This is a genomic window from Sphingobacterium sp. UBA5639 (assembly GCF_002421245.1).
GTDB lineage: Bacteria > Bacteroidota > Bacteroidia > Sphingobacteriales > Sphingobacteriaceae > Sphingobacterium > Sphingobacterium multivorum.
This window is the reverse complement of sequence record NZ_DIJR01000031.1, coordinates 173,015-275,105: the sequence shown is the minus strand read 5'-3', so window position 1 is coordinate 275,105 and position 102,091 is coordinate 173,015. Positions and strand designations below refer to the sequence as shown.

Here is a 102,091-nt window from a genome sequence, read left to right as displayed (position 1 = left end):
TGCTCCATCGGAAGCTGTTCCGCAAACGGTAGCAGTCCTGCAGCCTGCACTGACCGTGTCAAATCCTATTACTTTTACCTGTATACTATAGCTGCATATCAATTGGCCTTGCAGTAGTTACTTGTTATAACTAGTTTTATATGTTATCTGACTGTTAGGAAGTATATTGGTAGTGGTCGCAGATATAGCTATCAGAATTACATGCTATACAGCTATTTTCCACTATTATTAAGTTTTATGAGCAGATATCCCTGTCCCAGCTGCTGTCTCGATAACTTACAGATGGGAGAAAATCTCCCTTTCTAGGTATATCATTCGTATTTCTACGAGATATTATCTAATTTAGTTGTTATTGCATTATATGATGATAAAAGTAAAACAGGTATTGGTTTTTGGTTTTTTAATCGTATTCTTTTTGAGGAATAATCGATTAAATGCGCAAAATAAATCTTTGGATGATGGTGTGCTACGAATATTGGCCATCGGTAATAGTTTCTCGGAAGATGCTATTGAACAGAATTTATATGAATTGGCGAAAGCCGGCAAGAAAAAGATAGTGATCGGCAATCTCTATATTGGGGGAGCTCCTCTAAATTTACATGTAAGTAACGCAAAAGATGATAAGCCAGCTTATCGCTACCGGAAAATAAATCTTGACGGGCAAATGTCCGAGAAAGCAAATGAGCGCTTATCTGAAGCGCTTATCGATGAGGCTTGGGATTATATTAGCTTTCAGCAAGCAAGTCCGCTATCAGGAGATTATGATTCGTATGCGAAGGATCTGCCACCTTTATATGATTATGTAACAAAACATATTCTATTTCCTGAAACTAAGTATATATTGCATCAAACTTGGGCATATCAGAACGGTTCATCGCATGAAGGTTTTGTTCGTTATAACCGTAGCCAAGATAGTATGTATAGGGCTATTGCCAATACTTCGCAAGAGGTGTTTAACTGGGGTAATTTCGATCTGTTGATTCCTTCGGGTACAGCTGTTCAAAATGCACGTTCGAGTTTTGTGGGGGATAATTTTACGCGTGATGGTTATCACCTAAATCTGAACTATGGACGTTTCGTTGCTGCCTGTACCTGGTATGAGGCGTTATTCCATGAAAATATACTGAACAATACATTTTTACCGCTTAAAGTAACCTATGTAGAGGGAGAAATTGCGCGAGCAGCAGCACATAAGGCAGTGGAATTCCCCTATGCTGTTACCGTATTAAAAGATTTTCAATTAATGAACTAGTATTTATATGAGTATCAAAAAGAGCTATTTGATCGAATTGGATCACGAAACAAAAAATACCAAACGTATTCTAGATCGGATACCGGACGATAAATTGGATTGGCGCCCGCACGAAAAATCGATGAGTTTGGGCGAATTGGCTGCTCATGTTGTCGAGTTACATAACTGGGTACACAAGGCAATACCAAAGGACGTATTTGATTTTAAAGTAGATTATAAGCCTCTCAAAGTATCCTCTGTCGAAGAGTTGAAAACAATCCTCACTCTTGGACTGGAAGAGAACAAGGCAACACTAGCGGATATCGCCGAATCGGATTGGTTTAATGAATGGGTGCTTAAAGCTGGGGACCATGAGATTGCCCGTTTGCCACGAGCTGGAGCGATACGTTTTATTGTCAATAATCATATCGTTCATCATCGTGGTCAGTTGACTGTTTATTTGCGATTATTGGATATTGCCGTACCGGGCTTATATGGACCATCGGCAGACGAAGCAATGTCTAGTTAATGTTGTCATCTAATTATTAGGTATAAAAAAAAGGGAATCAAATTTGATTCCCTTTTTTTTATATGCTCGATGGTCTAATTATTTAGCCAATTCTTCTGCGATTGCTTTTCCAATTTCAGCTGGAGATTCAACAACACGAATACCACACTCACGCATGATTTTCATTTTTGCAGCAGCAGTGTCATCTGCACCACCTACAATTGCACCAGCGTGTCCCATACGACGTCCTGGAGGCGCTGTTTGACCTGCGATAAATCCAACAACAGGTTTAGTACCGTGTTCTTTGATCCAACGAGCAGCTTCAGCTTCCATTCCACCACCAATTTCACCGATCATGATGATCGCTTCAGTTTCAGGGTCATTCATTAATAATTCAACAGCTTCTTTCGTTGTTGTACCAATGATAGGGTCACCACCAATTCCGATTGCTGTTGTGATACCTAATCCTGCTTTTACAGTTTGATCTACGGCTTCGTAAGTTAAAGTTCCTGATTTAGAAACAACACCTACATTACCTTTTTTGAAGATAAATCCTGGCATGATACCGATTTTAGCTTCGCCTGCAGTGATGATACCTGGGCAGTTAGGACCGATCAAACGAGAGTTTTTGTCGCTCAAGTAAGATTTTACTTGGATCATATCTTTTGTTGGGATACCTTCTGTAATACAAACAATCACTTCGATACCAGCAGCGGCAGCTTCCATGATCGCATCTGCAGCAAATGCTGGAGGTACAAAAATAATAGAAACATTAGCTCCTGTAGTGTCAACTGCATCTTGCACAGTATTGAATACAGGACGGTCTAAGTGTTGTTGACCACCTTTACCAGGAGTAACACCACCAACTACATTTGTTCCGTACTCAATCATTTGAGTAGCATGGTAAGTACCTTCGTTTCCAGTGAAACCTTGAACGATTACTTTTGAATCTTTATTAACTAATACACTCATTTCTTCTTTAAATTTTGCACACAAATCTACTATTTTGCTTTCTAAAATGGAAGCAATGTGAATAGGAATGTGACCTTTATTGATAAATTTTTAATTGAAATTGCGTTTTTGGATAAAATCCCAAAGAATAATGCCAATTGCGACAGATACATTTAAGGAATGTTTGGTTCCGTATTGGGGGATTTCGATGCAGGTATCAATTTTTTCCATGACATCTTCATCTACTCCATTGACCTCATTTCCAAAAATCAATGCATACTTTTTATCATTTTCTGGTTCAAACTGATGTAACATAACACTATCATCTGCTTGCTCGATGGCAATAATGACATACCCTTCTGACCGAAGCTGATCAACAACAGCTGTGGTATCTTTGTGGTATTCCCAAGCAACTGATTGAGTAGCCCCGAGGGCGGTCTTTTCGATTTCGCGATGGGGAGGTGTGCCCGTAATGCCACACAAGTATATTTTTTCAATAGCAAATCCGTCTGCAGTACGGAAGGCCGAGCCCACATTATGCATGCTCCGTACATTGTCCATAACGATTGTGATAGGAGTTTTTTCTTGTTTTTTAAACGATTCAACATCTGTACGTTGAAGTTCATCCATCGATAATTTTTGCATGTCGCAAATATACTAAACCTAAAAAATAAAATAGATTTTGAATATTGAAAATAAGGTGTTATTTTTGCAGTCCGAATTACAAGAAAAAATTGAATAAAAATTAGCTAAAAAAAATGGCAAATCATAAATCAGCGATCAAAAGAATTAGAGCAAACGCTACTAAACGTTTAAGAAACCGTTACCAAGCAAAAACTACACGTAACGCAATCAAAAAATTACGTCACACTACTTCTGCAGAAGAAGCAAAAACATTGTTACCACGCGTAATTTCTATGCTTGATCGTTTGGCAAAGAAAAATGTGATCCACAAGAAAAAAGCTTCTAACAACAAATCTAAGTTAACAAAATTTGTTAACGGTTTAGCGTAAGCTTTTCGTATAGATATAGAGGGGTACAGCTCGCTGTATCCCTTTTCTTTATGTTATATACTTTGGATTTCTCTTTCCAAGCGAATGGTAAATAAAAAAGCATCGATATTCGATGCTTTTTTATTTTAAAACTGACTTGGAGTGTTTTTTATTGTTGCAAATTTGGAAGTAGCTCCGCGATGACCTTTTTCAATTTGTTGGGATCTTTCATGTAAGGTTCCAAATCGTAAAGTTCCACTTTTTTAAAGTCAATGGGATGACTCTCACTCTGCAGTGAAATAGTCCCCTTACTTAAAAGCTGACCATCCTTTTTCACTTTAGGATCGAAACCACTTACATTGCCGCCACCAATTTGGGGTTTATTATACTGTAATACGACCTTGTTTTCAAGGATATGCTGCACAAGTGAGTCTCCCAATACTAAGAAATCAGCAGTTACCCATTGATCTCCAGCATAGGTTTTTGATGTTGAGCTGCTGCAATGTGGTGTAAATAGCTTATTGTCGATCACAACGTTTGTGCCTGGTGTACAAAGGTTACTTGTGGTCCGTTCGTCCTTGCCATTTCCACCCAGCAGTTGCCCCTCGATCGATATTGGAAAGTCTTGATCCACCCCCATGGTATTAGGATCCTGTCCATGTAGCATGGCTCCGCTATTACGCCAGGCCCAACCTTCTCCACCATTTACCTGTTCACCAACAAATCTGTAAGTGACGCGCAATAAATAAGCTGAGAATTCTTTATTGTAGAATAGATGACCATACTGAAAATTAAAATTATCATAACCATCATATCTTACTTTGAGTAAACCGTCTTCTACACGAAATGTATTTTTATAATTATCCCCAACTTTGTGGTTTCTGATTTTTGGGGTCCAGTTCTTCAAATCTTTCCCATTAAATAACTGAATGGGTTTGGGTTTCTTATCTTGAGATTTGGCAAATAAAGAAGTGCTGAGCAATAAAATTCCAGCACTGTAAATGATATGTTTGAATTTCATCCTGAATTAGGTTTATTGACCTAAATTAGGTAAACATTTTTAAATAAGCAATTCTTTTTGTTTGACATATTCGCTTGGACGGATACCGACGACCTTATTGAATGTGTTACTAAAGGTGGGGAGACTATTGTATCCAACTTTGAGTGCAACTTCATTTACACTTAGTTTTTCGTCTAAAAGGAGCTTAAGAGCAGTCAGCATTCTGAGAATAGTGTAGTACTGGATAAAAGACATATTTAATTCTTTTTGAAATAGTCTGGCTAATGTACGTTCACTAATGTTAAATAATCCGGCAAGTTTTTTAAAGCTGACATTTTCCTCTATATTCTCTTCGAGGTAAGTGACGATATCCTTTAATTTCTGATGATTAGGATAGGGCAAGGCCAATGGAAGCTCATGCAGCGATAATTCCGGCAAGATAAGTTTAAATGCTGTAGCGATACTATATTTAGGTTCTTCGATCGGAAAGATATTGCCATTCCAGCGGTTGGTAAACATAATCAGCTCTATCAAAAGATCATTTACTGGATAGATTCCCATTTTGCTATAGAAGGGTGCGTCATTATTGGTTTTGGGAAAGTACAAATTACGCATAACGACCTCCGGTGTACTTGGATGAATACTATGTTTTATTCCAGCGGGAATCCACAAATAATGTCGGGCAGGTAGAAAATATGATTTTTCCTCTGTCTTAACAAATACGACACCGCCTTCTGTATATAAAAATTGGTCCTTATCGTGGCAATGTTCGGAAATATGATTCTCTGCAATAATAGCGTGGTGACAGTAAATGCTATCTTCAAATGAGTCTACTTCCGTCATATAATAACGGTTGACATATTTAGCATCTGTCGTTATATCTTGTGTATTCATTTTAACCTATAATACTATGTCACAAAGGTAAGACTTTTTTACTAGACCCCACCTTTACTTCTTGAAAGTGAGTGTATGCTTACGTTAAAATGGCAATTAATCGACAAGAGAGTTAGTCTTTACTTACTTTGGTTTTACCTTTGTTGTTGTAAGTTGTTTGTTATCAGTGTGATATATATTATCAATCAGTGTGATATAAAATATTTTTTTATTATGATTTGTTGTATATTTTTGATTTGTAGCGAGTTGTGGCTTTTTAGTCTCGTTTGGATAATTTTGTGTCGAATGGTAATAAATATGCAGTTGAAAAAAATGCTAAAATTGTTTGGTTAAGCGGTTGGAAAATATAACAAAGAACTTTACAAATAAGGGAAATATATAGGTTTCAATTTCTTAAGTTTACAATAATGGAATAAAATCAAACTATAACAATATGGCTTACGAAAGAATAAAAGTTCAAAGCTTACATGATAAAGTGATTACAGCGGAAGAAGCTGCTAAGCTATTTCAAAATGGAATGGTCGTTGGATCGAGTGGTTTTACTAAGGCTGGAGATAGTAAGGTTGTGTTACCAGCCTTGGCTGAACGTGCAAAAGTGGATCCATTGAAAATAACCTTGATTACTGGGGCTTCGTTGGGACATGGAACAGACGGTAAATTGGCGGAAGCGGGGGCACTATCCAAGCGGATGCCTTTTCAGGTAGATCGTATTTTACGTCATAAAATTAATGCCGGGGATGTGCTGTTTATTGATCAGCATCTAAGCGAAACAGCCGAATTGCTGCACAATAAGAATTTGCCTCAGGTGGATATTGCTGTTTTGGAAGTAGCAGCAATAGAATCAGACGGAAGTATTGTTCCAACGACTTCTGTGGGAAATTCGGCTACTTTTGCTGCATTGGCTAAGCAGGTTATTTTGGAGGTCAATACTGCGATACCGATGACGATTAAAGGGATACATGATATTTACCAAGCAGAAGATTACCCTCGCCGTAATGTTATTCCGATTGTAGCACCTGAAAATAAAATTGGGCGTAAAACTATTCCTTTGGACGCAAGCAAGGTGGTGGGAATTGTGTTTACGAATGAGCTTGATAGCCCAGCCGATATTGCTGAACCGGATACCAAAACTACAGCGATAGCGAAGCATATTTTACAGTTTTTCGAAAATGAAGTAGCGCTAGGCCATTTGTCAGAAAGCTTGATGCCACTTCAAGCGGGTATTGGAAAAGTAGCTAACGCTGTTCTGACGGGATTTATACATAGTAAGTTCCGTAATCTAACGATGTTTTCTGAAGTGTTGCAAGATAGCACCTTTGACCTTATCGATGCCGGAAAACTGGATTTTGCTTCTGCTTCTTCAATTACTGTTTCCGAAGAGTGTTATTCAAGAGTGTTCGATCATTTGGATCGATACCGTGATAAAATTGTATTGCGCCCACAGAATATTTCCAATACACCTGGACTGATCAAACGTTTGGGGATTATAGCAATTAATACAGCCATAGAGTTTGATATTTATGGAAACGTAAATTCTACCCATACTTCAGGAACAAATATCATGAACGGTATCGGCGGGTCGGGTGACTTTGCACGCAATGCTTATTTGAGCATCTTTGTCACACAGGCGGCCTCTAAAGGAGATGCAATTTCTCATATTGTTCCTATGGTTTCCCATGTGGATCATACCGAACATGATGTCGATATTTTGGTAACAGATTATGGCTTGGCAGATTTACGTGGTTTAGCGCCTCGCGAGCGAGCGAAAGTAATTATAGCGAACTGTGTACATCCCGATTACAAAGAGCAGCTATTAGATTATTATAACCGCGCTTGTGAGAGAGGGGGGCATACACCACATTTGTTAGAAGAGGCTTTTAGCTGGCATATCAACCTTCGTGAAAAAGGAACAATGAAAAAAGACCAATAACCGAGGGCGTGGTTACATATGGACTAAAGGTTTATAGAAAGGCGAGGTTTAATTGTAGACTTCGCCTTTCCTGCTGTATAGTTCTTTCTTGATGTATAATTATCGCAAAGAAAATCACGCATTCATTTCATTGATTAAGATGAATCGTCGTATCCTCCTGCCGATTCTGTTTAGTCCTCAAGTTGTGGCGATTGAGACCAATCGTAATTTTTGTCCGAAACCATTGTTTGGTTTCTGGCGATTCAATTGCTTTACTGTAGCAAGCAACAAGATCGGGATGGAATTTTGCTATTGTTTTGGCTCCCCAGCCAATTCCCTTTTTTACATGAAAATCTGTTGTGTTTGACAATGAAATCAGTAGCTTCAATAAAATGTTTACGTATGTGGCTGATAGGCCTTTTTTTACGGCATAATGTGTAGCTACACCAATTGTTCGGACAATCCATTTGTCAGAATGATGAGCTAATTCTTCTAATAGAGGTATTGCTTTTTTAGGCAAAGTCAACAGCGCATGACCAAGTACGCGTTCGCCGATGATATCACAGACGTACCATTGATTACCTATGGTTATATAGGTACAGGCTTTATGGATGGATTGTTCGAAGTGTTCGGGGAGACGTTGCTGGAGAATTATTCCCGTTAAAACATAACTTCCCATTTCTGTTGTGGCAATGAGACGATCTGTCAAGTGTAACTGCTCGGTTTCAGGTACGAATAGCATAATTTCCCTGGCCGCAAACTCCAGAAGGGGAAAACGAACTTTCTTTTTCAGTAAACACGCTTGTAAGCTTAACATAAAAGATTCTATACCGGATTGCTGTCCTTGCTGTTTCGCCGCTGCGACAATTTCTCGGATCTGTACTTTACTGGTAATTTTGTCCATGGCAGTGCTCAAATCCCTATTGTTGATCTTTATAAATATTCCAATAATTAAAGTCTGTCATTGGAGCATCCGTTATTCCAATAGCTCGGCCCATTGTAACGATCTGTCCCCTGTGATATGTTCCGTGGAGGATAAGCTGTTGTATGTATTCATACTTCGTGAAGTCGCATTGAAACCATGGTGATTCCACTTTGATATTTTTTTCAAGATCCAACTCGGTTAGCCTGTGTATGTAATCCACGAGTTGAGCTGAACTTCTTTGTAGTGCTTCAAATATTTCTTCTTTTGTGGCTCGCTTTTTCTCAAAATCAAAATCATTGCTTTCCGCAATGTGGCTCCACCAATATTCCTGTGTCTGCAAGATGTGATTTAAGGTCTTCAAAATGGTCGGGAAACTTGAAGGTACCTCTTGGTTAAGTTGGTCATCTGATTTATCAGCCAACCAATTGATGTATTTATTGACGACCCAGTTGTTATATTCAGCACTTTTTGTGATTAAGGTTTTTAAACTCATAATTTTAATCTATAGTATGGTGTTAAATGAAATATTTACTAAATATAAATCCTTTTTGGAATGAATTTACATTAAATTTTATAGTAGATAGCTTGTTTGATAAGCCGCTTTGAAAGTATTTATTTCTTATAAAATTGTGACTGTACAGGCCGTCCATTAAGCGTAACTTATTTGAAATAAATAAAAAGTATTCTTCATATTTTTTATATTTATTTTGCAATAGCAGAATGGTTTAGCATTTTGCAGAATGTGTGTGTGGCACCAACAGAAGATTTGACAGCTGCTTGAGCTTGTTGGATTAACCAATTAAAATAAATATGATAAAAGTAACGCATTGTATTCTTTCTCTACTAGCCATGTTGTTTATGAACATGGGAAACGCCCAAGTTAATTATTTGCAGGAATCCAAAAAGGATTTTGATGAACGGATGCATTGGTTTAGGGAAGCAAAGTACGGAATGTTTATTCATTTTGGGCTTTATAGTCAACTTGGAGGGATGTATAATGGGGATTCAACCAAGGGATATGCCGAATGGATACAATCGGAAATGAATATTCCGAAGGCAGCATATTCGGAACTGATCAACACCTGGAATCCTAAGGACTTCAATGCGGATCGTATCGTTCAATTGGCTAAGGATGCTGGAATGAAATATATCGTCCTGACGACCAAACATCATGAGGGGTTTTGTCTGTGGGATTCCCCCTATACAGATTATGATATCGCTTCGACGCCAATGAAAGGAAGAGATCTCGTGCGGGAGTTGTCCATAGCTTGTAAGAAAGCTGGGATTAGATTTGGTACCTACTACAGTATTATCGACTGGCATCACGATTCGCAATATGTTGATCCCAATGGTAAAGGCGACTGGGGCCAGATTCTCATTAAGCCGGAACAGAAAGCCGCTTATATTCAATACATGAAAAATCAATTGAAAGAATTGGTTGTTAAGTATGATACTGACATCCTGTGGTTTGATGGGGACTGGGTGAATTGGTGGGATATGGCCGCGGGAGAAGATCTTTATCAATATCTACGCAAATTAAAACCCACTCTAATCATTAATAACCGCGTAGCAAAGCGGGATCAATTTAAGCGTGATTTTGGAACGCCTGAACAAGAACATCCTGGAACGTTACTGGATTACGATTGGGAAGCCTGTTATACCTTGAATAATTCTTGGGGATATAAAAAATCAGATAATAATTGGAAATCTCCTACAGAAGTAAATACTAAGCTGCGCGAGATAAATGAAAAAGGCGGGAATTTGCTGCTCAATATTGGACCTGATGCTAACGGAAATGTGCCGGCTGCCAGTAAAGAAATTTTGTTGAAAGCAACAGCAGAGCGAAAAAAGAACTAATCTGAGCGAATTTGCTGTTTATTGACTTATAGACCTTACTATATAGCTGGTTTATAGTTGATATAATCCAGCTAATATTATATGAACGATTAAAATTATGAAGATATCTTGTATGTTATTTCCAAAATTATTATTTATTGGCCTTACCGGTGTCGCTTCACTTAGCGTGCATGGGCAACAGTCTGGCTCGGTAAAACGTATTTACATCAGTACAAAAGGAAGTGATAGAAACCAAGGAACCATGGGCAGTCCCTATGCCACAGCTGAAGCCGCACTGCGATCGGTAGAAAAACAGAAACAAGGAAAAAATACACCGGACATCGAAATCATCTTTATGGCGGGCACCTACCAGCTGGATAAACCGATTGAATTGTCTGCCGGGGTATCGGGCACAAGAAGACAACCCTTGCAGATCAAAGCTGAGGAAGGAGCACAAGTTACGCTGAGTGGTGCCAAATCGCTTAACCTCAAATGGAAACAGGGCGATCATGGTATTTGGGAGGCTAAGGTCCCAAGTGGAGTAAACTTCCAAAGTCTATATGCAAATGATAAGCATCTTGTCCGGGCACGTTATCCAAACTACGATCCTACAGTCTTGCCATTTCAAGGCTATGCTGCAGATGCATTAAGTCCCGAACGTGTAGCAACCTGGAAGAACCCTAAGGGGGGAATTGTACATGCTTTGCATGCTGGTCGCTGGGGAGGGTTCCATTATCAGATTACAGGAAAAGACGGATTATCAACTGTTACACTTGAAGGTGGACAGCAAAATAATCGTCCCAGCAAAATGCACGAGACCTATCGCTTTGTAGAAAATATCTTTGAAGAACTCGATACCTTTCAGGAGTGGTATTTGGATGTGGAGAAGGCACGCTTATATTATATGCCTGCTAAAGGAATTAATCCCAACCAGCTGAAGTTTGTAGCGCCACAATTGGAAAATCTAATCTATCTTTCAGGTTCATCTTTCAGTCCAGTGCATGATATTGAGGTTAGTGGCCTTCGCTTCATGTATACTGCTCCTACCTTTATGAAAACAAGCGAACCACTCTTACGTAGTGATTGGACGATCTATCGACAGGGAGCAGTAAAGATTGAAGGTGCGGAAAACTGTATCTTCCGCGCGAATGATTTTATCGCTTTGGGCGGCAATGCAATATTTGTTAATAATTACAATCGCGGGGTCAAAATCGAAGGCAACCGGATTGAACAGATCGGTGCAGGAGCGATCAATTTTGTAGGAGATCCAGCGGCAGTACGCTCACCGGAATTTCGATATGAAAAATTTGTCCCATTTGACCAAATGGATACCATCGAAGGGCCAAAAACCAATAATTACCCCATGGACTGTGAGGCAAGTGACAACCTGATCCATGACATTGGCTTGATCGAAAAACAAGTGGCAGGTGTACAGGTCTCCATGGCTGAATCGCTACGAATTTTGCATAATACCATTTACAATGTTCCTCGAGCAGGTATTAATGTAGGTGATGGGACTTGGGGCGGTCATGAGATCGCTTACAATGATGTTTTTAATACAGTCCTGGAAACCAGCGATCACGGTGCCTTCAACTCATGGGGGCGCGACCGATTTTGGCATCCCAATCGAAAGGAGATGGATGAACTGACGGGGAAACATCCCAATTTAATATTGCTGGACGCAGTCAAAACAACCAAAATTCATGATAATAGATTTCGCTGTAATCACGGTTGGGATATTGATTTGGATGACGGATCTTCCAATTATGAAATTTACAATAACCTTTGTTTAAGTGGAGGACTAAAACTAAGAGAAGGGTTTTATCGCAAAGTGTACAACAACGTGATGATCAACAATGGTTTTCATCCTCATGTATGGTTTCAGCATAGTCACGATGTATTCCGTAATAATATCGTGATGGAGTCCCATCAGGATATACAGGTCAAGTATTGGGGGGAAGAGGTAGACCATAATATTTACGGACGGCAGGATGACCTCGACAAAGATCGAGCGAAAGGCATAGAAAAACATGGTCGGGTTATTCAATTGAACTTTACGAATCCCGCACATGGTGATTTCCGGTTGAAAAACTGGAAGGATCAGGATTTTAAAAATTTTGACATGCTGCATTTTGGAGTTACCAGTAAAAGACTTAAAACTCTAGCCGCTAGTCCTGAAATACCTCAGTTGATCCAATCCGAAGCAAAGGAGCAGGGGAGCAGATGGTCCTGGAAGTCGGGGGTATTTAAATCAGTGGAGACTTTGGGGGAGCAGTCGGCCGCAGGCCTACCCGCGATAAACGGCGTGCTGCTGCTCGAGTTGGATGAAAAAGGCAATCTTTACAAAAGCGGTTTGCGTGTCGGCGATGTTGTATTGAATTATCAGGGCGAGAAAATAGATCAATTAATAGACCTGCAACAAGCGATAAAAAAGCATGTACACGCTGACCAGCCGAAGGTGTTCATTTTTAGAAACCAACAGCAGCAGGAATTAACCCTGCAGCTGTAGTAAATTTTCTATGGACTTATTGAAATATAGCATTGTACTTTGGTTTGTTGACATGCGATATAGCTATTGTGAGCAATTAGCAGTAAAACATGGCAGTTGTGATAGATCGATCATCTTATGACGATATTATTTTTTTGTTTATAATTTTTATTTCCATTGGGACTATTGAGCATCTTGGTCGTCATTATAACAGTGTGTTATCATTTACTGGGGTAGACACATGATATTAAATTCTTATTCGTATTAATTGATGTATAAGGCTGTACAGCACATGAGTGCTGGCAGCCTTATTGATTTAACTGTGCAATGGGTTTGACCAAAGGTAATCGCCGAACGATGAGCGAGGAAGTGAAGGTACAACACGGGTATTACAGCGAGGGGAGTCTTTGTGAGTATGGGATGGTTGAAACAAATTTCTTAAACTGGTTTAAGTTTGGACTGTTTTTGTTCTTTTAAATTTGGTTTATATCGTTTATACCCTATTTATATAATTCATACCATGTATAGTCAACTTTTTGTACGTTTAGCTGTATCTACAGCGTTTCTGTCTGCTGTTGCAGATCGTTTGGGGCTGTGGGGGATACCGGGGGCATCACATGTTTCCTGGGGAAATTGGGCCAATTTTGTAGCCTATTCAAATACCCTTAATTTTTTTGTGCCTGAAACTTTCGGTAATATACTTGCTATCGGCGCAACATTATTAGAGGTTGTCTTAGCAATCCTATTGCTGATCGGCTATAAACTGCGTTTTACTGCATTCGTTGCCGGGATTCTACTGATCTGCTTTGGGCTGGTGATGACCCTCTCGTTAGGAATTAAATCGACGTTCGATTATTCGGTCTGGGTAGGAGCGGCTGCCTGTTTTCTACTGCGGACTGCCGATAACTTTCCCATTAGCATAGACCGGTATATTGAACTTCGAAAAAAGTAAATGGATGGGTAACTGAAGGGTCGAAGATTTGATCGTCTTAGAAATACGTTTTAAAAAGCATAAAAAATGCCGTCAAACAAAGGAGCTTAACGGCATTTTTTTGATTACATTTCCTTTAAATTTACCTCTTTCTTTTCACCGTCTTTGTCAATGGTGACGTGCTTTTCAACATTGGCTTTGTCGACATAGGATGATCTTGCCGTACCATAATTTGTCGTGGAACCTGTATAACCCCAATAGTTATAATAATTGGTGTAGCCTGATACATAGGAATAGTTGTAAGAATTGGTAAAATCGAAGCTCGCCATAATCACGTATGCACCTGGCATGAGATCTGCAAATTCGAAATGCCCCTCATCATCATACACCTTTGCTTTTTTAATAGCATAGCCAAAATCGGGATCCAATGGAACTTCCTGCACCTTTTTCTGTTTTCGGATCTTTTTATTGACTTCCAGCCATTCTTCGTAATAGGCGGAGTTGGCGAAGAGCGTAATTTCTGTACCTTTTGGGGCATATTGCTTTTTGGCGGTATTCACGAGTCCGCCAAGTTTTTTTCCGGAGCTAGATCGAGCGTAAGCCGTCCCGATAATAACACTGTTACCCTGGGAAATCTGTTGGGCAGCCTGTTCTTTGTTAAATCTATTTTTAATAGGTTGATAGTCCAGTTCTTCGTTTACGGTAATTTCCCATTTGCCGTTTCCCATGGACATTTCCCTTTGCCATAATCGGCGATCTTTCTTATCGATGACATAATTATAGATGGCTCCGGTACTTTCTTCTAAAAGTGTAACCAGCCAACTGTCGTGTTTACCTGTTTTTGGGGAGCCATAGCTGTAGCTTTTTACTTCCTTGATGGCATAGTCTTCGACGAAAATGTCCGAATCACTATTATAATAAAATTGCGGGATGCGCGCTTTATACCCTAGGTCTAAAGGGAGAGTTGAAATCAGGTGATCTGTCCAGTTAAAATCCACAAAAGGTCTAGTTGGCTGTAAGTTGATCTTTTTTTCCTTTTTCGTTTTCTTCGAATAATAATTACCTGTAATTGTTTCTCCAAAGTTGAGGTTTACTTTTGTTTCCTTGCCATCGCTAGAATAGCTGATAGACCGAAGTGTTTTTGCGTCGGCAGTCGTCGTGCGTATCGAAGTCCAGGCATTGTCTTTCGGAACATAGGTATTGGTTAAGGTCAGCTGATTGTTGGCCGCTACAATATCGTAGGTCAGTGATCCTTGTTTGTCCCAATTGTTGTCTTTAACATAATAGACCGTATACAGTGATTTTTCTGGTTTTATATAGTTGGTATTGATATCGCTGCTCCCAGGGGTGACGGTCTTTTGACATAATCCTACGGCTGGAAGTAAACCTACTCCCAATACAAAGGCATATAATTTCATATATGTAAACTATAGTTAATGAAAAAACAAGTTGTTTTCTTGTTCGATTTATTTATCTAAGGTAATAAAAAAGTTTTTTATTTTTTTGCTGGGGATCGCTTCTTCACATAGGCTGATGCTATAGCGGAAATTTAACCTCAGAGCATTTTGGAGCTTGTTTGAATGTTGATGATATACTAGAGCGAAAAGTAAAACGGAGGTATTTCTACCTCCGTCGTTGTGCTCTTTTGAGCACCATTGATGATTAGAAAAAAAATCTTTGTGATGATGGTCAATAATTATCTTCAGCTTCCTTTTCTTTGTCGATGATAGAAGAGCGCATCCGGTAGACATTCATTTCACCCAGATGGGTATAACTTTTCCCGCCGTTTTTAAGGATCATTAGCCGGAAAAATTTGGCCTTATAGTTTTTATCAAAAGCCAAACTTTGCTCTTCAGCTACATTTGATGTGGAAAGATTATCCTTTGATGTAAACACTCTTGTCCACTGCTGGCCGTCTGAACTTATTTCTATTCCCCATTGTTTCGGACGTCCGGCTTCGTCGCTATTGTTTTGTCTGAAGAAGTACTTTATGGCGCCAATCTCTTCTTCTTGGGGAAAATTTAGTTGGATCCAGTGCGGAAGAGGGGCTGTATTTGCAGACCATGCTGTATGCCAATATGTATTCTTATCGCCGTCAAATAAATTCTTTTTGGGTCCCTCGCTGTTTTCCTGCGTGTAGGTTTCTACCATATTATCGGTCACCTGTATTTTAGTTAACTCGTTCGGGAAATAGGTCACTTCCGAAGGCCTAACGATTGGCCGAACACTATTGCTGCTTATGATATCTCCCCCAATGCTTGTTTTCTTGTCTTGATTGAACAATTGGACGTTGAAGACATATTCATATTTGTTGATCAATCCGTCGATCCGCATGGTGTCGGCAAAAGAACTTATATTGATTTTATAGATTTTATCGGGATCTTTTGATCCCACTTTTTTATATGTGATCTGTCCATAAAGATAATTGTTATCTGAAGGAAGTTTCCATTTCAGGAGAGTCCCGCCAATACGTGGTTCAGCTTCAATCGAAACCAGTTGTGGTGGCTTGGTCATTTTTATTTCGTCTTTTTTACACGCTATTGCTAAAAAGAGTAGAGCGAATATTCCGATATTGTATTTCATCTTGTGCAATTCATTAAATTAATTAATAACCGGGATTTTGTACCAATTCCTCGTTTTTATTGATCTCTTCCTGTGGTATAGGCATTAAATAATTACGCTGACTAAAACTACGTGGAAAAACGACCGTTGTTATTTTGAAAAATTCTGTATCGGTAGCTCCTTGTATATTCATTCCTTTCGCCTGTTGGTTGAGGTATTGATCGGCGATCATCCAACGTCTTAAATCCCAGAAGCGATGGCCTTCCAAGTAAAGTTCAATAGTACGTTCTTGTCTGACGATGGAACGTAGTGTTGCCTGATTCGTTGCGCCGCCAATTGGAGCCCATGCGACATCAATTGTTGGGATGCCCGCACGGACCCTAACGCGGTCAATATATTGTTTGGCCGTATTCAGATCCTGACCGTATTCGATCAGCGCCTCCGCGTAGTTCAGGTACAATTCTGCTAGACGTATCACAGGCCATGGATAATTGACGGAGACCTGCAGTCTACTTTGGTTCAATTCGGGCGCAATACCTTTTTTGTTGAGATATCCTGTTGGTGAGTAGTTATTAGACCGTCCTTGGATGCCGCAATTGTCATTTTTCCGAAACTGAACTAGGATTTGATTGGCACTCCCTCTAACCACTTCATAGTAGCTGTTGTGATATGCAATCCAAGCATTGAAGCGCGGTTCTCTGTTTAGATTTAACGATAATGTATTGCCATTGGGTGTACTTGTTACAGCGTATCGTCCATTATAGTCATAATTGGGGTCTTTGTCAATCGGTAAACCATTTTTACTATAAAACGATTCGATCAGAGTGAGGGTCGGGGATACACCGTTATACGACTCACCTTGTGCGCCGCTAAGAAAGGGAGTAGATTTATTTTGAAAATCGTAGAGACCTTCCCGACGTGTTTCCGCCCAAATCACTTCTTTGGTATTGGCTTTGTCAATAAAAGTAAGGCGTAAGTCCTTTTCAATAGGATTAGCTGGTAGTACGGTATTGTAGGTGCTGTTTTTATACAGTGAAGCCCCACTTTGTTCAGCTGCATCAATGGCTTCTTTAGCCGCTAGGGCTGCACGGCGCCATTTTTCTTTGTCGAAGGTAGTACTGATCAATGCTGTGCCATCCAAATTTTTGAAATTGGCATAGAAGCTCTGTTTATCACCTCCACCGCCATTAAAGAGCGGTGATGCTGCATAAAGCAATACCCTAGCCTTTAGCGCTTTGGCAATAACCGAGGAAGCACGACCCCACTCATCCGCAGCACGAAGAGCAGGTAACTGTCCAGCTGTCTCATCCAGCTTTTTGATAATAAAATCAACGCAGGCATCATAAGTCGAACGTTTGGGATACGCTGAAGAAGGGGCATTGACGTCAAACTCTTGGTCTGCAATAACGACTGGACCGTACATCCGGACCAGTAAGAAATGATAAAAGCCGATCAGGAAATTGGCTTCAGCTTTATATTGTGCCGCCTCCTGTGGATCTATCCCAGGGACTTTATCTACATTGCGAATTAAGATATAGCATTGTCTTATTCCTTTGTAAAGGTTATCCCAGTAGGAAATGACAGGACTTGAGGCCGTATATTGCCCACGGGGAAATCGGGCGAAGGTTTCATGTTCAAAAGCAGTCGTTACCTCGTCAGAAGTCATCAAATCAATGGAAGAGGTCCCTACCCGTGAATTCGGAATCCACGCATAGCAGGAGTACAAATAACCTTTGGCTGAATTTGGATCACGAAAGGCATCTGCTTCGGAAGGACGCTCATCTGGGACGATATCCAAGAATTTGCTGCAGGAAGTGGTGGTCAAAAAAGTCGCGCATGCAAATAATGCAAGGTAGCCTATATATTTTCTTTTCATCTGATAAATCATTTTAAAATTCTACTGATAGTTTTAATCTCGAAGTTGTTCTAATTGAAACGAAGTTGGACTCCGAGATTGAATACTTGCTGTGTCGGATATCCCAAACCATTGCCTCCACCTTGTTCAGGGTCCCAAAGTTTGAACTTAGAGAAGGTCAATAGATTATAACCACTTAGAAAAATGCGTGCAAATTTGTGTGAATATCCAATCTCAGCACTTCTGAGTTTTAGGAATACCCCATTTCTCAGCCAATAAGAAGAAGCTTCGGTATTGTTGAGATTGTCCAATTTGCTCAGCCGTGGGTAAGCAGCAAATATGTTAGGGTTTTCAGGACTCCAGCGGTCCTCGGCAATAAACTGCAATACATTGCGCACACCTTGATTTCCAAATGGATGAAAACCACTGATCATAAAAGAAGTTCTATCAACTCCCTGTAATAAAAAGGAAAAATCAAACTTTTTGTAATTGATAGAAGTGCTCAAACCATAGACGATTTCAGGTGTTGTTGGATAACCCATGCGAACTCTATCATCGCTATTGATCAGATTTAGACCATCGATATCATTGGTTAGATCTTTATATTTGATGTCTCCAGGAGCTACAAAACCGCCTAGCTGTTGTAATGGACTGTTGTCTATTTCGGCCTGATCAATAAATAACCGTTCGGCAAGATAGCCTAGGTTTGTGCCAATGGAATACCCGATTTGAGATAGGTTGCGGTATTTGGTAAAGGCAGGTTCATTATTTTTCAGAACGGTATTATGTGCATAAGTAAAGGTTCCACGCATCGATATTCCCCAATCTTTTTCGCTTTTGTTCCATTCTAGGGAGAAATCAAATCCCCTATTTCTTACCTCACCAACATTGCCATACACTTTCGTTCCTGCAGTACCAAATACGTTAGGGATTGTTGCCGAACGGTCAACGAAGATATTGGTTCTATCTTCCTGGTATAGGTCGAACACAATATTAAACTTATTGTTAAGAATACCCAGGTCCACACCAATATTTTTCTTCTCTGCAACTTCCCATGAAATCAATGGGTTTGCAAATTGTAGGTATGTAGGGCCTGTATAAGTTGTATTCTGATCGATACCGGTTGTAAACGATGCTCCATCCAATTTGAGGTCTGAAAGATAAGGGAAACGTCCGCCGCCAATCTGATCATTACCAACTTTACCCCAGCTACCTCTAATTTTTAAATTACTGACAGCAGGAAATAAATCGGTAAAAAACTTTTCATTACTGAGTACATAGCCCAAACCAACGGAAGGGAAGAAACCAAAGCGACTCCCAGTGGCAAAGTTTTCGGAACCATTGTAGCCAAAGTTGACTTCGGCAAGATATTTATTGGCGAAACCATATGTTGCACGTCCTGTAATACCCTGGCGTCTACGCGGTAGCGAACTGATTAGATCTGCCGGATTATTGACATTGAAATCGGTGGTATTGTAAAGAAATAATCCCGATACGGTGTGATTGCCAAATGTTCTGTTGTATTCAATGGAAGGCTGAAAATAGATTTCCCGATCCCCACTAGTGCCCGTTTCGGTTCCTAAGGAAAGATTCTGTGGCTGCCCCACCATGACTAGATCATAGGTATATCCACCTGCAGGATCGGGTGCATAACTGTTAATCATGTATTGATTGTAACCACTGGTTCTTTTTGTTGTCGTGTTGCTCCAGTTTTTAAAGGAAACCAAGGCTTTAAATTCTAGCCCTTTGGTAATGAAATCAAGTTTTTGAGCACCGTCAATGGTAGTCAATAGGGTACTCTGGAAACCATTTTGATAGCCATTGACCATGCGGGCAAAGGGATTGACAAATCCATTGTTGACCGTACCACCAGCTTTTCCTCCGTATTGAACGTCTCTTCTGTCAATACCGGTAAATGGAAACATAATAGGGAAGTCCACGGGATTAGCATTCATGATGTCGCCAAACACGCTTGGAGCATCCACACCAGCCCCATAGTAATCACGAAGTTGTGCATTGAGCTTTAACGCTATTTTGGTAGTTGAAGTAAGGTTGACATTGATATTGTTCTGAAAGCTATAACGTTTGACAGAGACATTATTGTCAAAAGAGTTGAGGTCAAATTTGCGCAATAAACCGTTGCTAATGTTGCCGGTTGCACTGAGAAAATAACCTATTTTGCTGCCACCACCTTGCACATTTAGATTGAGCTCGTTGTTGATGGTATGGGACTTAAACATTTCATTATACCAGTCAACGTTAGGATATACATAGGGATCCAAGCCTAATCTTGTGCCGTTTATTTTATCTTGGGAATATAAAATTTCACCTGTACCGCGACCTGTAACTGCCTCATTGAACATCTCCATATAACTTACACCATCAACAAATTTTGGGATGGAAGTAGGTCTTGAGATTTGTGATTGTGCACGCGCTGAAATACGAGGTTTATTGAGGTCTTTACCTGTTTTGGTGGTGATAATTAGCACGCCGTTTGCTCCCCTAGTACCAAACACAGCGGTGGCAGTAGCATCTTTAAGGACGGAGAAGCTTTCGATAACTTCTGGTGCCAATGCGTCCAAGTCGCCTTTAGAGATTGCTACACCATCCAATAAGATCAGGGGATTGGTAGCTCCGCTAAATGTCGATACACCGCGAATGAAAAAGCTAGCCCCATCTGCACCAGGTTCGCCCGAACGTTGTACCGCGATTACACCCGAAAGTCTGCCGCCCAATGCATTGGAAAGGTTGGCAGTGGGTATGCGTAAGGTTTCCGGTTTTACAGATTCCAATGCGCCCACAACACTGGTTTTTTTCTGTGTTCCGTAACCGACAACAACAACTTCACTTAAGCTCTGATCGGGAGTTAGCTGCACATCAATACGACGTTTGTCGGCAATGGCAATTTCCTGATTGGCATAACCGACATAGGAGAATATTAGTGTTGAATTTGTGGGAACCACAAGAATGTATCTTCCGTTGCCATCTGTTGTTGTCCCGATTGACGGGCTATCTTTAACTTTGACACTAACACCATAAAGATTGTTTCCGTCATTTTTCACCGTGCCCACGATCTCAACCTTACCGTTTTTTTGAACGACGGGGGCGAGGGGCGTTTTTTTTTCTCGGTCCGAAATCACAATAATGCCATTGTCAATTGTAAAGACCAAAGGCTGATGTTCCAATAACTTTTCAAGGGCCTGTTTCAGTGGCTTATTCTGGATATCTATATTTTGAATAGGCCTTACTTTGTCGAGTTGGCTGGTCTTAATGATAAAATCGACGTTTGTCTGTTTTCTGATCTCTTGAAATGCTTCGGACAATGTAATCTGCTTGTGTTTAAGGGTAACATTTTGAGCAGAGGACACATGTGTGAAAAAGATAAATGCTGTTAAGAGGATCACAACTTTTGTAGATGTGTTGCATAATGATCCGATGTATCGCATAGCTTTAATAAAAAAGACAATACAATACTTACTACATAAATAATAATGCATATATTTATAAATTGGTTAACTGGTTTGATGTTGAAATGAATTCTTGTTTTCCAAGTAAAAAATTAGTCGAGAGTGCTGGCAGGCATTTTCGGCTATTTTTTTTGGAAGAAATGTTTAGGCTGGGCTGGTTTCTTTCATAATCTGTGGTTATTAATGTGTGTTATAGTTTATTGCGATATGTACAGTTTATTGTTTCGTATACTATACTTGATGGAACCGGAAAGCTGAAGTGCTCTTAGTACATCGTTTAATCGTTTTTTTCTAGAAATTTGAGCGAAGTAGGTTTCCTGTGAAATAGGACCTTCAAAAATTACTTCAATGTTATACCAGCGCGAAATTTTACGCATGATTTCCTTTAAGTTATTATTCGAAAAATTGAAATCACCATTTTTCCAATCTAATACTTGATCCAGGTTTACTGATCTTACTGCGATATTTTGATCTGTTAAAGTAGATTGTTGGCCTGGTTTTAGTAAGGTTGTATTCTTTTTGGAACTCACTCTTACGGATCCTTCTGCAAGGGATGTCTGTGTGGAAGATTCGTCATCGTAGGCATTGATATTGAATTTAGTCCCTAAAACTTCGACCTTTTGAAGTGAAGTTTCGACAATAAATGGTTTTTGTTTATTTTTTGAGACTTCAAAGTAGGCTTCACCCGTTAGTTCTACCCGGCGTTCAGAGGCTGAAAATGCGTTTGGATATTTGAGGCTGGAATTTGAGTTTAACCAAACTTTTGTGCCATCAGAAAGGGTTATCTGAAATTGTCCGCCCTTTGGTACATTCAAAAGATTCATGGCGACGCGTACATCGGTATTTCCCTCAACCGTATAATTAATTCCGCCATTTTCTGTTTTTTCAATTGTTGTGCCGAGCTCTTCAGTTAATTTTCCATTAGCAACATCCTCCAGTACGATCGTTTTACCGGAAGAAAGCACAAGTGTTGCTTTATCGCGACCAGGTTCGATGATAGTAGCTGTATGATCATTGTATGTGCTGCGGTTAAGAAATAAATAAGAGATAGAGATAACCAGTATTATAGCAGCTGCAGCACCTGTAATCTTATACCATGTAGGGCTTTTGATTTTTTGTGGTTCGACGTCAAGATCAATTTTACTAAAAACACGGTCTAAAATCATCTTGTCTATAAGTTCTTCTTTATCTTGAAATTCAAGTTGGTTCTCGATCATCTGTTCAAGCGCCTGCTTGTTATTCGTATCCTGAAAATATTGAAATAGCTCCGCCGTCTCTTCTCTTGAAGCGCGGTTATTGAGATATCTTTCAAATAATAATTTTATATGTTTTGAATCTTTCACTGATTGGCTATTTATAGATAATACGGAAAATAGGAGCCTGTCCTCTGCTCTAATTTTAAAAAAAAAGTAAAAAAATTAAAAGGCTTTAAAATGGGCTGTTTGAATACTGATGGAGGTGATCTGTTTGTCTATAAAAACAGGGAGTGTTTTATTTTTGATTTAACACGGCACTGATAAGAGCAATTAACAGGGACGGTGTAATTTCCTTGCTCAAACAGAAACTCTGAATCTGTTTTGTGGCCTTCACGATATGATCACTGATCGTAGAAGTGGAGATACCTAAGGAGCTACTGACCTCCTCATAGCTTTTCCCTTCAATTTTGCATAAGGTATAAATGAGTTTGCGTTTTGGAGATAAGTTTTCAATAGCTTGATTGACAATTTTTTTAGATTCTTTGTATGCATATTCCTCTTCAATGTGGGAATAGTCTGATGTTGAAATGGAAATAATCAATTCTTTTAGATTTCGATTTTTGATCTCCTTGTGAAAGAAATCATACACGAGGTGTTTAGCAATAGTGAACAGATAAGACTGAAAGGACTTTTCAGGGTCTATGCCACCGCGCCTCTCCCATAATTTCTGAAATACATCCTGAAGAATTTCTTCTGCACAGGTAGGTACTTTGACTAAGTTCAGTATATGACGGTAAAGTCTAGGGCTATAGCGGTAGTAGAGCACCTCAAATGCCTTATGATTGCTTGACTTAAGAGCGTGCAGTAACGCCAACTCATCATTTTTACATGCCTCCATAATTTAAACTTGTATTTATAACCAAATTCCTCCTGATCGGAATTTAATAATTGGATATCGTACCGTATAGCAGTAGTCTTATCTTAATGATAGCAGATAAATACTACAAGTATACTGTTGGTACTCTTCTACAATGTTACCGATTTGTTATTTGGTTTTTATACAATTTTTTTACGCAAACGATTGCTTTAAAAATAAATCATGGTGGAATTTGTCGTTTTTTTTACTACGATCCAATCCATATACATTTTGGAAAATGGTGATTTTTGTTTTTAACTTGATTTTAGATGGATATCACTATCCATAAGAAGAGTTGCTGGATTAGATTCTGAATAATCTAAACAACATGTTGGTTATAGGTGTGTAGTCGAGAGAAGTGGATATATCACAATAAGAGGAATTGTATTCCTCTTATTGCATTTCGAAAAATTCCGTTCGCTATTTTTTATTCACTGTATTTACTTCCACTTCGGGTTTCACTTTTAGGGAAATCCGTATAGGCTTTTCCTCCTTAACTTGAATGTCTTTTTGATCTTGATTTGAACTGACATTGGCATTGGCAGAAAGATTGATCCGCTTTGGTTGACGCGGTTGAATATCTTCGACCCATACTTCCTCAATTTTAGGGGCTACTTGCACTTCTTCGGCTATCGGTGAAACTCTTTTTGATGGTGTAGACTCTTTTCGAGGCTCCGCAAATTTGATTCGCTCCACATGTACCTCATCGATTATTTTTGGGGAATTTTGAGGTGGGGCAGGTTTTTTCCGAGGTTCCGGGAAACGTACATTACCTTCCTGTTGAGAAGAAGACCTCTGCTGGGATTTTATTGGTGGAGCCATCTCTTTTGTTGGTGATTTAGGAATTCTTCCACTAGTTTTAGGAGCCTCCGATTGCCGTGATGCAGGCGGTGTTATTGCAGTGTTGGCTGTCGCGGCTTTTTTTGGCGTAGTCGGCGTTGTTTTCTGTGCCTCCACATGTGTTGAAAACAACGTGGATATCGCTACTGTCAGTAACAAAGTAAGCCCAGGCATTAACAAGAGTTTACTTCGGGTTGTTCTTTTTTGTAACATAATTAATCGTTTTTTTGTTGTTAAGAAATTAAAATTACTGGCCGGTAATGTGTTTATATCAGGGGTGGACATGCTCCACTCGATAATTAAATGTTGGTATCTTAACTTTTCATGAATCTTGACTACTGCATCATCTGCAAGGTATTCATGTGTTTGTCGGATCGATTTTTGAATGAGATAAATAAAGGGATTGAACCAAAAAAATATAGCCAAGAGCTGTATAAAAAGTACATCCATTGAATGGCGTTGATTGGCATGGGCCCGTTCGTGCGTTAGAATTGACTGATCAATATCGCCCTGTTGATAGGCCTCTTTGGGAACATAAATTTTTTGAAAAAAAGAAAAAGGTGTTTTTAAACCACGTATGCAATAAATAGACTGTTCATGAGTCGGTGTGGCACTTCGGATATAATACAGGAATTTGCGGTACAACCAAATCTGTTTCAAGAGTAATGCAATGGCGACAATTACATAAACTAGCAGAGCGAGGTTGTACCAATCGACATAATCATTATTGAAGAGTGCTGAATCCGTTGCGGGCTGTGTAATAATCGGTCCGACCGGGATTGCATCGCTGTCTCTGTCATTCAATAAGCTGAAAACATCATATGGGACAGCGATTTGGATCATTGGAATGATGACAGATAAAGGGATAATCCCAAGTAAATAACAGCGGTTGAATAGCAACGACTTCTGGTTGCGTAGTACTGACCAATAAATGAGATACAGTAAACCCGAACAGGCTATCAGTTTTCCAATATATAGCATCATGTCTCTTTATTTTTAATTTCGGAATCAATTATATTTTTCAGTTCCTCCAATTGCTCTTTGCTCAGCTGAGATTGTTTAGTGAAAAAAGAAGCAAATTTTAATGCTGAATTGTCGAAGTAGGTTTCTACAATATCATTTACATGTGCTAAGTAATAGTTGTCTTTATCGATTAGTGGATAATACTCCCTCGAATTTCCATAAAGCACATAAGATATCGCCCCCTTTTCAGTCATTCTCTTCAATAATGTAGCAACAGTTGTTGGCGCCGGTTTAGGTTCAGAATACGCTTCCATAAGATCTTTCATAAAAGCTTTTTTCATGTCCCAAATGTAGCCCATCAATTGTTCTTCCGTAGCTGATAATTTATTCATACTACAAATATAGAATATATTCTACATTGTGTAGAATTAAAAAGTGTTAAATAATTTATATTAATTTATTTTGTTGATTTATAGCTGTTTAAATTATTTGTTTTAAGGGTGAGGATGATTTTGCCGTACAATTAGTTGTCAATTCGCATATACAAACGGTAAGTATATACAAATATGAGGGCGAATATGTGCTTGTATTTTTTCAGCTAAAGAATCTGTGGTAGCCTATAGCAGTAGTTTGATACTTAGTTTAGACGGTTAGAAAAGCATTCAAAGTATAAATAAAACAAAATGGAATGTATCGTTATTATATATGGCGTTGGCCCTGTGGTGGGCGACAGTTTTAAAAAAAACTTAGGATAAATAATGGCAAAACTTTTTTTAGTACGGCATGGACAATCGCAATGGAATTTGGAAAATCGCTTTACGGGTTGGCAAGATATTGATATTACCGAATTGGGACAACAGGAAGCTCGGCAGGCGGGAAAGGCTTTGGCAAATGAACGAATTGATATAGCTTATACTTCAGCGCTTATGAGAGCACAGCATACATTAAAGATTATTTTACATGAAATGGGCAATCCTTCCGTCCCCATTGTTATAAATGCTGCTTTGAATGAACGTGGTTACGGACAACTTGAGGGCTTGAATAAGGCTGAAACGGCCAAAAAATATGGTGCCGGACAAGTGCATATCTGGCGTAGGTCTTTTGATGTTCCGCCACCAGGAGGGGAAAGTCTTAAAGATACATACGAACGTGTTATTCCATATTATGAACATTTTATAGCACCTAAACTGAAAGAAGGCAAAAATGTACTTGTTGTTGCGCATGGCAATAGCCTTAGGGCACTGATTATGTTTTTGGAACATCTTTCTCCGGAACAAATATTGGAACGGGAGATTGCTACCGGACAACCGATCGAATATCAGGTTGAGGGATAGTATTATACTGATTTCTAGGCTAATCTAATCATTCATGAAATGGTGAAATTGCAGTTGTGAAACAAAAAATCCTGCCATACGAACGATGAGCAGGATTTTTGTTATTTGTATCCGCGTTATACTATTTCAAAACGAATTTAAATCCTAAAGAAAAACGCGATGGTTCGAAATTAGAACCATGAGAAAGATTCCACCAAGGTTTCCAGTCGAAATGCATGGCTAATGGTGCCGAAGGTATTTTGAACTCTAGACCCAAGGCTGGACGGATCGCAAAGTCAGTATGTGTTTTCCCATCTTTCCAGTGGTAGTCGTCATACCAGTCGTCGTGCCATTTACCATAATCAATAAATGAAACTTGTGGACCAACACCAATGTACCATGAAAGACCTCGAGATCCAGGAATACGTTTATTGTATGAATAATCCACACCGATAACAGTAATATTGTCTCCAAATAATACTTGTGCATTTCCGGCGTCATTTCCGCCAAAATTGTGTTTTATCTGTGGACCGAATAGCGTTTGACCATCGCCGACGTCTATTCCAAGACCAATGGCTGTCCGATAGGGAGTTTGTGCGTTTGCTTGCTGATGAGCAGCAAATAGTAGCGTAAAAAGTGTTAGAAAAGGTAGAATTACTTTTTTCATGATAATTTAAAAAAATATTAGTTGTGCGTTTTCGATTAGAAAACTTTCGCTGTTCAAACAAATAGTTTGCCAAAGATTTTTTTAATGTTTTGATAAACAATAAATGATCTGTAACTGCTTCTTTTTTAATGTCTTTTTTTGTGCATAATCTAAAAATAAAGCCAACCGTTTTTGCTAGCGTGTGTTCTAATCACAGAAAGTCTGTTTTTTTAAGGTATAATTAGTGCGCTGGACTATTTTTTATCGATGAACTATTATTAGATGTTATAAGACAGCATGTAAGATGCTACAAAATACGGAAAATGGAGAAACTACAAATCAATACCGAAAAGATTGAAGAATGGATTGCAGCGGGATATGATGTTCTTCAGGATGGAAAATTAATTAAAGTTGAAGGTAATCTACAGGAATTTCTACAACAGTTTGCTGATGATACAGCAGATGGAGGACCAAAAATATATTTGTTGAAGGAGCTGCTTACCTGGCCAGAGGAAGATTTAAAAAAAATAGAAATGGGTTATGGAACAGATGAAAATACCTGAAGATAAAATTGTACCACTGGATTTTGATTCAGAAGAATTACCTTTTGAAATTCGTGAGCTACGTCCTGTTGTTTTTAAAGAAGAAACATCGTATTGGTGTTTACTGGGGCCCGATCCGCATCAAGGCATTTTCGGAAACGGTGAAACGGCTTTAGATGCATTAGCCGACTGGCTAGAAAATCTGCAGGTACGTTTAAAAACCGGAGACGAAAATGATGAAGTAGCGAATTACGCTCGGGAAAGCCTTAAGGCATCAAATCGTGATGTGTGGTAATATTTTGTATTTATAGCAGAATCTTCCAATATACATTGGAAAGAGTCGGTTAGTTGAATATAGTAGGATAATTTCTCAGTCTAATCGGACTCTTACAGCGTACATTAGCTAAATTAACAGTTGGGTTAATTTAATTACCATCTTATGCTCTCGAAACCTAAAAACGAGAGATATGTTGATGAAAAGAAGACTGAACCTTTAAAAATTGACAGTAAAGACAGTTTTATAGCGAATTATCTGAATAAGATCGCATACTTCTTTTATTTAAAAATCAATTTATCTATGTTTGGAGTAACATGTTAAGTCTGTATGTGGCTGACTTTTAACAGTGTTGGTTTTGCATCATAATATATTTTAGATGAACAAAAAGGAACAGGTCAAAGAAAGAATTGGACAGGCGGCCATGGAATGTTTCGAGCGTTATGGATTGGAAAAAACAACCTTGGAAGACATTGCTAAAACTGTGGGATTGAACAAAACGTCTCTTTATTATTATTACAAGAACAAAGAGGATATTTTTATTGAAGTAGCCATACGAGAGGGACAATCTTTTATCGATACATTACAAAAAAGTACATTGAAAAAGAAGGGCGTGGAGAATCAGATTTCTTTTTATTTAGAATCGAGATTGAACTATTATACCAATGTGCTCAATATGAACAGGGTGTCTGTCGAATCACTTGATAAGATTTTACCTCGTTTTTTTGAACTATATGATGCCATGATGGTGCAAGAGAAAGCTTTTCTTACGAAGCTTCTTACGCAAGCCATTGCACATGAAAAATTGGATCTAACAGATCCTGAAAATATAGCTTCTGTACTTATAAATTTTGCTAATGCATTAAAACATAGTACAGAACAACAGGCAATACTGAAGCGGCAGGTCGAAATTGACTATGCACAAAGTCTTCGGGATACCAAATTTCTAGTCGGCCTAATTTTTAGGGGACTTAGAATCTAATTCTCGATTGTCCATTTAGGAGAATCATGGTGGGTAAGGTGAAGCATTGAAGCGATAATAATACGCTAACCAATATAAACATGAAAAAAATTGCCTTATTAATCCAGATTCTCTGTATCTGTGTGCCATTTAGCTTGTCTGCACAACAGATCATCAATGGGCAGGTCAGTAATAGCTCGACATCCGAGCCGGCCTATGCCGTTTCGATCCACGTAAAAGACGGAAAGGAAGGTACTTTTACAGATGATCGAGGGCGTTTTCAGCTGAAAACAAACAAACCACTACCCATTACGCTCTATATTTCCGCTATTGGATATGAATCGAAAGAAGTTTTGGTGAATAACCTGTCATCGCCTTTGCGTATTTCGTTGAATTTGTCCCCCATTTTGGGGCAGGAGGTTGTTGTTTCTGCAAGTAGAACCGTACAGAGTAAACTATCCGCTCCAGTAACAATTGAGCAAATGAGCAGCAAAGACATTCGTAATGCTGCACAATTAAATTACATGGATATGCTTCAAGGTTTGAGGGGAGTCGATGTTACCGTATCCAGTATTGGTTTTACCAGTGTTACAACGCGGGGATTTAATACCAGTGGGAATACCAACTTTACGCAGATCGTAGACGGGATGGATAATCAGGCGCCCGGTCTGAATTTTCCGCTCGGGTCAGTCATCGGGCTAACCCAGCTTGATGTCGATAATATAGAGGTGCTGTCTGGAGCATCTTCGGCCCTGTATGGTTCAAGAGGATTGAATGGTACGATGGTGGCCACAGGCAAAAATCCGTTTAAATATCAAGGATTAAGTGTACTGTTAACTCAAGGTGTAAACCATATTAATCCTAAAAAAAACAATGATCCGGTGCCTACGTCACCTAACTATGATTGGGCTATCCGCTACGCAAAACAAATGGGGAATAAAATTGCTTTCAAGCTCAATGGCCAGTATACACAGGCAAAAGATTGGGTAGCCAACGATGAAACCAACAAAAATGGTCCGGGGACAGCGCTGACAGATCCAAACTATAATGGAGTTAACCTGTATGGTGGAGCGACTTCGACCGATATCAATCCCTTTTTGGAAGGTGCACTGCAGGGAAATCCGGAATTGGCACCCTTAATCGAACCGTTACTGAAAAATCCGAATTATGTTGCCCGGACTGGATATCCTGAATATGGCTATCTCGATAATAGAGCCAAGCTCTTTAAAATCAATGGTGAATTCCGTTACAAGGTTTCCACAAATATTGAAGCCGTAGCTTCAGCCACTTTTGGTACAGGTAATATTGTGTATACCAACGATACGCGTTATCAGCTGAAAGGATTTAAAGTTGGGCAATATCGATTGGAACTTCGTGGAGATAAATGGTTTTTCAGAACGTACACAACCCAGGAAAATTCAGGGAGAACACTGGTTGCAGGGCCGACAGCACAATATATCAATGAATCTTGGAAAACAAGTTACGATGGAGGAACAGGTGGCTGGTATCCTGAATATACTGCTGGTCTCTTAAATGCACTTGCTTCGGGTACTTCACTCACAGACGCTCACTTAGCAGCGCGCACGCTAGCCGACCAAGGACGTGCCGAACTCGGAACACCACTGTTCAATAGACTGAAAGACAGTATCAGCAATACACCAATATCGCAGGGCGGAACGCTGTTCTTGGACCGCAGCAAATTATACAATGCCGAAGCACAATATAATTTTTCAGATCTCGTGAAATTTATGCAGGTGATTGCAGGTGTCAATTGGCGTTTGTACAATCTAAATTCAAAAAATACATTATTCCCAGATAAGGATAAGCCAATTCATGTAAAAGAGTACAGTGCATACCTGCAACTCGCCAAAAAAGTATTGGACGATCGCTTGAATATTGCTACCTCATTCCGTTACGATAAAAATACGTTGTTTGCTCAACCAAAATTAACTTCACGGGCATCACTGGTGTTTGATCTGTTTCATCAGAATTATTTACGCCTTTCTTATCAGAATGCGTATAGTTTCCCCTCCAATATACAAGCTTTACAAAATACCTTAAATGGTTATAATAGCTATTCCTCCGGTGGTTCATCGCTGCTGTTGATCGATAATTATCAGTTTGACCGCTATCCTCCTTATACCTTGGAAAGCGTGCAGAAGTTTCAGCAATCGAACGATCCAACCGTACTTCAGAAATTTAAATTTGATGATATTAAACCGCAGTCGGTTAATGCTTTCGAACTGGGTTATGCAGCTATGTTGGGTAAGCGGGTGATGATCGATGTGTTAGGCTATTTTTCAACTTGGAAGAATTTTATTGGCTATGCCAATGTTGCTAATACTCGTGGAAGCAATGATTACAATGCGTTTAAAGATCATGCAACCTATGTGCAGTATAATATCGCCTTTAATGGCGGAGAGACCGTAAATACCTATGGATACGCCGCTAGTCTTAGTTTGGATCTAGGTCGGAATTTTGTAACCAAGGCCAATTATTATTCTGACTACCTAAAAAATAAAAACAATAGTCAAATTAACAACTTCAATACACCACACTATCACTTTAATTTTGAATTCGCGAATAGTGGCTTTGGAAAAAAACAAGTTTGGTCGTTTAGTACTTCCTTACGCTATAAACCGGGCTACTATTATGTCGTGTCTGGGGGGCTTGCCGCAGGCCAAGTGCCAAGCTCGGCGGTGATCGATGCACAAGTGAGCTATAAGTTTGTTAAGGCTCGTTCCGGAATTCGCATTGGCGGAACCAATATCACAAACAAATACTATTCTACAGGTATTGCTAATCCACGTATAGGTGCAGTATATTATGTCACTTATGCTTATAATATTTTCTAATCAAAATTAAATAAATCAGACCATGAAAAGATATCTAAAACAATTGATCGGTATTGCGGTCACAGCTCTCTTGATGTACAGTTGTGCCGACCAATCGAAAGACAGTTACAAAGTCCTAACGTTTACTCCTGGACAGGAAGAGGCTATTGAGGAAGCTTTCCTCTCCATTAAAGATAGCACCAACATCGTGCTAAAAGCCGGGAAATACTCCTTCGATAATTTGAGTATCGCACAAGTAAATCATATTAAAATTGAAGGTGAGGGCTATGATAAGACAATTATTGATTTTTCCGGTCAGACACAGGGGGGAGAGGGAATACGGGTTACCGATGTGAAAGGTTTAACGATTGGAAATATGACCATTCGTGATTCAAAAGGAGATCTGTTGAAGATAAACAATAGTCAAGACGTTGTCATTTCAAACCTTCATAGTATATGGAGCTCGGCCGATTCTACGAGTGGTGGATATGGGATTTATCCTGTGCTCTGTAAGAATGTGCTTGTCGAGAATTGTTATGCCGAAGGGGCTTCAGATGCCGGTATTTATGTGGGACAGACAAAAGGTGTTATTCTGCGTAAATGCAAGGCAACGAAAAATGTGGCTGGATGTGAAATTGAAAATACAACAGATGCTGAAGTTTATGATAATGAATTCTATGGAAATACAGCCGGATTTCTGATTTTTGATCTGCCTGAACTTTCACAGCGGGGTGGAAGAGTAAAGGCGTATCACAATAAAATCTATGCTAATAATTTTAAAAATTTTGCCAAAGGTGGGAGCTTCGGAACTTTCTGGGGGGTAGGGAATGCATCACCGGGAAGTGGTATCATTATTCTCTCGACATCAAATATCGAAATTTACGATAACGTTATCGAACAAAACAATACCTCTGCGATTACGATCGCTTCAGGCTTTGCAGTCGATGAAAAAGCTGGAGAACGAATCAATGCAAATTACTCTCCAATACCCACACATGTTAAAATTTATAGAAACACCATTAAGATGGGGGATAAATTCCCGCAAGCAGCATATGAGCATCGTATCGGTCAATTGATTATTGCTACCGAAGCCCAGTTAAATAGCGTTGAGCCGGATCGAAAAAATAAGCGAATTCCAGCCATATTGTATGATGGTATCACCAGTAATGTGATCACGAATGGTCGCACTCAAAACCCAGATTCCATCTGTATCAATCAGCCGGGTGAGAATATGTTTGTAGCCGCAGATTTTAGTCACGCAGGTCAACCAGCGAAGTGGAAACCCTCAAGTAATGTACAACCTTTTCAATGCAATTAACCGTGAAACCAACAAAATTTGCCCTCGTCTGTACCGGAATATTGAGCGTGATCCTGCTAGTGCTGCAACAGAGCTGTCGGCAGGGACAAAAGAAATCATCAGACCATGGGGTTGTTTCTTTTGAATTTAAAGAACGACTTTCCGAATACGGCTTTTTTACTGGAAAACTAAATCAATTAATCGCAAGAGCCGATATCTTGGGCTACGATCTGAGTACACCTCTATTTTCTGATTATGCCGTTAAAGACCGCTTTATTGTATTGCCAAAAGGGGGGAAAATGGGCTATACAGAACATGGTCCGTTAGATTTTCCCGACTCAACAATTATTATAAAGAATTTCTCCTACATCAATGAACAAAAGCAAAAAGTATTGATAGAGACGCGCTTACTGGTGAAGGATCCAGCTGATCATGCCTGGAAAGTGATGAATTATCTGTGGAATGATGCGCAGACTGATGCGATGAAACACATTCGTGGTGCTAAACTACCGATTACATTGATCGATCATGCTGGCAACAAGCATACGACAAACTACATGGTACCCAATACCAACGATTGCAAACGCTGCCATAACAATAGCTCCAAGCTGATGCCCATAGGTCCAAAAGCCCGAAACCTCAATTTTGTGCGATTAGGCGATTCGATTAATCAACTCGCCAAATGGGTTTCTCTTGGTCGGATGGTCAATATGCCCAATCTAAAGAGTGTACCGCAATTGCCCATATGGACTGATGAAAACAAATTCAGTTTGGAACAACGGGCAAGAGCCTATTTAGATGTGAACTGTGCGCATTGCCACACCAAAGGGGGAGACGCTTATAATACAGGGCTTTTCCTGGATTATGATGTGAAAATTCCTTCACACCTTGGTATTGGTAAAGCTCCTGTTTCAGCTGGAGGTGGAGCAGGTGGCTTGGATTTTGATGTGGTTCCAGGAGATGCCAAGCATTCAATTCTGCTTTATCGGATGAATAGTGTGGAACCGGGTACAGCTATGCCGGAGTTGGCCAGAAGTATAATACATCAAGAAGGTGTGGATCTGATTCGTCAATGGATCGATAATATGCCGTCAAAAAAATAATAATATTGATCTTCAATTGGTATGAACAAAGAGACATCAACCGATCAGATCGGTTTAATATTTGAACAGCAGCAGCTTTTTAAATATGAATTACGGTCTAGCAGTGCAGAGGAACGGATAAAGAAACTCTACAAGCTAAGGGCGCTTATTGAAAGTCATGAGGATTTAATCTATGCGGCGCTCGAAAAAGATTTACGGAAGTCACGAAGTGAAGCCGCCATAAGCGAAGTATTGTTTATTTACGGTGAAATAGCATTTGCAATACGACATTTACGAAAATGGATGAAGCCTAGAAAGGTTGGTCGCTCAATGACCAATTTTCTTGCTAAAAGCACAATTACCTACCAGCCTAAGGGTACAGCGCTTATTATATCGCCTTGGAACTACCCATTTCAGCTCACCATGAGCCCCTTGATTTCAGCTATTGCAGCGGGTAATTGTGTGATTTTAAAGCCCTCAGAACATAGCCCATTCACATCGGCAGTTATTGGGGAGATCTTGACCAAAGGATTTGACCAACGGGAATTAGCCTGTATTGAAGGTGAACAGCATGTTTCCGAAGCACTATTAGCGCTTCCTTTTGATCATATTTTCTTCACCGGGAGTCCGGCGGTAGGCAAACTGGTTATGCAGGCTGCCTCCCGCAATCTCAGTTCCGTGACCCTGGAACTTGGTGGAAAATCTCCCGTTATACTAGATGAGACTGCAGATTTGGAAATGACTGCCCACAAAGTTGCTTGGGGAAAATTGATCAATGCGGGGCAGACCTGCATTGCGCCAGATTATATTCTTTTGCCTAAAGATAAGCAGGATGAGTTTGTAAACTATTATCTAAAGGCGGTTAAAAGTATGTTTTTTACCGGTGATGGGCAGCTGGATCGAACAGTTTACGCGAAGATCATTAATCAAAGGCACGCTAGTCGTCTTGTTTCATTAATCACAAATGCAATAGCATGTGGGGCAAAACTGCGCGAAGGCGGACAATTAGCCGATGATCTGACATTAAGCCCAGCATTGTTGATCGATGTGAGGGCCGACAACAGCATTATGCAGGAAGAAATATTTGGCCCCATACTTCCCATAATAACCTATGAAGACCAAGAAGAGGCTCTAGCACTGATTAATCGTGCTGAAAAGCCTTTGGCTTTGTATATATTTAGCAATAACAAGTCCAATATTCAATATATCCTCCAACAGGTGTCCTCTGGAGGTGCTTGTGTGAATGACGTTTTGATTCATGTTTCCAACCCTCATTTGCCTTTTGGTGGTGTCAATGGCAGTGGCTTGGGCAGCTGTCATGGGCAGTTTGGCTTTAAGGCATTTTCACATGAAAGAGCTGTCATGTTTCAGTCTAAATTTTCAGTTTCTACGTTGATTTATCCACCCTATGCTAAAAAGAACAAGGTTTTTAAATTATTGAAGAAATGGATTTAGTCACTTGAAACGGTGTTTTAATAAAGACAGCTACCCTGCCCGTTAGAGCCAGCTATCCGGGAAGGATTTAGTTGCGATTGTAGCTTGTCACTCGATTGACCCGCAATAGGAGTTCTTCCGGGCTAAACGGCTTCACCATAAAATCTGAAGCGCCAAGATCAAAAGCTTCAATGACGACTTCTTCTTGTCCCATGTTGGACAGTACAATGACGGGGATTTTTTTCTCGAGCTTTTTTATGGAAGAAAGGACTTCTATTCCTGAAGCAAACGGCATCATAATGTCGGTAATGATCAAATCGAGATCCATTGTATTGAGCTTTTCAATTGCATCTTTTCCATTGGTGGTAGTGATAACCTCATGACCTGCCTTGATCAGTTTGTATTGAACTGTCCGTAATATCAACTCATTATCTTCTGCAATTAAGATGACCATCTTATTTTTATTATTAATATACTACTATGGAGGCCATAACAAGTTTAGATCCTATTCCATATCCTGACGATAGGTACAGAATATTTTACAATATATGTTTAGTTTTCAGCTTCTGTTTGTGTTTTACATGGTCTGAAAACATAGGTAGCAAAGAAGGACTTCAATAGCAAGAAGCTGTCCTGGCATTATTGGAAAATGATCGCAAAATTGCTTTCGGCTAATATGAAACTCAATGTCCCCAAGTGAATTTCTGCGCAAATATAGGATTGTAATAGAAATATTCAATAAAAGAAAAGCAGTAGAAGGTAAATTTTATGCTAATCTGTTGTTGATGAGTTTTGTATCCTTCTTTTTTTGCAAAAAGTAAAGGCTGAAAATTAAAGATTGTAACATGATGTTACGGATAAGGGAGACGATAGCTGACAGATGTTTTAATCCCTGTATACCAGAATTATTCATTATATTTAATCAACCTAGTTCATTCGATATGTCATATAATATTCCCGAGAATCTGAAAGGTCTTTCCGCAACTGAGGTGCATGCCTCCCGAGCTAAATATGGTTGGAATCAATTGAGCGATAGCCACAAGAATACATGGTTTGAACTGCTTGTGGATATTTTGAAGGAGCCTATGCTGATTCTATTGATTATCATCTCGATGATTTATGTTTTTGTGGGGAATTACGGAGAGGCCGTATTTATGTTTGTCGCTATTGTTGCCGTTACGGCAATTTCCTTTTATCAGGACAATCGTAGCAAAAAAGCCCTGGAGGAACTTGAAAAGCTGAATGAACCATTAAGCACTGTGATTCGAAATGGGAAGGTTAGTGAAATTCCTACACATGAGATTGTTGTGGGCGATCTCTGTATTACAGAGGAAGGTCGAATTATAAACGCCGATGGTCGTATTTTACATAGTAACGATTTTTCTGTCAATGAATCTTCGCTGACAGGGGAAAGTTTTTCGGTCTTTAAGGACAGTAAGTCCGAGGATAATCTGGTCTACAGTGGGACAGTTACGGTCTCGGGCCTGGCCGTGTTTGAAGTTACTGAAATCGGTAAAGAGACACGTGTTGGGAAAATCGGTGAATCGATAAAGAATATCAAAGAAGAAATTTCGCCATTGCAGGTGCAAATCCAAAAGTTTGTAAAAGCAATGGCCATTGTCGGTATACTCATTTTTTTATTCGTATGTATATACAGTTTTATTGATAGTGGTAATTTGGTGGCGAGCTTGCTCAATGGACTTACGTTGGCGATGTCTGTGTTGCCAGAAGAGATTCCTGTTGCATTTACGACTTTTATGGCGCTTGGCGCATGGAAGCTCATGCGTGAGGGGATTATCATCAAAAGAAGCAGTATTGTTGAGACTTTGGGCAGTACGACGGTGATTTGTACCGATAAGACCGGGACTATTACAGAGAATTCCATGCAATTGAAATACCTCTATAATTATGCTACGGATTCATCTTATGATCAGGAAAGGTTTGATGAATCCGATTTAAGAGAGCTTATCGATTATGCGATGTGGAGCAGTGAGCCTGTGCCCTTCGACCCCATGGAAATTACGTTACATAAAATATATAAAAAAACGCAAAAGCGGGACCTCAGAAAGGAATATGTACTATTTCATGAATATCCTTTAGAGGGTAAACCGCCGATGATGACCCATCTTTTCGAAAATACAGGAAAAGATCGGATTATTGCTGCCAAAGGGGCGCCGGAGGCTATACTTAGCGTATCCAAGCTGTCCGATAAGGAGAAAAATAAAATTAGGGCTATTGTTAAATCCTATGGAGCGCAGGGTTTTCGCTTATTAGGTGTGGGGAAAGCGACATTCGAAGGCAATAATTTCCCTGCGAATCAACAGGAATTTGAGTTCCAATTTTTAGGGTTGACGGTATTTTATGATCCGCCCAAAAAGGGTATTCAGGACGTGTTTCAAGATATTTATGATGCGGGGATTAAAGTCAATGTGATTACCGGCGACAATGCCGATACGACTCAAGCAATAGCAGCTCAGGCCGGAATTCGTATTTTGTCTGCGCCGGTCAATGGCAGTGAAATCGTAAACAAGTCCGAAGCTGAAATTATGGCGATAGCAGAGCAAACAACGCTATTTACCAGAATGTTTCCGGATGCTAAACTGGCCATTGTAAATGCCCTGAAAAAGAAAGGCGAGGTCGTGGCGATGCTTGGCGATGGGGTGAACGATGGCCCAGCATTAAAAGCAGCCCATATCGGCGTGGCAATGGGCAATAAAGGTACTGAAATTGCAAAATCAGCCGCGGCATTGATTATCACAAACGACGATTTACAAAAGTTAATCATCGGTATAGCCGCCGGAAGAAGGATTTACGGAAACATCAAGAAGGCGGTTCAATACATTATTTCTATTCATATCCCCATTATTTTGACCGTATCACTCCCTTTGTTTTTAGGCTGGGTATTTCCACAGATTTTTAGCCCTGTGCATGTGATTTTCCTCGAATTGGTCATGGGACCTACTTGCTCGATCGTATATGAAAATGAACCTATTGAAAAGGATACCATGAAGCGGCCTCCTAGAGCTATGAGCGACACTTTTTTGAGTATAAATGAGCTTGGAATCAGCATTGTTCAAGGCCTGATAATCACCATAGGAATTCTTTTTGTTTATCAATTTGCTGTTCAGCAGGGGGGAACCGAGGAAAAAACAAGGGCTATGGTTTTTGCTACTTTAATCTTTGCCAATATTTTACTGAGTTATGCCAATCGATCTTTCCATTATAGTATCCTGGAGAGTTTTAAAAACCGAAACTTGCTGCTCGTTGGGATTTCGATCGCTGTGCTTCTATTTTTAGCGGTGATATTATATGTTGCTCCGGTTGCCCAATTTTTTGCTGTAACAGCCCTAAGTGGATATGAATTGGGAATAGCGCTGTCCGTGGCTGCGGTATCCGTGTTATGGTTTGAGGTTTATAAATTGATCCGGAGAATTTCAGTTTAAAGTAAAACTGATAAATCTTAATATAAGATTAGGATTTGAAATTTACACTAACAGTGATTAGCTGAAAGGCAGCCTAAGCTCATGATGCGATGTAGTGTCAAGTGCGATATTTGATGGCGAAATGATTTCTGTAGTGATTTGAGGTGGAGAAATGATGTTATCAGTCTTACTGAATAAATTTCGAAGTAATTCCTCTTTTCTTAATGTAGAAATTCAGCGCTCGCCCTGCTTCCGTAGGTCGATCTGTACTTAATATGTCTGCGCCGCGATCAATAAACCCAGCATAAACTTGAAAGCCTTTTTTGTCGGCCTGTTTGTCCAAGTTCCCCAGTGTACCCAATATGCACATGATGCCATGGTCATGTAGTATTTTGGTTAATGCTGGATCTGCTTCACGTGTTCCGACGAAAGCTAACAAGCGATTGTCGGGTATATCTTTTTCATTTAGACGAGCAAGGTCCTCAATGTTATTGACCGAAGCCGAAATCATGATGTCGCTCGCCAGACTGTGCACTTTGGCCGCTTGGTTGGCACTATACGTAATGATGACTACGCTGGATTCTGCCCTTTGTTTGCGAATAGCGTTGATAACGGCTTCATAAGGGACATCATTTTTAATGTCTAAGGTGAAGATTACCTTTCCTTTTCCCCAAGCAAGTGCTTCTTCCAGCGTAGGGATCCTATAGGGCGTTATCTTTTTGTTATTGTCCAATAGACGAAGACTTTTGAGCTCAGCCAATGTGCTGGCGTTCACAGTCCCTCTACCTGTGGTTGTTCGGTTTAGCGTATTATCATGCATTAATATTAATGCCGAGTCTTTACTGATACGAACATCACATTCAACAAGGACTGGCTGCAAGCTCGCATTATAGGAAAAAGTTTCGATTGCATTCTCCGGGTATCCGGATGCGGGGCCCCCACGATGCAAACTGACTAATGGATAACGATTATCATCATAGGTCAAAAACTGATATAATTCCTCCACATTTTGGAGCTGTATACGTTTACCCACCGGCAAGCCATCCGTATTGGCTCCATTACGAAAGCAACTGCTTACGATAAAGCAGATCAATAAAAGGAAGTAGTGGGGGGTACGTATATTCATTATCTATCTATTGTACTGATTAATCAAATCGGCCAGTGTCTCGACACTCGTGTTTAATTGGTCAATCGTCAAATGTGCCTGTGTATAATAAGGTTCTCTTTCGATCAACTTTTCTTCAATAAATAGCCTTAGTTCCTCCGGTGATTTTCCGATCAGAATGGGCCGTTTGTGTAATTTAGATTGAGAAAGACGGTCAAAAAGTGCTTTGGGCGACATCTGTAAGTAGACGGCATAACCATTCGCCTTGATCCATTCCATGTTATCAAAGAAACAGGGGGCGCCACCACCCGTAGATATTACGGCAGCATTCTCCGCAAATTTACGCAATTGCTCGCGTTCTAATGTCCGGAAGGCGTCTTCACCATGCTGACTAAAATATTCGGTAATGCTCATGCTAATTTGTTTGACGATTTCCTCATCAGTGTCGATGAAAGGGAGCTCGAGTTTGGTGGCAAGTTTCTTACCCAGGGTAGTTTTTCCACTTCCCATATAACCAATCAAAAATATAGGTTTAGGCATAGGTACTATTTGTCTTTACTTAGAAATTTATCTTCAATGGTTTTGGCATCCGGAAAATTATTATAGTGCCATTTTCCGACGACGTTGCCTCCTTTTAGGAGCAGTACACCAGGATTTGCTCTCACCATGCTTTTCAGAGGAATGAGATCGGCATAGAATATCTCCGCAATTAATTGCATTTTATCACTCAGATATTGCGCGTCTTTGGATGCAGAAGCAGTCAATAGAACAACGCGCAGTCCATTATAATCTTTTGTTAACTGAATGGCTGTCTGATTGATCTTTTGGATAGCATCAATATTGGTCGAAGAAAGATCTTTTGCAACGATCACAAGGTTATAATACGGGTTGGCAATGATTTCCTGTGTATGATCTGCACCATCAGCGTCTGTAATTAAGAGATCAGGAATAGGGATGTCATATCCTTTTTTTACTAATCTACTCTCAGGCTCACCTATAATTTCCCATGATTCATCTTCCCATAGCTTGTCAGCCATATAGACTTTGTCATTGACCTTTTTGGTTTCGCCTGTCTTTTTGTTTTTCATGGTATAGATTTGCTCAAAGACATCGCCTTGTTTGCCTTCAGGTAATACCATTAATGAAGGTAAGTTGTTGCCAACTTTGTAGGGTAAGAAATCAATAAAGGGGAGGTAGTTTACGGTGTAAACACCAATACCTAAGGAGATGATCGCTGTAATCAAAGTAGCAACGAATTGATTGCCTGATCCTTTGATAATTGATCGTAATTGTTTTCGGTTAAAAAATATAATAAGGATCAAGGCCAACAGCACCAGATCTTTAGAAAATGATTGCCAAGGTGTGAGTGGGATGGCATCGCCAAAACAACCACATGAGGTCACGACCTCAAAAAATGCCGAATAGAAGGTTAGAAAGGTGAAAAACAGGATCAGCAGCAGCAGGCCCCAGGCAACGGTATTCGCATAAACCCCAAGTAATAAAAGTGCGCCTAACAAAATTTCAAAACCACATATCACCACGGCCATGGCAGTGGCGTATTCATTAAAAGCTGTGAGATGAAATACCTCAAAGTATTCCTGAAGCTTATAGCCAAACCCTGTCGGGTCATTTGCTTTAATAAAACCGGAGAATATGAACAAAAGTCCCGTAAAAATCCGGCAAAATCCTAAAAGATAATTTGTTTTGGTACGCTGCTGTGTGGCTGTCATAATCCGATTATTGTTGTGCAATTCCTAATTTAATTAATGCAAAAACTGCGTAGTTGAGCATATCTTGATAGTTGGCATGGATGCCTTCAGAAACAAGGGTTTGCCCATCATTATCTTCAATTTGTTTAACGCGGTGTATTTTCATCAAGATCAGATCTGTCATGGAAGAAACACGCATATCGCGCCATGCTTCACCATAATCGTGGTTTTTGGCAAGCATGAGATCTCTGGTCTCGGTAACCTTTTCGGTATATTTCTGATTCACAAAAGTTGGATCCAGATTTTCTTCACCATCTTCACCCAAATCAATCTGAATCATGGCCATGACACAGTAATTGATAATACCGATATATTCGTCGACAATGCCTTCGCCAACTTTGGAAACCTTTTTGATTTCTAGCGTGCGTATACGTTGTGCTTTAATGTAAATCTGGTCTGTAATGGAAGATAGGCGCATAATTCGCCAGGCCGTTCCATAATCTTTTGTTTTTTTAATAAATAAATCCTGACAATGTTTGATAACATTGTTATATTCCTGAATGGTATCCATATCGTTGATTGAAGAAACTTGATGAGACAAGTTGTGATTACACTACAAATATAATTAGAAAATAATACTTCCAACGGTCAAATGAATGTACAATTTGTGCTTTATTGCTAAAATATAAGCAATAATTTTGGATATTACCACACTTAATAGTTCGCAGGGACAAAGAGTAGCGGGATTGTGCAAGTACATGACGTGAATTTCTCGTTTCCTATAGCTGCAAACGTTTAAATATAGGTAACTTTAGATAAGTTTGATCAGTTTGCATGGTATTACCAACTTTGAAGATCGTAAAAATATAATTCATGGATTTTAAACAACCTGTTATTAGAGATGTAGAGATCATCCGATATGTTCAGCCATTTCGGGAAGGAGGGTCTTTGCCCGCATTAGTCGATGCCGATGACGGCTTTAGTTATGTTATAAAATTTAGAGGGGCAGGTCAGGGACGAAAAGCATTGATCGCAGAACTGATCGGTGGAGAGCTAGCAAGATTGCTAAAATTGAGGGTTCCCGAAATTGTATTTGCGGAGCTGGACGAATCCTTTGGCCGTACAGAACCCGATGAAGAAATTCAGGATCTGCTCAAATTTAGTGTAGGCAAAAACCTGGGACTTCATTTTCTGAGTGGAGCCATCACATTTGATGCGAATGTTGATGCCATCGGCGCGGAGGAAGCTTCGAAAATTGTCTGGTTGGATTCTCTCTTGATGAATGTTGACCGTACTGTTCGGAATACAAATATGCTGATATGGCATAAAGAACTTTGGTTGATAGATCACGGCGCTTCCTTATATTTTCATCACAGTTGGGATAACTGGGAAGAACAATCCCTAAAACCATTTGTTCAGATTAAAGATCACGTACTGCTCAAAAATGCGAGTATGGTGGAGAAAATAGATCAGGAATATCGTTCCGTTTTTACGGAAGCGGTATTTCGTGGAATATTGGCGGTGGTACCCGATGAATGGCTGGAAGATGCCGAACGTGAGCTCTCCGCAGCCGATGCGCGCGAAGTGTATGTTTCTTTCCTGAAACAGCGTGTAGCCAATTCATCCATTTTTGCAAAACAAATAGAAGATGCCAGAAAAGACCGTATATGAGTATGCTGTGGTACGTTTGATACCACGAGTGGAGCGAGAGGAATTTATCAATGTAGGCGTAGCTCTTTATTGTCGTAAGTATCGTTTTGCGAAGATGGTTTATCTGGTCAATGAACAAAAGGTGCGTGCTCTTTGCCCGAATATCGAGTTGGAGTTGATCGAAAATCATCTGTCTTCCTTCCAGCGAATCTGCCACGGCGAAAAAGATGCCGGTAAACTTGCCGAGTTAGATATCACTGAACGGTTTCGTTGGCTCACAGCGAAGCGGAGTACCCTGATTCAATGCTCGGCATCACACCCCGGATTATGTGAGGATCCCGAAGCAACATTGAACGAGCTGTTTGAACGCTTGGTTCGCTAAGCTAAAAGATATGCTCTGCTCATCAAATGAGCTCAATGATCGGCAATGGGGCTAAGTTTTGATAATAAGGCTTAATCTATCAATATTGTATAGTATATTTGTTTTAATAAACTAGTGAAGATGCATGATTTTTATCAACATATCTATGAACAGCAATTGGCTGTTCTAGAAATGCCTTCTAACAAGAAGATCTGCGGCTGGGCTATCCGAATTGTGGATGTGCTCTTCCCCGAACGAAATTCTAGCGAGATGAAATCGGTCGATGATGTGAAGCTCGCTTTTGAACAATTTGAATTGGAGCTTGAGCAGCTCCTGAGCAAATCCAAAGCTTGTCAAAGCTGCAATCACTCGGAAGTAGCGCACCAGTTTTTTGAACGGATTCCACAACTTTATGAATTGATGTGCTGGGATGCAGATGCATTGATGGATGGCGATCCTGCAGCACAGAATAAAAGAGAGGTTGTACGTACTTATCCCGGTTTCTTTGCGATCTGTATTTTCCGGATGGCGAACGAACTACATCGCCTGGGTGTTCCTTTGATACCGCGCATATTGACAGAACATGCGCATTCCAAAACGGGAATTGATATCCATCCTGGAGCAACAATAGGCCATCATCTGCATATTGACCATGGCACCGGATTGGTTATCGGCGAAACCTGCACCATCGGTAATTATGTGAAACTTTATCAGGGTGTAACCCTGGGGGCCCTGAGTGTGGATAAGGTGTTTTCCAATGTAAAACGCCACCCGACAATTGGCGATCATGTTATTATCTACTCTGGAGCCACAATCCTGGGCGGCGAAACACACATCGGCCATCATTCGGTCATTGGCGGGAATGTCTGGTTGACAAGTTCTGTCGAGCCTTACACCACCGTATACCATCAGGCTACATCAAAATTTATAGATTCAAAACCAATAATATAGATACCATGGGAAATATCATAGATACCATAGGAAATACACCCTTAGTCGAGATTACACAATTTCATACAAATCCAAAGGTGCGGATCTTTGCAAAAATGGAGGGTAATAATCCTGCGGGCTCGGTGAAAGATCGTGCAGCACTCAATATGATCCGTTCGGCGATGGAGCGGGGCGATATTACAAAAGATAGTAAATTGATCGAGGCAACGAGCGGTAATACGGGGATCGCACTTGCTATGATCGCCGGTATATATGGACTTAACCTCGAGCTTGTGATGCCAGCTTCTTCAACGCGGGAGCGAACACTTACGATGGAGGCTTACGGGGCGAAAGTTACTTTATTGGAATCCATGGAAATATGTCGCGATTATGCAGAAGAAAAGGCCGAAAAAGAAGGCTATTTTATATTGAATCAATTTGCAAATCCAGATAACTACGAAGCACATATCAAAACAACGGGACCTGAAATCTGGCGTGATACTGCGGGGAAGATTACACATTTTGTAAGCGCCATGGGGACTACGGGGACAATTATGGGAAATTCCATCTATTTGAAGGAAAAAAATGCAGCCATTCAGATCGTAGGCTGTCAGCCCACTCCTGAATCTTCCATACCAGGCATACGGCGTTGGCCCGAAGCCTATCTGCCTAAGATTTTTGATCCAAGGAGGGTAGATCGCGTTATCGATATATCCCAACAGGAGGCAACAGCGCTTGCCCGGGAACTTGTTAAGCGTGAAGGTGTTTTTGCAGGAATGAGCACCGGCGGAGCTTTTGCAGGAGCACTTAAAATTGCAAATGAAATCGACGAAGGCCTTATTGTATTTATTGCCTGTGACCGAGGTGACCGCTATTTGAGTTCAGACCTTTTTGGCTAAGAACCCATACGAACAATACCAAGCCCACTATGGATCTTTGCTGATTTTTAGCAATCTTTAGTGGGCTTTTCGCTATTTAAGCATCGGCGCCAAAGGTGAGTAGATTGCTGTCGGGATCTAAAATCGAAAACTCCCGCTGACCCCAGGGCTTAATCTCAAGTTTGCCATTGGGGTGAATCTCAACGTGATTTTCTTGAAAAGACTGATACAGACAATCAATGTCGTCTGTGCGTATATAAACCATACCATAATTTTCTTCTGGTGGAAGTTCTTGGAATTCAAAAAAATGAATTTCAATATGGTCTTTTTTTAGCATCAGGTAACCTTCGTAATCGACTGCTCCACATAATGAAAATCCAAGTTTATGTAGATAAAAATCTTTTGTGATGGTTTTGTTGCGCATGGGCAGTTTGGGATGAATGGCTGTCAGTGTCATCGGTATATAATTATTAAGTCAAGTTTAATTCCTATGAATAACCTCGTTGAAATATAATCATTTATCGTAATACTTTAATGTTCTAATGGGAAGGATTCTTTCATTTTAATAGCGTATCCTTTAATTATTTTGGATAAAATGCAGTTGTCTGTTATAACCAATTGTTATGACTCATTTGTAATTGTGTCTTTTAAAATAATTGAGAGTTATTCAATTTTGTACCAAATCAAAGCATCATTGTCATGGACAAAAAAATAAATACGGCAATTCGTTATAAGCAGCTGCTCAATCATAAGGTCTCCGTTCGGGAAATCATTTTTATACTCCTATTTGTATTATGTCTTACCCCATTTGTATCGGCCCCTCTTGCCTTACTTTTGGGTATTATTGTGGCGCAATGGATTGGTCACCCCTTTCTGGCAGTCAATCACAGGGCAACACAGATTTTGTTACAGATTTCTGTGGTTGGACTTGGATTTGGAATGAATATCGATACAGCTATCCAAACGGGTAAGCAGGGGTTTGTGTTAACCGTTATTTCTATTCTCGGAACATTATCATTGGGCTATCTATTGGGTAGGTTACTCAAATTGGAAAAGGTGACCGCTTATTTGATTTCTGTCGGCACTGCCATTTGTGGAGGAAGTGCCATTGCTGCGGTTTCACCGACGATAAAAGCCAATGAAAAGCAAGTAAGTGTGGCGTTAGCGACCATATTTGTACTTAATGCCATTGCTTTATTTGTATTTCCTGTCGTCGGTCATTTGCTTGATCTCAGCCAGACGCAATTTGGTTTATGGTGTGCGGTTGCCATACAGGATACCAGTTCTGTCGTTGGTGCGGCAAGTAAGTACGGTAATGAAGCACTACAGGTTGCGACAACCGTAAAATTGACTAGAGCGTTATGGATTATTCCAATTGCCTGTTTAAGTGCTGTAGCATTCAAAACCAAAGGGACAAGAATTAAAATACCGTATTTTATTGGCCTCTTTGTATTGGCGGTTATCTTAACAAGTTATATCCCTTTTTTTCAGTATATAGGAGGCTATGTCGTTTCTATTTCAAAGATGGGGCTTACCTTAACGTTGTTTTTAATTGGAGCAAGTTTGTCGAGGGACGTCTTGTTGGCAGTAGGTTTTAAAGCAATACTACAGGGGGTAGTGCTGTGGTTGGGATTATCAATACCAGTACTCATCTATATCTATTTTTGTCTCTAGGGATTTAACGTATACCGCAGCATAATCATATCTTTCAACAACTGGCCATTTTCATAAATAGGCAGCTCATAATTTTCAATGAAAAAATCTTTACGGATGGCGTATTTAACAAAGCCATTTCGTTCATAAAAGCGAATTTGGGCCAGGCCACAATCTGCAGTACCTACAATCAGGTTCGGGTATTGCCGGTAGTTTTCCTTGATAAAATCAAGTAGTTGACTTCCGAGCCCCATACCTTGAAACTCGGGTGATACGGCAATGTTTTTAATTTCTAATGTCTCTGTATTGACCGGATACAAACAGAAAACAGCGATCGGTTTTACCGATTCATAGACAACATAAACCAGCGATTCATAGAGGTATTTGTCGATTGCATGAATGGTTTCGTCTGCTAAAAGCAACAAATCATAAGGATATTCCTTATGATTTGTAACAAGTTTTATTTGAAAGCTATTGCGCATGTATAAGAATTCGCTAATGGCCTATAGTCTAAGGTTGGAATTAATTGAAATGATATAAAAAGATGACATCACCCACATAAGCTGGTTTCGCACTGTCTTTGATTTTCAATGTAGCTTCGATGGTAACTTTGACAACCCCTCTCAAATTGACAACCGATTTTACTTGTGTATGGAGCTGTACAGCATTGTCAACCAAAACGGGTTGTGCAAAACGTAAGTTTTCAATCCCATAATTGATTTCCATTTTGACATTTCTTACTTCAGCAATTTGTTTCCATAAATAAGGAATGAGGGACAAGGTCAGATAGCCATGAGCAATAGTCGATTTGAAAGGACTATCAGTTTTGGCCTTTTCACTATCTAAATGAATCCATTGGTGGTCAAGGGTTGCATCCGCAAATTGATTAATTTGTTTTTGATCAATAACATGCCATTGGGATTCGCCTAATGATTTTCCTTCAAAGGCTTTGTACTCTTCATAATTGTTAATTATTGTCATATGTAATCTTTTTATCGCGTTTTGTTGGTATCGTTCTCCGCTTTCTATGAAGAAGGGGGAGACGAATTAGTGGCTAAATATAACTATACTTTTAAGAATCCTAAGCATATCCTTTATTTAAAAGATGATCGCATGAAAAGACAAGCTAAGCTCAATCGTCATTCATGCGATTGCCCGAGCTGTGTCGTTGCATAGGTGTTTTCAACGTAGGATCTGAAATTTTCGAGTATGGCCTGCCATCCATTACGTTGCATATCAATAGGATTTTCCGTTTCTGCATCAAAAATTATCGTGATATCCGTAGCAGACTTTTTTGCATTGAAGTTGATTTCAACATGACGACCATCAGGCATAACATAGGCTATTTTTTTAAAGGGTTCAAGCGCGGTATAGCTGCCTTCAAAATCAAAGCCCATAGATCCATCTTTTGCCTCCATTCGGTTTTTGAACTTTCCGCCAATACGTAAATCATTGATCGAACTTGTACAGTGCCAGTCATCTGAAGCATGATTCCATTGCATGATATCCTCGGCCGAGTTATAGGCATTCCAGATCGTTTCTACGCGTACGTTGATATGGGTTTCAATCTTTATCCGTTCCATATAATGTTATGATGTTTTCTAAGTTAATAACAGGAAAATTTGTGTTTTGTTATATCTGTTGCCAGATAATTATCAATATATAATAAAAAGTGTAAAGTTGAAACTTATTTTAACGCAACCAAATGGTTTTGATGGAGTTTTGTTAACTTTAAGCTATTTAATACTTAAATCCGATTTATATGTCTTCCAAATTGCTTGTTATCTTCTTTTTTCTGCTTTCACCGAGTTTGATGTTTGCGCAGCACTATAAAACGACAACCGACGTTGCCTATTGTAGACCAGATGAACCAGATTCTTATAAGAAAGAACGTTGTAAATTGGATATTTATATACCGACTGATCGTAAAAATTTTGCTACCATCGTATGGTTTCATGGCGGCGGACTAGAGGAGGGAAATAAATTTATTCCACTTGAACTTAAAGAAAAAGGTGTAGCGGTTATAGCAGCCAATTATAGGCTAAGCCCCAGAGCGAAAGCGCCGAGCTATATCGAAGATGCTGCTGAGGCTGTTGCATGGACATTTTCACATATTGCAAACTATGGCGGAGATCCCTCAAAAATTTATGTGTCGGGACATTCAGCAGGCGGATATTTGGCTTTAATGGTTGGTTTGGATAAGCATTACCTGCAAAAATTTGGTGTTGATGCAAATAATATAAAAGGGCTGGCACCGATTAGTGGGCAAACAAATACGCATTATACGATTAAAAAGGAACGTGGTCAATCTATGGTGATCCCCCAGATTGATCATTTTGCACCGCTTTCGTTCGCACGGAAAGATGCACCGCCAATTCTCCTGATCACTGGGGATCAACAATTGGAAATGGCGGCACGGTTTGAAGAAAACGCCCATTTGGCAGCGGTCTTAAAACAGGTAGGGCATACCAGAACCTCGTTGTATCAGCTACAGGGGTTTGATCATGGGGGAGTGTATGCGCCTGGTTGCCTGTTGATACTGAACTGGATCAAAGGACTCGAAAAGTAGTTTTTATGCGGCCAGGCCGAGAATCGGAAATACAGCAAATCAAAATATTATAAATAAAATAAAAAATATTACAATTGTACATTCGAAAATTCTACCGAAATTTATCTCCAAAGTAGCACATCTCTACTTTTCAAATTAATCCGTTATGTGGGCAAAACGTAATATCGTATTTATAATCTGTATGCTGGGGCTTTTCTTAGCACCGTATAGGTTATTTGCCTGCCACGAACCGTCCGAAAAGCCAAAACAGGAAGAAAAATCATGTTGCCTTGATGAAAGACAACAGGTAAAGGACGTCGAAACAGCAGATTGTTGTAAAGATGAAAGAGCTGAATCACCAAAATCAGATCATCATGCGGATGACTGTGGTAAACATTGTGGCGAAAAATCATGCCGTACCTCTCTGCAATGTAATCCTATTGTTTCAGTGATCGAAGCTCAGCTTATTTTACCCTTATATGCTGATGCATCAAGCGCTTATGCGCGCTATAAACAGCCTTATTGCGCTGATGCCTATTTTTCCATTTGGCAGCCTCCTCAGATCGCCTAGTGTTAGACTGATAGCCCATGCTATGTCTTTTTGGATCGGTTTCTCTATCCAAAGCCCCGTTTTATTTTAGCTTATGAAAATCCCTTTGGATCTATCGGATTCAATACGCAAATACAGTAAATCGCTGTAGAAGGGTTTTTCGTCGGTATTCTTTTATATACTACATATGATAATCATGAGATTAATGTCATTACTTGGTTTGGTAATCCCTGTATTACTATCCACCCAACATACACATGCACAAATTAAAAATGCAAAGACAGCGACTGTAAAGATTTTTGGAAATACACCGGCTGTTAAAACGATCATTGAAAAAGAAGGTCGGGACGGACAATTTGCGAAAGTTGACTGGAATCAGGCAACCAAACTGGCGGTTGTTACCTACGACTCGTCAAAAACAAGCGCGGATGAGGTTCTTAAGCGCATTGCATTGGCAGGGTTCGACAATGAAAAATTTCTGGCTCCAGATGATGCTTATGTTCAATTGGCAAAAGCTGAACAATATGAACGAGTCCTAAAACCAGCATTAAAAAATGATACTGAACAGCAGGTCGATCATACGAATCATCGTCAGGGTGTACAAACAACAATTCAGCCTTCGGTGAACTCAAAAGCAGCGGATGAAAAGACCGCATTTGCACTGTTGGCAAGTTCTTACTTTGCGCTAAAGGATGCATTGGTGAAGACAGATGCGGTGGCGGCAGCGGCTCATGCCGAGGCATTTCAAGCAGCAGTCAAAGCTGTCGATATGAATAAACTTGGCCACGATGAACATACCGTATGGATGAAGGTGATGAATAAGCTGGCAAGCGATGCGACAGGTATAACTAAAAATAAAGATGTTGCTAAGCAACGTGTGGCTTTTGCATCTCTTTCAAATGCGTTGTATGAGCTGCTGAAGGTGAGTAAATTGGACGGACCTATTTATTATCAACATTGCCCCATGTTTAATGAAGGCAAGGGAGCACATTGGTTAAGTAAGGAGAGTGCCGTGAAAAACCCGTTCTTTGGTGCGCAAATGATTAGTTGTGGAAGTACAGTAGAAACGTTAAACTAATCGCCTGTGTTATGAATTATTTCTTAGCTATCCTATCGGTTGTTGTATTGTCTTTAACGGCCTGTAGCGGTTCACAAACAAATACCAAAGCTGAAGATCAAATAGCTTCGACTGATCCGGCGATCAGTTTGCCTGTACCGTCAGTTCAATATAAATTGGGTGATCTCGTCCCTACAGCACAAGTTTGCATGGTGAATGATGCTTTTATGGGGAAAAAACAATTGCTGGTCAGGCACGAGGGTGAGGATTATTATGGTTGCTGTGAAATGTGTAAAAAGCGCATACCGCAAGAAGCTGCGGTACGTGTAGCCATCGATCCTTTTTCAAAAAAAGAAGTGGATAAGGCGACGGCTTCCATTGCAATTACCGGCGATCAAGGGGAAGTTTCCTATTTTGAAAACGAAACAAACTATCGAAATTATATTAAAAATCTAAACCTATAAATACACGTAATTATGAAAAAGTTTATGCTAATTGTGGCGATCGCATTGATATTCGTTGCATGCAACAATTCAACATCGAAAAATACACATGCAGATCATACGGTCCCTGTTGCTGCGGATACTGCAACGACGAATGTTGACAAAAGCAAAGGCGATAGCGCTTTGACTAAAGAGGCTGCCAGAGTAAATAATACAGCTGCAAAAATAGAACCATCGGCGGGGAAAGTTGATGTAACAGCAGCTAGCAATCCTTTGCAGGCTTATACAGCGCCTATTTCGCGCTGAAAGATGCATTGGTTAAGGATAATGGCGCGGCTGCACAGACAGCAGCGAAAGGAATACAGGCTGCCATTGCAAAACTTAATAACGAGCAATTAGATGCTGTTCAAGGAAAACTTTGGAAGGAATACCAACGGAAATTGGCTTTCGATACAGAGCATATTGCTGGGATTACGGAAAATGAACATCAGCGAGAGCACTTTGTGACCCTTTCCAAAAATATGTATGTGTTGATGGAATCTGTCAAACCTGAAGCTCCAGTCTATTATCAGCATTGTCCGATGTATCGTGATGGAAAAGGAGCCAATTGGTTGAGTACACAAAAGAAAATTGAAAATCCTTATTTAGGTCAATCAATGGCCACCTGTGGATCTATCGTAGAAACAATACATTAATACAATGAAAAGCTTATTCGAAGGACTGCCCAGCTTACACCCGCTATTGGTACATTTTCCGATTGTGCTCTTGCTGATGGCCTTGATTAGTCATATAGGTGCCTTATTGTTAAAAAAACATCGACGTCCTTTCACTGTGCTGACTTTCGGATTGTTATTACTGGGAACACTTGGAGCTCTTGCTGCAATTCAGACCGCAACCCATATTTCAGGCGATGCAGATGAAAAGGCCCTCGCGGTTTTTGAGATCCATCAACGTTTTGCCTGGATCAGCTTTTGGATTGCAAGTAGCACTACAGTCCTGCATTTTGTTGGATTGCGAAAAGATACAAGTGCTTGGATAAACTATTTGATATTGATTTTGTTGATCAGTTTATCGGTGACACTATTTATCACAGGGCATCACGGTGCTAGACTGGTCTACCAATATGGCGTAGGACCGATGGGAAATGGAATACTAATGAATTAAATGAATGAACATGTATAAAAAGAGTAATATATTAACGGTTGTCTTACTATTGATGACACAACTGACAGTGCTGGCCCAGAAGGTGGTTCGTCATGACCTTTATGTACGGGATACCATTGTCAATTATGCCGGCAAATCAAAACGGGCAATAGCTGTAAACGGACAGATTCCAATGCCGACCCTGACTTTTACTGAAGGAGATACGGCGGAAATTGTTGTTCACAATGAGTTAAAGGAAAGTACTTCGCTGCACTGGCACGGTATTTTTCTGCCGAACAAAGAAGACGGTGTGCCACACCTGACGCAGGAACCTATAAAGCCGAATTCGACTTATACCTATCGTTTTCCGATAATTCAACACGGTACACATTGGTATCACTCGCATTCGGGCCTCCAGGAACAGATCGGTATGTATGGTAGCCTTATTCTCAACAAGCGTGCAGATGATAAGACTTTCCGAAAAGGAATTGATGATTTACCCACGATTCCGGTCATATTAAGTGAATGGACAAATTATAACCCCGATAACATTCAGCGAATGCTACACACGGCCAACGATTGGGCCGCGATAAAAAAAGGGTCTACACAATCGTACGTCGAAGCAATTAAAGAAGGGAAGTTTAAGACGAAAGTCACGAATGAATGGAAACGTCAGCTGGCGATGGATGTCAGTGATGTCTATTATGATAAGGTGTTGATGAACGGGGCTCATTCCACGGATTTAAAGTCGGTGAATGGTAAAGCTTTGAAAGCAGGAGATAAAGTGCGTTTACGAATTTCCAATGGCGGTGCTTCGTCTTATTTTTGGCTGCGCTATGCAGGTGGCAAAATTACCGTTGTTGCCAATGATGGGAATGATGTGGTTCCGGTGGAGGTCGATCGATTAATGATTGCGGTATCGGAGACTTATGATGTCGTTGTAACCATACCAAATGAAGGTACAGCTTACGAATTCATGGCAACAACAGAAGATCGAACACAATCTGCCAGTTATTTTGTCGGAAATGGTATTAAACAATTGATTTCCCCGCTTCCCCGCCTTAAATATTTTGAGGGCATGAAGATGATGAACGATATGATGAAGATGAATGGTGATCTCAATGATATGGGCATGAAGATGAGCCTGAACCAGATGGATATGAATGTGGTGATGTATCCCGAAATCACAGGTGATGGAAAGAAAAAAGAAGATCACAGTAAACATAGCGGTATGAATCATGGACAAATGAACATGGACGAAGATCCCAATCGTTATAATGCCAATGCATTAGGCGATATTGTCACGCTCAACTATGCGATGCTGGAGTCTCCTCAAGCTACTGAACTACCTAAAGAAGCGCCGATACGAGATCTCAAATTTACCCTTACGGGAAATATGAGCCGTTATGTATGGAGCATGGACAATAAAATTCTTTCTGAAACGGATAAGATACCTGTAAAAAAGGGCGAGGTATTGCGCATTACCATCTATAATAACTCAATGATGCGTCATCCAATACATCTGCATGGCTTTGACTTTAGATTGTTAAATGGAAAAGGATCAAAAGCGCCGTTGAAAAATGTGGTGGATATCATGCCCATGGAGACGGATACGATCGAATTCTTAGCGAATGAAGAAGGAGACTGGTTTTTTCATTGCCATATCCTGTATCATATGATGGCGGGGATGAACCGCGTTTTTGCTGTGGACGATTATAAAAATCCCTATCTTCCAGATAAAGCTAAAGCCTATAAGGAGTTGCAGATGGAAAGTAATATGACTCATTTCATGGCGCAAAATGATTTCGCTACCAATGGAAATGACGGTCAGGCAATGTTTCAGAATGCACGCTGGCAGCTTGGTTCAGAATGGCGTTTGGGGTATAATGATATGCACGGTTATGAAGTGGAAACCCACTTGGGTAGATACTTTGGGAAGATGCAATGGTTTATGCCATTTGTCGGTTTTGATTATCGTTATCGTCGAATGGGTGAGGATGAACATGAGAAAAATATTTTTGGACAGGCCAATAAAAAAGATAGTCGCAAAGCTTTAAGTCTGGGTTTTATGTATACTTTACCCATGTTGGTCAATTTTCAGGCAGAGGTGTATCACGATGGAATTGTGCGATTGCAGCTTATGCGTGAGGATATCCCGATCGCTAGAAGGATCCGTGGCGATTTTATGGTCAACTCAGACCTTGAATATATGGCTGGACTAAATTATGTCATCACCAAAAATATGGCTTTTAGAACACATTATGATAGCGATATGGGCTTTGGTGTGGGCTTGTCATTAAATTATTAAAAACGTAGATTTTATATTGGATTTTTAAAGGGGGCTTTGCATCGCAAAGCCCCTTTTTTTTGTGCTATAAAAAGAGTGGATAAGTGGCGTACTGTTTATGAAATAATCCTGATTTTATTGGTAGATTATTGGGAGATAAATCGGACTTTAGCCGCGTTCATCCGAATGAGGTCCCTATAAGGTCCGAATAAGGTCCCTATAAACTCCCTATTATTGAATATAAAAATAACTTGTTATGTAAGCCTTGTCTACAATGTATTTTCATGTTTTGCCCTTCGGGTTATCGCTAGCTTAGTGCTTTCCCCGCTAGCGTATTCCTTTCTCCGCTACTCTGCCTATAAAAGGAAGATAGATCAATTCTTATTGGGGGATGGCGAATCTGGTTTTGGTAGATGGAAAGAAAGAAAAACGCCAGAAAAGGTTTATTCCTGGCGTTTTATACTAGTGTGAATTTTATGACGACTAAAGTTTTTGATCGCTTAAATCATCCATTTAAATATGCTGGCTCCCCAAGAGAAACCTGCACCAAAGGCGGTTAACATGACTAAATCACCGGTATTTAATTTTTTAATATTCTGCCAGATACACAACGGGATCGTGGCAGCAATGGTATTTCCTAGGTATTCGATATTACTTAATGCTCTGTCTTCTGGTATATTCAGACTACGCCCAACGGCATCAATGATGCGCTGATTAGCCTGATGTGGAATTAACCAGTTGATATCTTCAATCTGTAGGTTGTTGCGTTGTAAAACCGTATTACAGGCGTCGCTCATAGACTGAACAGCATGTCTAAATACAGTTTTGCCATCTTGTTTCAGGAATCTGTTGTCGTTGACAGGAAGATTACTGTCGATTGGATACAAAGAACCGCCGGCTTCGATTTTTAAGAATTCCTTTCCCGCGCCATTACTACATAGATAGGCATCCATAATTCCACCTTCTAAAGATGGCTCAAGCCATATCACACCAGCGCCATCACCAAAAAGAATATTGGTCGAACGATCTTTTAAATCGACATAAGTACTGATGTTGTCAGCACCGACTACGAGTACATTTTTATAACGGCCTGTCTCAACGAGAGCTGAAGCCATGTCTAAGGCATATAAAAACCCAGAGCAAGCAGCGTTGACATCAAAAGCCCAAACATTGGTAAGACCTAATTTTTCTAAAATGATATTTGCTGTTGCCGGCATTGGCATATCGGGTGTAGAAGTCGCTACAATTAGCGCATCTACATCGTTCAGATTTTTATGATATTGTGTTGCCAAATCTTGTATAGCTTTTACAGCCATGTCTGATGTGGCAAGATTTTCTTCTAAAATTCTCCGCTCCTTAATACCTGTACGTTTGATAATCCATTCATCGGATGTATCGCAAAACTGCTCCAAATCTGTATTTGATCTCTTATTCGGTGGAATATATCCGCCAATACCAGTAATTGCTGCATACGGCCTGCTGGGTATTCTCTCAGTCATAAATTAATGTACTCTATTCTCTCTCTTATTATAGCTATCCTATTAGGAATGACTCGTGTGTTTTTTGCGCCGTAAAACTACGGTTAATTTATGCGATTAATAAGCGAAAAAAATGATTTATGGCAAAAAATTACGTTTTGCCAACACTTTTAACTGTTTTTTACATATTGTCTATACTAATCTTTTAATCGGTCTTTATGATGCGGAATTAAATATTGAATGCGCCTGTTTTTACGAAATATTAATCTAACTATGTTCGTCCAATTCGCAAAATAGTCTAGTTGCTTTTTGTGTTTCAAATCATCGGAAGGAGCGTTTCGCCTGTTCCAAAAGTTCAGCTAAAATGATGATTCCTTCCTCGATCAATTCCTCAGATAAGGATCCATAGCCAAGTCGTATTCCACCAAAAATATTTTCTCTGCTGTAGTTTTCGGGATGCGGTATATGGACTGATCTTTCCTTTAATTTTTGGGATAAAAATGCCCAGTCGATCTGATGTTTAAATGATAGCCAAACCGCCAATCCTCCTTGTGGAGAAGTATAGCTCACATGATCCTGCAGATATTTGTCTACTTGGGCGATCATGAAATCACGTTTCTTTTTGTAAAGCAGCGTTGCTTTTCGGATATGTCTACGAATTGTTCCATCCTGAATGAGTTCCAGGACAGCTTGCTCCATAATATTGTCACCTTGTATATCGATGATGTAGCGAAGTTCGGTAACCTGCTGGAGTAACTGCTCGTTTCTTGTCGCCAGATAACCGATACGGAGTGCTGGTGCAACAACTTTGCTGAGTGTACCGATGTAAACAGTATTGATCAGTTCCTGCTGTGAAGCGAGTGGGTAATAGGGCGCTTGTTCAAAATGAAATTCGTAATCGTAATCGTCCTCAATGATCGTGAAGTTATGTTGGTTGGATAATGCTATTAATTGTGATCTCCGTTCTTTGCTTAAGGTCACAGTGGTTGGATATTGTCGATGTGGAGTAAGATACAGTGCCCTAATATTGCTTTTTTTCAATAAATGTGGGAGAAGTTCATCAACAATAAGACCATCGGTATCGACAGGGATCGGAATCAATCGCGCACCTGCTTTTTCAAAGATTTTCCAGGCTGAATGGTATCCAGGGGACTCCACAAAGATATAATCATCGTGCCGTAATAGGCATTGGGCGACCAGGTACATGGCCATTTGACTTCCACGACTGATGCATAGGTTATTTTTATCAATGTGCATGTTGCGCTCGATGTTGAGCATATTGGCGATTTCTTCCCGAAAATCAAGATGTCCTCGGGGATCGGCATAACCCATCATTTTCCAACGTGCGCTGCGTTTAAAAATTTGACGATAGGCCCGTCCGAGCTGTTCTATCGGGGCAATCTTGCTGTCTGGATTACCATCATCGAATATAATACGTGTGGGGGCTTGATGATCAGATAATTCGATCTTTTGTGCAACATATAGGTTAGAGCCATAAGGTAATTGAGCCGCTACAAATATACCTCTACGTGCCTGACTAACCAGCCAGCCTTCGCTCAACAGCAACTGTATGGCATCAATTACCGTGTTTCGGTTTAATTTTAGTTGGGCTGCAAGAGATCTGCTACTGGGTAAGGCCGTTCCTTTCGCCAATCGACCTGATTGTATATCAGCAGCAATGTTATCCGCTATTTGGATGTAAATCGCTTTTGAAGAGGATCTGTCAATATCTATCGTTAAATTCCAAGGTCTAAGCATGAGGCTATTGTATCGGGTAATTGTTCAAATATACAATTGTTCTGCAGGATTAAAATACATCGGATAGATGATGCATGATCAGTGCTGCGCTATTCTATTTAAGATGAGTTGTTTTGTTTATTGTACGTGACGGCTGGACTAGGAATAAATAACCATCTTGGACTAGGAATGAAAGGAGATTTAAGTTGATTTTTGAGTTTTACTAATCGAAGTCATTCATGAAACCATTTCCCGTTTTTGAGAAAGTTGATATTGCGATCGAACGAGCCCTTGGTTGCTTTGTTTATGATAAACAGCAGCAGGCCTATTTAGATCTATATGGTGGTCATGCCGTTATTTCTGTTGGGCATAGCCATCCGCATGTTGTTGAAGAAACTATACAACAGATGAATAAGATCGGATTTTATTCAAATGCAGTTACAAACGATCTTCAGGATCGTTTGGCCGAGCGCTTGGGCAGTGCCTGTGGTTATCCTACATATGCTGTTTTTTACAGTAATTCGGGGGCCGAAGCAAATGAAAATGCACTGAAGTTAGCTTCGTTCCGTACGGGAAGGAGGAAAGTATTGGCGATGTCAAATGCGTTTCATGGGAGAACCTCAGCCGCGGTTTCGGCAACGGATATCCGGTCGATTCGTGCACCATTAAATGACAGTGAACAATTTGTCTTTACACCCTTCAACGAGATCTCCAGTTTGAAAAAACAATTGGAAACCGAAGAATATTGTGCTGTAATCATTGAACCTATTCAAGGTGTCGGGGGGATTCATCGGGCAAGTCCTAGTTTCTTACAGGAAGTAAGAGCAATCTGCACGAAAACTGGGACTATGCTTATTTTGGATGAAATTCAATGCGGGTATGGGCGCACGGGACGTTTCTTTGCACATCAGCATGCTGGGATAGAAGCCGATTTAATTACGGTGGCCAAAGGGATTGCAAATGGCCTCCCGATGGGGGCGACAATTATTTCGCCTAAAATAAAGCCGGTCACGGGGCAATTGGGCACTACTTTTGGCGGTAGTCATGTGGTTTGCGCGGCGGCACTGGCTGTACTTGATGTCATCCAAAAAGAGCAATTGATTGATAATGCCGCAGCTGTAGGTGAATTTCTGTTGAGAGAATTAAGAAAAATTCATGGCGTAAGTGAAGTGAGGGGGCAAGGATTGATGATTGGCGTAGAGTTTGAAAACGATATTCAACACCTACGGGAAGAACTTTTGTTTTCTGAAAAGATTTTTACAGGATATGCAGGACGCTATACCCTCCGCCTATTACCGCCGCTCTGTTTCACCATGAATCACGCGGAGACATTTTTGAAGAGTCTACGGAAGCTTGTGCATAAAGAGAAACTAGCCGATGATGTTTCGGTATATTGATTGGACCCGCTGTATTGATTTTTTGCGAAGTTTTAACGAAGGATTCTCCAGATGAGCTGTTGCGCTTTGATAAATGTTGTAAAAGAAGTAATTTCACATCTAGCGTATTTAATCAGTAATAGCGTATAATGGATTTCAAGACAACAAAAAAATATTTGCCTACAGCGGGTTTAGTGAGTATTAAGGAAGATAAATTATTATTGGCGTATAGCAACAATAGAAAGGCATGGTATCTGCCAGGTGGGAAGATTGATGCAGGGGAGGAAGCCCTGCAGTCCCTACGTCGCGAGATTTTGGAGGAGTTGAATATCAATCTGGATCCGGATAAAATCTCGTATTATTGCCATGTAACAGCTCCGGCGTACGGGCTTGTGCCAGAGGTTATCATGGAACAGGATTGTTTTCTGTACCCATTAACAGAGCAGATCGAACCCAGTAATGAGATTGGCGCCGTTCGTTATTTTTCACACCAAGAGTACCAGAAAGAACCTATCCAGGTCATTGGCGTTTTGCATGTGTTTGACAAGTTGAAGGCTGACGGATTGATTTAAAAAATCCTGTCGCCGCTAGATGCCATAGCCTTCATTGAGGCAGCTGATACCCTTTGTGTCTTTTAAAGGAATAATTTTTTGGCTTTTGGTATCCATTCGCCATGCCTTGATGATTTTGTCGAAATATTCTTTGCTTTCATCGACCCGGCTAATAGCTATAATTTCGCTGTCTGGTTTGTCAACTTGCTTGCAGTTGCATAAGCTGAGTTGCTCGTTGGACTTCAGTTTTTGAATATTGATGGTATCCAAAATCTTGTATTTGACTTTACCTTTGCTATCATCGGGTAACAATTCCTCTAAAATACAAACACCATTTTTGGCATTTGTAAAATAGCCGGCAGCAAAGCGAAAGTCTCCTTGGGTATTCTTGTCGGTTTCAATAAGCGCACCAGTTGTATAGGTATAAGATTTTAATTCAGCAATTTCATTGATCTCACGGAATACTTTCCCATATAAGGGGTTTTTCTGATCGTTAACGGTCTTGAAACTGGACCAACTGCAAATGGATAGCATTGCAATGGGTATAATTAGTATATATCTCATGGTTTTCAAAAATTAAAAACGTTGTTTAAGTTAACAAATCTTTCTGTTATATTAAACAACGTTTTTACTGCAGCACTATTGTGTTGACAGACTTTACTAGAACTTATTGCGAGTTTATTTAGCCTGTGATTCTTGCGTCTTTTGAGATTCTTTATATACTTTGTTGTCCTCGTCATCCATTTCCATGTCGAGATCTTCTTCTTTGTATTTTCCCATTTTTAAGTGAAAGTTATCTGGAGTGCCCGTAATTCGCATAGGTATCCCAAAGATTCCAAAAGGAGGTAAGCCCAGTCGAAAACCCAGGTTCATCCGCCCATCTAAGGTCACTTGACCTTCAAAACGAGGCCTGAATCCCATCATTTTCATTTTCGTGCGTTCGATGGTCATCACATTATTTTTGATATGGGATTTAATAACAACTTTTTTCACTTCGCCATCTTTCAATTTTTCCTTGGAAGTAGATTGACTAATTCCATTAAGTAACTTGAAGCCTCTGAATTTAATTTGATTCAGTGTTAGGGATCCATCGCCGACGATGGAGGGCATTACTGGTTGCATATTGCCATTCAATAAACCACCCAATTTATAATCCAATGAAACCAGGCCATAAGCATTTTTGGCAGAGCTAACCATTTCTCTGAATAGCGGTATCTCTTTGTAAGCGCGTTGAATATCAAAGCTGTCAGCTTTCACAGCATAATCAAAACTTGCTCTACGTGGATTTATAGGACGATAGCTTCCGTTCATATCTACTTTCAGTCCCCCTAGTCCAAAGTTTGTCTTATGAAGAATCATCTTACCGTCTTTTACCTGTAGGTCACCTTTGAAGTCTTTGATATTCATTTTATTATATGCTATGGCATTGACAAGCCCCAAGACCTGAACGTCCAAATTTTTAGGCAGAAGAACTACACCACTTTCCGAAGAGCTTGCAGTCGTCGATGTGGCCGGAGAAGCAAAAACCATAAAATCATCCACATTGATTTTCTTGCTGCTGAGTGTAAATTGCCCCTTTAACGGTGCTTGACTACTTGTTGCATAATTAATAATGTTGTTGAGATATCCTTTGATGGAAATATCATTCTTCGCATAGGCTACCAAGAATTTATCGAAATTCATTTTCTCCTGATAAAAACTGAAGTTCCCACTTCTAATTGCAATAGGCTGTGGAAGCATGTCGGACTGAACCTGGATGTTTCCAATACTTAACTGACCACTATTTTGGAGTCGGTTATAATGACCATTGGTGGCATCGCTCTGTAAACCTTTTAAACTGAAATCCGTATAGATAAAACCATCGACATTGGTACCATCTAATGCAAAGAGTTTATAAATAGGGCCGAGATTAAGCTTACCCTTGGATTGTATGCTGTACTTTATATTATTGAAGTTCTTGAGGTCTGCATTCAAGAAAAATGGTTCGCCAGCAAATGTAAATGATACCGGTAGGATTTTGACATTCAGATCTCGAAGTGAGCCTTTTTCGCTATTGACAAAAGCTTCGACCTGAATATTTTCCATCGGGATAGGATAATCATTTGACTTGATCAAGCCATTCTTCATCACGATGGATGTATTGGTTTCGGGAAAAATGTTTCGTTTGAGATCCACATAACCTTTTGCCATGAGGTTGACATCCACTAATCCTGCCAATTCAACTTGTTTAATGGGATAGAAATTTTTGATATCTGCTAAATTAAATGAAGCTTTTAAATCCGAGTTGACCGCAATTTTATTAAAATCTGTTATTGAAATAAAACCCTTTATATAGTTGTTAAGCGCCTGAACAGAAATATCATGGATTGCTATTGATGCACTTTTTAATTGGCCATCGGGATCCTTTGCTTCCAGACGATAAGCAATTTTGTCCAACCCCTGTGGGAGGTTCGCCAATTTGAATTTACCATCTACGAGTGTATTTTTGATATCAAAAGTAGGAATGGATGCAATGTATTCCTGTTCGCGTTTTTGAAGTCCTACCTTACGAATAGCTTTGGCGTATGTTCCGTCGATTTTTGCGTAAAGATTCCATTTTCCACCAAATGAAAAGTCTGGGAATTGTAGGGATTCATTGAGTTTACCGAGATCAAGATCACTTTTTATGTTGGCATGCACGGTTACAGGGTGTAAACCCGCAATGTTGCCCTGTGCATTGAAATAGCCTGAAGCAACTTTAAAGTCAAATTGTTTCAGATCAATTTGTAGTGAGTCTGGATTCAGTGCCGGCAGGTCTATCCGTAATTTTGCATTCCAGTCTGTCAGCGGATTGGTGGATTGTTTATACGCGAGAAAGCCATTGTTGACCATGAGTCCAAGGGAAAGATTAGGCATTTTGTTGTTGTCGACAATATAGTCTCCTTCTAAATTGACAAAAACCTCCGATGTACCTTTCACGGAGAGGTCCTTGATCCAAGAAGCGTAGCTATTTGGGACTAATGAAAGTAATTCGGCCAAGGTGCTTTCCTGTGATTTTAATTTGAAATCCAGGTGATAACCATGGGAGATAAAAGACAACAACCCACGGAAACGAACCGGTAATTGATTTATTTTAATATCATTTCGTTCGAAGACGAAAGATAAGGTATTGGTATTGATCCGTGTTAGCAAATTGGCATCGATCGACTTTTTGTCCACATACAATTCATTGTCAAAGGAAAATGAAAAGGATGCAATTTTTGCACGTGTGTTCAAGTCAAAGATATTTGACATCAGATCTCCCTTACCCTCATATTCCAGATCTTTTGCCTCTATCTGTAGCGGAATGGAGCGATCTTCATAATGGAGATTTGTTTTTTCAAGTTTAATCAGTTGGAAGGCTAAAGCACTGCTTTCGGAATTGTCTTGTGTTTTTGTAGCATCAGCGGAGCTAGATTTATAAATATTGTAATTGGCATTTCCCAAAGAATCAACCAGGATATTGATCTTCCCGCTGTTCACGATAAACTTGTCGATTACAATTTTAGATTTGAGAAGACTCATAAGGTCCACGCCAAAACTGACTTTTTTTGCAGCGAGCAGCGTGTCGTTTTTGAAAGGTTCGGCCCCTTTTAGTAAGACATCATCCATCGATGCAGTAAGCAAAGGGAATTGATCAAAGAAGGTTAATCTTACTTTGGAATAATTTAATTCACCTGTAATGTGCTCGTTTACGAGCGATTTGACCTTGCTGTTTACTTCATTTTCGAATATATAAGGAATAGATAATATGCTGATAACGAGTAGTACGGCGATGCTTGTAAAAACGATAGCGATACGTTTCACAACTTTTATAAATGTTGCTTTTGACACTTTGGAACTTTTTGTGGTTACAAAAATCAGAAAATTATTATTAATCTCAGTTATGTGATGCATTTATTTTGAAAAGGGCTTGGATTATGTCGTTTTTCATTGACAAGAGGCCGCGTTAAAGCCTTTCTTGCGAAGTGCTTTGCATAGGCTTTTAAAAATTTCATGTATTTTTGCAGCGTGAAATTTCGATTTAAAAATGCCGAACAGAAGAATAGTATCATCCTGACTGCCTGTTTGTTTTTGTTGTTGTTGATTGGGGGGGGCTTGCTCGGTATTATCCATCATAAAGTAGACCTCCTTAAGAAGAGGATACTGATCGATTTTGCAGATGAGAATATGTTGCTTGTCAAAAAGCAATTGGAGTTGTTGCAGCAAGATCTATTCCTTTCGGAAAAAAAGATCTTAAATCAGCCCGCCTTTGATCTAAAAGAAAGTGCTGACTCGCTGTTGGTCGTTTTGCCGGTTGGACAAGCGGACTCTGTCAATCAGCGAATGCTTACCTTGTTACGCACACGGACAATAAATCACCGACTATATCACATTTATCTGGATGTAGTAAAATTGAATGCCTATTTCGCGGAACTCAATTTCGGAAGACGAGCTTATTTCGAGATTTACGACGACCGTGGATTATGTATGTATTCTCCAGATAATCGAAAGTGGGGCAAGCGGGCCAGTACAGCAGTTGCAAAACAAGGACAGATTGTGAAATCTGATTTTCTTCAGCTGGACGTTATGGTCAATTCGTATCCCTGTAACATTCTTTTAGTGGGTGGTGAAATCAAGGTGTATGTCTTGTTGCTGAGTATTGAAGAGGAAATCCAAGAATTGCTAACGTATAGCATCTTGCTTGGTGTGGGCTTGATGTTGGTAGCTATGGTGTTAATCTACTTTAATATCGTGGAGCGTCGCAAGATTCAGCAACTGAAACTGCAATCCCTGAAGCAAGAGAATGAATATACGCGCATGCAGTTGGTTCAACTGCGGCAGCAGATCAATCCGCATTTTTTATTCAATACATTTGGGTCGCTTCAATACCTGATTGGAAAGGACAATGATCTTGCGAAGTCTTTTATTGGCAAGATGACAAAAGTCTACCGGAAGATGCTCCGCACAGATGAAGCCGAATGGTCATCATTGGGGGAGGAGCTGGAATTGGCCAAAGCCTATTTCTTTTTACAGCAGGTGCGGTTCGGAGCGGCCTTAAGTGATATGGAAATTCGGCTGCCAGCAACATGTTTGGATCGGAAAATTCCACGTTTGGGCCTGCAGATGCTGGTAGAAAATGCGATCAAGCATACCCGTATTTCGATCGAACATCCGCTGAAGATTCAGATCATCTATCTTGTTGAAGAAAACGTGCTGGAAATCCGCAATAACTGGCAGCCCAGACAGGGGGCAGAGCTGGAAGGTGAGGGGTACGGACTTAATTATTTAGCATCCATCTATCGTTATTATGCGATGTCGGGCTTTCGGTACGGGATAGAATCGGACTTTTTTTCGGTATACTTACCACTCTCATCCAGTTGAAAATGAAGAATAAAAGATGGTCGGTTTACGTGTTCATGTTTTTGTAGCGCGTGTTCATACCTTTAAACTGCGTGTTCATCGCTTTGCATACTTTTCTGTATAATATTTTTAACAAATTTGGCTCCTAATCTAGAAATATTAGTTCGTGGTTAGCCTAATCCTATCCGATCAAATAGCATAAGTTTTAAGTATAAATGACTTGGAATTGACCTGCTTGGAATAGACAAAATTACTTTCTAATCGTTCTGTAGTAAGCTAAAATTAGCTTATGGATAACACGAGATAATAGCTTGATGATTCGTCATCACTTTTGAAAAACACATGGAGTGCAACGAGCTCAGATATCACCTTTGAAAACAAGGGCTCAAAATATTTATTTGATGAAAAACACTTACACTAAGTTAGCCATAGGTCTTTTATTTTCCGCTGGTCTAATGCAATCTTGTTCATTATTGCAAACAGTAGGCCTGCGAAAAAAAGAAACGGTTACTTCTGCTAAAGATTCTATTGCCAAGAAAGATACGACAGCTGCGTACGACAAATTTTTTAAAGATGCCCGGGTTGATACTGGTATGTTTACGGTAATTCGTAAGGAAAATAATTACTATTTTGAAATTCCAGTGAAAAAGATGGGGCAGGATATTCTGTTGATACAGAAGCTGTCTTCCGTTCCATTGGCTTTAAATGAGGCTGGGGTAAACAAAGGAATGAATTATGAAAATAAGGTCATCCGGTTTACACTCCGCAAGGAGAAGAAGGAGGTGTGGGTTTCGGAGATTAAGCCTCAGGTTGAAGTCCCTAAAGGTGACGCAATAGCCGCTTCGGTATACGATAATTACCGCCCTTCTTATATTGAATCTTTTAAGATTGAAAGTTATTCAAAAGATTCAAGTGCTGTTGTAATCAAAGTCAATAAGGTATTTGATGGTTCAGAAAAGAGTTTTACGGATGTGTTTACTTCCTTGGGTTTGGGAACTTCACCTAAAACCAGTATATCTACAGTTGAAGATATCAAATCTTATGCGAATAATATCGTTGTGAAGTCTGTATTTTCTACCAAGGTGACGGAAGGTAATGAATCTGTACCGGTTTCTTTGGAAATTACAAGTAACCTTTACGAACTGCCTGAAACGCCTATGGTTGCCCGGTTTGCAGATCCAAGGGTTGGTTTCTTTACTTCGCCGCGTTGGTATTTTAACGATAAACAACAAGAACTGGATAAGAAAAATCTGGTCAATCGCTGGCGTTTGGAACCGCGTGACGAAGACAAAGCGCGCTATCTGAAAGGGGAGCTGGTCGAACCCAAAAAACCGATTGTCTTTTATTTGGACCCAGCGACCCCAAAACAATGGCGTCAGGCCATTATTGATGGCGTACATGATTGGCAGGTCGCCTTTGAAGCTGCTGGCTTCAAAAATGCAATTCTGGCCAAACAACAGCCCGATAGTGTCAAATTTGATCCAGACGACGCTAATGTTTCTTCTATTGTATACGCAGCATCTGCTCAAGCTAATGCCATGGGGCCATCTGTTGTTGATCCACGTTCAGGAGAAATATTGGAAGCTGACGTGATCTGGTGGCACAACGTCATGACGATTTTAAATAGCTGGATGCGCATACAGACCGGTATCGTCGATACATCAGTACGTGCTAATGTTTTTTCCGATGAGAAAATGGCACATGCCATTCGCTTTGTTTCTTCTCATGAAATTGGACACACGCTCGGATTGATGCACAATATGGGCTCTTCGGCAAGTTTCCCTGTTGATTCGTTGCGTAGCAAAAGCTTCACCGCTAAAATGGGAGGGACCGCTCCTTCCATCATGGATTACGCTCGTTTCAATTATGTGGCACAACCCGAAGATGGTGTGGAACAGATTACTCCCGTGATCGGTGCTTACGACAAGTATGCCATTGGCTGGGCTTACCGTTGGTATGGCAAAACGCAGCCTTGGGATGAGATCCCTTTGCTGAGAAAGGAAATTGACAGCCATGTACATGATCCTATCTATCATTACGGTGAACAGCAAGATTCTAAAAATATCGTTGATCCGCGGGCTCAATCGGAAGATCTTGGTGATGACGCCATGAAAGCTGGGGAATATGGTATGCTGAACCTGCGTCGCATGATGCCTAATATTATCAACTGGACAACCAATGTCGGCGATGATTACTACCGTGCCGGTAAGTTGTATATGGGCGTGGTTGGACAATGGTATGCATATGCTGATCATGTTTTAAATAATATTGGTGGTATTTACCTCGAAAATGCTGTTTTGGGTGATCAAAAAGATGCCTATAGTCCAGTACCAAAAGACAAACAAGTGCGCGCTTTGGAGTACCTCAAGAAGAATGTCTTTTATATGCCTGAGTGGTTGTTCGTTCCGGAGCTGATGGCAAAAACTTTTCCATTGAAAGATTCTCCGATAGGACCATTTGAGTATGCTCCTTATAACTTACAACGTGAATTTCAGTACGCTATGTTGTATAAACTGGTCAATGATGAACGTTTGCTGCGTATGGTTGAGATGGAAAATCTTTTCGGAAGTAAGAAAGCATGGAGCGCACCGGAGTTTTTAACTTCTGTACGTCAGACGGTTTTTGCTAAAACCATCAGCGGACAATCGTTGGATCTTAAAACACGGATGCTGCAACAAAACTATGTGGATGTGCTGATGGTATCTACCAACAAATCGATGGAGAAACTAAATGCGAAGAAATTGGCAGGCATTGAGCAACTGGTTGAAGCGACACAACCTGATCTATGTTTACATCCGCAACATGTATCTTCTTCACAAGCTGGACTGCGGAATGTACATGTCACTGGTATGATACGCACGTCCGATATGCTGACGTATAAACGAGCTGAATTATATGAGATTTACCAGTTGTTGAAACAAAAGCAACGGACTGGTGATGCGACGACGAAATCGCATTACATGGATCTTTTATTACGTATTGCAAATACCTTAGAATTAAACTAATATATTAACATCTACCAAAATGAATAAGTTTTTAATACCGTTGACCTTCATGTGTGTGCACGTTGCGCATGCGCAGGAATCCAGAGAATTGAAAGGAAAGGTTCTGGATGCGGTCACGCTAAAACCTGTCGTGGGGGCGACAGTTGTCGTTGAAAGTTCGGCAGTAGCAGAAGATATCGGTGTACCTAATCAGGTGCAGCAGTCGGCATTGGGTTCATTGACCGATGCGGCTGGAGAATTTCGCTTAAAAGTGCCTAGTAATTTAAAATATGTAACGATTAGCTATGTCGGGTACCAGCGTATTCAGGTGCCGGTATTTCAGGATCATAAGACAATCTTGCTTCAGCCAAGTGGTGAATCTTTGGATGAGGTGATCGTAACAGGTTATACGGATATCAAAAAACGTAAGAATACGACGGCTTACAATAAAATCAATGTCGCTGATATCAAACAAACAGGAGTTTCATCGATCGACGAAATGTTGGCCGGTCAGGTCGCAGGTTTGCAACTGAGTAATTTTAGTGGCGGCCCCAATAGTGCTCCTCAGATTCGTATCCGTGGTACAGTATCACTCAATGGAACACAAGATCCATTATGGGTAATTGATGGTTTGCCCATTGAGGGAACTGAAATGCCTAATCGAATTGATAAGGACAACCTCAATAGCTTGACAAATCTTCCTATTGCGGGTATCAATCCTGATGATATCGCCGATATTACAGTATTAAAAGATGCAGCGGCAACATCGATTTATGGTGCCCGGGCAGCAAATGGGGTCATTGTGATTACCACAAAAAGAGGTAAATCTGGTCCCGCAAAATTGCAGGTCTCAGCAAATACCTTTGTGACCGAACGCCCAGATTACAACAATCTCAATCTGATGAATGCTGACGAGAAGGTTGACTTTGAGTTATTGATGGCAAACCGCACGGATCTAAATTATCGTACGAACAAAGGTGCGATTATGCGGATACTAAACAAAGCAGATGCACTGGATGCTTATCGTTCGGGTGGTTTAGCGGCTTTGTCGCCGGACGTGCAGCAGTCAATCAATCAATTGCGTTCACAACAAACAGACTGGGGGAAAGAACTTTATCGTCAGGCGCTGAATCAGCAGTATTCTGCATCTATTTCGGGTGGTAATGACGGACATCGCTATTATTTGTCCAGTGGTTTGTACGATGAAAAAGGAGCTACGAAAGGTGTAGATCTACGCCGCTATACATTGACATTAAATAACGATTTTAATATTAATGATCGATTTAAAGCAGGTATTAATCTAATGGGGACGGTTTCAAACCGACAAAATCCAATTCAGGATCGCGATGCTTTTACAAACCCAAGTTATTATGTGCGTTCGGTTAATCCTTATCTGTCGGTCTATGATCAGTCAGGAAAGTATAACTATGATCCCGATATTGAAGGGTTTGAGGGCGATACTTATATTCCTTTTAATGCGGTTGAAGAACGAGAAAATACCAAATATACATTTACGAATAAAGGACTTAAGGCGATTAGCTATTTGGAGTACACCATCCTGCCACAACTATCATTACGAACCGAATTCGGCTTGCAATTTGACGAGAACGGATCGGAGAAATTTGCGGATCAGGAAAGCTATAATACACGTAAATTACGTGCCGGTACGCGCTATTATGATGCTGCCAGTAAGACAAATAAATATTTCTTACCTGTAGGCGGGACGGTGGAAAATACCCATAATAGTATTTTCCAATACAATTGGAAAACTTACCTCAAGTACAATAAAACGTGGAACGATCGCCATGAATTGGAAGTAATGGGAGGGACGGAGTTACGAAGAAGCAAAAATACAATGGTGACTACGAAGGGGTTTGGTTATAATCCAGCAACATTGACTACCCAGACGATTATTTTTCCAAATAGTACCTATCAAAATGATTCTAGGTTTGTGCAATATAAAAAAGCATTTATCGAGAACTCATATGCTTCTTTTTATGGTAACGCAACATATACACTGGATCGTAAGTATAATGTGTATGGAAGTATTCGTTACGATGGTTCAAACATGTTTGGTGTGGATCCAAAATATCGATTTTTACCAATTTGGTCACTTTCAGGATCGTGGAATGTGCTAGAAGAAGAGTTTATCAAAGGAAAAACAGCCTTGTCTGATCTTCGTGTACGTGCTTCTTACGGTATCCAAGGGAATGTGGACCGTAATACCTATCCTTTTATTGTCGGTAAATATGGTAATACCACGCTTCTTCCCGGTAACACTGAGGGGTCTGTGGTTGTTGATATGCCTGCCAATGATAAATTACGTTGGGAACGTACTCAATCCTATAATGCCGGAATTGATTTGGGGTTATGGAAAAATCGATTAAACATTACAGTCGACTATTATAACAGAAAAAGTACAGATCTCATCGCATATAGTGCACTGCCTTTGGAAAATGGTTTTCAGAATGTGCAGGTTAACTGGGCTTCAGCACGTAATCAAGGTATTGAGTTGACGATTTCAAGCCGTCAGATTCAGACAGATAAGTTTTCTTGGTCAACGGACTTCAATATTGCACACAACAATAATAAATTATTGAAAGTAATCAACAATCCAACGGCTTATGCGCCAGAATCTCAGGCTGGTCGACCAATTAATGGTTTATATGTATTGGAAACTGCTGGTTTGGACAAAGATGGTGTGATGCAGTTTAGAAACCAGGATGGTTCTGTTGCGAGTATGGAAGAGTTTTATGGGCTCTACGATCCTTGGGCTGATTTCTTGCCAGGATATACTTCTCAGACAGATATGTCGGCGGCAACTTATCGTTCCAAGTTTAAATATGCTGGTAGTAAAGATCCTAAATTCATTGGCGGGATGACCAATCGTTTTCGTTATGGACAATTTGATTTGGCTATCTCTGCGGTATTTAATTTAGAACGCTGGGCGAGTCGTACGCCAACTTACAATCCTGCCAAAGTAGATCGTGGACAGAATTATACGAAGGATCTGTTGATGGCCTTGCAGGGTAAAGCCGCTTTACCAGCATTGGGAAGTATCAATTCTGAATTAAACGAACGCTGGATGGCCTATGCCTGGATGGAAAGCAACGACCCAATTAATTCGTTTAAACAATATGATATTTGGGCAAAGAAAATGAGTTATATCCGCATCAATAGCATTCGTTTAGGCTACACCTTACCGGCTGCACTAAGTAAAAAGATTGGTACAAGCAATCTACGCGTGAATGTAGAAGGACGTAACCTGTTTGTTTTTGGAACAAATTACGATGGGTATTTTGATCCCGAAACTTATGGCGATTATTATGCGCAGCCAATCAGTAAATCGTTTGCCTTTGGTCTTTCCGCAAGTTTTTAATTTTTAATTGATTTATAACATGAAGAAAATAATTTATTTTGGAATGATCATGACAGCGAGTGCATTGTCTTCCTGCAATAAATATTTAGATATACAACCCGTTGGGACGGTCATCCCTGCCACGGAAAGTGATTTTAGAGGACTGATGACAAGCAGTTACCTGGGATTCCCTACACATAAGTCCTATTTGTCTTTGCGTACGGATGAACTATTGTTGGATGAAAGTTCGACCGATGCCGCTAGAACCAAAGATATCTATCTTTGGAACGATCAAAATCCTGATGCGACAACAATTGCTTATCCTTATTTGGCATTTTACAACAGTATTTTTTATGCCAATCAAATTATCAGTACCATTGATGACAAATTAGGAAGTAATGCCACGGTAGATCAGATTAAAGGGGAAGCTTACCTAATGAGGGCTTACGCTCATTTTGAGTTGTTAAATCTTTACAGTGAGGTCTATTCGGCGAGTAATGCAGGGCTTCGGGGTGTTCCTTTATCGACAAAGATTGACCTGGAACAACGTTTTGTTCCCGCGACCATTGGAGAGTCTTATATGCAGATCCTAACTGACATGGAAAAAGGGACAGCGTTACTGACTGTCGATGATCAGGCAAAAGGTGTTAATTATCGCTTTAGCAAACGCGCTGCTTTTGCAATGGCCTCACGCGTTCATTTATACCGCGGTGAGTGGCAGGAAGCAATTGATGCCGCTAAAAAAGCTTTGGCTATAAATGACAAATTGGTTGATCTCAATGTTGCTGGAAGCCTACTTCCGAATGATTTTGAATCCGCAGAGATGATTATGGCTTTGGAAAAAGTATCTGTTCCTGGAGTACGTACAAGTTCCTTTATTTCACCGGCCTTATTAGACAGTTATTTAGCAGGCGATTTGAGAAAAGGTCGTTACTTCCAAAAAAGTGGGGGCGATTATGTATCTCTCAAAGGTGGAGACAACCGTTTTAACGTGAGTTTTAGAAATGCTGATCTTTATTTGACGATGGCCGAATGTTATGTTCGCCTGGGAAATACAGCAGAAGCATTAAAATATCTGTCTGCTTTAAAGAAAAACAGATTTACCGCAGATGCCTATGCCAAAGAAACGAAGGCCGACGCAGGTTTGTCAAAGGAGCAATTGCTAGATGCGGTTCTGCTGGAACGCAAGCGTGAACTGGCGCTAGAGGGATTACGCTGGTATGATCTAAAACGGACGACAAGACCGGCGATCACACACAGTAGTTTCGGTAGGACGGTAACCCTGCAGCAGAACGATCCACGTTATGTGATTCGTTATCCACAGGAGGCAATCAATAATAATCCCGATCTGTTAAAATAATCGATTTTTTTTTATCCTATATATATTAATCCATTTTCTTTTTTTGGGGAAATGGATTTTTTATTACATTCAACCCATGGGATGGAAAATACTGATTGTCGAAGACGAAGACTGGGCTTTTGTAGGCTTAAAGGAAATGTTGACTGCGCTCTATGGAGAAAGCGAACTGATCTTTACCAATGCAAAAGAGGTTCAGGAAGCGGTGACGACGATCAATAGAAATCAATTCGATCTGATTTTTATGGATATCCACCTGATGGATGGGCTGAGCTTTGAAATTTTTAAACAGGTATCGATCGATGTGCCACTGATTTTTACGACTGCTTACGAACAATATGCATTGGAGGCCTTCCAAAATAAGGGTTATGCCTATCTGTTAAAGCCTTTCGATAGCGACGAGTTGGCGGAGATCATGAAACGTATCGAACCGCTACTACCCAACGTAGAACCTCGGCTCAAACAGCGCTTCCTAGTGAAATACGGTAATTTTTTAAAGTCGCTGGCCATTGCTGATATCGCCTATTTTATGGCAGAAGACAAAGAGCTGTATGCCGTAGAAAAAGGATCGGGAATTGCATATATTATTGAAGATACCATCACACATCTCCTTTCACAGGTGGATCCAACAGTTTTCTTTCAGATCAATAGGAAATTCCTTGTTCGGATAGATGCCATCCAGTCCATGTTAAAGATTAGTCGAAATCGAATCAAGTTAGAGCTAATGCCTTCAACCCCAGAAGGAATTGTCGTCATTGTTAGTGAGGAACGGTCCCCGAAGTTTCAAAAATGGCTTGATCAATAATGGTGAATTAGCTAACGAAAAAATATTTTTCTATACATATTTATAAATTAAATAGCTGAATATTAGTGTTTTTTGTTTTTAGTTCTTAAAATCTAGTAATTCAATGGGTATCGGCTCCATTAATGCCTCCAGTGCACCTTTGATCGTGTTGGATGGTAGTCCCTATGCAGGAGATATTAACTCCATCAATCCGAATGACATTCAGTCCATCTCTGTTTTAAAAGATGCAGCATCAAGTGCACTTTATGGTTCCAGAGGGGCAAATGGGGTGATTATCATTACCACAAAGTCGGGTGTGACTTCCGATAACACCAAGATTAATCTCAATTTTACACAGGGCTATTCAACACGTGCAGTTCGTGACTATGATCAGGTGTCGACCGATGAATATTTTCAACTCTATTGGGAAGCTTTAAGAAATAAAAACCTATCAAATGGCCTTACGGCAGAGCAAGCGGCGTCCAATGCAAGTAAGACCGTATTGACAGATTTAAATATTAATCCTTACGGCAGTCAATACCCACAGCCGGTCGGCGTAGATGGTAAATTGGTTGCTGGAGCAAAAACGCTTTGGAATGATCCATGGACCGACGTATTGCAACGTACTGGGGTGCGTACACAGGCAGACCTCGGATTTAGCGGTGGTAGTGCAAAGAGTACCTACTACATTTCAGGAGGTTATCTCAATGATCAAGGAATTGCAATTGAATCGGGCTTTAAACGCTATAATCTGCGTGCAAATATTGACAGTAAAGTCAAGTCTTGGTTAAATGTAGGCCTGAATATAGGTGGTAGCAGTACACAACAAAAATACTCGCAGTCTGAAGACAGTAATACGGCTAATATTATAAATTTTACGAGACTGGTCCCGTCTTTTTATCCGTACTATGAGCGGAATGCGGATGGCTCATATGTCCTTGATGGAGCCGGAAACAAGATTTACGATTTTGGAGAATATCGTCCAAGTGGTGCGACTCCACATAATAATCTGGCAGCATCTCTTCCTTTGGATCGAAATGATATCCGCCGCGAAAACCTATCTGCACGAACCTATCTGGAAGTGTTGTTTTCTAAAAACTTAAAGTTTAAGTCGACTTATAGTCTTGATTATCTCAATGGAAATACGCACGACTACACTAATCCATTGTTGGGCGATGGTGTGAACACCGGGGGGTATGTGTATCGTTCAAACGTACGTACGGTCGCACAGACCTGGAATAATTTGCTGACCTATGAAAAGCAGTTTGGTTTGCATTCCCTCAATGTATTGGCCGGACAGGAATACTATGATTTTAACAGCAGTAATATAAATGGTAGCAGACAACAGTTTGTACTTCCTTATTTTGACGAACCTGCTGCTGCATCTCAACTTAATAATTTTACAGGATCCAGTGTTGATTATAGGTTACTGAGCTTTTTGGGAAGAGCGGAGTATAACTATGATAACAAATACTATTTTTCAACTTCCTTACGGACAGATGGATCATCTCGGTTTTCGCCGGATAAACGTTGGGGTACATTCTGGTCTGTGGGCGGCTCATGGAAACTGAAGCAGGAGGATTTTCTGAAGGATAATACAACGGTTAATCAGTTAACCGTCAGAGCGAGTTATGGTGGACAAGGAAACGATAATCTGGGAACCTATTATGCTTATAAAGGACTTTATACCATTGCAAATAGTTTGGGTAAAGGCGGGACGTATACCGGCAGGCTGGCTACGCCGGATCTAAAATGGGAGTCGAACCTTAATTTGAATGTGGGGGTTGACGTATCCGCTTTTGAGAACCGGGTGTCGTTAAGCGTGGAGTACTTTAACCGTCGAAGTAAAGATTTGCTATTTACAATGCCGATGGCTTATTCAACAGGATATACAGGCTATGATGCAAATATAGGAGCGCTGAAAAATACAGGTGTCGACGTGGATATTCGTACTGTCCCGGTTCGAAATGAAAATTTTAAATGGAATTTAGACGTCAATCTTTCGCATTACAAAAACAAGATTACAGCTTTGCCAAAAGACAATAAACCGATCATCACGGGTAATAAACTCCTGCGTGTAGGTGGAAGTATCTATGATTTTTATCTGCCGGAATGGGCTGGAGTAAATCCAGATAACGGTCTGCCGCAATGGTATACTGCTGATAAGGACGGTAATAAAACAGGTGAAAAAACTTCGGAATACAGTAAGGCCGGTAATTTTATTGCCGGAACTTCATTGCCAGATCTTGTCGGCGGGATTCAAAACAGTTTCACCTACAAAAATTTTGATTTGTCTGCTTTATTGAGTTTTAGTTTGGGTGGACAGATATTAGATAACGATTATATTCAGCTTATGCATAGCGGTAATAATCCAGGACGCGCTTGGTCAAAGGAGATCCTCGAGCGCTGGACGCGTGAGCATACGCAGACCGATGTGCCTAAATTGACAACTGATAACTTGAATTGGACTTCTTCGTCCACACGCTTTCTTTACAGTGGCACTTATGCACGCCTTAAAAATGTAAGTTTAGGTTATCGATTACCTTCGGATTTATTGAAGCGGATAGGTGTAGAAAAACTTCGCGTCTTTGCAACAGCCGAAAATCTATTGACATTTTATGGTCATCAAGGAATGGATCCAGAACAGACGGTGAATGGGGCGACCTATTTTCGCTATCCGGCAATGCGAACAATCTCTGGTGGTATTCAGCTTGTTTTTTAATGCCTTATTGTTAATCTGAGAATTTAAATGAAAATCATGAAACTAAAAATTGTATATATCATATTGGCGCTCTCCCTAGTAAATGCATCATGTAAGGATGCGCTTGAGCTGGATCCGACGACCGCAGTGCCTGAAGGTGAAGTTTTTAAAAACACCGACAATGTTGCTACGGTGATCAACGGTACCTGGAAGTATTTAAATGATACCTATTTTACCTATGCTAATCCGGGATATACAGCGGTAATGCGTACTAGTGATGCGATGGGAAGTGATGTGGCGGTGACCACCAAATATGGCTATCGTGATGCTTATGCCTTTACCGAATTGACAAATAATCGATCAAATCGTGTCAATTCTTTTTGGATTATGTTGTATAAGGTGATCGATAACATGAACAATGTCATTGCAAAGGTAGATGGGGCCGAAGGCTCTACTGAAACTAAAAATGTGTTAAAGGGAAGAGCTAAAGCATTACGTGCATTTTCCTACTTAAATCTGGCCACATTTTATCAGTTTAGTTACCTCAAGGACAAAAATGCGAAATCTGTTCCGATTTATACCGAACCCAGTACACTATCGACTGAAGGAAAATCAAGGTCAACACAGGCAGAAGTGTATGAACTTATCTTGAAAGATCTCAAAGACAGTGAAAGCTTGTTGGCTTCTGCTGGTCGAGCGGATAAATACGAAATCAATGCAGAGGTTGTTTATGGTTTGCTCGCTCGGACTTATCTGCAGGTTGGCGAATGGAAACTGGCCGCAGCGTATGCTGAAAAAGCAGCTCAGAAGTATAATTTAATGACTCCGTCAGATTATCAGGCGGGTTTTAATGATCTTGGAAATAGCGAGTGGATTTGGGGGCATCAGCAGACTAACGAGCAAAATGTGGCAAGTTATACATTTCATTATTTGGATGTTTCGTCAGCTGGATCTTATTACTATAGTTTTATGGCCGATCCTTATTTTAAAGATTTATTCGATACCAGTGATGTGCGTTACGCTTTATTTGAATGGGATAATTTACCCGGTCGGGAGGGCTTTCTACGGTATAAGAAGTTTAAGTTTAAATCGAATTTGATCGGTGACATTGTGTATATGCGTGCTTCGGAAATGGTTTTGATCGCTGCCGAGGGGTACGCACGGGCTGGTGAAAAAGATAAAGCAGTAGCAGCCTTGAATAAGCTGCGTGCAGCGAGGAATGCAAAGCTGTTTTCAGGAAATGATACGGATCAATTAATTGCAGCGATCCTGATTGAAAGACGAAAAGAGCTTTGGGGGGAAGGATTTGCCCTGTCGGATATTCTTCGGACACAAGGAAAGGTTGCACGAAAATCTTATGTTGATGCAGACGGCAAGCCTATTCAAGTCCAAATTGTGGGTGCAGATGGCAAACCGAAGCTAATGAACGGGCAGGGGCACCGGGTTATTAAGTTTCCTAATGGATCTAATTTTGTGGAAAATAGCCCTTATTATTTGTTTGCTATCCCATACGAAGAGACTGTGCGGAACCCGAATCTGTAAAGTTAGTTGTTGGTTTATTATTGAAGAAATCCGGTGTACCCTGTGCATCGGATTTTCTTTTTTCCCGCTCGCCCTTCTTCTTAGGCTGTATATTGTGGTTCCTTATGTTGAAGAATGCTTCCTTTTTTTAGTGTCGCCCTGTTGGCCCTGCTGCGCGTTGGGCTCTTCTCGATTTAAAGGTTGTCATCTTTTTTCTCTTGTATGTTGTTTTTTCAGCTGGCTTATCGTGTTCCTGTAAATTTGGACAAGAGATTGCGTCGGTAAATAGGGTGAGGGTTAGTTTTCCACATTATGTTAATAACGCTGTTGAAAACCTGTTTAAAAGAAAAATACAGTTATTAACAGTACTTATTAACATTATGTTGATAACCTTTCTTTTTCTTCTTTTTGCTTTTGTTCATCCAGATGATGTATCCGGTGATGGGCAAGGAAGCACAAAAGAGACTGGCAAGGCAAGCGATAATTTTTGTTGTGAGTCCACCGATGGCACCGGTATGAATATCATAGTTAAGTGCACCGAGCTTATCCCCATACTGCAATTCGTTGCTGGATTTGACTGCTGTAAGACTGTTTTCTTCTTTATTATAATAAAGCCAGTCAAATACACCACTTCGTTTTTCATGATGTCTCACCTGTATATCCATTGCTGTTTCGGTCTCTTTTTTTAGTCGGATCGACATCATTTCAGCATCCGGATAATTTGTCAAGGCATACCGCAGCGCATTGTCCTGAAATTTCTTTTCCACAGCGGGCAAGGGTATAGGGGAGCTACGTGTGGAAGAAGCTGTTGGCGACTGCAATAAATTGAATGTTGCGCTATAGGTCTTTTTAAAATCCGGAAAAGCAAAAGCGAGTCCCGTAATGGCAAAAATCAATCCGATAAATAAACTGTAAAATCCGATGACATTGTGGAGGTCGTGGTTCAGTCGCTTCCATTTGACTTTGGTATCTAACCAAAAACTGCGCTTGAGATTCTTGCCCTTCCATTTTTTTGGCCACCAAAGAACAATACCACTAAGTAAGATAAGGACAAAAATGACCGTTGACCAGGCGACGATAGGGTGGCCATATTGCTTGCCCAAGAGGAGGTTTAGGTGAAGCTGAAGCACTAACTGAAAGAACTCTGTTTTTGAATTCTCTACTTGCTGTACCTGGCCAGTATATGGATTGATGAAAACTCGTTTGTAATAGCGGTAATAATTCCAATGGCCAAATGCTTTTTCGTCCGTTTTTATGGCACGAAATACCCAGGTACGATTCTTCGAAGGATAGAGATCAACCCGCGTGATTTTTTGATTTTTTTTGAGGCTTTTCTGTGAGCTGTCAAGAAGTGTGCTTAATGGTAGTGGAGTTTTTGAGTGGATGGTTGTATCGGAGATAAAATATTTTTCAGGATAAGCCCAGAGCTTGAGCTCATCCTGAAAGGTGTATATGCTGCCCGTCAGGCTTAGGATGAATACCACAACTCCGGTGATGATTCCGAGCCATTTATGCAACCAAAGAATGACGGTCTTAAACATATTAAAATTTATAATTGATGTTAAATGAGGCCAACATACCTTGTCCTTTGACGTATTCTTCATTTAAGGCACGATATTGACTGACAACAGGGTAATAGTTTTTATTGAATAAGTTTTCTACACCCATACCGATAGACCATTGTTTGTTTACTTGGTAATTTCCATTTAAGTTAAATAGGTCAACAGTTTTAACGGGGCCTTCACTGTTTTTGTAGACGCCTTTATCGTTTGGAAGAAAGCGATCCCGGGACCCGGTATGTACCCAAAAAAGCTGAAAGGTTAAGGGTTTGATTGGCGTGTAATAGATGTATCCCGTTGCTTTGTCTGGCGAGATCCGTGAACCATTGAGGTAGGATTTTGATCCATCGTCCTTTTTTGACTTTCCTTCCACATAGGCATAGGTTCCACCGATGGTCAATTGAGGCGAAATATGAGCGCTTAATGCAATTTCGTAACCATACACATCTTCTGGAAGACGTTGTGGCATCAGGTAACCGCCAATGTCCACCAGTTCAACACCCATTTTTGAAGTACTGTAGTAATAAGATGCTGATAGCTGGAAAATGCTGTAATTGCTTGAGAATCCGATTTCGTAATTATTGGTGATAATAGGATCAGTTTTTAGGCTATCTAAATCATTATCTGTTGCCCGACGTACAATACGGCCAAGTTCATTGATCGCGAAACCTTGAGAGAAACTCACGAAGGGATTAAAGATCGCGAATTTGTTGTAACGCAAACCTGCATTGAAGGTCGCTCCTTTGTAGGGGATATTGCCTCCTTTTACAGCAATACTTCCTTCGTTGTTGGGACCTGTAGCGATGGTATTGAAATCCTTTATTTTGACTGTTGCATTTTCATAACGTACACCGCCTTTAAAGATTAAGTTTTCTAGGAAATCAATTTTTACCTGGGCGTATGGAGCAACGTTTAACATATTCATATAGGGAATATAGACCCTGCCATCGGTCAGATTTTGATCCGTAACATCATTTAATAAATCCACACCATAGGTGATATCCGCATTGGAACCCAATACCTGGAAAGGTGTGTTTAGGTTAACGCGTAGGCCTTTTTTCTCCGAGTTGATCTGTGTTTGTCCCGGACCGTACCATGCAGAGGCTTTCTCAACATAACGGTTCATGGATCGAAATGTATTGTAGTATGCAGAAGCAGTTAAGGATGTCGAAGCGAATAGATTACTTTTAGTATAGGTCAACATGGCATTGTGGTTATACGGAGTTCCGGCAGGTTTACCTGGATCATCGCCTTTTACGCCTATCGTTGGCGTTTGACCATATACACCTGTTTGGCTGATGTATCTGTTGTGTTGGTTACTTCTGTAGAAGTTGTACACTGCTGTAATATTGGAACTACTATCGATACGGTATCCGGCCTTTAAAAATGCATTGTATTGATAGTTGTTCGAAAGACCGTCTGTCTGACCAAGGGGAACTCCGTCGCCATCGCGCTGCAAGCCAACGTAATCGGCCGAACCGCTAACGGTATAATTCCATCTGTTTTTTTGTCCGTACAAGGTTTGTCCTATGCGATATCCCATGGTGCCGGCGCTGTGTACGGGATTGAATGTTGTTCGTAGACTGGTGATTCCTTGGATAGCTGCAGCGTCTTTGGAGGGATTGCGTGTAATGTAATTGATAATCCCGCCTGCCGATCCATTTCCATAGATGGATGTGGCACCTTTGATAACCTCCACGCGCTCGATGACACTCGGGTCAATGGTCCGGAGATCACGTTGTCCATTCATCAAAGGTGTAGATTGCGGAATTCCATCGATCAACACCAGTACAGATCGCCCACGCAGTGTTTGTCCAGAATTGGTCGCTTTGTTGGTTGAGGTTCCCAAGCCCGGGATGGTATTACCCAAAATTGTGGAAAGATTGGTGCTTATCTGACTTTGAGCTTCGATTTCTTTTGTGGTTAAAATAGAAACTGAAGAAGGAACAGTTGAAATGTTTTCCGCTTTACGTCCAGCTGTTACGATAATTTCATCTAAAAGTTGAGTAGAATTGAGCTGAAATAACAGGGGCTGTTGAACGGTATCTAAATTAACCATTTTTTCAACCGTTGAAAAGCCTGTATAAGACACACGCAATTGAATGGGATTATTCAACGGTCTTTTGGCAAAAATGAATTGTCCAAGTTGATTAGAATAGCCGACGTTTTTTCCGTCAACTTTGATATTCGCTTGACTTAATGGTTTATTGTCACTGTCCTTGACAATTAGGGATAATTCTTGTGCATTGAGTTGAGCGCTTAAAAGCAAAAGTATTCCACTGCTGAACATTGTATAGCATGTTCTATTTTTCATGGTAATTTATTTAGATTAAATATAAATTAATGCGCAAATATAGTTTATTTTATCATTGTGCCGACAGCTATACGTTATTTTTTTGATTTTTATAGATGTTAGGTCGTGATTTTCAAGTTCATTTTGTCGCACTTGATGCATATGAATTGGTAAGCAAATGTTTACGGGCAGGGGTTTACACGAATTGAATGCTTTATTAAAGATTTATTGATCTTGGATGATTAATTTAGCATACTGTTTTTTGTGTGTCGCAGGCTTAGAGATTTTAACGTAATTATAAATTCATGAGAAGAACATTTTTTGCTTTTTTTCTTTTTGTTTCGTCGTACTCAATCGTCGTCGGACAAAAAATCCACTCACTCGCGTTTGCTTCTCCACAGGCGATGCGAGATTATTTTACCTATGCTAGCGACAAAAAAATTGTCAGTGGTCATCGGGGAACGATTGAGGCTGGGCTTCCAGAAAATTCGATTGCGGCATTTGAGGCCGTGCTGCAAAAAACAACGGCTATTTTTGAAATCGATCCGCGTTATACCAAGGATAGTGTTGCTATTTTGATGCATGATGCGACATTGGATCGAACCACAAATGGAAAAGGAAAAATAGCAGACCATACCTGGGATGAATTGCGTAAACTGAAGCTAAAGGATCAGGCTGGAAATGTGACCAACTATGGTATTAACACACTTGATGAAGTTATTAAATGGGCAAAGGGTAAAACTATCCTCAACTTAGATAAAAAAGACTTACCATTGGCGGCTACAGCAGCAATACTAAAAAAATACAATGCCTACAGTTGGGTGTGGGTTACGGTACATAATACTGAACAGGCAGCGTTTTATTTGGCGCAGAATCCAGAACAGTATATGTCCATGCATATCAAAGATCAAGCTGCATTGGAGAAGTTTAAATCCGCTGGATTACCCTACGACCGTATGATTGTCTATATCGGGCCAGAACTAAAGGATTCCAATCAGGCGATGTATCAATTTTTCAACAGAAAGGGTGTGATGTGCATGATTTCAGCAGCACCTACCTACGATAAATTGAAGACAAAGGCAGAACGTGCCGAGAAGTATAAGGCCATATTTGCGGAAGGAGCCTCCATTCTTGAGTCTGATCTTCCTATGGAAGTTGGCGAAGTAATCGATTCGTTTTGACGAATTATTATCAATCCAAATCGATATTGTCATCTAAAAATTTAAGATACTTAGGTGATTCATCGTCAAAAATGTCTCTTCCTTCCATCATATAGGCGCGGAGAAGATATTCCTGGGCAGACTCGCTATTATTGTCTTCCAAATAGCACTGTCCTAAGCGCAGCATGATAAAAGGGTTTTCATAGGCATTTTCGATAATGTTCTGTTTTGCCTTTTCAAAATGGGAGAGTGCATTGCGAAAATCGTCCATTAAGAAAAAGGCATCTCCAATGGAAGCTTCGAGCCAGAGGCTTTCCGCATGAACATTTTGTGGACTAGGGACTAGATCAAGCGCTTCGGTCCACACCCGAATTGCTTCCTGATAGTTGCCTTCATCACATTGGATGTTTCCTTCCTCGCTAAGTTGGTCTATTCTGTCTAATGTTTGATCGTCCATAGCATTTTATTCTTTAGAGTGCTATACGAAGATAAGAAATAATAATAAAAAAACACCTGAAGCCTAAGCTTCAGGTGTGAACTGATTGAAATACCGAAGTTTATTTATTCCACCATAATTTGGTGCTGATTACATCATCTCCTTGTCGTGAAAGTGCAGTTTGATAATTCGTCTTATTGGTACTTTGTTCTTTTAATGGATACACCAAACGGCTTGGGATTGTGCTGCCTACCTCAGGAGTGAAAGTATATGTGACAGGTTTGCCTTCTACTGTTCCGGTCCATGTAATATCACCTTTTTTGATTAGGAATAACGGATACCCTGTTCTTCTGATTTCGGACCAAGATTCGATGCTTTGGTTGAAAAGTGCTAAGTACTTTTGAGAAAGCACATTTTCCTTATTCGCAGCAGGAAGTTTACTCAAATAGGTTGCTACTTCATCAGAAGACACGGACCATTTTTCAAGAGATGCCCGAACACCCTTTTCGTAATTTGATTGATCCCAGTTATTGTTTTCCGCTAAAATAAAGGCTACTTCCGCATATTCCATAAGTACTTCCCCATAATCTGCAGCGTTGATAATGTCACTAGGCAATGATATTTTGTCTACAGGAAATAGATTGCCTGCTGCTAGGGGGAGACCATAGGGTTGGCCGTAGTAAATATTTCCTGAGCTTGTCGGTTTGGCAAATTTTGACAGACGTGGATCGGCAATTTTAAAGGGACCGCGGCTGCCCTGTAAAGTCTCAACAATCACATTAGAAATTGCAAAATCTTTTCTGTTGGCAGTTACCGTAGCTCTAAACAATGGTGCTTCATTTGGTGATGTTTTGGAGTATTTAAATATCGCATTATCATTGTTGGAGGTGAATATACCTTTTTTGATGGCATCGGCGATATGTGTCGTTGCCAAAGCTGCATCTTTACCTTTGATTCGATTCGCAACACGTAGACGTAGCGAATTGGCGAATTTTGCCCAGTTAGTATTTGATCCTTTATAAATAATATCAGCTGTTCCGAAAGTCGTGGCTGTTGGATACTTTGCTAGTGTATCAGCTGCCTGCTGTAATTCATTGAGAATATCTTTGTATATTTTCTCTTGACTAGCATATTTCGGCGTCAGGTTATCCGGGTCCTGCTGCAGAGCTTCAAAATCTGCATCTTTATTGCCATAAGATTCATATGGGATATCACCAAAAACATCTGTTAGCGACTGAAAAGCGTAAGCCTTGAGTATTCTTGCTATCGCAATCTGATTGGTATTTGTACCTGCTGTTCCTGCCGATGCAATCGCTTTAGTGGATTCATTGGTATTTAGCTTAATAATTTCATTTAAATTGTTAAGTGATTTGTAGGTCGCAGTCCAATAGTTGTCTGAATAGCTTGTTGGTATTTGATAACGAGATTGGTCTGTATAGATGTTCTGACTGAAATACTGAGCAAATAATTGAGCACCACGTAGGCTTACCTCTTCACTTCGTAATGCACTGACTAGCTGTTTCTCGGCTGTCACTAGAATTGTTGGCGTTGTGACAGAAGCAGGTCGATTTGGATCTGTATTGATATCGCTAAATGTGGATTTGGAGCACGAAGTAGCAATAAGCGATAGGCCAATGAATGAAGTATGTAGTATGTTTGATATTTTCATCTGTGTATATTTATTTATAAGTGCTTGTTCTGATTATCTATGAATCAGTTGCACTTGGTTTATCTTTTAAAGCTGATGAACGATCAGATTTATCCGGTTTGGATATTACGGAATAAATCATGATGAGTTTCATTCTTCTAAAATTTAAGATTAACGTTAAAGCCATAAGTAACCGGAAGAGGTATATTTCCACCTTCGATACCCTGCACATTTCCACCGCTGGATGTAAACTCTGGATCAATATATTTACTCTTGGTATAAATGTTCCAAAGGTTACGTCCGTATACATTCACGCCAATGTTTTTGATAATTTTGGGATTAGTTAATTTGAAATTGTATCCCAGCGTAACTTCCCTTAACTTAACATATGTTGCATCGAAAATTGAAAATGTTGTTGGGCCATTATATTCATTGCGCGCCCATTGTTGTGCGGTAATATTGGTGGTATTCTGCTGGATGTTACTCACATCATACGAACCATCACTATGGAATGCAACATCTCCCTTAACGCCATCGAGAACGACACCTGTTTCACGAATATTATTTGCAGCTGTCTTATCCAAAATACCCGAATACATACCAACTTTATAGGTTTGTGAGAAGAATTTTCCACCCACTCGACCCGAGACTAAAAAGCCTAGACTAAAGTTTTTGTAACGGAAACTGTTTTGGATACCGAAGGTAAAATCGGGTAGTACTGACCCTAAAGGAACCAACTGTGATGTTTTCATGTAGGTGCCATCTGCCTGTACAACGCGTTGTCCATCCGGAGCATAGACAAAGTCGTAACCCAAAAATTGACCATAAGATTCTCCTTCACGTGCAACGAGCTCGACCAAGGAATTGCTTAAGCTCAATGTATTGACCTGATCATCCAGTTTAATGACTTTGTTTTTATTTTTAGCCCAGTTGATTGTCGCATCCCAAGTAAAATTTTCGTGTTTGATAGGGGTACCATTTAAGACGACTTCAATTCCTTTATTATTAATTTTTCCAGCATTGAATACTTTTCCGGCATACCCGAATGATGATGAAACAGGAACTGGTAAGATTTGATTCCTAGAATTGTTGTTGTAATAGGTTACATCAAATCCTAGTCGATTTTTGAATAATTGTAGATTTACGCCTGTCTCCCAAGAGCTGGTAATTTCAGGTTTTAGATTAGCATTTGGTTTAGTGCTTGGAAGCCCATAGGATGCTTGTCCATCAAAGGATTGTTCGGGTTCGTAGACTTTATACAATTGATAAGGATCTGTGTCATTTCCGACTTGAGCCCATCCCAAGCGGATTTTACCAAAACTAAGCCAATCCAATTTTTTAAAGGCTTCCAATTGGCTAAAAACAAAACTACCTGTCAGGGATGGATATATAAATGAATTGTTGTTGGTCGGCAATGTAGATGACCAGTCATTACGTATTGTTCCATCTAAGTATAGAAAATCGTTGTATCCCAAAGAAAAGCTACCATAGATTGATGCAATGCGTCTATGGTATCGGAAGTTGTCAATTTTAACTGCATTGGCATTTTTCAGGTTATAGTAATTAGGAATAATCAAACCACCCTGTGTAATCGCGTAGTCTTGCTTCCGCTGCTGGTCACGGAGATTGGCGCCTACGTTTCCTATAAGGGAGAATTTATCCCAATTTTTCTTGGCGGTAGCCAAAAATTCGTAGTTGTATTCATTTAACTTATTGTTCGCTTCTTCGTATTGAGAAGTGCTTCGTGAGTATACCGCAATTCGATCTTGGGATTGGAATGAATAAATATCTCCATGTACTTTAGCTCCTAAAGTTAGCCAATTGTTTAAGTCATATTGTAAACCAATATTACCGTAGAAACGATCTCTATTGTCCTCCATGTACGACTCATAGGCTGACCAATAGGGATTATCAATAAAGCGGGTCGCCTCGGCGGCAGGCGTATTTTGCCATCCCGTTCGGTTCCAGGCTAACGGGGTTCCGTCTTCACGTTTGTAGTTTTCCAGTATTTTGTAATCGACTTGTACAGCTCCCCATTGGAATGCTTCCAGGATAATATTTCTATTGGAAGCACCTGTCCATGGACGGCCTACTGATGCATTACGGATATAGTTGAAATTCGAATTAATCTTCAGTTTACCTAATTGTGTACCTCCTGAGAAGTTAAACGTATTACGTCCCAAACTGGAGTTAGGTGTTGTTCCCGTTACATTTTTATTAGTGTAGGAAAAGCGATAATTTGTATTTCCGCTATTTCCTGCTATGGAAAAATTGTTGGTGTTGGATACACCTGTCCGAAAGAAATAACTAACATCATTTTTAGGATAAATCCACGGAGAAGGATTTAAATAGTTAGCCTCATCTTCAGGGTTTAGATTATACCATTGAAGCACAGGTGTGCCGTCCAGTTTTGGTCCCCAGCTTTCGTCTGCGGCGTAATCGACTGTTTTGTAGTCTGTTCCGTTGATGTTTTGGGTTTGAAAGCTTGTAGAATACCCTTGACCATAGAGATGTTGTCTTTTGGGTAATCGAACGATATTTTCAAAATCAACCCCAGTATTTAAGGAAATATCTATTTTTTCACCTTTTGATGCACGTTTGGTGGTAATCAATATAACTCCATTGGCTGCCCTAGAACCATAAAGTGCAGCAGCAGAAGGCCCCTTTAATACCGAAATATTATCAATGTCGTCTGGGTTGATATCTTGTATCATGTTACCAACGTCTTTACCGGCACTTCCGTTGATAGTAGAAGAAGAGTTTAGATCGGTATTATCAATTGGGGTACCATCAATGACATATAGAGGTTGATTGTTCCCCGCGATTGAGTTAATACCTCTCAGTAAAACATGGGAAGATCCACCCATATTTCCACCTGAGGTCGTTACTTGAAGTCCTGCAACTTTTCCAGACAAGGCACTGAGGGCATTGGTGGGACGCGTCTGAAGTTCAACAGATTTAACTTCCTGTACGGCGTAACCCAATGATTTTTTTTCGCGGGAAATACCTAAGGCTGTCACAACGACTTCATTTAGCTGTGAAGTCGTTGGCAGAAGTTGAACAGTCGTGAAACCTGTAGGATTGGTTTGAACAGTCCTAGTTTCAAAGCCAATGTATTGAATGCTGATGTTGAGTGAGCTTCCGGTCGAAGGGAACTCAAATAATCCATTTGCATCTGTTTGAACCTGCTTTTTACTGCTTGTTTCGGTAACTGTAGCCCCTTGGATAGGATTGTTGTTGTTGTCGACTACTTTTCCTTTTATAGTGGTTTGTGCGTATAGCGCACCAGTACTAAGACAAAGCGCGGCCATTACGACAAAATTTATGTTATTTTTTGCCATATTAATTATAATAGTGAGTTTATTGTTTGAGTTGGGTTATAGGAGATATTTGAAATTTACCTGTAAAAACATCCCCTTAGGACATTCGTTTTTCAAGGATATTATCTGTATGCTGTTTCATGTGTTAAAAAATGTTAATGCAAATATATAAAATCTACCTGATAACTATACTTTGTTTTTTTGTTTTTTGTAATTTTTGAGTCAGAATGATGAGATGTGGTCGTTAAAGGAGCGGGGAGGCTAATTAATCAAGTTCGTTTTCTTTCCGGAATACCTTCATATGTTCTATGCAATATGTTGCCTATCAGAATATTGATTGGCGGATACGAATCATAAACAGCGACGCACGAATTGTAAATCTTTGTATTCTTAAATAGGAAAGGGCAACATTCTTGTTCAGCCATTCCATGTAATAAAACGTATAACAAAATGATTATTTTTGGCACAAGAACAAAGGTATTAGCTAACAGATCGCAATCGGCGATTGGCAACTGTGCATATTGTGGTACTGCTCAGTCTCTTTTTGCATACAGACAAGTGAAGTACATTCATATTTTTTGGATACCCCTATTTCCATATGCCTCGGAGATTATTACCATGTGTACCCATTGCAAAAAGCTAAGTTATCAACGTGAAATCGACCCACAAACACTTCAGTCCATATCATCGGGAACTATCCGTAAAACACCTATTGGATATTTTGCGGGCTTAGTTCTGATTGGACTTTTTGTATCCGCTATTGTTATAGCAGGAATTTCCGGTGCAAAAAAGAAGGAAAAATACCTGAAAGATCCAAAGGTTGGCGATGTGTATGAGTTTTCTTATACAAAAGATGGAAAAACCATGCGTACGCTTTATCGCATCGCCAATTTAACGAAAGACTCTGTTATCTTTGACCTAAACGATTATGAAGCGGATAGCCGAAAGGGCCTACGCAAATTGCGCGAGCAACATGCAGATAGCTATTCTGAAAAGCAACGTTTATCACGAGCTGAACTTGAAGAAATGAAAAGTAAGATATCGAATATTGAAAGATTGTAATGATTATTTTTATCGTTGTTATGAACAAGCTTCAGCTCTTTACCTGATCTATTTCTTTGTTTTGACAATATTAAACTTGTGAATATAACCTACCATAAAATATTGTTTTAATGTTAGTGAATTTCCAAAATACGTCCTGTTGCCCTGACTGCCCCAATAATTTTGGGTATTCTGATTCAATATGTCAAAGCCAGTCAATTTTAGCTGTGAATTGTTTTTCAATGTGTAATAGACTGAAGCATTTAAGATATGGTAGTTTTTTCTTCCACTCAATCCGCTGGCCCGGTTATCTAGCGAGTAGGTAGATTCCAATGAAAACCCGTGGATCGGATTAATATTCATTCCTGCGCCTATTTTATGTGTAGAATAGGTTGATTCAATAAAGTCGGGTTTATCTTTTACCGAATTTATGTTTTTGTTCCAAGAATAAGTGTACTGTGGTGATATCGTCACCATGTTTTTCCAAGTCGCGGAAAATTGTTGGCTGGCATTAATCCCTATATTGGTCCCTTTATTATCAACATCATTGATGGAACTATAATTTTCATAGGTGTAGATATTGTTGTTTTGCGATAGATAGAATGACCAATTTTTATTAGCTTTTAGGTTGTATCTCAGGTAAGTATAGGCACTATAGTTATATTTTGATCCAGCAAGAAACATCTGGGTGGTCATTTGTCCTGTATTGTTGTTTCGCCAGCTACGGCTCCCGATGCTGTTATTGACATAATTGATATTCCCATTGACATTAAACTGCAATTTCGAGGTATACTTATAGTAGGATATACTAACATTCTGTTTTTCGATATTGTTGAATATAAAAGATGTCTTTCGCGTATACAATGGATTTAGATCCATGACGAGCTGTTGAATTCCGTAGAGTTCGGGAGACTCGAGATCTTTGTACCAGCCGAGGTTTAGATCTTTATAACGGATGTTAATATTGGGAAGCCAGTAGCCTAAAGATGATTTCTCGACCGAATTGATTTTAAGTAAATCAAAATGATTTGCCTTTACTTGATAGGCTGTTCCAAATTTTACGTTGAAATCTTTGGTTGGTCTCCAGTAAAATATAATCCCCGTAATATAATCCTGGTATTTGTAACGGTAACTATTTTCATAGGGAGCGGCATGTACTTCTCCAGTACTGTCGCGGTTGATGTACACACTCTCCTGTGGTCCCTGCCGGTTGGTGACATAGGTAAAATAATAATCAAAGTTGAGTTTTTTAATAGTTTTATTGTAATAGGCAGCACTAAAATAGAGATTGTTGGAATTATTTTGTGTTAGGTTTTTATGCCATAGACTAGTTTGAGGATTCGCTGTATCGTAAATATTGGTAAGCTGGAAAGAGCTGTCGGTCTTTTCATTGGTATTGATGGAAACCGTATTTCTAAACGATACAATATGATTTTTATGGAGTTGTTTTTCGATATAGAAACCATGTGAATAGTTTAGTGTATTTTCATTATTTCCTCCTGTACCTGTTGCGTCATTTAGTTTTTTGAGATCCGTATAGGAGCGGTTCCTTCCTAAGGTTGAGCTGTTTTTTGTATTGATACCCAAACTCGGTGTAAATTCAAAGTAGGCTGTGGTGTCCATGCGATGACGGAGCAGGGTTTTGATATTATGCCCTACAGATCTCTCCTGTTGTTGGTAATTGGATTCTGAATATTGTTTTTCCTGGTCGAATAAAGAAATTTGATTGCCTGTATTCTGATTTTCGGCTTTATTATATTTCAGCATATACATGATATTCAACTTGGTTTTCTTTCCCCAGTCATTGTTGAGGTTAAATCCTAAGCCTATATCGTTGGCTTTACCTGAATAGTTTCTACCTCCAAAATTATCAAAACCATAATTTTCGGAACGACCAAGCCCAGCTTCTTGGTTCAATTCATTGTAGTCAAAACTTTGGCGGTTAATGTTATTTCCGAAACCGATTAAACTCAGCTGGAGTGTATCCTTAAATGTATTGAATAAACCGCCAGCCTCATATCTACTCCGGGTACCGGCACTGCCATAGAGCTTACCGAAGCTCGCTCTGAGGAAATCTTTCTTAAATTTTAAATTAATCGTGATCGGCAGTTTATCTTCGTCTTCATTATCCTTTTTTGTTTCACCCTTATCACGGTACACCTGTACAGTTTTAATAAGCGAAGCGTCCAGGTTTCGTGTAGCAATACGGAGATCACTCGAAAAGAAATCCTTTTCATTTACTTTTACTTTTGAAACCTCTTTTCCTTGATAGTAAATCGAACCATCCATATTGACCTGCAGACCAGGTAGTTCTTTGAGCAATTCCTCTACGTTGACGTTGGGGCGAGTTTTGAAGAAGTTGGTGTTATATTCTAACGTATCTTTATTCATCCGCACGGGGGGAACGATATTGACGACTACTTCATCGAGACTTTTGGAATCGAGCTTTAATAGAGTGAAATCATAATTTTCTCCGTTAGGAATATTGAATTCTTGACGAAAGGGATTTGCATTGACATGTGAAATAAAAAGTGTTAGTGCGGTGCCTGTTGGAATTTTAACAAATTCAAACTTACCTTTTGTATCAGTAAGGAGATAGGAAACCACGGAAGAGTCTTTTGAATTGAGAATCGTTACAGTTGCTTTTTCTAATGGTTCCGCGTTTTGAGAAAATACCGTCCCGAGAACTTTTCCCTTCGATTGGCCTATAACTATAGTTGTGGTTAGTAATAAAATTAAAAATAAGTAAATTTTCATAAAATTTAAGTACGTATATCTTGGCTATATTGAGGGTCAAAATGATTAAATGTAAATCATTTTAATACAATATTAAAGAAATGAATTTTATATTATAAATGAAAATTTATTTAAAAAACAATCGATTGCGGATTTTATTTGTTACAATATCTTTTGAATTATTTGTTTGAAGGGCAATCTTTTTGCGATGATTATATTGTGCTTCACGATATAGCTAGCATTTCGATAAGCAATTTGAAGAAGGGTATAGTATTAAAATGAGGGTATCCAGTAGATCGGATACCCTCATGGCATTATTGGTCGATGTTGATTTTGTAAATTGCTTCTGCTTCTTTGTCATCAAATTGGCGCATTTGCGTGAGAAGTTTCTTTTTCATCCGTTTGACGACGCTTCGATAGGTAGGATCCTTGTAGATATTATGGAGTTCATTGGGATCCTTCTGAAGGTCAAAGAGTTCCCAATTTTCGATCCGTTTATAATAGCGGATCAATTTATACCGATCATCACGAACACCAAAGTGGGGGCTCACGGCATGTTCGCCATTTTCAAAATAATGATAGAACAGATCTTTCCGATGTTCCTCGCTGTTATTTTTCAGAACATGAACAAAAGATTCACCTTGCATGTCTTTCGGTTTTTGGATAGCAGCTAATTCCAATAGCGTGGGAGCGATATCAGCGTTGACAATTTTAGCATTTATAGTTGAGTTTGGGTGTAACAGGGCTGGGTACCGCATGACCATTGGTGTACGAAAAGACTCCTCATACATCCAACGTTTATCGAACCAGCCATGTTCACCCATATAAAAACCTTGGTCTGAAAGATAGATTACAATTGTATTTTCAGCGAGGGATTTTCGATCTAAATAATCCAATACTTTCCCGATGTTGCGGTCCATGGATTGGGCAGTATTGAGATAATCAATCATATATCGTCTAAATTTCCATTCAGCGAGCTGTTTTCCTGTCAAATTACCCTGTTTCAATTGTTCATAAATAGGACGGTAATAGGCGATATAGCTGTCCTTTTGAGTTTGGTTCATCCGCTTGAAGTTACCGTCGGCCATCATGTCTTCCAACGAATTGAACATTTTGAGATCGTAGCCCATTTTCATGTCCTTGTCAATGGACATTTCCTGCAATGCAGCTGCCGGCCTACTTTGGTAATTGTCGTAGAAAGTAGCGGGTAAGGTGAAATTTACAGCATCATAGCTCCCAAAGTCCTTTGGATCCGGCATCCAGGTACGGTGTGTAGCTTTGTGACCGATGACTAGACAAAAGGGCTTCTCAGCATCTACGGTATCTAACCAATCAATTGCTTTTTCGGTTACGATATCGGATACATACCCTTCAGTGCGTTTGCGGCCCTCTTTGCTGATAAAATCTGGATTAAAATAGGTTCCCTGCCCAACAAGAATGTCATAATAGTTGAAACCTTGCAGTTTGTCTCCTAAGTGAATTTTACCCACCCAAGCGGTATTGTAACCTACGTTTTGGAGCTGTTTCACAAAAAGATCTTGGCTAAAGTCGAATTCAGAAGTTTCATTGTCTTTGAATCCATTTTTATGGCTGTACTTGCCCGTCAATAATGTAGCCCGGGATGGTCCGCAGATGGAATTGTTTACAAACGCATTTTTAAATAGAGCACCCTGAGCAGCGATGCGATCTATCTGTGGTGTTTTTCCGTATTTCGAACCATAGGCGCCTATTGCCTGATAGGCATGATCATCGGAAATAATGATAATGATATTAGGCTTTTTTTGTGCAAATGTATTTTTATGCAGAAATGTTGCGAGTACAGCAAATAAAAAGATCCTGAGTTTCATTGTGTTTTCGGTTTAAATTGAATGAATCAAGCTTTTTTAAGCTATGCGATTTGAAATAGTATAGCGTTAGCGAAGCATTATCATGCTGACTAAGATAATGATTATTATGTATTACATAAAATAATTAAGTGAGTGAATTTACTTTTTCATATCATTGCCGCTGTATTTTTGATTCGAATTACAATGAGAATAAAGGATAGATCAGATCTTTTTTATAGGACAATTATGGGATTTAAGGCAATATTAAGTGTATACTCTTCGCTTTAGTAGATGCTTAAAGCCCAATCATATAATCGGGCCTTTCTATCGTAAAGTGAATCAATCCTGTTAAACAGATTATCCAATAGATTTCTTATATAAAAAGAGGCGCTGATAATGATTATCAAGATGCTTGCGCATGGCATTTCGAAACACCTCAGCATTGCCCACCTTCAATATATCTACTAGGCCTCGGTGTGAGATAAAGCTTTTCGATGAGCTGGGACTGGTCAGTAAGCCACTGCTGTGCACATACTGAAAAACAGGTAAAAGCATGTTCTGAAAGTCTTTGAGAATCGTATTTCCAGTTATTTCGTAAAGCTTACCATGGAAGGCAATTTCAGTTTCAATGTCGAAAATAGTATTATCTGCATCTATAGGTTCTTTTGCAACGATCGCTTCCAATTCCTCAATGTCCTTTTCTTGTATATGTTCAAAGAGAATATCCGCCATACCTATCTCCAGAACCATACGCATTTCAAAAAGATCCTGTAAGGTCTTGTTTTCCATAATGGTCGGATAAAGTGATTTGCGTAGGGGTTTTATAAGATCTGGACTCGTTAAAACAGCTCCGCGATGTTTTTTGGACTCGATCAATCCGACCATACGCAACCGCAACATGGCTTCGCGAACCACCGTACGACTTACGCCAAGGGTTTCTGCCAGCTCAATTTCCTTAGGTAAAGCATCTCCAACCTTTAAGCCTTGATTGACAAAAAGATTGATGATTTCTTTTTCGGCACGATCTACAAGAGAAGAAGTATCAATTGTATTCAGATGTTCTATGAACGAAGAATTCGGTTCCATATATATTACATAATAGCGCATTAGGCGCGTTAAGGCAAAGATAATTAATAAATGTGATTAATATGTTATACATAATTTAATTAAAATTTGTTTTTTACATTTTGTAATTTATATATTTGCATATATGTAATACTTAATACAAACCAATATGTATTCAAACCTAAAATTACGAACCCTCCTCAGCCTGTCTATTTTGATGGGCAACATGCTCTTAGCGCAAGCACAAGACCATGCCGTGCGGGGTAAAATTACCGATGCAAAGACAGGGGAATTGCTTGGCAATGTTACTGTAAAAGTCAAAGGGTCCAGCCAATCTTTGCAGACAAACGCTGATGGAACATTCTCGATCAGCACGAATCCCAATACCGTATTAATTATCACGTCTACGGGGTATAGACCATATGAAGTGAAAGTTGGGCAATTAAATCAATTGGATATCAAACTCGAGTCCAAGGTTGAGCAAATGGATGAAGTCGTGGTGGTCGGGTATGGAAAAATGAAGAAGTCGAATTTAACGGGGTCTGTAAGCAGCTTGGATAAAAAAGTGCTTGAAACTGGAGTTCGCTCGAACCCAGCTTCTGCTTTAGCGGGTACGATACCGGGTATTCGAGTGCAGCAAACTTCAGGAAGACCGGGAGCTGTACCCACGGTTGTGCTTCGAGGTGGGACTACGTATGGCGGCGGTGGCACGCCATTGGTTATTGTTGACGGCTTGATTAGAAATGGATTTAATGACATTAATCAAAATGACATTGAATCGATAGATGTCTTAAAAGATGCTTCTGCTACAGCAATTTATGGTGCTAGGGCTGCAAACGGTGTGATATTGATAACCACAAAAAGGGGAAAAGAAGGTGTTTCCAATATTACATTGTCGTCTAAAGTTGGTGTTAATAAATTGAACAACCCTTTTGATTTCCTAAGTGCCAAAGATTACTTAAACTGGAGTAGAAAAGGTGTTCAGGTATCTGGGCAATATCAACCGTCCCAATTGAATCAATTAACGAGTGTGGGCCCCTTTGGTACGGGGAATAAATATAAGGATGATAAAGGAAATATCCTAGATGGTAATCTTACCAGCAATGCCGTGTGGAGTACCATGTTGCTCGATGATACCAATCGTGAATTGTTGCAACAGGGATGGCAGACCATGATTGATCCTGTGACTGGAAAAGAACTAATTTTTAAAGATTTTGATTATGCTAAATATGCACTTCGTGATGCTAGTTTGACGCAAGATTATAATATCGCATTACAAGGTGGGAACGATAAAGGTAAATATTATGGAAGTGTGGGGAAGTATAACGAGAAAGGGATGCCAATCAATACTTTTTATGATCGTACAACTTTTGTGTTAAATGGCGAATATAAAGTTAAACCTTGGCTACATTCATTGTCAGGGGTGAATTTCGCGTATACGAAATGGCGTGACGCTATTAACGGAGAAGGAAACTATATGACGCGGGCACTGGGGGCCCCTCCAACAATGCGTGGTACAAATGCCAATGGAGATCTGCTCGTTGGTCGTGATTATCAAGATGGGAACCCTCTGGTAAATGATGATAAGTTCATTCGTAAAAATCTAAATCAGAAGCTTACGCTTACCCAAGCTTTTACAATTAATTTTTTGGAGAATCTTAGCTTACGCGTCAGTGGAAACTGGTTTTTTAACCAGTCTACTTCGGAGTCCTTTAATAAGGATTATATAGCCAGCCCAGGAAATTATGTTCGCACAAGAAATTCCTCGGCTTCCTATGATAAAATATATAATCAAACCTATAACGCAGTCTTAAATTACAGAACTGAAATCGCGAGTTCGCATCATATTGACGCGATGTTGGGGTCGGAATTTTTTGATACGTATAACAATGGATTTACAGCTGCGGGAAGTGGAGCTCCAACAGACGACTTTATGGATCTTGGATTAACGAGTCCAGAGGCCAATAAAAGAAGTATCGATTCATACCATGATCGACAACGTATCATGTCCTATTTTGGACGAGTAAACTATGACTATAAAGAAAAATACCTTTTGACATTGACTGCACGTAGAGATGGTTATTCGACATTACTAAATAATCGATGGGGAACCTTTCCTGGAGTTTCAGTCGGTTGGGCTCTACACCGTGAAGATTTCCTGAAGGATTATTTAGGCACTGATAAAGTCGTAAATACGTTAAAATTACGCGCTAGTTATGGAGGGAACGGTAATGTCAGTGGAATCGGATCTTATACACTTCAAGGTTCATATGGCACAAACAAGTATGATGGGCAAGTGGGGTACACCATGTCCACGCTTTCAATTCCAAACCTCAAATGGGAGAGTTTGATTACAAAAGAAGTCGGACTTGAATCCAGAATCTTAAATAAGATTGATTTGAGTCTTGCCTATTATCATCGGACGACTAAAGATAAGATTGCAAGTTTATCATTACCAGCTTCAGCCGGTTTTACTACAATTACGACCAACAATGGTGATATGCAGAATCAGGGAGTCGAAATTGGGGTGAATTATCAAATGCTGAGAAGGAAAGATTGGGATCTAAGCTTTAATTGGAATACGGCGTATAATAAGAACAAGATCTTAAAATTGCCTTTTAATGGCGTTGAAAATAACAGACAAGGCGGTTTACAGGTTTATGATCCAAAATCCAAAGAACTCATTTGGGTAGGAGGCAATCAGGAGGGGCAAGACCCGAATGTTGCTTATGCTTATGAAGCCATCGGGATCATTCGGACAAAAGAACAGTTGGATAGCTATGCCTTGCAATTGAAGGATCTGATCGGTGCACGTACATTGGTACATCCGGATGTCTATAATGCGTTGTCCAGTAGTGAGAAGAATTTATACTATCCATTAGCTTTAGGCGATGTTATGTGGAAGGATGTAAACGGAGATGGTATAATCAATTCTTATGATAGGGTGTATATGGGAAATACAGTGCCGAGATGGACGGGCGGATTTGGTGCAGCTTTGCGCTGGAAGAATATTAACTTGAGTACCCGTTTTGATTACGCATTGGGCTATGTTGCTTATGACGGACCGAGAGCCTGGTTTCTTGGAATGATGCAGGGAACATTCAATACGACAACAAGTGTATTTGATACATGGACACCTGAAAATCCAAATGCAAAATATCCGACTTATTATTGGGCAGATCAATTATTTAAAAATAATACGAGTCGGGAAAGTAGTATGTTTTATAATAAAGGAAATTATCTGGCATTTAGAGAGATTAATGTCTCTTATCGCTTGCCTAAATCCATTGCTAACCGATTAAAAATGGAAGATTTAAGCATCTCCGCCACAGGCCAAAATTTACACTATTGGTCAAAAAATACATTGTTCTCCCCTGAAAGTGGAAGTGTGGGACAAAATGGAGGCGGATACCCTCTTCCTAAAACATTTATACTTGGGCTTCAATTAACATTTTAATTCCAAATTATGAAAAAGATATTTATATATATAGGTCTTGCAGTTTTTCTGTTTTCTTCTTGCAAAGAAATTGACTTAGACCTTAGTCCCGAGGATTACTTTGCCAGCGGCAGTTTCTGGAAAAGCAACGAGCAGGTTGCTGGTGCTATGTTGGGACTCCACACCCAGTTACGTGGACAACAGCAAAACTTATGGAATTTGGGTGAACTGCGTGGGGGAACCTTAAGAGATGGTACCAGTTTTACAGGAACAGCATCATTGAACTCAGCAGGGATAATTACACAGGATATTCGTGAAAGTTCTCCTGGCATATCGGGCTGGGCTGGATTGTACGCGCCAATTTTTCAGGTAAACAATTTTATTTATCAGGTTGAGAAAGCCGATTATTTGACAGATCTGCAAAAGGGCTACTATTTGGGGCAAGCCTACGGACTGCGTGCTTTTTATTATTTCTATTTGTTTAGAACTTATGGCCGGGTGCCTTTGGTGACAGAACCACAAGCAGCAATTAATACCCCGACCTCGGCAGAAGAAGCATATAAGGCGCGAACAGAAACGGAAAAAGAAACCTTAGACTTTATCAAATCGGAAGTTGATAAATCGGAAAAATCGTTTTCAGGAAACTACGAGACTAAAAATCAAAAAGCACAATGGTCTTTGGCGGCAACAAAAATGTTAAAAACGGAGGTATATTTATGGTCGGCCAAAGTTGATGTGGATGGAAAGGCCCCAGAGAATAGTCTTGCGGAATTAAAACTTGCAAAAGCCGCTATAGAAGAAGTAATTCCTAAATATACGCTTGTCAGCAATTTTGCAGAGGCCTTTAAATCTGCCAGTGTACCAGCGATGAAAGGTAATGCTGAAATGATCTTTGTACTTCGTTACCTAAATGGAGAAGCGACTTCATTTTTCAGTAATTTCATTTATGCGGCAAGTGATGATATCACAGGCTATGTAGATGATAATGGGCAGGCAATTCCAAAAGATCCTCTTCAGGCTGGATCCACGGGTTTGATCCGTTACGAGTATAAAATGGACCTCTACAGATTATATGAAAAGGCTGATACGAGGGCAAATGCAACATTCCTTAATTTTAATAAAGGAAATACATCTGCTATAGTATTTAGAAAATTCTTGGGAACTTTGATAGACGGCGTTCGTAACTATTCTGATGATTATCCTGTTTATCGTCTATCGGAGGCCTATTTATTGTTGGCGGAAATTAAGAATAAATTGGGAGAGGATCCAACTGCTGAAATCATGGCTGTACGTAATCGGGCATACGCTGGAAAAGCACCTTTGTTTATAAATAGCAGTTTTGAGGCAAACGAATTAGCGATCTTCTATGAACGTACAAAGGAATTTGTGTCCGAGGGCAAGCGATGGTTCGATTTGCGACGCATGCAGGATTCTGCTGGAAAACCATTGGTGTTTCGTAAAGATTTGAACTTAGTCGGCGTATTGAACAATATTGATGGTCAGAAACATAAAATCTTATGGCCAATAGACTTGGGGACACTTACTGTAGATCCCAAATTAAATGATCAGCAAAATCCAGGTTATAAGGGAACCTAAAAACGAATATCCTGTCTCAATCCCACGCGAAGGTCTGAGACAGGATATTGTTAACTTTTTATATAAAATACCATATGCTAAATCAAAAAATCTCAGGATTAATTGCAGCGCCATTTACTCCTTTCGATGAAAACGGAGAATTGAATCTTGAGCTGATTCCGCAATACTATGCGATGTTAAAGCGCAACCGCGTCACGGGAGCCTTTATTTGTGGCTCTACCGGAGAAGGGGTGTCGTTGACTTTTGAGGAAAAAGTTGCAGTGATGACAGCTTGGGCCAGATTGACAAAAGAGGATGATGCATTTACACTCATGATGCTTCTGGGCGGAACAAATATCAAAGAATGCCAACAATTGGCTAGGCTGGCCGAGCAAGCAGGGGTCGATGTCGTGTCATTTACTGCACCATCTTATTTCAAACCTGCTAATGTGGATCAATTGGCAAAATGTTGTGTGGAAATTGCACGTGCGGCACCGAATACGGCTTTCTATTATTATCATATTCCTGTATTGACCGGCGGAAATTTCCAGATGATCGACCTGTTGAAGCAGATTGATGGGGTGATACCCAATTTTAAGGGAATCAAATATACACACGAAGATTTTATGGATTTTCTAAGCTGTATGAATTATGCAGATCGCAAGTATGATATGTTATGGGGAAGAGATGAGAATATGCTGTCCGCTTTGGTATTAGGTAACAAAGGAGCGGTCGGAAGTACCTATAACTACGCAGCACCTTTATACCTTGCACTTATGGAGGCTTATGATAAGGGAGAGCTTGAAAAAGCTAATGCTTTGCAGCAGCAATCTATCGATATGATCACGTTGTTAGGGAAGTATGGTGGTATTTCAGTAGGGAAAGCGTATATGAAATTAATTGGGCTTGACTGCGGAGCATTTAGACTGCCCGTGAAAAATATGTCTGTTGAGCAGTTTGAACTGTTTACGGAAGATGCGGTGAAAGTTGGCTTTCAGGGTTTTTGCGTACATTAAGTTAGCTCACTTGTTCTTGTGGGCTAACGTGTTTCCCTCAGGAGATAACTAAGAATAGCTTGGCGAGTATGTTCAACAATAAATAGATATGACAAAACAACATTGGATGGGAGTTATCGTGGGAATACTGTTTACAGGAGCTGTTGATGCACAAGTCGGTCAATTGGAATGGCATAAAGGCATTACGTT

The 102,091-nt window shown here is 40.0% G+C and carries 80 protein-coding genes (1 of these 80 only partly in view); 44 read left to right on the top strand and 36 right to left on the bottom strand.

All coding sequences use genetic code 11. The annotated features are described in order from the left end of the window. Positions 1-361 precede the first annotated feature (361 nt). Together B4Z90_RS20695 and B4Z90_RS20690 are read left to right on the top strand one after the other, a co-directional pair. The gene (locus tag B4Z90_RS20695) at positions 362-1,252 is read left to right on the top strand and encodes a DUF4886 domain-containing protein (protein WP_236560117.1); all 891 of its coding nucleotides are present in this window, start codon (positions 362-364) and stop codon (positions 1,250-1,252) included. A 7-nt stretch (positions 1,253-1,259) separates the two neighbouring features. Next, entirely contained in the window at positions 1,260-1,760 is a 501-nt protein-coding gene (locus tag B4Z90_RS20690; protein ID WP_070564653.1) for a DinB family protein, read from the top strand. A gap of 78 nt (positions 1,761-1,838) precedes the next feature. Here B4Z90_RS20690 and sucD read toward each other — a convergent pair whose 3' ends face one another. Continuing rightward, entirely contained in the window at positions 1,839-2,711 is an 873-nt protein-coding gene (gene sucD, locus B4Z90_RS20685; protein WP_070564656.1) for a succinate--CoA ligase subunit alpha, read from the bottom strand. Between the two features lie 90 nt (positions 2,712-2,801). Continuing rightward, positions 2,802-3,335: an RNA methyltransferase gene (locus B4Z90_RS20680; protein WP_070564659.1), complete on the bottom strand. Its 534-nt coding sequence runs from the start codon at positions 3,333-3,335 to the stop codon at positions 2,802-2,804. Positions 3,336-3,448: 113 nt separating this feature from the next. On the opposite strand from B4Z90_RS20680, the gene rpsT reads away from it, so the two are divergent. Further along, positions 3,449-3,703 (top strand): 30S ribosomal protein S20, encoded by a 255-nt coding sequence (gene rpsT / locus B4Z90_RS20675; RefSeq protein ID WP_046671646.1) that lies wholly within the window; start codon positions 3,449-3,451, stop codon positions 3,701-3,703. A 148-nt stretch (positions 3,704-3,851) separates the two neighbouring features. Here the strand turns inward: rpsT and B4Z90_RS20670 are convergent, their stop codons facing one another. Both B4Z90_RS20670 and B4Z90_RS20665 read right to left on the bottom strand, forming a co-directional pair. Beyond that, on the bottom strand, positions 3,852-4,703 hold the full coding sequence (locus tag B4Z90_RS20670; protein ID WP_070564662.1) for a 3-keto-disaccharide hydrolase: 852 nt from the start codon (positions 4,701-4,703) through the stop codon (positions 3,852-3,854). Between the two features lie 39 nt (positions 4,704-4,742). Then, positions 4,743-5,576, bottom strand: coding sequence for an AraC family transcriptional regulator (locus B4Z90_RS20665; RefSeq protein ID WP_070564665.1), 834 nt, complete (start codon positions 5,574-5,576; stop codon positions 4,743-4,745). Positions 5,577-6,009: 433 nt separating this feature from the next. Between B4Z90_RS20665 and B4Z90_RS20660 the strand changes: the two genes are divergently transcribed. Continuing rightward, positions 6,010-7,506, top strand: coding sequence for a succinate CoA transferase (locus B4Z90_RS20660; RefSeq protein WP_286803219.1), 1,497 nt, complete (start codon positions 6,010-6,012; stop codon positions 7,504-7,506). 127 nt (positions 7,507-7,633) lie between these two features. Here B4Z90_RS20660 and B4Z90_RS20655 read toward each other — a convergent pair whose 3' ends face one another. Together B4Z90_RS20655 and B4Z90_RS20650 are read right to left on the bottom strand one after the other, a co-directional pair. Continuing rightward, complete coding sequence (locus B4Z90_RS20655; protein WP_286768870.1) at positions 7,634-8,389, bottom strand: DNA alkylation repair protein; 756 nt, start codon at positions 8,387-8,389, stop codon at positions 7,634-7,636. 16 nt (positions 8,390-8,405) lie between these two features. Beyond that, positions 8,406-8,903, bottom strand: coding sequence for a DinB family protein (locus B4Z90_RS20650; protein ID WP_286768871.1), 498 nt, complete (start codon positions 8,901-8,903; stop codon positions 8,406-8,408). Positions 8,904-9,220: 317 nt separating this feature from the next. On the opposite strand from B4Z90_RS20650, the gene B4Z90_RS20645 reads away from it, so the two are divergent. The 3 genes from B4Z90_RS20645 to B4Z90_RS20635 all read left to right on the top strand — a co-directional run bounded on the left by B4Z90_RS20645 (position 9,221) and on the right by B4Z90_RS20635 (position 13,686). After that, on the top strand, positions 9,221-10,267 hold the full coding sequence (locus B4Z90_RS20645) for an alpha-L-fucosidase (protein ID WP_286803217.1): 1,047 nt from the start codon (positions 9,221-9,223) through the stop codon (positions 10,265-10,267). 97 nt (positions 10,268-10,364) lie between these two features. Beyond that, the gene (locus tag B4Z90_RS20640) at positions 10,365-12,755 is read left to right on the top strand and encodes a PDZ domain-containing protein (protein ID WP_286803216.1); all 2,391 of its coding nucleotides are present in this window, start codon (positions 10,365-10,367) and stop codon (positions 12,753-12,755) included. Between the two features lie 499 nt (positions 12,756-13,254). Further along, on the top strand, positions 13,255-13,686 hold the full coding sequence (locus tag B4Z90_RS20635) for a hypothetical protein (protein ID WP_286803214.1): 432 nt from the start codon (positions 13,255-13,257) through the stop codon (positions 13,684-13,686). A 104-nt stretch (positions 13,687-13,790) separates the two neighbouring features. Here the strand turns inward: B4Z90_RS20635 and B4Z90_RS20630 are convergent, their stop codons facing one another. The 8 genes from B4Z90_RS20630 to B4Z90_RS20595 form a co-directional block, all read right to left on the bottom strand. Then, complete coding sequence (locus tag B4Z90_RS20630; RefSeq protein WP_070564682.1) at positions 13,791-15,083, bottom strand: hypothetical protein; 1,293 nt, start codon at positions 15,081-15,083, stop codon at positions 13,791-13,793. A 271-nt stretch (positions 15,084-15,354) separates the two neighbouring features. Beyond that, positions 15,355-16,248 carry a discoidin domain-containing protein gene (locus tag B4Z90_RS20625; protein ID WP_201639702.1) on the bottom strand — a complete coding sequence of 298 codons (894 nt, stop codon included), beginning with the start codon at positions 16,246-16,248 and terminating at the stop codon, positions 15,355-15,357. Between the two features lie 22 nt (positions 16,249-16,270). Next, positions 16,271-18,103, bottom strand: coding sequence for a RagB/SusD family nutrient uptake outer membrane protein (locus B4Z90_RS20620; RefSeq protein ID WP_236586122.1), 1,833 nt, complete (start codon positions 18,101-18,103; stop codon positions 16,271-16,273). 50 nt (positions 18,104-18,153) lie between these two features. Next, complete coding sequence (locus B4Z90_RS20615; protein WP_286803212.1) at positions 18,154-21,528, bottom strand: TonB-dependent receptor; 3,375 nt, start codon at positions 21,526-21,528, stop codon at positions 18,154-18,156. Positions 21,529-21,746: 218 nt separating this feature from the next. Next, complete coding sequence (locus tag B4Z90_RS20610) at positions 21,747-22,892, bottom strand: FecR family protein (protein ID WP_201639699.1); 1,146 nt, start codon at positions 22,890-22,892, stop codon at positions 21,747-21,749. 148 nt (positions 22,893-23,040) lie between these two features. Continuing rightward, complete coding sequence (locus B4Z90_RS20605; RefSeq protein ID WP_201639698.1) at positions 23,041-23,643, bottom strand: RNA polymerase sigma factor; 603 nt, start codon at positions 23,641-23,643, stop codon at positions 23,041-23,043. A gap of 438 nt (positions 23,644-24,081) precedes the next feature. Continuing rightward, complete coding sequence (locus B4Z90_RS20600; protein WP_112373711.1) at positions 24,082-25,485, bottom strand: M56 family metallopeptidase; 1,404 nt, start codon at positions 25,483-25,485, stop codon at positions 24,082-24,084. Next, positions 25,482-25,856, bottom strand: coding sequence for a BlaI/MecI/CopY family transcriptional regulator (locus B4Z90_RS20595; RefSeq protein WP_112373710.1), 375 nt, complete (start codon positions 25,854-25,856; stop codon positions 25,482-25,484). Before B4Z90_RS20595 ends, B4Z90_RS20600 begins: the two co-directional genes overlap by 4 nt. Before the next feature lie 366 nt (positions 25,857-26,222). Between B4Z90_RS20595 and B4Z90_RS20590 the strand changes: the two genes are divergently transcribed. Then, entirely contained in the window at positions 26,223-26,798 is a 576-nt protein-coding gene (locus B4Z90_RS20590) for a 2,3-bisphosphoglycerate-dependent phosphoglycerate mutase (protein ID WP_201639696.1), read from the top strand. Between the two features lie 121 nt (positions 26,799-26,919). On the opposite strand, the gene B4Z90_RS20585 is transcribed toward B4Z90_RS20590, so the two are convergent. Beyond that, complete coding sequence (locus B4Z90_RS20585; RefSeq protein ID WP_046671657.1) at positions 26,920-27,444, bottom strand: hypothetical protein; 525 nt, start codon at positions 27,442-27,444, stop codon at positions 26,920-26,922. 302 nt (positions 27,445-27,746) lie between these two features. Between B4Z90_RS20585 and B4Z90_RS20580 the strand changes: the two genes are divergently transcribed. The 7 genes from B4Z90_RS20580 (at position 27,747) to B4Z90_RS20550 (ending at position 35,868) form a co-directional block, all read left to right on the top strand. Continuing rightward, complete coding sequence (locus B4Z90_RS20580; RefSeq protein WP_201639695.1) at positions 27,747-27,986, top strand: hypothetical protein; 240 nt, start codon at positions 27,747-27,749, stop codon at positions 27,984-27,986. Next, on the top strand, positions 27,964-28,260 hold the full coding sequence (locus tag B4Z90_RS20575) for a hypothetical protein (RefSeq protein ID WP_112373707.1): 297 nt from the start codon (positions 27,964-27,966) through the stop codon (positions 28,258-28,260). The genes B4Z90_RS20580 and B4Z90_RS20575 overlap by 23 nt, the downstream gene beginning before the upstream one ends. Before the next feature lie 358 nt (positions 28,261-28,618). Then, the gene (locus B4Z90_RS20570; protein WP_046673894.1) at positions 28,619-29,221 is read left to right on the top strand and encodes a TetR/AcrR family transcriptional regulator; all 603 of its coding nucleotides are present in this window, start codon (positions 28,619-28,621) and stop codon (positions 29,219-29,221) included. Positions 29,222-29,301: 80 nt separating this feature from the next. Then, the gene (locus B4Z90_RS20565; protein ID WP_201639694.1) at positions 29,302-32,055 is read left to right on the top strand and encodes a TonB-dependent receptor; all 2,754 of its coding nucleotides are present in this window, start codon (positions 29,302-29,304) and stop codon (positions 32,053-32,055) included. Between the two features lie 22 nt (positions 32,056-32,077). Continuing rightward, positions 32,078-33,352: a parallel beta-helix domain-containing protein gene (locus tag B4Z90_RS20560; RefSeq protein WP_286803210.1), complete on the top strand. Its 1,275-nt coding sequence runs from the start codon at positions 32,078-32,080 to the stop codon at positions 33,350-33,352. 2 nt (positions 33,353-33,354) lie between these two features. Further along, positions 33,355-34,434: an SO2930 family diheme c-type cytochrome gene (locus tag B4Z90_RS20555; RefSeq protein WP_286752395.1), complete on the top strand. Its 1,080-nt coding sequence runs from the start codon at positions 33,355-33,357 to the stop codon at positions 34,432-34,434. A 21-nt stretch (positions 34,435-34,455) separates the two neighbouring features. Continuing rightward, the gene (locus B4Z90_RS20550) at positions 34,456-35,868 is read left to right on the top strand and encodes an aldehyde dehydrogenase family protein (RefSeq protein ID WP_286803209.1); all 1,413 of its coding nucleotides are present in this window, start codon (positions 34,456-34,458) and stop codon (positions 35,866-35,868) included. Between the two features lie 67 nt (positions 35,869-35,935). Here B4Z90_RS20550 and B4Z90_RS20545 read toward each other — a convergent pair whose 3' ends face one another. After that, positions 35,936-36,301 carry a response regulator transcription factor gene (locus tag B4Z90_RS20545; RefSeq protein WP_286752397.1) on the bottom strand — a complete coding sequence of 122 codons (366 nt, stop codon included), beginning with the start codon at positions 36,299-36,301 and terminating at the stop codon, positions 35,936-35,938. Positions 36,302-36,788: 487 nt separating this feature from the next. Here B4Z90_RS20545 and B4Z90_RS20540 point away from each other — a divergent pair, with 487 nt between their 5' ends. Continuing rightward, complete coding sequence (locus B4Z90_RS20540; protein WP_286803207.1) at positions 36,789-39,290, top strand: cation-translocating P-type ATPase; 2,502 nt, start codon at positions 36,789-36,791, stop codon at positions 39,288-39,290. Between the two features lie 166 nt (positions 39,291-39,456). On the opposite strand, the gene B4Z90_RS20535 is transcribed toward B4Z90_RS20540, so the two are convergent. Genes B4Z90_RS20535 through B4Z90_RS20520 form a run of 4 tightly spaced genes read right to left on the bottom strand, consistent with a single transcriptional unit; the run spans position 39,457 to position 42,654 of the window. Beyond that, positions 39,457-40,395, bottom strand: a complete 939-nt coding sequence (locus B4Z90_RS20535) for a glycerophosphodiester phosphodiesterase family protein (protein WP_115049646.1) — start codon at positions 40,393-40,395, stop codon at positions 39,457-39,459. A gap of 3 nt (positions 40,396-40,398) precedes the next feature. Continuing rightward, the gene (locus tag B4Z90_RS20530) at positions 40,399-40,914 is read right to left on the bottom strand and encodes a shikimate kinase (protein ID WP_286803206.1); all 516 of its coding nucleotides are present in this window, start codon (positions 40,912-40,914) and stop codon (positions 40,399-40,401) included. A 5-nt stretch (positions 40,915-40,919) separates the two neighbouring features. Continuing rightward, positions 40,920-42,104 (bottom strand): BT_3928 family protein, encoded by a 1,185-nt coding sequence (locus tag B4Z90_RS20525; RefSeq protein WP_046673901.1) that lies wholly within the window; start codon positions 42,102-42,104, stop codon positions 40,920-40,922. Positions 42,105-42,111: 7 nt separating this feature from the next. Continuing rightward, positions 42,112-42,654, bottom strand: a complete 543-nt coding sequence (locus B4Z90_RS20520) for a DUF1599 domain-containing protein (protein ID WP_046673902.1) — start codon at positions 42,652-42,654, stop codon at positions 42,112-42,114. 302 nt (positions 42,655-42,956) lie between these two features. Here B4Z90_RS20520 and B4Z90_RS20515 point away from each other — a divergent pair, with 302 nt between their 5' ends. The 4 genes from B4Z90_RS20515 (at position 42,957) to cysM (ending at position 45,923) form a co-directional block, all read left to right on the top strand. Then, on the top strand, positions 42,957-43,754 hold the full coding sequence (locus B4Z90_RS20515) for a HipA family kinase (protein WP_286803205.1): 798 nt from the start codon (positions 42,957-42,959) through the stop codon (positions 43,752-43,754). Further along, positions 43,732-44,115, top strand: a complete 384-nt coding sequence (locus B4Z90_RS20510) for a DUF3037 domain-containing protein (RefSeq protein ID WP_046673904.1) — start codon at positions 43,732-43,734, stop codon at positions 44,113-44,115. Before B4Z90_RS20515 ends, B4Z90_RS20510 begins: the two co-directional genes overlap by 23 nt. Positions 44,116-44,235: 120 nt before the next feature. After that, positions 44,236-45,045: a serine O-acetyltransferase gene (locus B4Z90_RS20505; protein ID WP_046673905.1), complete on the top strand. Its 810-nt coding sequence runs from the start codon at positions 44,236-44,238 to the stop codon at positions 45,043-45,045. Positions 45,046-45,050: 5 nt separating this feature from the next. Beyond that, positions 45,051-45,923, top strand: a complete 873-nt coding sequence (gene cysM, locus B4Z90_RS20500; protein ID WP_201639690.1) for a cysteine synthase CysM — start codon at positions 45,051-45,053, stop codon at positions 45,921-45,923. Between the two features lie 76 nt (positions 45,924-45,999). Here cysM and B4Z90_RS20495 read toward each other — a convergent pair whose 3' ends face one another. Then, positions 46,000-46,359: a bleomycin resistance protein gene (locus B4Z90_RS20495; protein ID WP_046673907.1), complete on the bottom strand. Its 360-nt coding sequence runs from the start codon at positions 46,357-46,359 to the stop codon at positions 46,000-46,002. A gap of 242 nt (positions 46,360-46,601) precedes the next feature. On the opposite strand from B4Z90_RS20495, the gene B4Z90_RS20490 reads away from it, so the two are divergent. Further along, positions 46,602-47,576: a YeiH family protein gene (locus tag B4Z90_RS20490; protein ID WP_201639689.1), complete on the top strand. Its 975-nt coding sequence runs from the start codon at positions 46,602-46,604 to the stop codon at positions 47,574-47,576. Here B4Z90_RS20490 and B4Z90_RS20485 read toward each other — a convergent pair. From B4Z90_RS20485 to B4Z90_RS20475, 3 genes are all read right to left on the bottom strand, one after another. Further along, positions 47,573-48,037 (bottom strand): GNAT family N-acetyltransferase, encoded by a 465-nt coding sequence (locus B4Z90_RS20485; RefSeq protein ID WP_201639688.1) that lies wholly within the window; start codon positions 48,035-48,037, stop codon positions 47,573-47,575. The genes B4Z90_RS20490 and B4Z90_RS20485 overlap by 4 nt on opposite strands. A 40-nt stretch (positions 48,038-48,077) precedes the next feature. Beyond that, entirely contained in the window at positions 48,078-48,536 is a 459-nt protein-coding gene (locus B4Z90_RS20480; RefSeq protein WP_046673910.1) for a MaoC family dehydratase, read from the bottom strand. A gap of 158 nt (positions 48,537-48,694) precedes the next feature. Next, a complete protein-coding gene (locus B4Z90_RS20475; RefSeq protein WP_070564744.1) occupies positions 48,695-49,138 on the bottom strand; it encodes an SRPBCC domain-containing protein in 444 nt (147 codons plus the stop codon). Between the two features lie 179 nt (positions 49,139-49,317). On the opposite strand from B4Z90_RS20475, the gene B4Z90_RS20470 reads away from it, so the two are divergent. From B4Z90_RS20470 to B4Z90_RS20435, 8 genes are all read left to right on the top strand, one after another. Then, positions 49,318-50,124 carry an alpha/beta hydrolase gene (locus B4Z90_RS20470; protein WP_236586121.1) on the top strand — a complete coding sequence of 269 codons (807 nt, stop codon included), beginning with the start codon at positions 49,318-49,320 and terminating at the stop codon, positions 50,122-50,124. A 145-nt stretch (positions 50,125-50,269) separates the two neighbouring features. Continuing rightward, a complete protein-coding gene (locus B4Z90_RS20465; protein WP_046673913.1) occupies positions 50,270-50,674 on the top strand; it encodes a hypothetical protein in 405 nt (134 codons plus the stop codon). A gap of 175 nt (positions 50,675-50,849) precedes the next feature. Continuing rightward, positions 50,850-51,731 carry a DUF3347 domain-containing protein gene (locus B4Z90_RS20460; protein WP_201639687.1) on the top strand — a complete coding sequence of 294 codons (882 nt, stop codon included), beginning with the start codon at positions 50,850-50,852 and terminating at the stop codon, positions 51,729-51,731. Positions 51,732-51,742: 11 nt separating this feature from the next. Continuing rightward, positions 51,743-52,174 carry a hypothetical protein gene (locus tag B4Z90_RS20455; protein WP_201639686.1) on the top strand — a complete coding sequence of 144 codons (432 nt, stop codon included), beginning with the start codon at positions 51,743-51,745 and terminating at the stop codon, positions 52,172-52,174. Positions 52,175-52,186: 12 nt separating this feature from the next. Continuing rightward, on the top strand, positions 52,187-52,459 hold the full coding sequence (locus B4Z90_RS20450; RefSeq protein ID WP_070564756.1) for a hypothetical protein: 273 nt from the start codon (positions 52,187-52,189) through the stop codon (positions 52,457-52,459). Positions 52,460-52,467: 8 nt separating this feature from the next. After that, positions 52,468-52,848, top strand: a complete 381-nt coding sequence (locus tag B4Z90_RS20445) for a DUF3347 domain-containing protein (protein ID WP_286803198.1) — start codon at positions 52,468-52,470, stop codon at positions 52,846-52,848. A gap of 4 nt (positions 52,849-52,852) precedes the next feature. Continuing rightward, a complete protein-coding gene (locus tag B4Z90_RS20440) occupies positions 52,853-53,317 on the top strand; it encodes a DUF2231 domain-containing protein (protein WP_201639684.1) in 465 nt (154 codons plus the stop codon). 52 nt (positions 53,318-53,369) lie between these two features. Continuing rightward, positions 53,370-55,604 (top strand): multicopper oxidase family protein, encoded by a 2,235-nt coding sequence (locus B4Z90_RS20435; RefSeq protein ID WP_313418319.1) that lies wholly within the window; start codon positions 53,370-53,372, stop codon positions 55,602-55,604. A gap of 479 nt (positions 55,605-56,083) precedes the next feature. Here B4Z90_RS20435 and B4Z90_RS20430 read toward each other — a convergent pair whose 3' ends face one another. Together B4Z90_RS20430 and B4Z90_RS20425 are read right to left on the bottom strand one after the other, a co-directional pair. Beyond that, positions 56,084-57,082 (bottom strand): beta-ketoacyl-ACP synthase III, encoded by a 999-nt coding sequence (locus tag B4Z90_RS20430; protein ID WP_046673918.1) that lies wholly within the window; start codon positions 57,080-57,082, stop codon positions 56,084-56,086. A gap of 300 nt (positions 57,083-57,382) precedes the next feature. Further along, positions 57,383-58,819: a PLP-dependent aminotransferase family protein gene (locus tag B4Z90_RS20425; RefSeq protein WP_286803196.1), complete on the bottom strand. Its 1,437-nt coding sequence runs from the start codon at positions 58,817-58,819 to the stop codon at positions 57,383-57,385. Positions 58,820-59,037: 218 nt separating this feature from the next. Between B4Z90_RS20425 and B4Z90_RS20420 the strand changes: the two genes are divergently transcribed. After that, positions 59,038-60,195: an aspartate aminotransferase family protein gene (locus tag B4Z90_RS20420; protein WP_286803194.1), complete on the top strand. Its 1,158-nt coding sequence runs from the start codon at positions 59,038-59,040 to the stop codon at positions 60,193-60,195. A gap of 128 nt (positions 60,196-60,323) precedes the next feature. Further along, positions 60,324-60,746, top strand: a complete 423-nt coding sequence (locus tag B4Z90_RS20415; RefSeq protein ID WP_070564777.1) for an NUDIX hydrolase — start codon at positions 60,324-60,326, stop codon at positions 60,744-60,746. A gap of 15 nt (positions 60,747-60,761) precedes the next feature. Here the strand turns inward: B4Z90_RS20415 and B4Z90_RS20410 are convergent, their stop codons facing one another. Together B4Z90_RS20410 and B4Z90_RS20405 are read right to left on the bottom strand one after the other, a co-directional pair. After that, on the bottom strand, positions 60,762-61,289 hold the full coding sequence (locus B4Z90_RS20410) for a hypothetical protein (protein WP_286752409.1): 528 nt from the start codon (positions 61,287-61,289) through the stop codon (positions 60,762-60,764). A 114-nt stretch (positions 61,290-61,403) separates the two neighbouring features. After that, positions 61,404-64,577, bottom strand: a complete 3,174-nt coding sequence (locus B4Z90_RS20405) for an AsmA-like C-terminal region-containing protein (protein WP_286803193.1) — start codon at positions 64,575-64,577, stop codon at positions 61,404-61,406. Positions 64,578-64,739: 162 nt separating this feature from the next. Here B4Z90_RS20405 and B4Z90_RS20400 point away from each other — a divergent pair, with 162 nt between their 5' ends. The 7 genes from B4Z90_RS20400 (at position 64,740) to B4Z90_RS20370 (ending at position 78,812) form a co-directional block, all read left to right on the top strand. Next, entirely contained in the window at positions 64,740-66,107 is a 1,368-nt protein-coding gene (locus B4Z90_RS20400; protein ID WP_286803191.1) for a sensor histidine kinase, read from the top strand. 380 nt (positions 66,108-66,487) lie between these two features. Further along, positions 66,488-69,091 (top strand): zinc-dependent metalloprotease, encoded by a 2,604-nt coding sequence (locus B4Z90_RS20395; RefSeq protein ID WP_286803189.1) that lies wholly within the window; start codon positions 66,488-66,490, stop codon positions 69,089-69,091. A 19-nt stretch (positions 69,092-69,110) separates the two neighbouring features. Beyond that, positions 69,111-72,449 (top strand): SusC/RagA family TonB-linked outer membrane protein, encoded by a 3,339-nt coding sequence (locus B4Z90_RS20390; RefSeq protein ID WP_286803187.1) that lies wholly within the window; start codon positions 69,111-69,113, stop codon positions 72,447-72,449. 19 nt (positions 72,450-72,468) lie between these two features. Further along, a complete protein-coding gene (locus tag B4Z90_RS20385) occupies positions 72,469-73,788 on the top strand; it encodes a RagB/SusD family nutrient uptake outer membrane protein (protein ID WP_286803185.1) in 1,320 nt (439 codons plus the stop codon). Between the two features lie 76 nt (positions 73,789-73,864). Next, positions 73,865-74,590 carry a LytR/AlgR family response regulator transcription factor gene (locus B4Z90_RS20380; protein ID WP_286803182.1) on the top strand — a complete coding sequence of 242 codons (726 nt, stop codon included), beginning with the start codon at positions 73,865-73,867 and terminating at the stop codon, positions 74,588-74,590. Between the two features lie 103 nt (positions 74,591-74,693). Continuing rightward, complete coding sequence (locus B4Z90_RS20375; protein WP_286803179.1) at positions 74,694-77,291, top strand: SusC/RagA family TonB-linked outer membrane protein; 2,598 nt, start codon at positions 74,694-74,696, stop codon at positions 77,289-77,291. Positions 77,292-77,327: 36 nt separating this feature from the next. Continuing rightward, the gene (locus tag B4Z90_RS20370) at positions 77,328-78,812 is read left to right on the top strand and encodes a RagB/SusD family nutrient uptake outer membrane protein (protein WP_286803177.1); all 1,485 of its coding nucleotides are present in this window, start codon (positions 77,328-77,330) and stop codon (positions 78,810-78,812) included. 338 nt (positions 78,813-79,150) lie between these two features. Here B4Z90_RS20370 and B4Z90_RS20365 read toward each other — a convergent pair whose 3' ends face one another. Both B4Z90_RS20365 and B4Z90_RS20360 read right to left on the bottom strand, forming a co-directional pair. After that, positions 79,151-80,332 carry a PepSY-associated TM helix domain-containing protein gene (locus tag B4Z90_RS20365; RefSeq protein WP_286803176.1) on the bottom strand — a complete coding sequence of 394 codons (1,182 nt, stop codon included), beginning with the start codon at positions 80,330-80,332 and terminating at the stop codon, positions 79,151-79,153. A gap of 1 nt (position 80,333) precedes the next feature. Then, positions 80,334-82,664 carry a TonB-dependent receptor gene (locus B4Z90_RS20360; RefSeq protein WP_286803174.1) on the bottom strand — a complete coding sequence of 777 codons (2,331 nt, stop codon included), beginning with the start codon at positions 82,662-82,664 and terminating at the stop codon, positions 80,334-80,336. 284 nt (positions 82,665-82,948) lie between these two features. Here B4Z90_RS20360 and B4Z90_RS20355 point away from each other — a divergent pair, with 284 nt between their 5' ends. Further along, positions 82,949-83,824 (top strand): glycerophosphodiester phosphodiesterase family protein, encoded by an 876-nt coding sequence (locus tag B4Z90_RS20355; protein WP_070564822.1) that lies wholly within the window; start codon positions 82,949-82,951, stop codon positions 83,822-83,824. Positions 83,825-83,834: 10 nt separating this feature from the next. On the opposite strand, the gene B4Z90_RS20350 is transcribed toward B4Z90_RS20355, so the two are convergent. The 3 genes from B4Z90_RS20350 to B4Z90_RS20340 form a co-directional block, all read right to left on the bottom strand. Beyond that, on the bottom strand, positions 83,835-84,260 hold the full coding sequence (locus B4Z90_RS20350) for a tetratricopeptide repeat protein (protein ID WP_046673933.1): 426 nt from the start codon (positions 84,258-84,260) through the stop codon (positions 83,835-83,837). Between the two features lie 100 nt (positions 84,261-84,360). Beyond that, entirely contained in the window at positions 84,361-85,908 is a 1,548-nt protein-coding gene (locus tag B4Z90_RS20345; RefSeq protein WP_070564825.1) for a SusD/RagB family nutrient-binding outer membrane lipoprotein, read from the bottom strand. A 137-nt stretch (positions 85,909-86,045) separates the two neighbouring features. Then, positions 86,046-89,228: a SusC/RagA family TonB-linked outer membrane protein gene (locus tag B4Z90_RS20340; RefSeq protein ID WP_070564828.1), complete on the bottom strand. Its 3,183-nt coding sequence runs from the start codon at positions 89,226-89,228 to the stop codon at positions 86,046-86,048. 429 nt (positions 89,229-89,657) lie between these two features. Between B4Z90_RS20340 and B4Z90_RS20335 the strand changes: the two genes are divergently transcribed. Beyond that, a complete protein-coding gene (locus B4Z90_RS20335) occupies positions 89,658-90,269 on the top strand; it encodes a hypothetical protein (protein WP_286803172.1) in 612 nt (203 codons plus the stop codon). A gap of 48 nt (positions 90,270-90,317) precedes the next feature. Here the strand turns inward: B4Z90_RS20335 and B4Z90_RS20330 are convergent, their stop codons facing one another. The 3 genes from B4Z90_RS20330 to B4Z90_RS20320 all read right to left on the bottom strand — a co-directional run bounded on the left by B4Z90_RS20330 (position 90,318) and on the right by B4Z90_RS20320 (position 95,896). Continuing rightward, positions 90,318-93,005: a carboxypeptidase-like regulatory domain-containing protein gene (locus B4Z90_RS20330; protein ID WP_286803170.1), complete on the bottom strand. Its 2,688-nt coding sequence runs from the start codon at positions 93,003-93,005 to the stop codon at positions 90,318-90,320. Between the two features lie 293 nt (positions 93,006-93,298). Then, the gene (locus B4Z90_RS20325; protein WP_115049660.1) at positions 93,299-94,831 is read right to left on the bottom strand and encodes a sulfatase family protein; all 1,533 of its coding nucleotides are present in this window, start codon (positions 94,829-94,831) and stop codon (positions 93,299-93,301) included. A 336-nt stretch (positions 94,832-95,167) separates the two neighbouring features. Continuing rightward, positions 95,168-95,896 (bottom strand): FadR/GntR family transcriptional regulator, encoded by a 729-nt coding sequence (locus B4Z90_RS20320; RefSeq protein WP_286767019.1) that lies wholly within the window; start codon positions 95,894-95,896, stop codon positions 95,168-95,170. Positions 95,897-96,044: 148 nt separating this feature from the next. Here B4Z90_RS20320 and B4Z90_RS20315 point away from each other — a divergent pair, with 148 nt between their 5' ends. The 4 genes from B4Z90_RS20315 to B4Z90_RS20300 form a co-directional block, all read left to right on the top strand. After that, a complete protein-coding gene (locus B4Z90_RS20315) occupies positions 96,045-99,332 on the top strand; it encodes a SusC/RagA family TonB-linked outer membrane protein (RefSeq protein WP_070564845.1) in 3,288 nt (1,095 codons plus the stop codon). A gap of 9 nt (positions 99,333-99,341) precedes the next feature. Continuing rightward, positions 99,342-100,907 (top strand): RagB/SusD family nutrient uptake outer membrane protein, encoded by a 1,566-nt coding sequence (locus B4Z90_RS20310; protein ID WP_115049662.1) that lies wholly within the window; start codon positions 99,342-99,344, stop codon positions 100,905-100,907. A 74-nt stretch (positions 100,908-100,981) separates the two neighbouring features. Next, a complete protein-coding gene (locus B4Z90_RS20305) occupies positions 100,982-101,902 on the top strand; it encodes a dihydrodipicolinate synthase family protein (RefSeq protein ID WP_286803168.1) in 921 nt (306 codons plus the stop codon). An 88-nt stretch (positions 101,903-101,990) separates the two neighbouring features. Continuing rightward, positions 101,991-102,091, top strand: the beginning of a protein-coding gene (locus tag B4Z90_RS20300; protein WP_147282056.1) for a hypothetical protein. The gene runs 1,039 nt beyond the window's last position; only the first 101 of its 1,140 coding nucleotides appear in the window; the start codon lies at positions 101,991-101,993; its stop codon lies off the right edge, out of view.

Bases quoted from the DNA above. Each gene is read 5' to 3' on its own strand.
- B4Z90_RS20695 (WP_236560117.1), top strand. From the start codon at position 362: ATGATGATAAAAGTAAAACAGGTATTGGTTTTTGGTTTTTTAATCGTA.
- B4Z90_RS20690 (WP_070564653.1), top strand. From the start codon at position 1,260: ATGAGTATCAAAAAGAGCTATTTGATCGAATTGGATCACGAAACAAAA.
- sucD (WP_070564656.1), bottom strand. From the start codon at position 2,711: ATGAGTGTATTAGTTAATAAAGATTCAAAAGTAATCGTTCAAGGTTTC.
- B4Z90_RS20680 (WP_070564659.1), bottom strand. From the start codon at position 3,335: ATGCAAAAATTATCGATGGATGAACTTCAACGTACAGATGTTGAATCG.
- rpsT (WP_046671646.1), top strand. From the start codon at position 3,449: ATGGCAAATCATAAATCAGCGATCAAAAGAATTAGAGCAAACGCTACT.
- B4Z90_RS20670 (WP_070564662.1), bottom strand. From the start codon at position 4,703: ATGAAATTCAAACATATCATTTACAGTGCTGGAATTTTATTGCTCAGC.
- B4Z90_RS20665 (WP_070564665.1), bottom strand. From the start codon at position 5,576: ATGAATACACAAGATATAACGACAGATGCTAAATATGTCAACCGTTAT.
- B4Z90_RS20660 (WP_286803219.1), top strand. From the start codon at position 6,010: ATGGCTTACGAAAGAATAAAAGTTCAAAGCTTACATGATAAAGTGATT.
- B4Z90_RS20655 (WP_286768870.1), bottom strand. From the start codon at position 8,389: ATGGACAAAATTACCAGTAAAGTACAGATCCGAGAAATTGTCGCAGCG.
- B4Z90_RS20650 (WP_286768871.1), bottom strand. From the start codon at position 8,903: ATGAGTTTAAAAACCTTAATCACAAAAAGTGCTGAATATAACAACTGG.
- B4Z90_RS20645 (WP_286803217.1), top strand. From the start codon at position 9,221: ATGATAAAAGTAACGCATTGTATTCTTTCTCTACTAGCCATGTTGTTT.
- B4Z90_RS20640 (WP_286803216.1), top strand. From the start codon at position 10,365: ATGAAGATATCTTGTATGTTATTTCCAAAATTATTATTTATTGGCCTT.
- B4Z90_RS20635 (WP_286803214.1), top strand. From the start codon at position 13,255: ATGTATAGTCAACTTTTTGTACGTTTAGCTGTATCTACAGCGTTTCTG.
- B4Z90_RS20630 (WP_070564682.1), bottom strand. From the start codon at position 15,083: ATGAAATTATATGCCTTTGTATTGGGAGTAGGTTTACTTCCAGCCGTA.
- B4Z90_RS20625 (WP_201639702.1), bottom strand. From the start codon at position 16,248: ATGAAATACAATATCGGAATATTCGCTCTACTCTTTTTAGCAATAGCG.
- B4Z90_RS20620 (WP_236586122.1), bottom strand. From the start codon at position 18,103: ATGAAAAGAAAATATATAGGCTACCTTGCATTATTTGCATGCGCGACT.
- B4Z90_RS20615 (WP_286803212.1), bottom strand. From the start codon at position 21,528: ATGCGATACATCGGATCATTATGCAACACATCTACAAAAGTTGTGATC.
- B4Z90_RS20605 (WP_201639698.1), bottom strand. From the start codon at position 23,643: ATGGAGGCATGTAAAAATGATGAGTTGGCGTTACTGCACGCTCTTAAG.
- B4Z90_RS20600 (WP_112373711.1), bottom strand. From the start codon at position 25,485: ATGATGCTATATATTGGAAAACTGATAGCCTGTTCGGGTTTACTGTAT.
- B4Z90_RS20595 (WP_112373710.1), bottom strand. From the start codon at position 25,856: ATGAATAAATTATCAGCTACGGAAGAACAATTGATGGGCTACATTTGG.
- B4Z90_RS20590 (WP_201639696.1), top strand. From the start codon at position 26,223: ATGGCAAAACTTTTTTTAGTACGGCATGGACAATCGCAATGGAATTTG.
- B4Z90_RS20585 (WP_046671657.1), bottom strand. From the start codon at position 27,444: ATGAAAAAAGTAATTCTACCTTTTCTAACACTTTTTACGCTACTATTT.
- B4Z90_RS20580 (WP_201639695.1), top strand. From the start codon at position 27,747: ATGGAGAAACTACAAATCAATACCGAAAAGATTGAAGAATGGATTGCA.
- B4Z90_RS20575 (WP_112373707.1), top strand. From the start codon at position 27,964: ATGGAACAGATGAAAATACCTGAAGATAAAATTGTACCACTGGATTTT.
- B4Z90_RS20570 (WP_046673894.1), top strand. From the start codon at position 28,619: ATGAACAAAAAGGAACAGGTCAAAGAAAGAATTGGACAGGCGGCCATG.
- B4Z90_RS20565 (WP_201639694.1), top strand. From the start codon at position 29,302: ATGAAAAAAATTGCCTTATTAATCCAGATTCTCTGTATCTGTGTGCCA.
- B4Z90_RS20560 (WP_286803210.1), top strand. From the start codon at position 32,078: ATGAAAAGATATCTAAAACAATTGATCGGTATTGCGGTCACAGCTCTC.
- B4Z90_RS20550 (WP_286803209.1), top strand. From the start codon at position 34,456: ATGAACAAAGAGACATCAACCGATCAGATCGGTTTAATATTTGAACAG.
- B4Z90_RS20545 (WP_286752397.1), bottom strand. From the start codon at position 36,301: ATGGTCATCTTAATTGCAGAAGATAATGAGTTGATATTACGGACAGTT.
- B4Z90_RS20540 (WP_286803207.1), top strand. From the start codon at position 36,789: ATGTCATATAATATTCCCGAGAATCTGAAAGGTCTTTCCGCAACTGAG.
- B4Z90_RS20535 (WP_115049646.1), bottom strand. From the start codon at position 40,395: ATGAATATACGTACCCCCCACTACTTCCTTTTATTGATCTGCTTTATC.
- B4Z90_RS20530 (WP_286803206.1), bottom strand. From the start codon at position 40,914: ATGCCTAAACCTATATTTTTGATTGGTTATATGGGAAGTGGAAAAACT.
- B4Z90_RS20525 (WP_046673901.1), bottom strand. From the start codon at position 42,104: ATGACAGCCACACAGCAGCGTACCAAAACAAATTATCTTTTAGGATTT.
- B4Z90_RS20520 (WP_046673902.1), bottom strand. From the start codon at position 42,654: ATGGATACCATTCAGGAATATAACAATGTTATCAAACATTGTCAGGAT.
- B4Z90_RS20515 (WP_286803205.1), top strand. From the start codon at position 42,957: ATGGATTTTAAACAACCTGTTATTAGAGATGTAGAGATCATCCGATAT.
- B4Z90_RS20510 (WP_046673904.1), top strand. From the start codon at position 43,732: ATGCCAGAAAAGACCGTATATGAGTATGCTGTGGTACGTTTGATACCA.
- B4Z90_RS20505 (WP_046673905.1), top strand. From the start codon at position 44,236: ATGCATGATTTTTATCAACATATCTATGAACAGCAATTGGCTGTTCTA.
- cysM (WP_201639690.1), top strand. From the start codon at position 45,051: ATGGGAAATATCATAGATACCATAGGAAATACACCCTTAGTCGAGATT.
- B4Z90_RS20495 (WP_046673907.1), bottom strand. From the start codon at position 46,359: ATGACACTGACAGCCATTCATCCCAAACTGCCCATGCGCAACAAAACC.
- B4Z90_RS20490 (WP_201639689.1), top strand. From the start codon at position 46,602: ATGGACAAAAAAATAAATACGGCAATTCGTTATAAGCAGCTGCTCAAT.
- B4Z90_RS20485 (WP_201639688.1), bottom strand. From the start codon at position 48,037: ATGCGCAATAGCTTTCAAATAAAACTTGTTACAAATCATAAGGAATAT.
- B4Z90_RS20480 (WP_046673910.1), bottom strand. From the start codon at position 48,536: ATGACAATAATTAACAATTATGAAGAGTACAAAGCCTTTGAAGGAAAA.
- B4Z90_RS20475 (WP_070564744.1), bottom strand. From the start codon at position 49,138: ATGGAACGGATAAAGATTGAAACCCATATCAACGTACGCGTAGAAACG.
- B4Z90_RS20470 (WP_236586121.1), top strand. From the start codon at position 49,318: ATGTCTTCCAAATTGCTTGTTATCTTCTTTTTTCTGCTTTCACCGAGT.
- B4Z90_RS20465 (WP_046673913.1), top strand. From the start codon at position 50,270: ATGTGGGCAAAACGTAATATCGTATTTATAATCTGTATGCTGGGGCTT.
- B4Z90_RS20460 (WP_201639687.1), top strand. From the start codon at position 50,850: ATGAGATTAATGTCATTACTTGGTTTGGTAATCCCTGTATTACTATCC.
- B4Z90_RS20455 (WP_201639686.1), top strand. From the start codon at position 51,743: ATGAATTATTTCTTAGCTATCCTATCGGTTGTTGTATTGTCTTTAACG.
- B4Z90_RS20450 (WP_070564756.1), top strand. From the start codon at position 52,187: ATGAAAAAGTTTATGCTAATTGTGGCGATCGCATTGATATTCGTTGCA.
- B4Z90_RS20440 (WP_201639684.1), top strand. From the start codon at position 52,853: ATGAAAAGCTTATTCGAAGGACTGCCCAGCTTACACCCGCTATTGGTA.
- B4Z90_RS20435 (WP_313418319.1), top strand. From the start codon at position 53,370: ATGACACAACTGACAGTGCTGGCCCAGAAGGTGGTTCGTCATGACCTT.
- B4Z90_RS20430 (WP_046673918.1), bottom strand. From the start codon at position 57,082: ATGACTGAGAGAATACCCAGCAGGCCGTATGCAGCAATTACTGGTATT.
- B4Z90_RS20425 (WP_286803196.1), bottom strand. From the start codon at position 58,819: ATGCTTAGACCTTGGAATTTAACGATAGATATTGACAGATCCTCTTCA.
- B4Z90_RS20420 (WP_286803194.1), top strand. From the start codon at position 59,038: ATGAAACCATTTCCCGTTTTTGAGAAAGTTGATATTGCGATCGAACGA.
- B4Z90_RS20415 (WP_070564777.1), top strand. From the start codon at position 60,324: ATGGATTTCAAGACAACAAAAAAATATTTGCCTACAGCGGGTTTAGTG.
- B4Z90_RS20410 (WP_286752409.1), bottom strand. From the start codon at position 61,289: ATGAGATATATACTAATTATACCCATTGCAATGCTATCCATTTGCAGT.
- B4Z90_RS20400 (WP_286803191.1), top strand. From the start codon at position 64,740: ATGTATTTTTGCAGCGTGAAATTTCGATTTAAAAATGCCGAACAGAAG.
- B4Z90_RS20395 (WP_286803189.1), top strand. From the start codon at position 66,488: ATGAAAAACACTTACACTAAGTTAGCCATAGGTCTTTTATTTTCCGCT.
- B4Z90_RS20390 (WP_286803187.1), top strand. From the start codon at position 69,111: ATGAATAAGTTTTTAATACCGTTGACCTTCATGTGTGTGCACGTTGCG.
- B4Z90_RS20385 (WP_286803185.1), top strand. From the start codon at position 72,469: ATGAAGAAAATAATTTATTTTGGAATGATCATGACAGCGAGTGCATTG.
- B4Z90_RS20380 (WP_286803182.1), top strand. From the start codon at position 73,865: ATGGGATGGAAAATACTGATTGTCGAAGACGAAGACTGGGCTTTTGTA.
- B4Z90_RS20375 (WP_286803179.1), top strand. From the start codon at position 74,694: ATGGGTATCGGCTCCATTAATGCCTCCAGTGCACCTTTGATCGTGTTG.
- B4Z90_RS20370 (WP_286803177.1), top strand. From the start codon at position 77,328: ATGAAACTAAAAATTGTATATATCATATTGGCGCTCTCCCTAGTAAAT.
- B4Z90_RS20365 (WP_286803176.1), bottom strand. From the start codon at position 80,332: ATGTTTAAGACCGTCATTCTTTGGTTGCATAAATGGCTCGGAATCATC.
- B4Z90_RS20360 (WP_286803174.1), bottom strand. From the start codon at position 82,664: ATGAAAAATAGAACATGCTATACAATGTTCAGCAGTGGAATACTTTTG.
- B4Z90_RS20355 (WP_070564822.1), top strand. From the start codon at position 82,949: ATGAGAAGAACATTTTTTGCTTTTTTTCTTTTTGTTTCGTCGTACTCA.
- B4Z90_RS20350 (WP_046673933.1), bottom strand. From the start codon at position 84,260: ATGGACGATCAAACATTAGACAGAATAGACCAACTTAGCGAGGAAGGA.
- B4Z90_RS20345 (WP_070564825.1), bottom strand. From the start codon at position 85,908: ATGAAAATATCAAACATACTACATACTTCATTCATTGGCCTATCGCTT.
- B4Z90_RS20340 (WP_070564828.1), bottom strand. From the start codon at position 89,228: ATGGCAAAAAATAACATAAATTTTGTCGTAATGGCCGCGCTTTGTCTT.
- B4Z90_RS20335 (WP_286803172.1), top strand. From the start codon at position 89,658: ATGATTATTTTTGGCACAAGAACAAAGGTATTAGCTAACAGATCGCAA.
- B4Z90_RS20330 (WP_286803170.1), bottom strand. From the start codon at position 93,005: ATGAAAATTTACTTATTTTTAATTTTATTACTAACCACAACTATAGTT.
- B4Z90_RS20325 (WP_115049660.1), bottom strand. From the start codon at position 94,831: ATGAAACTCAGGATCTTTTTATTTGCTGTACTCGCAACATTTCTGCAT.
- B4Z90_RS20320 (WP_286767019.1), bottom strand. From the start codon at position 95,896: ATGGAACCGAATTCTTCGTTCATAGAACATCTGAATACAATTGATACT.
- B4Z90_RS20315 (WP_070564845.1), top strand. From the start codon at position 96,045: ATGTATTCAAACCTAAAATTACGAACCCTCCTCAGCCTGTCTATTTTG.
- B4Z90_RS20310 (WP_115049662.1), top strand. From the start codon at position 99,342: ATGAAAAAGATATTTATATATATAGGTCTTGCAGTTTTTCTGTTTTCT.
- B4Z90_RS20305 (WP_286803168.1), top strand. From the start codon at position 100,982: ATGCTAAATCAAAAAATCTCAGGATTAATTGCAGCGCCATTTACTCCT.